General features: G+C 65.3%; 92 protein-coding genes (2 of these 92 running past the window's edge). 32 read left to right on the top strand and 60 right to left on the bottom strand.

Features of this window, described 5'->3' with window-relative positions; translation table 11 throughout:
* On the bottom strand, window positions 1-543 hold the 5' portion of the coding sequence (locus tag ACFC0O_RS22090; protein WP_375960651.1) for a hypothetical protein. 540 nt of this gene lie to the left of the window's left edge; 543 of the gene's 1083 nt are visible here — the first part of the coding sequence; the start codon lies at window positions 541-543; the stop codon falls past the left edge of the window.
* Between the two features lie 346 nt (window positions 544-889).
* Between ACFC0O_RS22090 and ACFC0O_RS22085 the strand changes: the two genes are divergently transcribed.
* From ACFC0O_RS22085 to ACFC0O_RS22065, 5 genes are all read left to right on the top strand, one after another.
* The gene (locus ACFC0O_RS22085) at window positions 890-1360 is read left to right on the top strand and encodes a single-stranded DNA-binding protein (RefSeq protein ID WP_375960649.1); all 471 of its coding nucleotides are present in this window, start codon (window positions 890-892) and stop codon (window positions 1358-1360) included.
* Window positions 1361-1708: 348 nt separating this feature from the next.
* Window positions 1709-3124, top strand: a complete 1416-nt coding sequence (locus tag ACFC0O_RS22080; RefSeq protein WP_375960647.1) for a hypothetical protein — start codon at window positions 1709-1711, stop codon at window positions 3122-3124.
* 83 nt (window positions 3125-3207) lie between these two features.
* The gene (locus tag ACFC0O_RS22075; protein WP_375960645.1) at window positions 3208-3372 is read left to right on the top strand and encodes a hypothetical protein; all 165 of its coding nucleotides are present in this window, start codon (window positions 3208-3210) and stop codon (window positions 3370-3372) included.
* Between the two features lie 291 nt (window positions 3373-3663).
* On the top strand, window positions 3664-9225 hold the full coding sequence (gene mobF / locus ACFC0O_RS22070) for a MobF family relaxase (protein WP_375960643.1): 5562 nt from the start codon (window positions 3664-3666) through the stop codon (window positions 9223-9225).
* 64 nt (window positions 9226-9289) lie between these two features.
* Window positions 9290-9742, top strand: a complete 453-nt coding sequence (locus ACFC0O_RS22065; RefSeq protein WP_375960641.1) for a DUF4279 domain-containing protein — start codon at window positions 9290-9292, stop codon at window positions 9740-9742.
* Window positions 9743-10011: 269 nt separating this feature from the next.
* Here the strand turns inward: ACFC0O_RS22065 and ACFC0O_RS22060 are convergent, their stop codons facing one another.
* Entirely contained in the window at window positions 10012-10287 is a 276-nt protein-coding gene (locus ACFC0O_RS22060) for a DUF6881 domain-containing protein (protein ID WP_375960639.1), read from the bottom strand.
* On the opposite strand from ACFC0O_RS22060, the gene ACFC0O_RS22055 reads away from it, so the two are divergent.
* The 3 genes from ACFC0O_RS22055 (at window position 10264) to ACFC0O_RS22045 (ending at window position 12285) form a co-directional block, all read left to right on the top strand.
* Window positions 10264-10824, top strand: a complete 561-nt coding sequence (locus ACFC0O_RS22055; RefSeq protein WP_375960637.1) for a hypothetical protein — start codon at window positions 10264-10266, stop codon at window positions 10822-10824. The genes ACFC0O_RS22060 and ACFC0O_RS22055 overlap by 24 nt on opposite strands.
* A 132-nt stretch (window positions 10825-10956) precedes the next feature.
* Window positions 10957-11364, top strand: a complete 408-nt coding sequence (locus tag ACFC0O_RS22050) for a hypothetical protein (RefSeq protein WP_375960635.1) — start codon at window positions 10957-10959, stop codon at window positions 11362-11364.
* A gap of 114 nt (window positions 11365-11478) precedes the next feature.
* Window positions 11479-12285, top strand: a complete 807-nt coding sequence (locus ACFC0O_RS22045) for an HAD hydrolase family protein (protein ID WP_375960633.1) — start codon at window positions 11479-11481, stop codon at window positions 12283-12285.
* Between the two features lie 75 nt (window positions 12286-12360).
* On the opposite strand, the gene ACFC0O_RS22040 is transcribed toward ACFC0O_RS22045, so the two are convergent.
* The 17 genes from ACFC0O_RS22040 to ACFC0O_RS21960 form a co-directional block, all read right to left on the bottom strand.
* On the bottom strand, window positions 12361-17199 hold the full coding sequence (locus ACFC0O_RS22040; protein WP_375960631.1) for an NAD-glutamate dehydrogenase: 4839 nt from the start codon (window positions 17197-17199) through the stop codon (window positions 12361-12363).
* Between the two features lie 117 nt (window positions 17200-17316).
* Window positions 17317-18039, bottom strand: a complete 723-nt coding sequence (locus ACFC0O_RS22035; RefSeq protein WP_375960629.1) for a hypothetical protein — start codon at window positions 18037-18039, stop codon at window positions 17317-17319.
* Window positions 18036-19052 (bottom strand): hypothetical protein, encoded by a 1017-nt coding sequence (locus ACFC0O_RS22030; RefSeq protein ID WP_375960627.1) that lies wholly within the window; start codon window positions 19050-19052, stop codon window positions 18036-18038. Before ACFC0O_RS22030 ends, ACFC0O_RS22035 begins: the two co-directional genes overlap by 4 nt.
* Window positions 19053-19127: 75 nt before the next feature.
* Window positions 19128-19481 carry a helix-turn-helix transcriptional regulator gene (locus ACFC0O_RS22025; protein ID WP_364650083.1) on the bottom strand — a complete coding sequence of 118 codons (354 nt, stop codon included), beginning with the start codon at window positions 19479-19481 and terminating at the stop codon, window positions 19128-19130.
* A gap of 51 nt (window positions 19482-19532) precedes the next feature.
* Window positions 19533-21245 carry a type VII secretion protein EccE gene (gene eccE, locus ACFC0O_RS22020; protein ID WP_375960624.1) on the bottom strand — a complete coding sequence of 571 codons (1713 nt, stop codon included), beginning with the start codon at window positions 21243-21245 and terminating at the stop codon, window positions 19533-19535.
* Window positions 21242-22597 (bottom strand): type VII secretion-associated serine protease mycosin, encoded by a 1356-nt coding sequence (gene mycP, locus ACFC0O_RS22015; RefSeq protein WP_375960622.1) that lies wholly within the window; start codon window positions 22595-22597, stop codon window positions 21242-21244. The genes eccE and mycP overlap by 4 nt, the downstream gene beginning before the upstream one ends.
* Window positions 22597-24120 carry a type VII secretion integral membrane protein EccD gene (gene eccD / locus ACFC0O_RS22010; protein WP_375960620.1) on the bottom strand — a complete coding sequence of 508 codons (1524 nt, stop codon included), beginning with the start codon at window positions 24118-24120 and terminating at the stop codon, window positions 22597-22599. The genes mycP and eccD overlap by 1 nt, the downstream gene beginning before the upstream one ends.
* Window positions 24117-25154, bottom strand: coding sequence for a MinD/ParA family protein (locus tag ACFC0O_RS22005; RefSeq protein ID WP_375960618.1), 1038 nt, complete (start codon window positions 25152-25154; stop codon window positions 24117-24119). Before ACFC0O_RS22005 ends, eccD begins: the two co-directional genes overlap by 4 nt.
* Window positions 25155-26092: 938 nt before the next feature.
* A complete protein-coding gene (locus ACFC0O_RS22000; RefSeq protein ID WP_375960616.1) occupies window positions 26093-26920 on the bottom strand; it encodes an ESX secretion-associated protein EspG in 828 nt (275 codons plus the stop codon).
* A 29-nt stretch (window positions 26921-26949) separates the two neighbouring features.
* Window positions 26950-27246 carry a WXG100 family type VII secretion target gene (locus ACFC0O_RS21995; protein ID WP_375960614.1) on the bottom strand — a complete coding sequence of 99 codons (297 nt, stop codon included), beginning with the start codon at window positions 27244-27246 and terminating at the stop codon, window positions 26950-26952.
* Window positions 27247-27296: 50 nt separating this feature from the next.
* Window positions 27297-27623, bottom strand: a complete 327-nt coding sequence (locus ACFC0O_RS21990) for a hypothetical protein (protein ID WP_375960612.1) — start codon at window positions 27621-27623, stop codon at window positions 27297-27299.
* Between the two features lie 45 nt (window positions 27624-27668).
* Window positions 27669-29078 carry a PPE domain-containing protein gene (locus ACFC0O_RS21985; RefSeq protein WP_375960610.1) on the bottom strand — a complete coding sequence of 470 codons (1410 nt, stop codon included), beginning with the start codon at window positions 29076-29078 and terminating at the stop codon, window positions 27669-27671.
* A 28-nt stretch (window positions 29079-29106) separates the two neighbouring features.
* The gene (locus ACFC0O_RS21980; protein ID WP_375960608.1) at window positions 29107-29424 is read right to left on the bottom strand and encodes a PE domain-containing protein; all 318 of its coding nucleotides are present in this window, start codon (window positions 29422-29424) and stop codon (window positions 29107-29109) included.
* A 124-nt stretch (window positions 29425-29548) separates the two neighbouring features.
* Entirely contained in the window at window positions 29549-33553 is a 4005-nt protein-coding gene (gene eccCa, locus ACFC0O_RS21975) for a type VII secretion protein EccCa (RefSeq protein ID WP_375960606.1), read from the bottom strand.
* Entirely contained in the window at window positions 33550-35103 is a 1554-nt protein-coding gene (gene eccB, locus ACFC0O_RS21970; RefSeq protein ID WP_375960604.1) for a type VII secretion protein EccB, read from the bottom strand. Before eccB ends, eccCa begins: the two co-directional genes overlap by 4 nt.
* 29 nt (window positions 35104-35132) lie before the next feature.
* Complete coding sequence (gene eccA, locus ACFC0O_RS21965) at window positions 35133-36893, bottom strand: type VII secretion AAA-ATPase EccA (protein ID WP_375960602.1); 1761 nt, start codon at window positions 36891-36893, stop codon at window positions 35133-35135.
* A 368-nt stretch (window positions 36894-37261) separates the two neighbouring features.
* The gene (locus ACFC0O_RS21960; RefSeq protein WP_375960600.1) at window positions 37262-37810 is read right to left on the bottom strand and encodes a hypothetical protein; all 549 of its coding nucleotides are present in this window, start codon (window positions 37808-37810) and stop codon (window positions 37262-37264) included.
* A 387-nt stretch (window positions 37811-38197) separates the two neighbouring features.
* Between ACFC0O_RS21960 and ACFC0O_RS21955 the strand changes: the two genes are divergently transcribed.
* From ACFC0O_RS21955 to ACFC0O_RS21945, 3 genes are all read left to right on the top strand, one after another.
* Window positions 38198-38557, top strand: coding sequence for a hypothetical protein (locus ACFC0O_RS21955; RefSeq protein WP_375960598.1), 360 nt, complete (start codon window positions 38198-38200; stop codon window positions 38555-38557).
* Window positions 38558-38701: 144 nt separating this feature from the next.
* Window positions 38702-39247 (top strand): hypothetical protein, encoded by a 546-nt coding sequence (locus ACFC0O_RS21950; protein ID WP_375960596.1) that lies wholly within the window; start codon window positions 38702-38704, stop codon window positions 39245-39247.
* A 40-nt stretch (window positions 39248-39287) separates the two neighbouring features.
* Window positions 39288-40616, top strand: coding sequence for an MFS transporter (locus ACFC0O_RS21945; RefSeq protein ID WP_375960594.1), 1329 nt, complete (start codon window positions 39288-39290; stop codon window positions 40614-40616).
* Between the two features lie 4 nt (window positions 40617-40620).
* On the opposite strand, the gene ACFC0O_RS21940 is transcribed toward ACFC0O_RS21945, so the two are convergent.
* A complete protein-coding gene (locus ACFC0O_RS21940) occupies window positions 40621-42378 on the bottom strand; it encodes a hypothetical protein (RefSeq protein ID WP_375960592.1) in 1758 nt (585 codons plus the stop codon).
* 18 nt (window positions 42379-42396) lie between these two features.
* On the bottom strand, window positions 42397-43320 hold the full coding sequence (locus ACFC0O_RS21935; RefSeq protein ID WP_375960590.1) for a C40 family peptidase: 924 nt from the start codon (window positions 43318-43320) through the stop codon (window positions 42397-42399).
* A gap of 201 nt (window positions 43321-43521) precedes the next feature.
* Between ACFC0O_RS21935 and ACFC0O_RS21930 the strand changes: the two genes are divergently transcribed.
* The 5 genes from ACFC0O_RS21930 to ACFC0O_RS21910 all read left to right on the top strand — a co-directional run bounded on the left by ACFC0O_RS21930 (window position 43522) and on the right by ACFC0O_RS21910 (window position 49734).
* Window positions 43522-44826: a hypothetical protein gene (locus tag ACFC0O_RS21930; protein ID WP_375960588.1), complete on the top strand. Its 1305-nt coding sequence runs from the start codon at window positions 43522-43524 to the stop codon at window positions 44824-44826.
* A gap of 169 nt (window positions 44827-44995) precedes the next feature.
* Window positions 44996-45343 (top strand): hypothetical protein, encoded by a 348-nt coding sequence (locus ACFC0O_RS21925; RefSeq protein WP_375960586.1) that lies wholly within the window; start codon window positions 44996-44998, stop codon window positions 45341-45343.
* 34 nt (window positions 45344-45377) lie between these two features.
* Entirely contained in the window at window positions 45378-47084 is a 1707-nt protein-coding gene (locus tag ACFC0O_RS21920) for a type VII secretion target (RefSeq protein ID WP_375960584.1), read from the top strand.
* Window positions 47084-49255, top strand: a complete 2172-nt coding sequence (locus ACFC0O_RS21915; RefSeq protein WP_375960582.1) for a hypothetical protein — start codon at window positions 47084-47086, stop codon at window positions 49253-49255. The genes ACFC0O_RS21920 and ACFC0O_RS21915 overlap by 1 nt, the downstream gene beginning before the upstream one ends.
* Before the next feature lie 41 nt (window positions 49256-49296).
* The gene (locus ACFC0O_RS21910) at window positions 49297-49734 is read left to right on the top strand and encodes a hypothetical protein (protein ID WP_375960580.1); all 438 of its coding nucleotides are present in this window, start codon (window positions 49297-49299) and stop codon (window positions 49732-49734) included.
* 584 nt (window positions 49735-50318) lie between these two features.
* Here ACFC0O_RS21910 and ACFC0O_RS21905 read toward each other — a convergent pair.
* The 21 genes from ACFC0O_RS21905 to ACFC0O_RS21805 form a co-directional block, all read right to left on the bottom strand.
* A complete protein-coding gene (locus tag ACFC0O_RS21905) occupies window positions 50319-52232 on the bottom strand; it encodes a type VII secretion target (RefSeq protein WP_375960578.1) in 1914 nt (637 codons plus the stop codon).
* Between the two features lie 210 nt (window positions 52233-52442).
* The gene (locus ACFC0O_RS21900) at window positions 52443-55043 is read right to left on the bottom strand and encodes a hypothetical protein (protein WP_375960576.1); all 2601 of its coding nucleotides are present in this window, start codon (window positions 55041-55043) and stop codon (window positions 52443-52445) included.
* A gap of 9 nt (window positions 55044-55052) precedes the next feature.
* On the bottom strand, window positions 55053-55373 hold the full coding sequence (locus tag ACFC0O_RS21895) for a hypothetical protein (protein WP_375960574.1): 321 nt from the start codon (window positions 55371-55373) through the stop codon (window positions 55053-55055).
* Between the two features lie 20 nt (window positions 55374-55393).
* Window positions 55394-55744, bottom strand: coding sequence for a hypothetical protein (locus tag ACFC0O_RS21890; protein ID WP_375960572.1), 351 nt, complete (start codon window positions 55742-55744; stop codon window positions 55394-55396).
* Window positions 55745-55785: 41 nt separating this feature from the next.
* Entirely contained in the window at window positions 55786-56472 is a 687-nt protein-coding gene (locus ACFC0O_RS21885; protein ID WP_375960571.1) for a hypothetical protein, read from the bottom strand.
* Window positions 56469-56810, bottom strand: coding sequence for a hypothetical protein (locus ACFC0O_RS21880; RefSeq protein ID WP_375960569.1), 342 nt, complete (start codon window positions 56808-56810; stop codon window positions 56469-56471). Before ACFC0O_RS21880 ends, ACFC0O_RS21885 begins: the two co-directional genes overlap by 4 nt.
* The gene (locus ACFC0O_RS21875) at window positions 56807-58327 is read right to left on the bottom strand and encodes a PPE domain-containing protein (protein WP_375960567.1); all 1521 of its coding nucleotides are present in this window, start codon (window positions 58325-58327) and stop codon (window positions 56807-56809) included. Before ACFC0O_RS21875 ends, ACFC0O_RS21880 begins: the two co-directional genes overlap by 4 nt.
* A gap of 24 nt (window positions 58328-58351) precedes the next feature.
* Entirely contained in the window at window positions 58352-60097 is a 1746-nt protein-coding gene (locus ACFC0O_RS21870) for a hypothetical protein (protein ID WP_375960565.1), read from the bottom strand.
* Window positions 60094-60504 (bottom strand): hypothetical protein, encoded by a 411-nt coding sequence (locus ACFC0O_RS21865; RefSeq protein WP_375960563.1) that lies wholly within the window; start codon window positions 60502-60504, stop codon window positions 60094-60096. Before ACFC0O_RS21865 ends, ACFC0O_RS21870 begins: the two co-directional genes overlap by 4 nt.
* Window positions 60505-60597: 93 nt before the next feature.
* Complete coding sequence (locus ACFC0O_RS21860; protein ID WP_375960561.1) at window positions 60598-62391, bottom strand: HEXXH motif domain-containing protein; 1794 nt, start codon at window positions 62389-62391, stop codon at window positions 60598-60600.
* 2 nt (window positions 62392-62393) lie between these two features.
* On the bottom strand, window positions 62394-63890 hold the full coding sequence (locus ACFC0O_RS21855) for an FxsB family cyclophane-forming radical SAM/SPASM peptide maturase (protein ID WP_375960559.1): 1497 nt from the start codon (window positions 63888-63890) through the stop codon (window positions 62394-62396).
* Entirely contained in the window at window positions 63838-64968 is a 1131-nt protein-coding gene (locus ACFC0O_RS21850; protein ID WP_375960557.1) for an NlpC/P60 family protein, read from the bottom strand. Before ACFC0O_RS21850 ends, ACFC0O_RS21855 begins: the two co-directional genes overlap by 53 nt.
* A 404-nt stretch (window positions 64969-65372) precedes the next feature.
* Window positions 65373-66257 carry a hypothetical protein gene (locus tag ACFC0O_RS21845; protein WP_375960555.1) on the bottom strand — a complete coding sequence of 295 codons (885 nt, stop codon included), beginning with the start codon at window positions 66255-66257 and terminating at the stop codon, window positions 65373-65375.
* A 42-nt stretch (window positions 66258-66299) separates the two neighbouring features.
* Window positions 66300-68621, bottom strand: coding sequence for a hypothetical protein (locus ACFC0O_RS21840; RefSeq protein ID WP_375960553.1), 2322 nt, complete (start codon window positions 68619-68621; stop codon window positions 66300-66302).
* A gap of 5 nt (window positions 68622-68626) precedes the next feature.
* A complete protein-coding gene (locus ACFC0O_RS21835) occupies window positions 68627-71134 on the bottom strand; it encodes an ATP-binding protein (protein WP_375960551.1) in 2508 nt (835 codons plus the stop codon).
* Window positions 71134-71646 carry a hypothetical protein gene (locus tag ACFC0O_RS21830; RefSeq protein WP_375960550.1) on the bottom strand — a complete coding sequence of 171 codons (513 nt, stop codon included), beginning with the start codon at window positions 71644-71646 and terminating at the stop codon, window positions 71134-71136. Before ACFC0O_RS21830 ends, ACFC0O_RS21835 begins: the two co-directional genes overlap by 1 nt.
* The gene (locus tag ACFC0O_RS21825; RefSeq protein ID WP_375960548.1) at window positions 71643-71909 is read right to left on the bottom strand and encodes a hypothetical protein; all 267 of its coding nucleotides are present in this window, start codon (window positions 71907-71909) and stop codon (window positions 71643-71645) included. The genes ACFC0O_RS21830 and ACFC0O_RS21825 overlap by 4 nt, the downstream gene beginning before the upstream one ends.
* 19 nt (window positions 71910-71928) lie before the next feature.
* Complete coding sequence (locus tag ACFC0O_RS21820) at window positions 71929-72942, bottom strand: conjugal transfer protein (protein ID WP_375960546.1); 1014 nt, start codon at window positions 72940-72942, stop codon at window positions 71929-71931.
* 66 nt (window positions 72943-73008) lie between these two features.
* Window positions 73009-74160 carry a GAF domain-containing protein gene (locus ACFC0O_RS21815; RefSeq protein ID WP_375960544.1) on the bottom strand — a complete coding sequence of 384 codons (1152 nt, stop codon included), beginning with the start codon at window positions 74158-74160 and terminating at the stop codon, window positions 73009-73011.
* Between the two features lie 181 nt (window positions 74161-74341).
* On the bottom strand, window positions 74342-75238 hold the full coding sequence (locus ACFC0O_RS21810; protein ID WP_375960542.1) for an ROK family protein: 897 nt from the start codon (window positions 75236-75238) through the stop codon (window positions 74342-74344).
* 47 nt (window positions 75239-75285) lie between these two features.
* Window positions 75286-75747, bottom strand: a complete 462-nt coding sequence (locus ACFC0O_RS21805; protein ID WP_375960540.1) for a hypothetical protein — start codon at window positions 75745-75747, stop codon at window positions 75286-75288.
* A gap of 258 nt (window positions 75748-76005) precedes the next feature.
* On the opposite strand from ACFC0O_RS21805, the gene ACFC0O_RS21800 reads away from it, so the two are divergent.
* Together ACFC0O_RS21800 and ACFC0O_RS21795 are read left to right on the top strand one after the other, a co-directional pair.
* Entirely contained in the window at window positions 76006-76716 is a 711-nt protein-coding gene (locus tag ACFC0O_RS21800) for a MerR family transcriptional regulator (protein ID WP_375960538.1), read from the top strand.
* On the top strand, window positions 76713-77336 hold the full coding sequence (locus ACFC0O_RS21795; protein ID WP_375960536.1) for a GNAT family N-acetyltransferase: 624 nt from the start codon (window positions 76713-76715) through the stop codon (window positions 77334-77336). The genes ACFC0O_RS21800 and ACFC0O_RS21795 overlap by 4 nt, the downstream gene beginning before the upstream one ends.
* A gap of 109 nt (window positions 77337-77445) precedes the next feature.
* On the opposite strand, the gene ACFC0O_RS21790 is transcribed toward ACFC0O_RS21795, so the two are convergent.
* From ACFC0O_RS21790 to ACFC0O_RS21775, 4 genes are all read right to left on the bottom strand, one after another.
* Window positions 77446-77607, bottom strand: coding sequence for a hypothetical protein (locus ACFC0O_RS21790; protein ID WP_375960534.1), 162 nt, complete (start codon window positions 77605-77607; stop codon window positions 77446-77448).
* A 235-nt stretch (window positions 77608-77842) separates the two neighbouring features.
* The gene (locus ACFC0O_RS21785) at window positions 77843-78532 is read right to left on the bottom strand and encodes a hypothetical protein (RefSeq protein ID WP_375960532.1); all 690 of its coding nucleotides are present in this window, start codon (window positions 78530-78532) and stop codon (window positions 77843-77845) included.
* Window positions 78532-79410, bottom strand: coding sequence for a ParA family protein (locus tag ACFC0O_RS21780; RefSeq protein WP_375960530.1), 879 nt, complete (start codon window positions 79408-79410; stop codon window positions 78532-78534). Before ACFC0O_RS21780 ends, ACFC0O_RS21785 begins: the two co-directional genes overlap by 1 nt.
* 141 nt (window positions 79411-79551) lie before the next feature.
* Window positions 79552-80823, bottom strand: a complete 1272-nt coding sequence (locus ACFC0O_RS21775) for a hypothetical protein (RefSeq protein ID WP_375960528.1) — start codon at window positions 80821-80823, stop codon at window positions 79552-79554.
* A gap of 4939 nt (window positions 80824-85762) precedes the next feature.
* On the opposite strand from ACFC0O_RS21775, the gene ACFC0O_RS21770 reads away from it, so the two are divergent.
* Complete coding sequence (locus ACFC0O_RS21770; protein WP_364649929.1) at window positions 85763-86704, top strand: replication protein RepA; 942 nt, start codon at window positions 85763-85765, stop codon at window positions 86702-86704.
* 54 nt (window positions 86705-86758) lie between these two features.
* Here ACFC0O_RS21770 and ACFC0O_RS21765 read toward each other — a convergent pair whose 3' ends face one another.
* The 5 genes from ACFC0O_RS21765 to ACFC0O_RS21745 form a co-directional block, all read right to left on the bottom strand.
* Complete coding sequence (locus ACFC0O_RS21765) at window positions 86759-87739, bottom strand: LGFP repeat-containing protein (RefSeq protein ID WP_375960525.1); 981 nt, start codon at window positions 87737-87739, stop codon at window positions 86759-86761.
* A complete protein-coding gene (locus tag ACFC0O_RS21760; protein WP_364649923.1) occupies window positions 87736-87996 on the bottom strand; it encodes a hypothetical protein in 261 nt (86 codons plus the stop codon). The genes ACFC0O_RS21765 and ACFC0O_RS21760 overlap by 4 nt, the downstream gene beginning before the upstream one ends.
* 38 nt (window positions 87997-88034) lie before the next feature.
* Complete coding sequence (locus tag ACFC0O_RS21755; protein WP_375960523.1) at window positions 88035-88808, bottom strand: PRC and DUF2382 domain-containing protein; 774 nt, start codon at window positions 88806-88808, stop codon at window positions 88035-88037.
* A gap of 192 nt (window positions 88809-89000) precedes the next feature.
* Window positions 89001-89282 (bottom strand): hypothetical protein, encoded by a 282-nt coding sequence (locus ACFC0O_RS21750; protein WP_375960521.1) that lies wholly within the window; start codon window positions 89280-89282, stop codon window positions 89001-89003.
* Window positions 89283-89388: 106 nt separating this feature from the next.
* Window positions 89389-89712 (bottom strand): ArsR/SmtB family transcription factor, encoded by a 324-nt coding sequence (locus ACFC0O_RS21745; RefSeq protein WP_375960519.1) that lies wholly within the window; start codon window positions 89710-89712, stop codon window positions 89389-89391.
* 69 nt (window positions 89713-89781) lie between these two features.
* On the opposite strand from ACFC0O_RS21745, the gene ACFC0O_RS21740 reads away from it, so the two are divergent.
* Window positions 89782-90627, top strand: a complete 846-nt coding sequence (locus ACFC0O_RS21740; protein ID WP_375960517.1) for an NmrA family NAD(P)-binding protein — start codon at window positions 89782-89784, stop codon at window positions 90625-90627.
* 239 nt (window positions 90628-90866) lie between these two features.
* Window positions 90867-92915: a hypothetical protein gene (locus ACFC0O_RS21735; RefSeq protein WP_375960515.1), complete on the top strand. Its 2049-nt coding sequence runs from the start codon at window positions 90867-90869 to the stop codon at window positions 92913-92915.
* Window positions 92916-92940: 25 nt separating this feature from the next.
* Here the strand turns inward: ACFC0O_RS21735 and ACFC0O_RS21730 are convergent, their stop codons facing one another.
* A complete protein-coding gene (locus ACFC0O_RS21730) occupies window positions 92941-93621 on the bottom strand; it encodes a DUF2510 domain-containing protein (RefSeq protein ID WP_375960513.1) in 681 nt (226 codons plus the stop codon).
* Window positions 93622-93719: 98 nt separating this feature from the next.
* On the opposite strand from ACFC0O_RS21730, the gene ACFC0O_RS21725 reads away from it, so the two are divergent.
* The gene (locus ACFC0O_RS21725; RefSeq protein WP_375960511.1) at window positions 93720-94628 is read left to right on the top strand and encodes an aminoglycoside phosphotransferase family protein; all 909 of its coding nucleotides are present in this window, start codon (window positions 93720-93722) and stop codon (window positions 94626-94628) included.
* 44 nt (window positions 94629-94672) lie between these two features.
* On the opposite strand, the gene ACFC0O_RS21720 is transcribed toward ACFC0O_RS21725, so the two are convergent.
* Window positions 94673-95248 carry a TetR/AcrR family transcriptional regulator gene (locus ACFC0O_RS21720; protein WP_375960509.1) on the bottom strand — a complete coding sequence of 192 codons (576 nt, stop codon included), beginning with the start codon at window positions 95246-95248 and terminating at the stop codon, window positions 94673-94675.
* 87 nt (window positions 95249-95335) lie between these two features.
* On the opposite strand from ACFC0O_RS21720, the gene ACFC0O_RS21715 reads away from it, so the two are divergent.
* From ACFC0O_RS21715 to ACFC0O_RS21700, 4 genes are all read left to right on the top strand, one after another.
* Window positions 95336-96229 (top strand): NADP-dependent oxidoreductase, encoded by an 894-nt coding sequence (locus ACFC0O_RS21715; RefSeq protein ID WP_375960507.1) that lies wholly within the window; start codon window positions 95336-95338, stop codon window positions 96227-96229.
* Between the two features lie 66 nt (window positions 96230-96295).
* The gene (locus ACFC0O_RS21710) at window positions 96296-97345 is read left to right on the top strand and encodes a tetratricopeptide repeat protein (RefSeq protein WP_375960505.1); all 1050 of its coding nucleotides are present in this window, start codon (window positions 96296-96298) and stop codon (window positions 97343-97345) included.
* Window positions 97346-97520: 175 nt separating this feature from the next.
* Complete coding sequence (locus ACFC0O_RS21705; RefSeq protein WP_375960503.1) at window positions 97521-101765, top strand: HAMP domain-containing protein; 4245 nt, start codon at window positions 97521-97523, stop codon at window positions 101763-101765.
* Complete coding sequence (locus ACFC0O_RS21700) at window positions 101765-104113, top strand: SpoIIE family protein phosphatase (RefSeq protein ID WP_375960501.1); 2349 nt, start codon at window positions 101765-101767, stop codon at window positions 104111-104113. Before ACFC0O_RS21705 ends, ACFC0O_RS21700 begins: the two co-directional genes overlap by 1 nt.
* Window positions 104114-104129: 16 nt before the next feature.
* Here the strand turns inward: ACFC0O_RS21700 and ACFC0O_RS21695 are convergent, their stop codons facing one another.
* Window positions 104130-104474, bottom strand: coding sequence for an STAS domain-containing protein (locus ACFC0O_RS21695; RefSeq protein WP_375960499.1), 345 nt, complete (start codon window positions 104472-104474; stop codon window positions 104130-104132).
* Between the two features lie 154 nt (window positions 104475-104628).
* Between ACFC0O_RS21695 and ACFC0O_RS21690 the strand changes: the two genes are divergently transcribed.
* The gene (locus ACFC0O_RS21690; protein WP_375960497.1) at window positions 104629-105207 is read left to right on the top strand and encodes a hypothetical protein; all 579 of its coding nucleotides are present in this window, start codon (window positions 104629-104631) and stop codon (window positions 105205-105207) included.
* Window positions 105208-105233: 26 nt separating this feature from the next.
* A complete protein-coding gene (locus ACFC0O_RS21685) occupies window positions 105234-105719 on the top strand; it encodes a DUF6328 family protein (RefSeq protein ID WP_375960495.1) in 486 nt (161 codons plus the stop codon).
* Between the two features lies 1 nt (window position 105720).
* Here the strand turns inward: ACFC0O_RS21685 and ACFC0O_RS21680 are convergent, their stop codons facing one another.
* From ACFC0O_RS21680 to ACFC0O_RS21665, 4 genes are all read right to left on the bottom strand, one after another.
* Window positions 105721-106905, bottom strand: coding sequence for an AI-2E family transporter (locus ACFC0O_RS21680; protein WP_375960493.1), 1185 nt, complete (start codon window positions 106903-106905; stop codon window positions 105721-105723).
* Between the two features lie 34 nt (window positions 106906-106939).
* Entirely contained in the window at window positions 106940-107353 is a 414-nt protein-coding gene (locus tag ACFC0O_RS21675) for a low affinity iron permease family protein (protein WP_375960491.1), read from the bottom strand.
* A gap of 81 nt (window positions 107354-107434) precedes the next feature.
* Window positions 107435-107962, bottom strand: a complete 528-nt coding sequence (locus ACFC0O_RS21670) for an ATP-binding protein (protein ID WP_375960489.1) — start codon at window positions 107960-107962, stop codon at window positions 107435-107437.
* A 230-nt stretch (window positions 107963-108192) separates the two neighbouring features.
* Window positions 108193-109629: a cytosine permease gene (locus ACFC0O_RS21665; RefSeq protein ID WP_375960487.1), complete on the bottom strand. Its 1437-nt coding sequence runs from the start codon at window positions 109627-109629 to the stop codon at window positions 108193-108195.
* 106 nt (window positions 109630-109735) lie between these two features.
* Between ACFC0O_RS21665 and ACFC0O_RS21660 the strand changes: the two genes are divergently transcribed.
* Window positions 109736-111307: a PucR family transcriptional regulator ligand-binding domain-containing protein gene (locus tag ACFC0O_RS21660; RefSeq protein WP_375960485.1), complete on the top strand. Its 1572-nt coding sequence runs from the start codon at window positions 109736-109738 to the stop codon at window positions 111305-111307.
* Window positions 111308-111486: 179 nt separating this feature from the next.
* Here ACFC0O_RS21660 and ACFC0O_RS21655 read toward each other — a convergent pair whose 3' ends face one another.
* Entirely contained in the window at window positions 111487-111843 is a 357-nt protein-coding gene (locus ACFC0O_RS21655) for an ADP-ribosylation/crystallin J1 (RefSeq protein ID WP_375960483.1), read from the bottom strand.
* 148 nt (window positions 111844-111991) lie between these two features.
* Between ACFC0O_RS21655 and ACFC0O_RS21650 the strand changes: the two genes are divergently transcribed.
* Window positions 111992-112618, top strand: coding sequence for a GNAT family N-acetyltransferase (locus tag ACFC0O_RS21650; protein WP_375960481.1), 627 nt, complete (start codon window positions 111992-111994; stop codon window positions 112616-112618).
* Window positions 112619-112635: 17 nt separating this feature from the next.
* Here the strand turns inward: ACFC0O_RS21650 and ACFC0O_RS21645 are convergent, their stop codons facing one another.
* A complete protein-coding gene (locus tag ACFC0O_RS21645) occupies window positions 112636-113187 on the bottom strand; it encodes a CGNR zinc finger domain-containing protein (RefSeq protein ID WP_375960479.1) in 552 nt (183 codons plus the stop codon).
* Between the two features lie 93 nt (window positions 113188-113280).
* Between ACFC0O_RS21645 and ACFC0O_RS21640 the strand changes: the two genes are divergently transcribed.
* Window positions 113281-114366 (top strand): AMP-binding protein, encoded by a 1086-nt coding sequence (locus ACFC0O_RS21640; protein WP_375960477.1) that lies wholly within the window; start codon window positions 113281-113283, stop codon window positions 114364-114366.
* On the top strand, window positions 114366-115343 hold the 5' portion of the coding sequence (locus ACFC0O_RS21635; protein WP_375960475.1) for an aldehyde dehydrogenase family protein. 375 nt of this gene lie beyond the right edge of the window; the window shows 978 of its 1353 coding nt (coding positions 1-978); the start codon lies at window positions 114366-114368; the stop codon falls past the right edge of the window. The genes ACFC0O_RS21640 and ACFC0O_RS21635 overlap by 1 nt, the downstream gene beginning before the upstream one ends.

Here is a 115343-nt window from a genome sequence, read left to right as displayed (position 1 = left end):
GGGAACATACTCCTGCAACTGATGGTCGAAGATGCTGGTCTTACCTGTGTCGAAGAATGACTTGATCTCCCCACTGTCGAGCACCTTTTGCAACGTCGGACCGGACACCCTCGTACAGACATAACTGTCGCGCACAAGTGCGGCCGCATGATCGTCGGCCTGGGCGATGAACTCATCGAGGGTGAGCCCACGATCCTCGGCAAAGCGCGACCAATGCTGTGCCCGGTTCGTTTCATAGTCCGTCCGGCACTCGGAGGACGGCTTGAGATGCGCCAGCGGACGGAGCGGCTCGTCGTTCGGTCCGAATCCGGCAACGCCCGCGCCCGGAGGTTCCATTCCTGCGCCGCCGGATACTCGCTCGACCGCGGAATCCACCGCATGAGCACCATCCCGGTCAGTGCCGCGGTATCGGGGCATACCCGGACGAACAGCATCGGGAAACTTACGAATGTTCCGCTCAGCGGCTTCTGCACCGCGGGCTATCGCCCCGCTCAACTGCTCTGTTGCCTCAACCATCGACTTGGCCACTATCGGATCAATCAAGCCGATAGCATCCCATGCGATCGAGCAGTCAGACCAAATCGCCCCGCTCGCACACCACACCGCGACGGGATATGGCCGAGCCGGTGCCGGACTCGGTTCCAACATCGGCGTACCACGCTCTGATCGTCATCGCATGGCAGCCGCAGCACAGTGGCCGCCATCCTGACCCCATCGCGCGGATGCCCACGCCCGCTGCGCGATTCCGGATCCGATCCGCCACCGAACCGCGCATCGATATCGCCGTCGCAGAACGAGATTCACACATCGAATAGCACCTCCGGAACCGCCATCGGCCGTGCTCGATACGCCAGCGGTTCCAGACCACATCCTCGAGAAGGAGCCCTCCATGACCCAGGGCTACACCGTCATCGGAAATCTCACGGGCGACCCCGAACTCCGGTTCACCCCGGCGGGCGAGGCGGTCGCGAATTTCACCGTCGCCTCCACACCCCGCTACTTCGACCGCGCGACCGGGCAATGGCGCGACGGCGACGCACTGTTCCTGCGCTGCTCGATCTGGCGTCAGGCCGCGGAGAACGTCGCCGAAAGTCTGCGCCGCGGTGCGCGCGTCATCGCCTCGGGCCGACTCAGGCAGCGCACCTACCAGACCCGCGAGGGTGATAAACGCTCGGTCATCGAACTCGACGTCATCGAAGTCGGCCCATCACTGCTCAACGCCACCGCGACAGTGCGACGAAACACCCCCACCCACGGCGGATTCGGTCCGCGGAGCGGCGCGAGCAACGGATCTCGTGGGCACGCCGTGCATGACGACACCGCACCGGCTGCCGCCGATCCGGCCGAACCCACCTTCTGACCTCTCCCCCGACCCTCGCTCGCCGGGTCGGCAGGGAAAGGGTCGCCGTGATGGCTGGTCCGCACGACCAGCCATCGACGAGGGCTACCGGACCGACCGCGCCGCGCCACACAGCCCACGCCCGGCGCAATCGACTATCGGTGCGCGCGAGCGTGTTCGGTGACCCGCCGATCACGGTGCGCGCGCACCGATAGTCGCTCCCGCACGCCCGGCGTGTTCTGCGCCCGCGCCGCGCGCCCGGCCCGGTCGGACGCCCTCGGCTGGTCGCACCGACCAGCCCGCCATCCCGGCTGTCGAGTTGCTCACGCGCCGGATGCGCGCCGATCCATCGCCCAGACAGGACAATCCGTGACCGAACACAGCGCCTTCCTCGACGCCATCGCCACACTCGATCTCACCTTCACCACCGACCGCCGCGCCGCACGCCGCGCATTCCCCGCCGTGCTCGCCCTGGCCACCCCCGACGAGCGCGCCTTCCTCGACCAGCTGGTGCACACCTTCACCCAGTACCCGTTCGCCACAGCACTCAAAAGCCTTGCCTCGCAATATCCGAACCAGCCACAGCACCTGATAGCTCTGATCCCGGACACCGATCCCGGCCTATACCTGCGAGACCGCGCCGACCGACTCGCCGAGATACAGACCCGCAACAACACCAGCCTCGACGACGAATACTCCGCACAGCACGCACAATTGCCCACCGCCGAACTCGCGCGCACCCCGATGCGCCAGTGGCGCAACCCGCCCGCGCGCACCTACCTCGCACCCAGCCGCGCCACCGACGCGTCCCGCCGATCGGCCGAGCAAATCAAATACCGCGCCGCACAACGCGGCAAACGTCGACCCGTCGACACCGAACCCGAGATCCTCACCCAGTACTGCCTGCAGCACCTCTACACCGACACCGTCGACCACGAACTCACCACCGCCCGCACCGCCGAACAGCGCGCCCGCGACCGGGGACTGCTGCGCGCACCCGGAACCGGCACGTGGACACCGCGCTACCCGGGGGACAAACCACCGCTCGACAGCGACCACGCGCGCACCCTCTGGAATCACACCTACGTGCACTACGTCGCCGAGCAATACCAGCACGCCCTGGCCCTCACCGGCACACCAGCCATCAGTGACGACGCGGCCCTCGCGCGCGCGGCCGCCCGCACCACCCTGCGCGACTACACCGACCGGCGCACCGCACTTCCCTTCCAGGGCAACGGCCTGGACTACGACCACCACGCCATGACCCCCGCACGCGGATGGCGGTGCGTGTGCTGCTTCATCGAACGCAGCGATACCGACCAACACCTCATCCACACCCGCGCAGGACAATTCCGCAGCGACGACGGCCTGTGCGATATATGCCGCAGTGACGATCGCCCCGGCCTGCCACCGCTGCCCGCCGGATTCACCGCGCGCGACCTCGCCCGCGCCTACTGCGGATACTTCGCGCACGTCTACCCGCACGCCGCGCGCGGCCTACTCGCCGACGTACGCCGCCGAGCACCACGGTGGCTGATCGCCCTCATCGACGAATTCCTCACCACCGCACACCTTCCCGGCGGCGACGAGCCCGACCCACAACCCCCACTCGCACCGGCACAGCGCCCGCCACGACGACCCGGCCCAGTCCTGGGCGCGGGTCAACGCACCGGCCGCTGCGATGCCTGCACCCGAATCACCGCCGTCAATACCGACAGCCTCTGCACGCAGTGCCTGGTCTGGATCGGCGTGGGCACACCCCGCCCACGCCAGCGCGCCGCCTGACCGTCCACCCCATGTACTCCAGTCCGCCGTGGTGCCACTCCTGCGGCGGACTGGGCACCACCCTTCATCGAAAGGTCACACCCATGCCCACTGCACTCGCGATTCTGCGGTACACCGCGATCTACCTCGGCATTTTCGTCGCGTTCTACCTCGCCGGATACACAATGCTCCATATCCTGCCCGTCGATCTGAATCCGTCGATCCAAATCACCTGCCCCTCCGGCGATCCCGTCCTCCACCAAGCGTGAACGCACCCGCAACGAACTGATGTAGGCAGGTAACCGAACCACCGGCTACCTGCCTACAACCAACATTCACCCCACGGAACCATCCGCACACTCACCACCACCCGCACCCAACTCCATTGATGTACACCCTCCGCCCGTTCCCCTGCTCCCCCTTTTTCCTCATCGCCGCAATCAGACCTCTTGCATATCGGGGCACAGTTCCGTAACGACCAGCACGAACGCCACTATTGGCAATTCCAGTACCAGCTGTGGCCGTAGACGTTCACTGCCGCATAAGGTTTCGATGAATGAGTGACAGCGACACTGCACAAGGTGTTGGCTGGCAACAGTTACCTGTATTACCTACGGCAGGTCGCCGCTGACGATTCCACGGACCGCGGCCCCGGCACACTCACCGACTACTACTCCGCGCAAGGTGAGTCACCTGGCAGATGGCACGGCAGCGGCCTGGCCGCGCTGGATCTCGAGGCCGGGGACCTGGTCACCGAAGCGCAGATGAAGAGACTCTTCGGCGAAGGACGCCACCCCGACGCCGATGCCATCGAGACCGCCGTCATCGACCGCGAGATCGCCGCCGGCGCCAAACCCAAAGACGCGATACGCACGGCGGATCAAGCCACCCGATTAGGCCGTCCCTACCGCGTGTATAAGGGCGGCAATGAATTTCGTGAGCGTTGCGCGGCCGCCTTCGCCCAGCACAACACCGCTCACGGCCGGTCTCGATCAGCAGCCATCGACGACGACCTACGAGCCGGTATCCGCAGCCGCGTCGCCACCGCGATGTTCACCGACATGATCGGCCGTGCGCCCCTGGATGCACGGGAGTTATCGGGATGGGTGGCCCGAAATTCCCGTCCACGCTCCGCCGCGGTCGCCGGATTCGACATCACTTTCAGCCCCGTCAAGAGTGTGTCAGCGCTGTGGGCGATCGCACCGAGTCCGGTGTCCGACACAATCTCCGCCGCACACGACAAAGCCATCGACGACGCCGTGGCCTGGCTGGAGAAGCACGCGATCTTCTCCCGATTGGGAGCCAATGGGGTGCGACAGGTCAACGTCGAGGGGATAGTCGCGGCGCGGTTCCTTCACCGCGAATCACGGTGCGGGGACCCTGATTTGCATACACACGTGGTTATCGCCAACCGCGTGCGCACGCTCGATGGACGCTGGCTCACTCTCGATGCGGCAGTGATCTATCGGTTGATGGTGACGGTCAGTGAGATCTACAACTCCCGATTGGAACACCACCTCGAACACGACCTCACCCTGTCCTTCGACGAACGATCCGGCACCGATCCGTCGAAACGACCGATCCGCGAAATTTCATGCATGCCATTGGGATTGGTCGACCACTGGTCCCGGCGAGATGCCGCGATCACCACACGCCTCGATATGCTCGCGGCCACGTTCGAGCGTGAGGTCGGGCGTGAACCGATGCCGAAGGAAATGTTCGTGCTCGCCGAGCGCGCCACCCTCGACACTCGACCCGCTCGACACCAATCGCGGTCCTTGGCCGAACAGCGTGCGGACTGGAGCAAGCAAGCCGAAACGGTTCTCGGCTCGCCGGAGTTGCTGTCGAAAACGGTGTCGAAGATCCTGTCTCGCAGACGTGCACCGCCCAGCAATCCGACCTCGACAGAGATAGCCGCTATCGGGCGCAGCATTGTGGCGACAGTGTCCGCGGAGCGCTCGAGCTGGCAGTGGCATCACGTTCGCGCCGAAGCCGAACGGCAAACGCGCGGACTGTTGAGCCGAGATCAGTGGGCAACGGCGATTGAAGCCGTTGTGGCCGAAGCACTCTCACCTCTGCATGTGGTGGCGCGAGGCGATCCGGATGTCGCCGCGGAGCCGATTCTCGCCGATGTTCCACCGCTGTATCAGCGCGTCGATCACACCAGCGTGTACTCCGATGTCGGCAGTCAGACCTACACAACGGCACATCGGCTGGGCACCACCGAGCAGCTGATCGAGCTGTCGTTGCGGATCGGCGCGCACACCCTGACAGACGACATCGTCGATTTCGCGGTCCGCGCTTATCATCTCGACCCGGCCAACTCCGGTCGTCGACTCAACTCCGGGCAGATTTCGGTCATCACCGACTTCGCCCGATCGCCGTGGTTCATCACGACTACGAACGCACCCGCCGGTGCCGGTAAGACGACGGCGATGCGTGTGCTGGCTGATGCCTGGCGGGCCGACGGTGGCACCGTCTTGGGTTTGGCCCCCACGGCGGCCGCGGCCGCCGTGCTCGGCGAAGCGATCCACGCCCGCGCCGAAACCGCCGACAAACTCCTCGATGTGCTCCATAGGCACTCACCCGCTGCGATGTACTCGGCCGATCGACCGCTCCCGCCGTCGTTGCCGCAGTGGATGCTCGAGATCGATCGGCACACGCTGGTCATCGTCGATGAACACGTGCGCCTCGGCGATGACAAGCGGCTCGAGCTCTTCGACTTCCTCCTCGCCCGCCAGGCTGCGGTGCGCTGCCTCGGCGATGATCATCAACTACCCGCCATCGAAGCAGGGGGCTCGGCAGCCGACACCGCCGATGCCGCGCGCGCGTCGACCATGACGCAGGTCGTACGCTTCGCTTCCACCACCGAGGCCTCGGCCAGTCTCGCGCTGCGGGAAGGGGATCCGAGTGCTCTCGGGTTCTACCTCGACCACCGGCGAGTGCGATCGGGGTCATCGGGCGCGGTGCGTGAGCATGCCTACGCCGGATGGATTGCCGACCGGCTCGCCAACCGTGACACCGTGATGCTCGCCGCCACCAACAACTTCGTCACCACGCTCAACGACCAGGCCCGCACCGACCGAATCGCCCGCTCCGACACCGAAGTTGGCGTCGAATCCATTCTTGCGGACGGACTGTACGCATCAGTCGGTGACATCGTCAGCACCCGCCGCAACAATCCGAGACTGCGCCTGGGCCAACGAGACTGGGTACGCAACGGCTACCGCTGGACCGTCACAGCTGTCGGACCCGATGGTAACCTCACTGTCACCCACCTGCGTTCCGGCGGCCGCGCGGGCGAAACTACCGTGCTGCCAGCGGAATACGTGCGCGAACATGTCCGACTCGGATATGCGATGACGATCGACTCCGCGCAGGGAATCACCGCCGAGACCTGCCATGTCGTGCTCGCCGGGAGCGAATCTCGCAACCAGCTCTATGTCGCACTCTCCCGTGGCGCGAGCGCCAACTACGCCTACGTCACCACCGCCATCGACGGCAGTGAGGCTTCCTTCTGGACCGAACCCGGGCTGTTCCCCCGTACCGCGGTCGAAGTACTACAGCGAGTGCTCGCTCGTGACACCACCAACGCTTCGGCGTACACCGAACTGCGCGACGCGCTCGATCCGCATCGGCGTCTCGGGTCTGCCATCGATACCTACCACGATGCCATGGCACTCGCCGCCGAGAATGCCTTGGGGACAGCAGGTTTGCTCGCCCTCGACGCTCGCGCCGAGCGGGCGTGGCCAGGACTCACCGACGCTCCCGCCTACCCGGCGCTGCGGGAGGTCTTGTCCTTGATCGCATTGTCGGGAGCCGATCCCGGTGACGCGCTGGCCGATGCGCTCGCCGCACGGGAATTGATCACCGCGACCGACCCCGCCGCGGTGCTGCACTGGCGTCTCGACGCCTTGCACGCCTATCCGCGCGAAACACGACCGCTGCCCTGGCTGCGCGCGCTGCCTCGAGATCTGCCAGAAGGGCTGGTATCCAACCATCTTCGAGCCCGAGCACGCCTGATCACCGGCCTGGCCGAGCAGATCCAGTCCAGCGCCCGAACGTGGACCGCCGCCACCGCGCCGGTCTGGGCGCGCCCGTTGCTCGGCAACGACGCGCTATTGGGCGACCTCGCGGTCTGGCGGGCGGGACGGCACATCGTCGACACCGACCTACGACCCACGGGACCAACAGCTTTCACCATTCGTGAGCAGGACCATCAGCGGCGCTTGGACGCTCGGGTCACCGACATCCTGGGGGACCCGCACAGCGCGATCAACGAGTGGTCCCCGGTGGTCGAACGACTCGACGCACGGATCCTCGATGACCCGTGGTGGCCGCAGCTGGCTGACAAACTCGACGCTGCCGCCCGCGCCGGCCTCGACATCACTGCCTTGCTGACCCACGCCGCAACCGAACGGCCACTGCCCGACGACATGCCTGCCGCGGCCTTGTGGTTCCGGCTCGGCCTCGACCCGTCGGCCCTGCAAGCCACCACCGCTGCCGGGCATTTGCGCCCGGCCTGGACAGCGCACCTGTCCCGACTGCTCGGCGCCGAACTCACTGACACAATCCTCGCCGACCCTGCCTGGCCACGCCTGGTCGCCGCAGTCGATCACGGCGCCGAGGCTGGTTGGCAAGCGCACGAACTACTCACCACCGCTCACGAATTGATCACCGCCTCAGCGCATGACGATCCGGGGCCCCCGCCGAAGCAGTACGCGACCGCTCTCGCATGGCGGATCGAGGCACTCCTACATCCCGTAACACCGTCCCCAGCCGTCGGCGCACCTTTCGAAATCCACAGCACAGCAACAGATTCGGACGACTTCATGACACCTGAGGATCGAACCGACACGTCACCAGCCTCCGATGAACCGAACTCCAGCACATGGCCCGATTCCAGCGACGCGCTCGCTGCCGACCTTCTCGAGGTTGCCGGTCTGGTCCGCACGGGACAGCTCGCACAGGCCAAGGAGGCGCTGGCCCGGGCTTCGCGTTCGGCAACCGAGGAGGAGTTCGATGTTCTCCATCGTGTCGCGACCACGCTCTACCGGTACAGTTTCCCGGTCGCTCAAGCGCGACTGCGGTGGGCAGCCCAGCGGTATCCCCAGTTCCGCGCGCTCATCGAGGCCGCCACGCCCGCGACCGACCCGCACACCTATGGCCCGGATACCGGTATCTACCAACCGAATACCGTCACCGCCAGCCGCTACGCGGCGCGCGACCATGAGCCGAGGTTCGACAACACCGCACCACTCCCCCGCCCCAGCGATGCCGCTATCGCCGCCGCCCAAGCAACAGTGGAATACCTCGGCACACGCGCCGACATCGATGCCGAACCAAACCATCTACCGCTGCCGGAAGGCGCACCTCACCATTACTACAACGCCCACCCGCACGACCCACGTCCGAAACTCCATCCGCTGGACTATGACCTTGCCGCCGTGCCCGACACCCGCGGATTCAGTTGCGTGCATTGCGGTCTCGAACGCGCCGTCGTCGACTCCACCCCGCGCGCCGACCGTCGCTCTGACGATGGATTGTGCGGCGACTGCCGCGACAGGGGTGCCATCGGCATTCCCGATCACGAACCGCACCAGAATATTTCGGCCCGCTGCGCACACATCACCAACACCTACCCCGCACCCGCCGCCTTGACCATGTTGCGCCGCGACTGGCGTGGCGCGCCCAACCTTGACGTCCGCGAACAGATCCACAGCTGGGTTACCCAACACCTGACCGATCCCGATCAACGCCCCGGCCCGAAAACTACTGCGGGACTCGACTCTACAAACCCGCTACGCTCATTAACCGATGGTGAGCTGGATCGCCGCGTCGAGCACATCACCCGCCGCCTCGCACTCGCTGACGACGAAATGCTGCTCTACGGCCCCGCGCAGTCTCAGCCGGATTCGTCCTCGACGCCTGCAACCGACTGGCTCGCAAGCGAGTTGGAGCAACTCGAGGATGAACAGCGGCGACGAGCCCACCTCACAGCGGGGAACACGGACACCGAGGCTCACCCTCCCCGCCTCACCTCGAGCCACGAATCAGACGGTGCGCTCCCTGACGTTGGTCCAACCGTCGTTGCCCCCGATACTCCGGTGGCAGATCTGTGAACGCATGAGGTCGGATCCCCGAAATGGAGTCGCGGTCGCGCGGCTGACCTGCGATGGTGTGGGCGTGTCGGAGGATGTGGAGACGGAATGGCCGGACGACCGGAAATGGTCGGCGGGGTCGATTGTGCTGAAGAGTCGAACGGTAAGCGCGAGCGAGATTTCGGCCCGGCTGGGGATTACCGCGGACAGGCAGTTCGAGCGGGGCACCCTGATGAATCCACGAAATCCGGCGAACAGCAGGCGACGCCAGAACAGTGTGTGGGTGCTGACGAGCGGACTCGCCAACAACAGTGATCTCGCAGATCATGTCCGGGCACTACTCGGCCTTGTTGATGGGTGTCGAGACGAGTTGGCACAGCTAGCCGCCGACTGCGAACTGACGTTGTCGCTGGGCTTCGGCAGTGAGAACGGGCAGGGCGGCTGCCTGCTTCCCGCCGACCTCCTCGCCGATATCGCCGCGCTCAGGCTCGACATCCTGCTCGACCTCTATCCACCCCGGGCGCCGGAGTTCCGGTGAAATCGACTACACGGTCACCTCGCTCGGAGAATGGGCTCATTCTCGATCAGCACGGGCGGGCCGAGCTTCGATGACGCAGCGCTGGAACCACTTTCCAATCAGCCCGAGAACGCACCGGAGGCAGCGACAACAGTCCTGTCCATAGAGGTCGGCCACGACGGGTGCCCCCGAACCTGAGCCGAGGCCACTCTCGCCTTCTCACCTTCAGGCGGACCCGCCATCCGAGCTCGCCCGTCAGGATCACACCGGTCAGCCCTGGCCTACGGCGGCTACCAGCCGCCGACAGTCAACCATTCGATCTGGAACTCGACTGGAGTGATTTCCCTGGCTGAGAGATTCGGCCAGCTGGAGAACTCCGCTATCGACGGCATGGAGCCGCGGGACAGCTTGGTGAACTCCGTGAATCCCGAGGTCGCGGCGAGTCCGCTTTCGCCGTCTCGAAACAATTCGATCCGCCGCCACTCTTCACCGGTTTCCAGAATCTCGCTGAACGACAACGCGATATGGTCGTATTCGGAGTGATGTTCGACCGCGAGGTACCGCATCCCCGCGAACTCGGGGACGAAGTCAGCAGCCAGTACGACTGCCTCGGCTCGATCGATGCCATCGCGCTCCTCATCGCTGTCAGTGCGCTTGCATCCAGCCGTCATGTGATCGAGCCATTCCTCGGGAACGCCCGGTACCCGATGCTCGCGGAGTTCGGCGCGCATCCACTCCGGAGCCGAATCCCTTGGAAACAAGCGCAAGTCGTCGACTACCGACTGGGCGAGCGGGCCGGAGAGGTCGGGCCGATCTCGTCCGAATCGGACGCCGACGTGGCCTTCATCGCTGATCCGCAACCACATCGTGAACCATGTACCGCGACCTGGTCCGTACATGATCTGCCGCAGATCCATGACCTCACGCGGAAATCCAACCACCAGAGCGGATTCCGGTGCTGGATTTACCCGAACGAAAAGGTTCACCGTCCTGCCCACGATATCGATCCGTACTTCGACGATGGCCCAACCGGGCTCGATATCGGCAACGAGCTTCGTCACGACAGCGGCGAGCAGTCGCGCCTCGGCGGCCATCAACCATGACACCTGGCCGCTGAATGTCCATCCGGTCGGTGCCGTCCGGCCACGATTCCGCCTCCCGAACACCAGCCCGACCCCCAACCCGCACAGCATCATTCGAAACCACATCCAGCCGACCACAACAATACTGGCGGGATGACAACCAATTTGCGTGCGTGGACTGGAGAGTTTCATGATGTGTCGTGGGCGGAGGTTGCTGACGTTTATCGAGTGATGTCCGACCGCTACACCGAGTTCCAACATATGACCGACATCGTCGACAGCGTTCTGCGGTCCGGCTGCGACCTGCGATTGGCTGGGCAGACCTCGATGCATGACCTGGTAGTTACGACGCGCCCGATTTCGGAACCGCCTATCGAGGAGGTCGTCGTTCGCGCGCCCGGCTCGCTTGTGTTCGTGGCCGAGGGGACCGTGGTCATCGACTGCCTATCGGACCTGGGCAATGCCAAGCGTGTCACCGCGCCGGTCGATGAAGCGGTCTCGCTGTTCTGGCAGAACATCACCGAATGCTTCGGCCTCGCACCAACATGGCACGCCCGATAGGCCGCGACGGCGAGTAGCCGGAGGCATCGAGTTGCCCACCGCTACAACCGATTCTGGCGGTGACGGTCATGATATTGCGTCGCCTGGGTCGGGGCGGATCTTTAGAGTGGATCGATGACGCAGCCTCGGCTTATCGCTACAGATCTTGATGGCACGCTGTTGCGCGGGGATGGGACTATCTCGCGGCGCACGTTGGATGCGTTGCGGACTGCCGCTGATGCCGGGGTGGAGGTGGTGGTCGTGACCGCTCGCCCGACGCGCTATGTCGATGCGCTCGCCGAGGTGACCGGGTTGAGCGGAACAGCGGTGTGTAGCAACGGGGCGGTGGTGTATGACATCGCCTCTCGCACCGTGGTCGAGTCTCGGGTGCTGTCCGCTGATGCGGCCGAGGCGGTGGCGGGGGCGGTCGCGAGGGTGATCAAAGAGGTCGGATTCGCTGTTGAGACAGGCGGTTCGGTGATTTATGAGCCGCGCTATCGGATGCGGTTCGCGGAGCTTCCCGGGTTCGAGTCGCCGGTGCGGGCGCTGGCCGATCTGTGGACGCTCACCACTCCGATCGTGAAACTCCTTGCGCACTCGGAGCGGTATGACGCGGACTTCCTGCTGGCCGTGGCCGAGGAAGCAGCGCCGGGGCTGGCGCAGTTCACTCACTCCGGCGGGCCGGGGTTGCTGGAAATCAGTGCGCCGGGCGTCACCAAAGCCGGGACGCTCGCCGCATTGTGTGCCGAACGCGGTATCGAAGCCGCCGACGTTCATGCCTTCGGTGATATGCCCAACGATCTTACGATCTTGAATTGGGCCGGGACCGGGTACGCGATGGGTAATGCTCATGCGCGGGTGCTGGCGGCGGTGGCCCGGCATACCGTGTCCAATGACGAGGACGGGGTCGCGGTCGTCATCGAGCGGCTTTTCAGCCGATAACGCCGGTCACCGAAATCATTTCCCCGGCAAGATGATTCACGGTCCGAGCCGGTTTCCCGGCTCGGACCGTGTCACTCACTCCAGGGTGCCGGTGGTGGTGGGCACCGAGTCCGCACCGCCGGACATGCCGCGGACCTGGCGGGCGGCCACCGAGAGGGTGGCCATGTCCAAGGTGCCGGTGGCGAAGATCTCGGCAAGGGCCGCGCGAGCGCGGACCAGGCGGGAGCGGTTGATGGATTCCCAGTAGGAGATCTTGTCTTCGGTGCTGTCTTCCGTTGCGGCGGTGGTGAGTACGTCGAGGGTGAGCGCGCGCAGGGAATCGTAGAGGTCGTCACGGACGGCCAGACGAGCCAGCGTGCGCCAGCGGTCGGTGCGCTCGAGGCTCACCACCGCGTCCAGCAGGCGTTGGATGTCGAAATGCTGGTCGAGGGCGTAGTAGAGCGAAACCACGTCTCGCGCATCACGATCGGCGAGTTCGGCGATATCGATGACATCCAGCAGCGGGTAGCGATGAATCAGCAGATAGACCTGTTCGGCCAGATCCCGGGGAGCGCCACGGGTGATCGCCTCCTGGGACCGGACCTGCAGGGTTTCGGCTATGCGGCCGGGCTGCCAGGTGGGGACCAGCGGGCTCAGGGCTCGCACGCCCAGGCGGTACCGGGCGATATCAGCGCCAATGGCGATGGGTTGCGGACGGTTCGTCAGCAGCCAGCGCGAGGCCCGGTCGAGGGTGCGTTTGGTCTCGAGTTCGAGATCGTCGCGGACTTCGGTGGACATGGGGGTGGTGCGAATGCGGTGCCAGAGTTCGTGCAGGTCGAAGATTTCGGCGACGGCGGTGAAGGCGCGCACGGCGTCCTCGGTGGTGACGCCCATTTCCTCGGCCAGGCGGAACACGTAGGTGATACCGCCGTGGTCGACCACCCGATTGACCACCGTGGTGGCGATGATCTCGCGGCGCAGCGGGTGCCGTTGCAGTGCAGCGCCGAATCGTTCGCGCAGCGGCCCGGGGAAGTAGCCGGGCAAGATGGCGGCGAAGGCCGGATGGTCGGGCAGGCCGCCCGCCAGCAGTTCGCTCTTGAGCGAGAGCTTCACGTGCGCAAGCAGATTCGCCAGTTCGGGCGAGGTCAGCCCGGTGCCCGCGTCGATGCGGCGGCGCATCTCCTTATCGGAAGGCAGCGTTTCCAGGGAGCGGTCCAGCCCACCGGATTCGAGCTTGGTGAGCAGGCGGCGGTGCACCGCGGCCATCTGCGGGGCGTGCGCACGGGAGATGCCGAGCCGGAAGTTCTGCGAGATATTGTCGCGCAGAACGAGTTCGGCGACCTCCTCGGTCATCGAGGCCAGCAGCAGGTTGCGTTCGGTCAGCGACAGCTCGCCGGCGGCGACCACGCTGTCGAGCAGCACCTTGATATTGACCTCGTGGTCCGAGCAGTCCACACCTGCCGAGTTGTCGACCGCGTCGGTATTGCACTTGCCGCCGCCGTCGCTGAATTCGATGCGGCCCAGCGCGGTGATGCCGAGGTTGCCGCCCTCACCGATCACGTTGACGCGCAACTCATTCGCGTTCACTCGGACCGCGTCATTGGACTTGTCGCCGACCTCGGCATTGGTCTCGGCGGCGGACTTGATGTACGTGCCGATACCGCCGTTCCAGAGCAGTTGCACCGGAGCCTTCACAATGGCGCGGATGAGTTCGAGCGGGGAGAGCATGGCGACTCCGGGATCCAGGGCGAGTGCCGTGCGCACGGCGGCGGTGATCGGGATCGCCTTCACGGTGCGATCGAAAACCCCACCGCCCGTGCTGATCAGCGAACGATCGTAATCCGCCCAGGATGAGCGCGGCAGCGCGAACATGCGCTCACGCTCGGCGAACGACGCGGCCGCGTCCGGGTTCGGATCCAGGAAGATGTGCCGATGATCGAAGGCGGCGATCAGGCGGATATGCCGGGACAGCAGCATGCCGTTGCCGAATACGTCACCGCTCATATCGCCGACACCGACGACGGTGAAATCCGTTGTCTGGGTGTCGATATCCATCTCGGCGAAATGCCGCTTCACCGATTCCCACGCACCGCGAGCGGTAATGCCCATCGCCTTGTGGTCATAACCCACCGAACCACCGGAGGCGAACGCGTCACCCAGCCAAAAATCGTATTGCTGGGCAACCTCATTGGCGATATCGGAGAAAGTGGCGGTGCCCTTATCGGCCGCGACCACCAGATAGGTGTCGTCCGCATCGCGGCGCACCACCCGTTGCGGGGTCACGGTTTCCCCCGAGGTGCGGTCGATATTGTCGGTCAGGTCCAGCAGTCCGGAGATGAAGGTGCGGTAGCAGCGAATTCCTTCCTGCTGCAATGCCTGTCGATCGGCGACCGCGTCACCGGTGGCGACGGGCGGGCGCTTCACCACGAATCCGCCCTTGGCTCCGACCGGCACGATGACCGCGTTCTTCACCGCCTGTGTCTTGGCCAGGCCCAGGATCTCGGTGCGGAAATCCCCGAGGCGATCGGACCAGCGCAACCCGCCGCGCGCCACCGCGCCGAAACGCAGGTGCACGCCTTCGACCCGGGGCGAGTAGACGAAGATCTCGAATTGCGGTCGCGGCTCGGGCAATACGGTGATGCGGCGCGGATCGAACTTGAACGACACGTAGTCTCGATCGCCCGCGGTCTTGTCGGTCCGAAAGTAGCTGGTGCGCAAGGTAGCTCGGATGAGGTCGAGCATCGCACGCAGTATCCGGTCGGTGTCCAGGCTGACCACCGCATCGATCTCGGCGCTCAATTCCTCTTCGAGGGCGGACGCTCGGGCGGCGGCGACTTCGCCCGCACCGTCGGGATCGAAACGCACTTCGAACAATTCGCTGAACGAACGCGCGATGAGCGGATGGCTCTGCAGCACCCGGGTGATATTGCCGAAGGAATACGCGAATCCCGCCTGCTGGAGGTAGCGGGCATAGGCGCGCAGGAACGCGATCTGCCGCCAGTCCAGGCCCGCGCGCAGCACCAGTTCATTGAGCCCGTCGACCTCGACCGCACCGAACCACATGGCGGTGACGGCGTCGGCGAAGCGCTCGCGAATGTCATTGCCGGGCAGTGGATCCGGCGCACCGATCGCGACCGGTACGCGCAACCCGAAATCGTAGATCCAGCGACGCGAGCCGTCGGCCAGCTCCAGCGGATACGGGTGCTCGTCCAGGACTTCCACGCCCAGGCTGTGCAGCATCGGCAGCACCCGGCTCAGCGAAACCTCTTCGCCGTGCACGTACAGCGTGAAACGCCACTCCCCCGCCTTCGCGGTGGGCTGCCGGTACAGCTGGGTATCGATCGCCCCCTCGGCGAGCGCACGCAGCCGGCGCAGATCGGTCAGACCGCGCGCGGGCGGGAACTCCTGCCGATAGGTGGCGGGCAGCGCGGACGCATAGTCGGCGGCCACCTCGGGTGGCACCTCCGAACCGCGTGCCGCCTCGGCGACCAGCAGATCAGACCAGGTGCGAGTGGTGGCGAACAGCAGCTCCTGAATCCGGGCGCGGTTCTGTTCGGAGACATCGACCGCGGGAGCTCCGGTGGGCCGGTGCACGGTGAAATACACGACGGCCAACTCGGATTCGGTCGCACGTGCCGAGTAGTCGATCTGTTCAGCGCCGAATTCCAAGCGCAGCACATCGCGCATGCGCAGCCGCACCTCGGTCGAGTAGCGGTCGCGGGGCAGATACACCAGGCAGTACACCGCTTCACCGCGCGGATCGGGCCGCAGGAACAGCCGCACCTGCCGTCGCAGACCCAAATCCATGACGCCGGAGACGGTTTCGAACAGACGACGGGCGTCGGTGGCGAACAGCTCGGCACGCGGGAAGGTCTGCAGCAGTTCGAGCAGTTCCTGGCCGGAGAAGGAATTCAGGCCGAAGCCCGCCCATTCCATCACCTGGCGTACCCGCCGCGAGATCACCGGGATGTCCAGGATGTTCTCGTGTTGTCCTGTGACGGTGAAGGTTCCGATGAAGACGTGGGTGCCGCGCAGCGACTGGTCGGACCCGTCCCCCAGGTCCGCGACACTGATGACGTAACCGTCCGGGGAGCCGGGCAGCACGCGATCGAGGGAGCCGTTGGACAGGCGCAACATCGGCGAACCCGACAGCGCGGCGGGGATGTCCAGGTCCGAGGCGATCCGATCGTGCAGCAGCCCGAGCCCGGCGCGGCGCAGCAGTTCGGGCTGGCCCTCGGAATCGGTTGCGGTGCTGTGATATCCGTAGCCGAGCAGGGTGAACCGACTCTCGTCGAGCCAGCGCAGCAGCCGCGCGTTATCGGTGATCTCGGCGTCGTCGGCGCGGGCCGCGGCGCGTTCGAGATCGGCCGCCACACTCGCGAGCGTGGTGGCCATGGCCGCGGTGTCGCGAGCCACGCCCCGAATCATGGCGAGCAGGCCGGGCAGGGTGCTCTCGATGCGGTCCAGCAGTGCGGCGTCGACCTCGGATCCGAGCTGCACGTGAATCCAGGACTCGGCGATGGTGTGATCGCCGACCTCGTGCTGAGCGCTATTGCCCGGCGCGACGGCGCGCAGGCGACCCCGATTGTCGCGCAGCACATCGAATACCGGATGGATGACCTCACTGACCGTCACGCCCAGACGGCGCAGCATCGACGACACCGAGTCGACCAGCAGCGGCATATCGTCATTGACGATTTGAATGGCGGCGCCGAGTTCGCTCTCGTCACCGGGACGGTAGACGCGGGTGACAGTCGTTCCGGGACGGCGCGTTTCGGCCAGTTCCAGGTGCCGCCGCACGATCTGTCCGGCGCGATCGGTCACCATGGCGATCGTCGCGTCCGGGCGTATCCATCGGAAGTAGACCGCCTCGAGGTCTGCTGGATCTTCGCGGAGCTTCTGCCACGAAAGCATCTGCAGCGTGGTTGCCACCATCGACCGCACCCTTCCCGAGATTCGAGCCGCACCCTACGGTCACAGCACCTGTTCAATGTGCCGTTAAACAACGGCGCATTAACTAATGTAGCCAATATCCAGCAGTGAGAAGACCGGTTAGCCGAGCAGCCCGGACCGCATCAGGAACGCGCGAGCGGCCGCGGCATTGGGTAACGCACCCGTCTCGAGCCGCAGGCCCGACTGGGAATCGGCGTACCAGATATTCCACGTCGGGCTGATGGCGATGAAGGTCGTACCGTCGGCGACCACCGTCGCACCGGCGGATCGCCACCGCAGCACATCATTGGAGAGTTGCTGGGGCGAAACCACGCGCGCGGCATAGGCCAACTCCCGGCCGCCGCCGATCCCGGCCGACAGCAAGGGATTTCCCGCCGCGATCACACACTGCTCATCCTCCCCCGGCCCGGAACAGGTCGAGGCCGAGAGCAAGGTCTGCGGCAGTGTCCGCGTCGGGCTGGTCCATCCCGAGCGCAACTCCGGGCCGCACGAATTCACCAGGAAGAAGACCGCGGCCGCCATTGCGATCACACCCACCAGCGCCGCGATCCATTGCGGCAGACGCATTCCCGCTTCACTGAGCGCCGACTTCGCCGCACCCTTGACCGCACCCTCGATGGACTTGCCCGCCGGGCCGATGAGCTTGTCCGCGCTCGCGACGACCGGGCCGAGCAGCGCCAACGGATCACCGGAGAATCCGGACACCGCGGCCGCAATGGGCGCGGCCGCCTTGGCCAGCGGCGCACCGCAGTTGGAGCAGCCCGTGGTCCCCGCCTGGCTACGGTGGGAGCAATAGTCACAGATCTGATCGAGAACGCTCAATGTCCGGTAACCACTATCGAGGACAGGGCGATCGAATTCACGGTCGGATCGCCTTTGGATTCCAGGACCGTCACCACGATCTTGGTCGCACTGATGACCGGGCTCACCTTGGTGACCACCAGGGCCCGTTGATCCAGGGTCTGCTGGGTGTAGGTGGTGGCATTGGCATCATCGAATTTGTATGAAATCCGGCTCGCCGTACGGTATTTCGCCCATTGGTCGCCGCCATCGGATCCGATGGCGTCCCAGCCGGGGACGATTCCGATGGAATCGACCTGGTAGGAGCGACCCAGATCGATGACCAGGATCTGGCCGTCGACCTTGTAGGCGCGCGGGCAGGACCACGCTTTGCCGGTGCCCGCGAACGCGTCCATCGCGGGGGTGCCGCCCGGCGGGCAATGCGACTGCGCGGATTTGACCTGAATCGGAACCCCGCCCGCAGGGGCAGTCGTGGTGGGCTGGGCCGGAGCCGGAGTCGCCGGTCCGGTGGCGGTGGCCAGCACCGTGCGATTGCTGGTGTTCTCCGGCTCACCGCCGGAGGTCACCAGGGCGAGCACTACGATCAACACCAGCACACCGCCGATTGCCAAGGCCACCTTGGGGTTACGGGCCTTGAGCGCCAGCTCCCGGATGGGATCGGCGAACTTGGCAGCCGATGAGCGCGTCCCGGTGGATGCGGTGAGCTGCTCGGCGGCCTCTTCCGCGGCGGGCATCGCCGGAGGCTTCTCCGCCGGGGGCGAGTAATCGGACCATTCGAATTCGGTGTTGGCGGTCTGCCCGTTCAGCAGCGCGAGGATGCGTTCGCTGGCCTTCGGCCCGCCGCCGGTAGCGGGTGCGGGCGGGGTGTCCGGCACCGCGGGCGCGGGAACGTCGAAGTCGTCATCGAATTCGCCGAGCGGAGGATCCTCCGCGGCGGGTGTGCCGGTCCATCCGAGCGCCGGATCGGACAACAACGCTTCCAGGACCGCTTCCCGGTGCTGGAGAAAAACATCTCCCGGGTCCTTGTCGGGCATGTCTCGGATCGTATCCAGGCCCGGCCCGGATTCGACTTGAGGCTATTCCCGCCAGCGAGAAGATATTTCGCGAGTTCAGCGACTTCTTTCCCCGGTGACGAAATATTCCGGTGGCACATCGAATACCCGGGCCAGCGCGATGATCAGATCGAGCCGGGGAATGGCATCCCCGTGAATGAGCCGGTACAAACCCGATTGGGAGACAGGCACATCCGGATACGCCAGCTCCAGATGCTGTGCGAGCGAATACAGGGTCAGCGATCGAGTCGCGCCGTCCTCGGTCGACACCATCGATTCGGAGATAAGCGCCGACAATCGGCTGGAGAATATCGCCGCCGCGGCCTGCCGTGGACTCTGCTCCTCGTCCTCGCCGAGCGTCCGGCCATCACCTTCGTACGGCTGCGAATCGGTAACCACGCCCAAAGACATTACTGCCCCACCTCATTTCATTTGATGGACCCGGTTTGATTGACCCGGATTTCATGACCCGGGCACCGGGACCGGAGTACCCGCGGGCGTCGGCGCGCCCGCGACTTCAGGCCCCGGGCTCACCGGATTCGGCGGCTGTTCGAAATATCTGGTCTCGCCGCGCGGCTCGATCAGATCCACCCGCACCGTGCGCATCGGGATGCCGACCTCGACGGTTCCGTCGTCGACCTGTTCGATGGCCAGATCCACCGATCGACGCGGGCGGGTGCCCGGATCGCCGATGGTGACCATGGCGTTGGCCGCCGAACCGCGCGGCGACATCTGATCGAACACCTCGAGGGTTACCGGCGGGCTGTTCGGATCCTGTTCGCGCGCACCGGGTTCGGCCGCCAGCCGTAGCGAATTCGGATCGCCGACCGCGTTGACCAGCGGCAGCCAGGCCTGCGGGCGCGAGGAATGCACCTCGACGCTGGCCCCGACCACCATGGCGCGCAAGACGATCTGCTGCGCCACCGGCAGTGCCGCACGGATATCGACGGTGCGCCGGCGCGGGTGATAGCGGGCCGCATCGAACAGCGGCAGTGCGAGCGTGTGCTGCGGCTGACCGCTGATCGCGCCCAGGATCTGACCGTTCGGACCGATCGGCACCACCAGTTCGGCGAGCACCTCCGCCGGGGCGTGGTCGCCGCCGCGATCGGCCAGGGGCAGCTCACGCACCGACCCCTCGCCGGGCAGCGTCGCCAGGAATGCCTCGGATTGGCGACCCGACATGGGCCGCAGATATTCGGGCAGGGTGCCTTCGGGCTCCGGACCGACGAAGCGGACCAGCCCGCGCGGTCCGTCCTCGCCCTTGGAGAGTCCGATCACGACCGTGGTCCACCCGCGATTCCAGCTCCAGCAGTCGTCGAGCACGTCATCGCCCAAGCGCGTCCAGTCGACGATGAAGCTCGCCACCCGGCGACCGGAGGAACCGACACCGAGGTGATCCCATTCCTCACGCAGCTCCGGCAGCCGAACCCCGGTATGCAACAACACGGTTGCCTCACGAACAGCGGCGGCGGGCAGCACCTGGGCGATGATGCCGCGCTCACGCAGGCGCGTGGAGATCCGATGCGTAGCCGCGGCCAAGGCACGCGGACCCGACACCGCGACCGGACCGCGCTGGGTCAGCGTCGCCAGATTGCGATGCTGATCCAGCCGGACCACCAGCCAGGTGAGGCGTTCACCGATCACCGGGTGCGAACCGATCAACTGGTCGTACAGCATGCTGTAGTCACCGGTCGGGCGGGCGCGGCGGCCGGTGGTCACGATATCGATGTCCACGGTGATGCCGTACTGCTCGAGCAGCGGCAGCAGCAGCCCGACCGGGAGCGTGTCCTCGGTGTACACGGTCTGCTCGGTGATGATGGTCGGCAGATCGAGGTTGGGCGCGAGCTGGACCATCGCCACCAGCGTGTTCTCGCCCAGGCGAATTCCACACGGACCGGCGGCGGTGTCGATATCGACCACCTCGGTCTCGGCGGTGCGGCGCTCCGCCCGCCCGGTCCGGCCGAATCGATAATCGGCCCAGATCAGCAGCCAGTCCACGGGGGCACGCGAGCGCACCCGCAGCATGGTCACGGTCAGCGCGACCGAGAGCACGATCGCACCGACCCACCACGGCGTATGCGCCGACAGCGCGGCCAGCGCCGGACCGCCGACGATGACCAGGACCGCCAGCGGCCCCCGGCCGATACCGCCGACCCCGAAACGTGAATCGCTCACCGTTTCCTCCGGAACATGCCGTAGGCCGCGTTCGAGCCGACGCCTAGCAGCACAGCCGCGACTACTACACAGATCGCGATGATGCCGGGACGCTGATCCTTGGCACGTGGCGGAGCCGGAATGTCCAGCACCGCACCGCGATACAGTCCGGCCGGAGCGGTCGGAGCGCTGCGATAGCTCAGCGCCGCCAGTGGATCGATCAGACCCGCGCCGACGATGTTGTCGATGCCTCGGGCCGGTGCGTGCGCGCTGGCTTGCAGGCGCGCGGCGATCTCGGCCGGGGATTCATTGGGGTAGCGCGAACGCAGCAGAGCCGCGACACCGCTGGTATAGGCGGCCGCGAAGGACGCGCCACCGACCGCATTGAGCTTGCCGGGTTCGCCGACCCCGTTGATCAGATCGCCGCCGCCGGGGCCGAGCGATTCGATGCCGGTGCCGGGCGCCGCGACCGATATCCACGGACCGGTCAGCGAACCGCCCATGGTGTCGCCGGTCGCGGTGGTGAAGCCGACGGCCAGCACATCGGTGGAGTACCAGCCGGGGCTGGAGATGGTCTTGACGCCGGTCCAATTGCGCGGATCGGCGGGGCGACCCGGATCGATCTCCGGATTCTGCTCGCAACCACTGCCCGCGTCACCCGCCCCGGCCACGATGAGCGCGCCCTTGATTCGACTCGCGTAGCTGACCGCCGCCGACAGGGTGGACTGATCGACCCCCAATCCGACCGGAATACAGATGGGAAGTCCGACCGTGATCACCTGCGCGCCCAGATTGGCCGCATGCGTGATCGCCCGCGCGAGCGCTCGAGCCTGTAGCGAAAGCTTCTGTGCGGCATCGAGATTGAAATTCCCCTCCTGGGTGAACGCCCCGGAGCGGTAGCGGATGGAAATGATTCGGGCGTCAGGCGCGACACCGGCGAAGCCATCCGCCGGATCGGCTGTGGCGCCGATGATTCCGGCGATCAGCGTGCCATGGGCGTCACAGTCGGTGAGACCGTCGCCGCCCGCTTGGACATAGTCGCCACCGCCAACCAGGTTGGGCAGGCGCGAATTCGGGCCGACACCCGTGTCGATGACCGCCACGGTAACGCCGGAGCCCGTACTCAGCGCGCGGACCCGGCGCAGGTCCAATGCGCGTTCCGGTGGCGGTACCTGGGCGGGATCACTATTGGCGAGCATGCCGACGGCTACGCAGCCTTTGTCCTGTTTGGTGGGGATCTCCGGCCCCGGGGTGTCATCGGCCGGCGGTGGCGCGGTGCTGACCTCCGGCGGTTGGACCGCGAGCGCGGGACCCGCCGCAGGGGTCAGCGCGAGCAGCGCGGCGATCAGCGCGGCCGCGCCGACTACCCTCATCACAACCCCCGCATCGCGGTGTAGATGCCCATGATCCAGCAGGCCAGCACCGGCACGGCGAGGATGAACGCGTATTCGATCAGGTCGATGGTGCGGCGCACCACCGGCGACAGCCGGACACCGGGCAGGCGTGCGCCCGAGACCGCGCCCGCGGCGGCCAAGGCGGCGATCACGAGCACGACCACCGTGCGCGCGGGTGCGGTGGCGTACGCGTCCACCAGCACGAACCCGACCCCCACCACGGTCACAGTGGCGGCGGCTACCAACGCGATGGCCTGGACGCGATCCGGGTACCAACGCGAGCGCATGACCAGTACACCCGAAACGGCTGCGGCCATGATGATTTCGCGAATGCCGCCGGGGCTCAGAGCGGCCGAAAGCACTGCCGCACCGGCCAGCAGGGTCGACGCGGCGACGATCAGGCCGCGTAATCCGTTGATCGCCAGCCGGGCTCGGCTCTCGAGCGACAGGGTGGCCCGATTGCGCTGTGCCGCAGGCTGTTCCTCCTCGCCAGGGCCTGCCGTCTCGGCATCGAAGATATCGGTGAGGGTGCTGTGGTTGACCTCGCGGCCCGGATCGGGCAGGTCCGGTGGACGGATCTGGGCGACCAGAACGGCCAGCCGAGGCGCGGCGGTCAGCAGCAACAGTCCGACCAGCACGGCCGCCCCGGCGAGTTGGCGTGCCGAAAGATCAAGAGCGGTCTCGATACTCGCGAAGATGGTGAGTAGGGCGCCGAGCACGGCGATCGCCAGCAGTGCCGGCAGCCCGAGCCGGGTCGAACGCAACCGGATCACGCTGATGATGGTGGCCACAGCCGCACCCGCGGCCAGATTCGCCGCCTGGAAAGGGCCGTGCTGTTCGTAGGGCAGCGGAACGAGCATGGCCGCGCCGACGGCAAGCAGCGGAATCGCGGACAGCATCGCACCGAGACCGAGCCGGGGCTCGCCATAGCGCCGCTCCAGCGCGGTCGCCGCGAAGACGCACAGGACACCGAGGATCAATGCGGGCACCGCGCACCACACCACCGATCCGGTGCGCGTCCACGACCACGACAGCAGGCCCGTGATCACCAGCGCGCCAACGCCGAACGCCGACATGCCGGTCAATGCCGCCGTACCGGAATCGAATTCGGTGAACTCACGCTCGTTGACGCGAGCCAGGGCGTCGGTGATGTCCTCCACCAGCGGATCGAACGCCTCGCCCGATTCGGTGGTGGTGAGCAATAACAGTGCGCCGTCGGCGATATCGTGTTCGGCCAGCGTGCTCCAGCGCGGCAGCGGTGATTTGCCGGGGCGGGACAGTGTCCAGTGCCCGTTCTCGGCGGTGAAATCCACGGTCGGATCGTCGACGCTGGCCTCCAGCACCGAAATCAGGTCGTCCATGAAGGTTTCGACACTGAACTTGGTCGGCACCACAACATCAACCTGGTAGGAGGCGACCATGATCGCCACCCGGGCACGTGCGACCTCGGCGGGTTGCGAGGCGGCGGCGGGGGGTGCGGCAACGGCCGACGGGGCGCTCACTGGCGTCCTCCTCGCTCGGTACGGCCGTAACCGGCCATCATGTTGTCGGGAAAACCGTCGGCGACGGTGGCGGCGAGCTCCTCGAACGCCAGCGCGGTCTCCTTGTCCAGCAGGCGCAGATCGATCTCGCCGCCCTCGGCCAGATGCGCGTCATAGGGAATGACGAAGGTCGGGCGCTGGGCGGTGGCGAACAACTCCTCGATGCGCGCGACCTCCACCACCGGTTTCGACGGGTGCTGGAGCACGATGGCGATGACCGAATTGGCGGCCAGGCGATACTGCCCGTGCGCGTTCAGCCATTCCAGGGTGGCGACCGCGCCGGTCACCCCGCGCACGGTGGCCGGGGTGACCAGCACGACCGAATCACTCGACTCCAGCACAGCGTTCGCAGCCGTGCCGAGAACGCCAGTGCCACAGTCGACCAGCAACAGGTTGTAATGCTTGCGCAGGGTGTTGGTGGCGGCCAGGTACTCCGAACCGGTGAGTGATTCCATGGCGGCGGGCGACCACGGTGAAGCGACCACGGCCAGGTCCGAATTGGTGATCGAAGCGAATGACTGCACCGCGGAGAAGGCATCGAGATTGCGTTCCTGCGCCAGATCGCGCAGTGTCAGGCCGAACGGGTGGCGGCTGGTTCTCGCGGCTAGATCACCGAAATCGGGGTTGGCGTCAATGGCGCTGACCCGGTCCGGGCGCAATGACGCGAATGTCGCGCCGAGTGCGGCAACGGTTGTGGTGCGTCCGACTCCGCCCTTCACATTCAGCACCGCGACCTGATAGGCGGTGCCAAGTTGACGGCGGATACGCGCGTGCCGGTCCTCGGTGCGCAGTTCGGTCGGCGACAGACCGAGATTGAACCCGACCTTGTTCAGCGCGCCACGCATGCCGGTGGTCGAACGCAGCTGCGCCTGGCGGCTTGCGGCGATATCCGCGAGCAATTCATTCGAAGTCAGCGAGATCGGCAACGCCTGGTAGCCGCCCTGCTGCGTGGTCCGGGTAGCCGGTGCGGCGGCCTGTCGAAGCGAATGTTGCACGGCGGGAACGGAACCGAACTCGGCTTGCCCCGGCGCGGCACTCGGCGCATGGGCCTGCGCCGAGTGCCCGGCCGCGGGGGCGGTGGCCGAGGCCGTCGCAGCGTTCGAGGCGTGAAGAGCTGCCGAAGAGTTACTTGGGGCAGGAGCGGTCGGCGCTGTCGAGAAAGTGACGCCCCCGCCCCCCGCACCCGGCGATGTCGCGAACGCGCCGGTTCCCGAGCCGTCCGGTGGCGCCGGTGAGGTCCCGGATGGCGTTGCGGCGGAGGGCATATCGAATCCCGGTGAGGCGACAGGCGGGATGAAGGCCGAGCTCGCACCGCCACCTTGGCCGGTCGGGCCCGCATAACCCGAGACGGATTCGCCCGCAGAGGCCTGCTGCGGCGCAGTGCCGTAGCCCGACGTGGACTGATTACCCCGGGTACCCTGTGCCGCGCCGGCGTGACCGGAAGCGGACTCACTCTCCGAACCCCGTTGCGGCGCAGCACTGTAACCGGCGGCGGGCGTGTAGCCCGACATCCGCTGCGGTGTGCCGCTATCGGGTGCATTGGGTTCGCCACCGGACGTCCGGTGTGGCGCGCCGCCGTGAGGTTGGGGATCGAATTCGTCGGTGGCGTGCGGAGTCGGATCTCCGGCGGTGCCCGAGGAGTGCCCTACCTGGCCCGGCCCGGCGGCATTCGCCTCGGGCGCGAATCCGGTTGTGGTATGGGGTGATTCGACCGGTTCGGGATCGGGCGGCTGCGCCCGGCCGGGTGGCGGCGGGGCCTGGTGGCTGCGGCCCGCTACGGTGGAGCGCCAGGTGCTGCCGGTATCGGTTTGTTCCTGCGCTCCGAAGTACGCGTCGTAGCCGCCCCGAGCGCGCACGGATCCGGTCGTCTCACCGCTGCTGCTCGGTGCTCTGTTCATTTCCCCTCATCCTCTCGAAAATCCCAGAGGGACAATCACATTCGACTGGTTCGGAACCAACTTCCGCCGGGTAGCAAATCGACCAGCGCCCGGATGCCCGCCCGCAGGCTCGCCTCATCACCGGGCAGATAGGTGATTCGCACCTGCCCGTTCAAATCCCGATTCGGCACCACCGCGATACGGCCGGACCGGGTGTCCAGCACGGTCATACACAGTTCGGGAGTGGCTATGACGCCGTCGTGGTGCTCGATCATCAGCACTTCCGCACCCCGGGTCACCTCGTCGAATGCCCGCGTGAGCACTGCGGCGGTGCGACCTTGGGCACCGAGTTCGCGCAGTGCCATGCGGCGGGACTCCGCATCGGTGGGAACCGCTTCGAACTCCTCCTGGGTCGCGGCCAGCGGTACGAAGTCCAGCGCGGGCGCCGGACCCAGTGCGGCGAGCAGTGCCGCCGCCACCGCATCGGTCCGCTCACCTTCGGTGAAGACCGATTGGATGACCAGGTGGTCGTCATACCGCACGGCGAGCACATGGGTATCGGCGCTGCGCGCCAAGGACATTCGCAATATGCCCGGCTCTTCGCCCGGCGCGACCCGATCGATGATGCGGGCGACCAATTCCACATCCGGTCGCGCCAGACAGCGCAGCCAATGCGCGACCGTCGGATGGACGCCCCCGTCGCCGAGAATGCCCGCCTCGGTGAGTTGGGCGGCGACGAAGGCGTTGACCCGGTCCCGGTCATCGATCAGTTCGATATTCGGCATGATCGCCAGCACCATCGGATAGGCGTCGATGCCGACCATGTCTTTCAGTAGTAGCGCGGCATCGACATTCAGATCGACCGCGACAGGATCATCGTTCAATTCCGCACCCGGTGTGGGTCGCCGAACCATCAACCGATTCCCGCGAAGCCCTTGCCGTTGTTCGTATCGGTGAGGAACATGTCGTTGCTCGCCGTGCCGATAGCGCCCTTGAGGCTGGACAGGCTGTCCTGGTAGGCGAGCAGTTTCGTGGTCAGCTCCTTGGTGACGGTGTCATAGCCGTCCGCGCCCGCACCGAAGAAGCCGCTGTTGAGGAGATCGGTCTGCACGCTCTTGATGTGCTGGGTGTGGGTCTGCAGCTTATCGACGATGCCACCCAGCGTGCTGGTATGGGTATCGATTTCCTCGAAGTTATAGTGCATTGTCATGTGATTTCAATCTTTCCGAAAGGGGATGACTGCTACTGCGACAGGGGATTTCAGAAAGCCGAGATCTTGCTCTCACCGGCGACCGCACGGATCTTGCTCTGGGCCCACTGGTCGGTCTCGTCGACCGAGACACCGGCCTTCTTCATCTGCTCGACGATCTGGATGAGGATCCGGTCCAGCGCCTTCCCCTTCTGAAGTGCGTCGTTCAGCGCCACATTGGCGGCGTCACCGGCACCCTTACTCTTCAGCGACGCGGCCAGTTCGTCCGACACGTTGAAGAGCGCTCCGAGGTCGTTCTCCAGTTCCTCATGCGCCTTGAAGGTATTGTTCGCAGACTCCTGAACTTTTACCGGATCGCCACTATATTTTCCAGCCATTGCATTTTCCTCTCGAATTGGTATTCAATTTTCGACCCCGACAATTCACCGGGGACGTGTTTGGAGGATCGAGTCGAGGACCGGATCCGGGTCGTCGTCCTGAATCGGATCGCCGAGCGCCAGCAGTTGTTCGGAGATCGACTCCTGCTGCCCGTCACCATCCAGGTACTCGATGACGCCGATAGCCGGCGGCTCCTCGAGCACCGGGACATCCTGCGACTCACCGGGCGCGAAAGCCTTTGCGGGTTTGCGCTCGTCCTGTTCGCGACGACGCTGCCGTGCCCGGGGTGCGCTGACGCCGCGAGGGGCGGTGCGCGCCGGAACCGGTTGCGAGGCAGGGGTTCCCGTGCCCATCCCGAACGCCCGGGTGGGCATGGTCGACCAGTTCGTCGGCATTCGGAAGCCGGTCGTGCTGCCCGGCATGGCACCGAATCCGCCCGAGGTCATACCGAGCGCGACCATGCTGCCGAGGCCACCGTTGAGCCCCGCCAGGGTGGTGGATTGTGTTGCGGCTCCCGGTAATCCGGCATTCTGCCCGAGTGACGCGTCACCCCCGCCGTAGCCGTCGGTCGGCATTGTCGGGAGCTGCGAGACCGGTTGTGTTGTTTGCGGAACGGGAGTCTGGCCGGGCTGTCCACCGGTACCCGGGTTGCCCGGATCACCACCGGGTTGACCGGGATTCCCAGGCTGACCGGGGTTGCCGGGCTGGCCCGGATTACCCGGATCGCTGCCAGGCGGATCGCCCGGACCATTGCCGGGCGGGCCCCCTGGATTGTTCGGCGGACCCGATCCGTCACCACCGCCACCGGGTCCGTCGGTGAGGGAATGCCCGCCGCCCGATTTCGGTAGTGGGTCACCGGGATTCATACCCGGCATACCGGTCGGAACCGGGGCGGGGGGTCCGCTCGCAATCGGCGGCGCCTCCAGTGGCGGTGGCAACTGGGCAATCGCGGCCGTGGTCGCCCCGGCATAGACACCCATCGTGATCGAGGCGCGCGCCCATTCGGCCATGTACATGCTCTCGAGCGTCGCCATGGCCGCCAGTCCCACTCCCATAGTGGTGGGGTTGGCGGTGGCGGCGGCGGCGCCCGCCATGGCCGCGTGTATCGCCTCGATTTCCGCGACGGTCGGCATGGATACCAGCGCCTCGGCATTGGCCATGGCGACCGCGTTGGCAATAGCCGAGGTGACCGACGCGACGTCACCCTGAGCCCGTAGCCAACTGGCGTGATTGCGGAATGCCCGCTGGGCGCGCTCGGCCGAGGGGCCCTGCCACACCACCTCCATCTGGCCCATGCTGCCGTCCGAGGCGGAAGCCGCGGTGTGGAGACCGTCCGCGACCGCGGCGTACGCGGCCGCTGTTGCCTCCATCTCGGTCGGCCCGGGACCCGCGGACAGTCGCGCGGAATTCACTTCCGGCGGCAGCGCCCAGAAGTCGAACAGCAAGGGGAACATGGCATCACTCCGGCCCGGGCGTGGTGGACTACGCGGAGAAGCGCGCGCCCGACACGCCGATCTTGGCGCCACCCACCGCGTCGCCGCCGCCATACGCGGCGCTCACCGGGTAGATCATTTCGGCACCACCCGACAGGTGCGCGAGCCCGGGTACGGTGGTCGCGAAGTTCTTCGCGGTCTGGCCGATCAGGCTGATCGCCGCGAACATACTCACCGAGTCGGCTCCCGCCGGGATAGGCACGGCCTGGGCGAGTTCGGTGTGCACAACGGTGGACAGTGCGGCTTGGATGGTGTGCAGCTGCGCGCCGATGCCGGGCAGCGATTCGGGTGAGACATTGAGATACATGGTCGTCTCCTTGCGACTATTCGATTGCTCGAATGGAGCGGTATGTGAGAAACGCTATTGCATTCCCAGGACTGGGAACATGTCGCGAATTCTCCTGTCCGCTCACGGAATCGAGCCGTCCGGCTCACTCCCGACCAGCGGGTATCGCCGCCTGGACGAGGTCGCGGCGGGCATGCAGCGGCTCGACGAAAATGCCGCGACCCACGGGCTGTTTCGTCGGCTTCACATCGCCGATCAACATGCCGTCCAATCGCGATCCGTCCATGATGAGACCGGAAGAATTGAGGTTCTTCATCTGCCCGAGCACGTTGTCGTACATGGCCGAATCCGCCTGGGCGATATTGCGCGCGGCGATCAGGTGCAGGCCGGTGTCACGACCGTCGACGATGAGGTCCTTCAGCGCGTCCAGCGGATTCAGCTGTCCGCGCTGCACGACCATGTGATAGTCGTCGATGACGACGAAGATCTCCGGACCACTCCACCAGGAACGCTCCCTGAGCTGTTGCGAGGTCACACCATCGGGCGCGCGACGCTCACGCATGCGCTCCGCGAAACCGGGCAGTCCGTCGATCAGATCGCGCTCACTGGTGAGATATCCGATCGAATGCGCCTCGGGGACGGCATCCATATGCTGGCGGCGGTAGTCGATCAGCAGAATGCGCGCCTGTTCGGGCGTGAATTGCCGATGAATCGAATCGATCAGCGCGCCAAGGACTGTCGACTTACCGCAGCCCGACGAACCGAGCACCATCATGTGCGTGGAGACGCTGAAGTCGGCGACCGCCGGGGTCAGATCGGATTCGCGCACACCGAACGGCAGTGCCAGTCGCTGTGCCAGGGTGGTCGGAACCGGCATGCCCGCGGCGACCTCGGCGAGGGTGATGCTGGCGGGCAGCAGTTTCACCTCCGGGGCACGGCGACCGGGATACTGGCGGGTGATGGCCTCGGCGGCGGCGACCAGTCCCGCACCCGCGGAGTCGGGCTCGGGATTGCCATCGATACGCGGCAGCGCGGTGAGCATATGCAGGGCATCGGTGGAGATGCAGCGCCCGGGCCGATTGGCGGGTATGGAGGCGACGACCTGCCGTTGCGTGGTGAACACGGTGTCGGTGAGATCGCCGAGCCGCATTTCCAGTCTGGTCTGCAGCATATCCTTGATGGCCGCGCGGATCGCCGCCCAGCGGGAGCTGGTCAGGACCAGGTGGATTCCGTAGTTGAGCCCTTGCAGCGCAAGCGATTCCACCACCGGCAGGTACTCGTCGTAGAACGGTCCATTACTGGAGAAGCCGACATCCCAACCGTCGATGACGAGGAAGACGTCGCCATGCTGATCACCATAGGCGTTGAGCTGAGCGGATTCCTGTGCCGAGGTACGGCGACGGCGGAATTCGCGCATCGAGTCGATGCCGAGCTCGGCGAAGATGTTCTGGCGGTGCGCGAGCAGATTGGTCAGCAACGCGAAGGTGCGCCGGACGCGGTCGACGTCGCGGACCGATGCGATCGATCCGACGTGCGGCAGATTGCGCAATCCGGATAGACCACCGGAGAAGTCGAGGCAGTAGAACTGCAACTGTTCGGGAGTGTGGGTGAGCGCTCCGGACAGCACCAGGGTTTGCACGGCGGTCGATTTTCCGGACTGCGGCCCGCCGACGATCGCCACGTGCCCACCCGCGGCGGACAGATCGACCGTCCACACGTCCTGACGTTGCAGGCGAGGCTGGTCGACGATGGCCCAGGGCAGTTGCAGATTGCCCGGCGTCACGTTCTGGGTGAGCCGATCGAGGGTGGGCGCGGTGTTCAGCGGCGGCAGCCACATTTGATGTGCGGGCCGCCCGTGCCCGGCGAGCTGCTGCAGCACGGTCTCCATCACCGTCACCGGCTCGACATCGATGACCTCGGGTTCGGGCGCGGCAACGGGTTCGATTACGGCGCTTTGGATTTCGGCGATGGCGGCGGCGGTGAATCGTTGCGGCATCCGATAGCCCCCGCTCGCGCGCCGCGCGCGCTGGGTGCCGACGGTGGCGGTCTGCATCGGGGCGGTATAGGGCGAGCCTACGTAGGCGGCTTGGAATCGCTGTAGATCACCCGCGCCGACGCGCAGATATCCCGCGCCGGGCTTCTTGGGCAGATGGTAGGCGTCCGCGGTGCCGATGGCATCGCGCGAGTCACTGGTTTGGTTGGTGCGCAACGCGATTCGATACGACAGATGCGCCTCGAGCTCGCCCATCCGGCTCGAGGGCACCTTCTGCGAGGCCAGGAGCAGGTGAATGCGCAGTGAGCGGCCCAGGCGGCCGATGGCGACGAACAGCTTCGAGAAGGTCGGGTGCTGTTCGAGCAGCTCGGCGAATTCGTCGAGGATGATGAGCAGGGTCGGCATGGGTTCGAGCTGAGCGCCCTGCTCGCGGGCACGCTCGTAATCGGCGACGCTGGCGAAATTGCCCGCGTCGCGCAGAATGCGTTGCCGCCGCGCCATTTCGCCGTTGATCACGTCCTCCATACGGGTGACGAGATCGGCCTCTTCCTCCATATTCGTAACCACGGCGGTCACGTGGGAGAGGCGATCGAACCCGAGAAAGGTCGCACCACCCTTGAAGTCGACCAGCAGTAGATTCAATTGATCCGGGGAGTGCGTGGCTACTGCCGAAAGCACAAGCGTCCGAAGGAATTCCGACTTACCCGAGCCGGTCGCGCCGATGCACATACCGTGCGGGCCCATACCCTCTTCGGCCGATTCCTTGATATCGAGATGAACCAGACTGCCCGCCGGGTCATAACCGAATGGTACGTTCAGCCGCGAACGGTCGATATCACGGATCTGACGCCAGCTGCGGTCGACCTGGATATCACCCGGATCGGTGATCCCGACCATCTCCTCCCAGGTGGTGCCGCCCGCCTGTTCGGCGGCCACGGCCTCGACCACGGTGGAGAGCCGGTAGGGAGCGAGGCTGCGAGCCAAAGCGGTGCAGGCGCTGACGGACATGGAGTCGGCCCGCCCCACCCGACGCTTGCCGCGAGCGGACATCTCGAACAGCGAACGGTCCTCGTCAACGCTGAAGCGCAGCGCGCGCGGCAGCGGTTGCTCGGCCACGCCGAGCCGCAACCAGGTGCAACCGTCGATGCCGGAGATATCGCGTTCGTTGGCCGCGCCACCGACCGCGACGATGAGCACGAAATGCTTACGTTCGAGGGAGGGTTGGCTATTGGCCGAGAACGGCCCCCGATTGAGCCCCGCCAGTACCTTGGCCCGGAGTTCGCCGACCGAGCGGTACACCATCCGGCTCGAGCCGATCGCGTCCTTATCGGTGGGATGCTGGGTGTGCGGCAGCCATTTCAGCCACGCCCACTCCGGTGCGTCCGGGTCGGGCAGCACTGCGGCGACGCCGACCTGGTCCGGGCCGTGCAGCACAACGGTTTCCGCGAGCATGGCGCGCACGAGTCCCGCGACGGCCGCCATATCGCCGTCCAACCCGATCTCGGGTGCGGAGAGCAGATTGATCGCCACCGGCATGCCGCCGACCGTTGAATACGCCTTGGCGAATCGTGTCACCTCGACCACGCCGACCGGATCGAGATCCGCCAGCGGCGCGGCCTCGGGGACGATGACCCGCACCTGATTCGCGATGCGGCCGCGCCCGACCCGGATGCGCAGGAACTGCGGGCTGGCGACCTGCACTTCCCACATGCGCTGACCGCCGATCAGGCGAGCGACGCTGTCCGGACCGGGGTGGGTGTGCGCCAGGTAGGTCTGAAGTTCGGCTTCGGTGGCGCGCACCGACTTCCGGTTCTCGGCGATGCTGCGCAGGTAGTCCTTGCGCTCCTCATTGAGCGAGGCGGCGCCACCGGAACCATTGCCGCCCATGGCGCCGCCCATGGTCCCGAACATGGACACGACCATCATGATCGGGAACATCATCGCCATGGGATTCATGGCCCCGCCGCCGCGGAACATCATGACCATCATTCCGCCCATGCCCGCCAGCATCACGACGGGCATGATCATCCGAAGCCGGGACGGCGGAACGGGTTTGGGCAGTTCGGTAGGCGGTTGCAGGCGCAGTTCGGCCACCGCCGGCGCCTTGGGCCCGCGCACCATGCGGGCGGGTCGGACGAAACGGCGGGTAGTGGTCACGGTTGTCCTCCGGGCAATGGCGCGGCGGCGCGGTCCGCGGCGATGCCGTCGTGCTGGATGCGGGCATCACGTTGGGAAAGCGTCGGGCCGACCGCGAAGAGCGAGATGATGGCCCACGGTGCGGGAATGGGATTGCGCAATGCCAGCGCGGTCAGGGTGGCGTCACTCGTGCTGCCACCGCGCGCGTCGATGCCGTAGCGCACACCGCTGTCCGAGACCCAGAACATCGCCTCACGTAAGGGTGAGGTCGGGTCCATTCCGGTGACGCGCACGAAGCTGCCGGTGTCGCGCGGCAGATAGGCCGCGTCGGCGGTGTTCCCGCGCGAACCGCTGGCGGTGACAAGTGGCACGGTGCGCGCGATTTCCTCTGTCGCGAGCGGCAATTGGCGCCCGACCAGTAGCTCGGTGCTCGCATTGGGGTCGGCGGCCGCGTGCGTCCAGTGGTAGCAGGTGATGCTGTCGCGTTCGGGATCGGCGATGCGTACGGCGGTGGTGGGATAACTCGTGGTGCCGGGCCAGCCACCGGGCCGCAGGTTGGTGGCGATGACATCCGGGCCGACCGCGATGGCCGAGACCGCGCCGTGCGAGTCGGCATTGCGCACCATGGCCGCCAGCACCGAACTGATCTGCACCACACCCGATTGCGAGACCAGGTAGTAGGCCGCGCCGCGGTCGATGGTGGACACCGAGAGCACCGAGCCGACCGCGACCGAGAGCCCCGAGGGCAGGATGATGGCCTGTCCCGCGCCGGGTACCGCGGGCACCCGCAGCGGCGGTGCTTCGGGAATGGCTTCGAGCAGGCCCGCGGACGCCGGGAGCACCGGCGCCGTGGCATCGATACCCAATGCGAGCGTTACCGGCGAGTCCGCGAGATTGATTGCGGCCCTGACAATTCCGCGATCGTGATCGCGATAGACCAGCCAGGTCACGGTGCCCTCTCGCAACAACCGGGCTTGGGTGTCGCCGAGCGGGCGAATGGCATCGCCGTCGATGCTCAGCCGACCGCCGATCGCGATCGTGCGCACGGGAGACCGGCTGGTGGTGGGCAGGCCGGTGGCCGGATCGGTCGGGCCCGCCGAACCCGTTGCGGTGGTATCGCATACCGCCCAGGAGGAGTCGCGATCATTGCTGTCCGAGATCGCGTTCGGCGCACCCGCGATACCGACTATCGGCCCGCGCGGGAGCTTGGCCAACTCCTCCTTGGACACCTGCACCGGATTCTCAGCCGCGCCGATCACCAGCCGCGCCGAGGTGAGGTTCAGCGCCGGATGCAATCGACCACCCACTCGCACATAGAGTGCGCCGGTGCCTTTTTCCGCCACGATGCGCGAATCGCCCAGCGTCTTGGCCGGTTTGAAGAAGGCCAGCACCGCCGACCCGGCGATGACTACACACGCCATGGCGATGCCGATCGACAGCGCGGTGGAGCGACCGCGCTGCGGATCGTCGATCATGGAGGCATCCCGCCGGACCAGCGCGTGTTCGATGCGCCGGAACAGGAAGCGCCAGCCGGAAATCTGGTGTTTGGTCACCACCCGGAAGCGAGCCACCGTCGTGTGTTTCCTTCCCGTCGCGCCGGTCAGTTCGTGGCGGCCGGTGCCAGCCCTTCCAGGGCGGCGGTGATATCCGCTTCGGAGATGGTCATGAGTTCTTCATCGGTCATCGCCGCCACATTGGCCAGCTCGCGAGTGAAGCGGTAATCGCGTTCGGCCTCCGCGGCTTCCACCACATTGCGCACAAAGCGGCCGTTGCCGGCGAGATCGATCAGGCGGCGGCCGTTTCGGGCCTGCCCGGACAGGCGTTCACAACGCTCGTGCAGGGTGTCCTTGGCGTTGTGGGACAGGATCGAATCCTTGTGCTGGGCAATGTGTTCGGCGATTCGCACCAGTTCGTCCGCGTCATAGCTGGCGAAGCGGATGCGCTTGGTGAAGCGTGAGGCCAGACCGTCGTTGGAGGCCAGGAACCGGTCGATCTGGTCTTCGTACCCCGCGATGATCACCACGAGTTTGTCGCGGTCGTTCTCCATCCGAGCCAGCAGTGTGTCGACCGCTTCCTTACCGAACGCGTCACCGCCCGAAAGCCCTTCCTGGATAAGGGTGTACGCCTCGTCGATGAACAGCACACCGCCCAGCGCCGAATCGATCAGCGCGTTGGTCTTGGGCGCGGTATGCCCGAGATGGGTGCCGACCATATCGTTGCGCGACACCTCGACCACATCGGCGTTCTGCACCACACCCAGCCCGGCGAAGATCTTTGCGATGACACGGGCGATGGTGGTCTTACCCGTTCCGGGTGGACCGGAGAAGATCAGGTGGTGAGACCGCGAGTCGACGGCCAGACCGCGTTTGGCACGTACCTGGTCCATCAGCACCCCGGACTTGAGCCGATCCACCTGCTCCTTGACGGAGTCCATGCCGATCTGGGCCTGGAGCAGATCCGAGGCCTCGGTCAGCAGGGATTCGCGCTCGTCGCGCGCGGCGGAAGCCGCGACCTCGGCGGGGTCATCGCCGGTGCGCGCGTCCCATCGATTGGTGCGGGTGGAAATGACTTCCGCGCTGGTGATCTCGAGTCGATAGTTCTTGTCCGCGACCGCGCGTTGCCAGTCCTCGTGCTGTGACCACAGCGCGGAACCCTGAAGCCCCTTCAGAATTCGATCGGCAGCTTCGTGATCACCGTTGTGTCGCAGCACCATTCCCAGCAGGAAATGCGCGTCGGCCCAGATATACGACAGGCTGCCCGAGGAGCTGTCCTCGACGATGCGCTGCGCCCGAGGCAGAGCTTCACCGAAGCGGCCCAGGTGCGCGAGTGCCTGCGCGGCCATCAATTCGGCCGCGATATCGAGCAGATTGTCCTCGAGCACCGGTTTGCTCGCCCGGAATTCGATGACATCGGGCCAGCGACGGGTGCGGAAGTACAGCGAAAGCCGGACGAAGTCGGCGACATCGTCGGCGGGCAGCTGATCGAGAATGGCCTTGGCCTCATCCCATTCACCGCCCTCGGCGTATTTGCACGCCTGCGCGAGCGCGATCTGATCGCGATCGGACATGGCCACGCGCAGCCCGTACATGCCGATTTCGACCTGGCACCACAGTGATCGATCGGGCAGTCCCGCGCGCTGTTGATCCCGGTACAGATTGTGGACGGAGCGATAGGCCCCGTAGATGACTTCCCCAGAGATTTCCCCGGCCATGGCCAGCCCGAGCCAGGCATCGCACATATCCGGATCGAGGTCGGTCGCCGCATGGAATGCCGCCAGCGCGTGCTGGTCGTTGCGCACTCCCCCGGAAACCAATCCGAGACTTTGAATCCCTGTGTAGAACGCGTCCTCGGCCGCTGACAACTCGGACTTCCCTTCCACCGATTTCGTCTGCACGAAGGTTAGAGGCGAAGGCCGCCAGGGCATTTCCCATCATTGGGAATACCCGTCCGGCCGTTTGCCCGCGATCACCTCGCGCTTCCCACGAGGGGGAATCGGTGGTCGCCGAAACCCGTTGAAATATGCCAACATTCGTTGTGCCGTTGATTGACGGCATGATGGATCGATACCACCCTGCCCCTCATCGGGTTGGTATCGAACCAGCGGCTGGAGCCCCCGCGATCCGGGTATGCCAGCCGCCTCGGACATGGTTTGTCGAAATCCCTCCCCACGACAACCTGCTCCACGGACGGCCGGTGGTCTGGGACACCACCGGCCGATCCGGAAATCCCCTACGCGCAGGTCGGACTGAAAGCCGCTGCGCTCATCGGGCGAAAGCGTTGTGCGACAGGAACATCCAGTGCCGCCACCACACCACCGCCGGTATCGGGATCGGCCGCGTTGAGCCGAATGCTGTGCTGTGCGTGCGCACCGCCCGATACCTCGGCCCGCGCTCCGGTGCGCCAGCCGAACGGCACGGTGTGCACCCGCTCCCCGCTGTGCGTCAGCCGTTCGGTGACCTCGGCGAGCAGATCGAGCGAATCCGCCAGATCTGTCAATAACTCGGTCCCCGTCGCCGCGCGTTCATCCCGGCCGGGTGGCCGTAGATAGCCGTCGATTACCACCGATGTCGCCTCGGTGCGCGCAATAAGCTTGCGCACCAACTTGGCCGCGGCCGCACCGAGTAGCAGATCGCCGTGTTCGAGCGCGATCGAGACCACCAGGCACTCGCTGAATTTGTGCGCCTTGCCGACCTCGCCTTCGGCCACCCCGACCGCGCAGGCCGAGGGCGTGGTGACCGCGTATTCGAAGGTGCGACAACGGCTACTCTGAATCAGCATGGCGCCCGCCCTTTCCCGTGGACGTCGAACGACGATGTCGCTCGACCGGCAGCGCAGCCTGCCGTATCCGGGTCGTGCTGATTAGCCTCATCAAATCTCCGAGCCGATTGATTCCGGATCCAACCGCCGTGTGATCCCGGGCTCTTTTCCGGTCCCGTCGGCGAAGTGTGCATCGACTCTACGACCGGAACGACCGGTCTTCAGGTACCAGAAAGCGTCAGCTGCGGGCCAATTCGCGCCATCGCAACCGCATGGCGGTATCTCACCCGCTGTTCGCAGGATGCCCGATGTGGCGCGTTTGGTGACTTCCCACGCCGGGGAGGTGCCCGCGCTGGCCGTGACGACCTATTCGGGGCTCCAATGGCGCGGGGGGAGTGAGGAAATCGAGTGATGATCGCCAGCGGTCCCGTGCAACACGTCCCCACCTTGGTCTCGATCTACGAACTGGGACTGAACGAGTGGTATCGCGTCGCTGAATTCCGGCTCAACGCAAAGGGTTCGGTCGAGCTGCGGTTGTGCAATGGCAGTTCGTGCCCGCTGGCGCTGCACTGGTATCGCGAAGGCATCGAGACACCCGCGACCGTTCCGCTGGTCACCGCCGCGGACGGCCCGGAGTTCATGCGTGCGCTGCTACGTCCGTTCCTGATGAGCTACTGCCGAATTGTGGACGAAAGCCCCAGGCCCGCTGGACAATCGGAGACCGGCTCTCCCCAGCAGTGGCGACATCGCCCCGTCGGCACGGCTTAGGTTGGACCGATGGTGCAATCGACACCGTCGCCGCCGACAGGGGCGCAACACGGGCCCGATCCACAGGGGAGCGCAACCCGGCCCCTGAGTGAAGGGTGGCCGTATATCGCAGTGGCACTGGCGAATTCGGCAGTGTTCTACTTGATGTTCAAGCCGTGGCTGACGGCCACCGGGTGGGACGGCGTGGGTGTCGTCAATGCCTTCGGTCGTCTGCGGCGCACGACAAGACATTTGAACCTTTGGTCGCAGTCTCCACCTCCCGGCCCGGTCATCAGCAATGTGTGGGCGATACTCGCCTCCGCGGCCATCATCGTCACCGTGGTGGCGGCCATCCGGGCCAGTCGGTATCGCAGCGCCGCAGCCGAAACCCTTACCGCCGTAGCAGCATCGGCCGTTGCGATCTTCGTGGCGGCGGACCTGTACCACCTCAATGCCGCCATCCCCAAGGTGCAATTGGCGCTGTCGATGAGTAAGGATCTGAGTGCGCAGATAGGACTGGCGATCGGCGCGCTGCGCGGCAGCACGAACTATCCCTGGCCTGGCAAGGAGTCACAGCTACGAGTGGCCGGGTTGACCTCCACCGCACTGATCTCGCTCGCCATCACCGTCGTATCGGCCGGAATCACCGCCGTACGTGCCCGACGCGGCCTGCAGCGTCTGGTCAAAGCGGTCGCCGCTCGAATCCTCTAGTTGCGTCCGACCAATTCGATTCCCACAGAAGCGATCTCGCATGTCCGGTGCTGTCGTCCTGCGAAACCGGGACTTCCTACTGCTGTGGTCCGGCAACGCCATTTCCCATGTCGGACTCCAGGGCGCGCGCATCGCGTATCCGTTGCTGACGCTGTTGCTCACCGATTCGCCGATCTCGGCGAGTCTGGTGGCCTTCGCCATCGCCGCCCCGGGGCTGGTGTTCGAGATTCCCGCGGGCGTCGCGGCTGATCTGTGGGATCGCCGGCAAACTCTGATCCTGTGCCAGCGCATGGGTTTGGTGGCGACACTGCTGGCCGCGGGCGTGATCTTCGCCCGCCCGCCGGGCCTGGCGTTCTTCCTCGCCATCGCGGCCTTCACCGAGGGCACGGCGTACGTCTTCTTCAATACCGCTGAGCTGGTGCTCATTCGGGACGTCGTCACAGAAGAGGAGCGTCCCGCCGCGTTCGCCTTCCTGGAGGCCGAGCAACCGATAGCCAATATGATGGGGCGCTCACTCGGCGGGGCGTTGCTGGGGATCGCGCGCGGCCTGCCATTTCTCGCCAACGCCGCTTCCTACCTCTATTGTCTGTGGACCCTGTCCAAAATTCACACTCGGGCCCAGGTCATTCCAGCTCCAGCGCCTGTCAAGGCGGTGCGCATCTGGGAGTGGGACCAGGTCCGGATCGGCATGCGGCACCTCGCCTCGGATCGCTTCGCACGCGATTCCATGATCACCCTGGGTGTGTCGAACGGAATCATCCAGGTCCTCATCCTGCTGATCACTCTCTCGGTGAAACACGGCGGCCACGCGACATGGACCGTCGGCGTGGTGCTCGGAGCAACCGGTATCGGCGGTCTGTTGAGCGCGGTGCCCGCCGCTCGCTACGGCAACCAACTCGATCCCCAGCGGGTGCTCACCGCCGCACTGTGGGCATGGACCCTCTTGGCCGTGCCGATCGCGATAACCTCGAATCCGCTGGTTCTCGGTGTTTGCTGGATGGGCGTCGGCTTCGTTGGGACGATGGTCAATGTTCCGCTCACCCTGTATCGGGTACGGGTCTACCCCGAAGAGGTGATCGGCCGAATCTTCGGCGCCAGCAAGCTCATATCGCACGGCGGCACCGCCGCGGGCGCGCTGGCCTCCGGGGTACTGGTTTCGATCTTCGGTACGGGCGCGCTGGGATGGTTGCTCGTGGTGGGTATGGCGGTACTGGCGCGCCGGGCTCGACGGCTGACCCCGCCCAAACCGCCGACGGCCACGCCACCGACGCCCACTCGCACCGCGACCCCACCCGCCGGAACGTGGATCGCGAGGGTGTCGGGTCAAGGAACTGGTGCGGACCGGGACACCGGTCGCGCGCAGGGCTGATCGTTCACCGCCCCTCGCGTCGCTCGGATGCCGAATCCTTCGCCTCGGCCCGGTCGGCCGTGGCGTGTTCGGCGCCGATCGAAGGTTTCGACACCGGAGGCGGCAGCGTGACCCGCGGCGCGCGCGACCCGGTTTCGGGAGCGAACACCTTTGCCGCCGTCTCGGTTTCGCGCTCGGACTTCGTCCACGGTGTGGAGCCGACAGCGCGCCCCCGAGTTTCTGCGGCGATCGGATCGCGTATCTCCGGATCCGGTATCGCGGTCGCCGCTTCCGGGGATTGATCCCGATGCGAACGCCCATCGCGCCGACGGCGCGCGGGTTTCCCGCGCCAGGGACTGGACGTTGGAGGACCACCTTGCGCGCTGCCTATGGCCGCCGGGCCCGTCTCTCGCACAGTCGATTCAAGGTCGTTACCGCTGTTCACCATCGCGGCGGCGGCCGGTAAGGAGTTCACCTCGGGTGTGAGACTGCCCGAGCTTGCCGAGGCGGAGCTCCGCGAGTCGAAAGACTCCGGGACGCTACGCGTCTCAGTCGCAACAGGTGAGCGCGGTGCTGAGGTCATCCGCCCCGCACCTCCGCCCGTAACGTGCGGTGATCGCGCATCCGCCGGTTCCCGTCGAGTTCCGCCGTTATCTCCCCATGGCACCGGGCCCGCTTTGCGAATCTCCGAACCGGATCGCGATGCAGTGACGTCCCCGCGCCCCGACGCCGGGTTGGAGCTAGCGGCCGTCGAGCTCTGGACCGCTCTTGCCGAACCTCCCGAGTTTGTCGGATCTGCGCCGTGCACAGACGAATTCGATCCGGCTCCGGTCGGTTGCGCACCGGCCTGGACGGTCGGCGTCGAGAACTGCTGCACGCTCGTGGCCACATTGGGGAAGGCGATCGGTGGCGACTGCATCGGAGCGGGACCGGCTGAGTGTGAGGCGGCAGGTGAACGCTCGATCGGATCGGATCGCTGGGGCTCCGATACGTTCGTCGACGGCTCGCGCAGCCGATCGTCACGAGACCCGTCCAGGTCTCGACCGCCCGCCGTGGTGAAGTCGAGCGCACCCACCTTGTCGGCGAAATCTTCTGCATGCGAGAGCATTTGGTCCGCGTAGCCGTCCAGCACATTCGCGTAGCGCAGCACCTCATCGGGATCGATCCGCATCGGTAACGCCGATGAACTGGCAGGGGGCGGGGGAAGATCAAGGACGTCAGCGACCAAATTGTGCAGTGTGCCGCCGACCATACGCTCGATGACCTGGCCCAGGGGTTCGATCGCTTTACCGAGCACCTCGGCCAGAATATAGGCGATCAGCACCTGTTCCATCACCGATAGCAGTTTGCGTGCGGCCGCTGGAAGCGCCTGCGCCACAATGGCCGAGAACCCACCGGTGGCGAATGTGCCCGCCAGGGCCGCCAGATATGTCGACGCCATCGCGGCCAGCTCGGTCAGAACAGCGGCCTTGGCCGCGGCAATCACATCGGCGGCGATGTACAGGGCTTTCGATACCACCTTGCAGGCGCGGTCGAGCTCGACCATATGGGTCGCGCTCATCCGCGCCCACACCGAGATCAGCTGTTCGTACGAGTACCCGGACCACACCGTGCCCATATTCTGGACCACACCGGTCGCGCCCTCATGACTCGCACGCACCTTGGCGGCGAAATTGCCTACGTGCACGGCTAATTCGCGGACCTGATCCTCATCGATATCCGGATAGGGCACCCCCGCGAAGTTGAGGAACAACGCTACTTCGTGCGGTATCTCGATGGACATATCCGCGCGCTGCCCGGATCAGAGCACGCGAACCACTATGGCTTGACTGGACATTCGTGACCATTTGACTGTCGATCCCGTGTACGGCGCCTCGATGACCATGCCGTTCCCGGCGGCCAGTTGCACGTGTTCGGGACCACGGGAGCTGAACGAACCCGCGGGAAAGACCAGATCGCCAGGGCGGGCCTCCGACACCGGAACGCGAACGCCGCTGTGGATCTGCTCGTAGGTGGTGCGCGGCAGAATCACATCGCCGTTCGACGCCTGGGCGATCGCATACTGCGTCAGACCCGAGCAATCGAAGCCGCCGCCACTGGGACCTCCGGCTCCCCCACCACCCCAGACATAGCGGGTGCCGAGCCAATTGCTCGCCGCGAGAACGGCATTGCTACCCGCGGTGCCGTTACCGGGAATTCGCGTGCGCCGCCGGGGACGAATGCGTGGCCGCCGCCGTCGCGGGGTGGCGGACCGAGTGGTTATGACCTTGGGTGCGGCCGGCGGCATGATCTGCGCGGCCAGCTTTCGTGCCGCGCTGGTGTCCCGGTCGACCTGCTGTGTCGCGTTGGTGATGGTGGTCTGCACGGCGTCCAGCAGCGCCGGACCGCTGAACCGGGTATCACGAATACCGGCGATCGCCTGAATGCGCGATTGGAGGTCGGAAATCTGATGGGTGAGGTGAATTCGGCCGTCGGAGGTATTGCCACCCGATGCCGCGACCGCCTGCCGCACCACATTGTCCTTGCCTTCGTGCGAGTCCGCGATCGACATATGCATCCCGCGCGCACCGGTGTACGAGGTAGCCGTGATTCCCGCGCCCTCACCTGTATCCCGTTCGAGCACACCCAGTCTCGCCACCTGCACCGGATCGGGCGAACCCGCTCCGTACAGGCCGAGTAATGACTTCAGCACACCGCTCAGGTCATCGGCCAGAACCGTCGCCATTCGCGTCACCCGCCTTCGTGCCTCACCGAGCGTCCGTCGTATTCCCGATTCTCATGCTGCCCAGCTGTTTCCGGGCAGCACGTGTTCTCGGATCGGCCGTGGCCGTCCGTCGACTATGCATGACCGGTCGCCGCACGCCTTCCCACTTCGGGGAACACCGGACAATGAGTCAGATCAACAGGGAGGCGGGTGCCAGCGGCGATGACCACGGATGCGACGGATACGGCGGACACGACCGACGCGGAGACCACGGCGAGCCCGGCGAATATATTCACCATGCCCTCGGGTACCTCGGATATCGGTGTCCTTGACGCCCAGGCAGAGGATGCCGAAGCACTCCCCGCGAGAACCGACGGCGCTCGGACTCTGCCTGCGGGGATCGACGACGCCCGGACCCTGCCGGCAGCGGCGGAGAACAATCGCACGCCACCACCGAAGGGGGATCGGGACCCGCGCCCCTCGGGTATCGGTCACCACTATTGGACGATTCCGCGCCTCCCCGTCCCGTCCGGGGCCTCACCAGCCCTCAAGAGCTTCATCGCGATGGCGGAGGCCGCCCTGCAGACCGCGGTCGACTTGCTCGGGCGCGGAACGACATTCCCACCACCCCGGGTCGATGATCTGCTCACCACCGTCGTGTACAAGAGCCTCGGTGAGGGCAAGGCCAATGAGCAGTACCAGAAGACACTGGCCGCGGTCGATGCTCGCCAGGCGTCCCTGCTGACCATGGATGACAAGGTGCTCGACGTCGCGAACGTGATGTCGGCCGACAAGGACCGCACCCTGACCGCGATCAAACATATGATCGCCGATCTCGTTGCCGCACTGAGCAGGAAGACAGCGGCCAAGCTGCAACCTGCCGACGAAGTCAGCCTCATGGACACGATCGCCAAGACGATCGAGCAGGTGTACGAGCGGGTCACCAAGGTCGCCGAGGACAATCTGCGGATGTCCGGCGGCGGGAATGGCGGGGGCAGTGGCAACGGTGGCGGGGGCGGAAATCCGGGTGGCGGCGGGAACGGCGGTCAGCAACAGGGCGGTCAGCAACAGGGCGGGGGTGGCGGCGGCGACGGCGGTTCGGGACTCATGCAGGCGCTCATGATGATTCCGATGCTGGGTGCCAGTCTGTTGCCCTCGGCGCTGCAAGTGGTCGAGAAGATGAACAACAAGGACGATCGGCACGACGACCGGCGCGACGATCGTCAGGGTGGACCGCCGCCCAATGGCGGACCGCCGGGCGGAGTCCCGGGCGCGCCCCCGGCACCCGGTGCACAGGCACCCAATTCCCCCGGCGTTCCGCCGCCCGGCGTACCCGCCCCCGACGCACCCGGAACCGGTGCTCCGGGCGCACCTGGCGCTCCGCAGCCGGGTCCGGGCGGAAATCCCGCGGCGACAGCACAACCGGCGGGCGCCTCGGTACCGGTCCCCGGTGCGGAACCCCCGCCGGGTGCGCCTCCCGCGCCTCCGCCGCCGCCTCCGCCACGAACGGGCTCCGCTGGAGCATGACGACTGCGGGATAGCCTGCGCGGCAGGCTATCCCGCGCGGTGTCCGGCGAAACCCCTTCCCATCAACGGGAAGCCGCTCCGCACTCGGTGAAGCATGCTGGGGAGCAGGGCCGCCGACGAACGAGGACCGATGAGAGAACTTCACCCGGACGTGCGCGCCGGACTAGCGATGAAGCGGGAACTGCTACATCGCTTCGAGGAACTACAGGAGCGAGCGGACAAAATCGTCGCCCGGCGTCCCTCACCCTCCGGCCTGGTCATCCCCGAAGTCGATATCCATGGCCGCCTCCGAGACCTGTATCTGGCTCCCGGAACCTGCGACAGATTCGGCAGCTACGAACTGGCAGCCGAGATTATGGCCGCTATCACCGATAGCACGGCGGACGCGCAACGCCAGTACCACCTGAACATGAACGACCAGTCCCTACTGCCACGACCGTTCGCCGAGGTTATGCAGGAATGGCGGGCTGGCGGCGCACCCGACTCCGAGCCGAATTTCGGGAAGTCGGAGAAATGATACGAAGCAGTCGGGCGGGAGGAACCAACCGAGCATGGTCAACCATCTTCTCGTCGAGCCGGACGATCTACGCAAATCCGCCGCGCAGCATGACCTGATCGCGAAGGAGCTTCGCGAGAAAGGCGCGATTCCCCAGGCCTGGCTCGACGAGTTCCCGGAAACCCACGGCACAATCGCCGCACCAATGTACAAGGCGCTGGTCGACTTCTACAACGATCGCCACGCGAAAGCCGAACGCCTGGCCCGCAACCATGAACAAACCCGTGATCAACTGCTCAGAGCCGCAGACGATCTCGAGGCCAAGGACGGGCGCGGGCGGCAGCAGATCATTCAGGCGGGCGGTGGATTCGACAACCATCCCGGAGTACTTGGGCCGAATACGCCCAGTATCGGAGCTCTACCACCGATGCCGATCTCGCCGACACCGCACCCGGGCGGAACTCCCCCTCGGGCGTCCGTTCCCCCGCTCCCCGGCGAGCGGACCCCGACCCCGACTCCGAATCCGGCTGCCGCGCCACCGACACAGCACCCTGTCCACCTCGACGATCCAGCGGCAGTCGGCGCTCCGACCAGCACGATCGCGCAGGTAGGTGGCGCCGGGCCGGTCGGATCGTCCACGCCGGTCGGACTTTCCACTCCCGTCGGACCGGTAACCCCCAACGCGCTCACGCCTCGGGCCGATTCGAATGCGCAGATGCGGAGTTTCAGTCGGGGATTCGATATTTCCGCAGACGCCACCACCACGCCACCGCGTATCGCTGCATCAGGCGACGACATGCGGGCGGCCAGCGGCGCAAACACGTCGCCAGTGGCTCCTGAGCGGACGGTAGTCACAAACGGCGCCAGTGCGAGACTGCGCCCGGAATTGGAAGCTGGTCCGTTGTCACCGGGGCCGCTGGCGGCGTCGGCGAGGAATGCCGGATCGGAGCGCTCACGACCGTCGTTGGTCGTCGGCGATACCGTGGTCGACCATCTGACGCTCGCTCGCACGTTGCTCGCGGCAGTCCTTGCTGCCGTTGGGGATTCGACGCCCGGCCTGGAGTGGGCGACCGCTGTCGCCATCACTCCCCGTGGACCGGTACTGCTGCTGACCTCGACCGAGGGGCGGGGCTGGTTGCCGGCCGGACTCTTCCTGCCATCGGAAGTCATCGTGCCGTGGCGCTGGAAATCCCGATTCAGTGACAGTCACCAGCGGGCCGTCGCGAAGTTGGCCGGAATCGACGACCCGGCGCGCATGTTGGCCGAGTTGCTATCGATCGCGACAGCCCGCATTTCGATTCGGCTCAGCGCGCTGGCATCCTCGACGACCATTTCGGATCGGTTGAGAGCTTCCCTTCCAGGCGATGTCGCGGTCACGGATCAGGTGACGGCTGCCCTGGCCGATACCGATTTTTCGAGACCGGGTGCCGGGCTGGTCGATCGACTCGAAATAGCTGGAACCGACAACACCCGACGGTACTCGGAAATGACACCTGACATGGAAATTCAGGAAGTCTGCCGGAAGCTGTTGGTCGACACGCGAATTCAGGTGAGCGCAGGAGGCCGAATGCAGGACGCGTTCGTCCGGCGTCGCACCAATGAACTGCGGCGTTTGTACTCGGATATCGAACCCGATCGTCAGGTGCTACGAGACATGCTCTACACCTACGAGCATATTGTGACACACAGTGTGCCGGAAGGCGCGACCATGCCGCAAATTACGGCCGGCACCGGTGAATTCCGCAGTGAAATGAGCAACTAATGGCAGCAGAAATCGATAAATCCAAAGTCGAGAAGGTTGTCCAAGATACACGGGGAGATTACGAGCAAGGCGGCTGTGAACGTATAGGTTTCAACGATGGCGAGGTAGAGAACTCGTTGAATCGCCTGCTCACATTGAATGCGGAAGAATTCAAAGACGCATGGGGCGGGCTCGACGATCAAGACGAACATCTACCCTCGTTTCTGCCGCTCAAGGCGGAGCTCGCAAAGCGGGCTCATGAGAGACATCTCGACGGCGGAAAATATAAAGAACTCGTCGCATCTCTCGAGACCAACAATGTCGATACCTACTATCAATATAAAGTGGATAAACCCGTTTTCTCCAATGATCCCGCGGAAAAGCTCACCGACCAGGTATCGACACACGCGGCAACGATCCAGTTGATAGCGCCCGATGGTGCCAACGCTGGGTTCAGAGCCTTGATCAGCGACACCGAGTTCGTCATGCAGAAGGATCTCGACTCACTGGGGTTGCATCGCCCGAAAGAGGAACACCCGACGTTCGCCCCAATTCTACTTTCCGACCAGAAATCAACGGTTCTGGATGGATCGTCCGACATCAAAGATGAGCACGGCGCCCTCGCGAATCAATTGAAGGAGAGGGAGAAACAATACAATACTGAGCACCAGATCGCCACGGACGCCACTTTCGATACCACGGTTACGAAGAACGAGCTCTTCCAGAAATTGGTGAAGATGGCGAACGAGGATTTGCAAGAGGTGCTCAAGAACAAGCTGGATGGATGGCGCGTCGATGGCGACAAGCTTACGAAGACAACTTACTATCAGCACGATCATGAGCCTATAGTTGAAACGTATTTCGAAAGATCCGCAAAAGACAACATCTTCTACCTGAACCCCAGCGTGGAACGTCGAATATATATCGACCCGTTCATTGCAAAGGTAAAGGAATGGAGAGATTTGTATGATAAAGCATGCAAAGATATCCTGAAGGACTCGGAGAAAGTCCCGGCGGCACCCGAAAAGCCGAAACCGGCCGCGCCCAAAGCCACACCCGAAACCCCTGCCTCGCCCTCCGGAACTCCGGCACCGCCGCCCTCCGGAACTCCGGCACCGCCCCCATCCGGAACGCCGACACCACCATCCGGACAGAACACCGATTACAGCGCGCTGTTCAAGGATGCGCTCGCCAACAGCCCAGACGGCAAGGCGACCACCACGCCACCGCCGTCCGCCGACGGCTCGACTCCCCCCGGTACGCAGCCCGGCACTACGCCGACAGACAACAACAACCAGCAGGTGCTGGACGAGATCGATGCGGCGGAGAATCGCATCCGGCAGAACGACAGTGTCACACCGGCCGTATACAACCCCGGCACGAACGCGGGTGGGTTCAGCAGTGGCGGTAATGCGGGGGGGAACTCCGGTGGCGGCGGATCGAGTTTCGATCCGAGCCAGCTCATGATGATGTCCGCGCTACAGCAGGCGATGCAGAATAGAGACAACGGCAAGGGTGGGATGCAGGACGACAGGGGCGAACCGCGTCGCCCCCGCGACCCGAATACTGTTACCCCGGCGGCTAATACACCCGGAGCGCCCACGGTTCCGGGAGCACCGGGTGCACCGGGACAGCCTGTGGTGACGGCCGATCAGACGACTCCTCCGCCGACCAACGCCAAGGGCCTGGTGAACGTCACCATTCCGGGCCTGAACGGTACCCAGCAGGTATCGCCCGTCGTACAGGACGCGCTCACGAAGGCGTTCAGCAACCCGTCCGGTTGTGATGCTCGCGCCGCGTACGAGGGCGGGCCGGGGCAATCCACACCGGGGATGCCGTGGAAGCAGATCACCGACGCCGAGCTCCGTACCGGGGATATCGCGCAGTGGGGCAACCGAACCGCCGTCGTGGTGATGACCGACAACGGTCCACAGATCATCATCGACGGCAAACTCGGTCCGATGCAGGACGGCCATCTGGTGCAGTTCAATCCGAACATGCTGCCGGATTCGCTCGGCGGCGAGTTCGGGAAGTTCGAGGGCTTCTTCCATCCCTCCGGTGCTGATCTGAGCACCGACGGGCAGGCTCCGCCGGAAACGAAACCCGCAGATCCGCCCAAGGTCTCGGTGGGCGCGGCGCCCGGTGTGGTGCCCGCGGCAACCCCACGGACGGGCCCGAGCGGCGAGATCTGACGGTGGAATTGGCCAGGGCCGCGGGCGACTTCCTGGTCGCCGTGGCCGACGAGCTGATGCCGGGCACTCAACCGATACCGCTGCGCACCATGCTGAACAGTGCGTGTGGCGGACAGCTGAGCATGGTCCGCGCCGACGGATCGCGTGCCAGCGGCCTCACGGTCACCGGTATTCCGTTTGAAGTCAGCATGGCCGGGGGACGTGGGAAGCTCACGCCCGCGCTCAGATGTGTCGCCGAGACGGGAACGACGCACGCGGACTTCGGATCTCGCCTCGCGGCGCAGCTCGCGGCCATCGACGAGCTTTGCGGCTCGGGACCGAATGAGGATGCCGCAGCGGCGAGTACGCTGCGGTCATTCGTCACGGCGCTGTATCCGAACCCTGCGGCGATTCCCGCGAGCCACCGTTGGGCCACTTGGCTGGGGGTGGTTCATCACGCCGCGGATGCCGGGCCGCGCGGCCGCATTCAAACCCGATGACAGTCTCACAACTGCCCCGAGGCATTCTCCCGGCTGAGCGCGGCCTGCCCGGAATTCGCCAGATCGAAATAGACGCGCACGGTCTACTCGGCCACAAGGTGTAGCTGCGAGCGAAAGACGACATCGCCATACCCATGAAGCTGGTGCAGCGATTCGGCGACCCCACCTAGGTGCTGTCCGAATTGGTGCGATGCGGTGTCGACCCCGCATCGATCCATTGATTTCGGGTATCGGTCTGCTGCGCGAGACTTGGCAGCATCGCATCCTTCGGACTGCATTTGGGGACACTGCACAGCGACGACCCCATCGCATTGATCCGAAAGCTGGTGGATCGCCACCGTGGCACCACGGCAGCTGTCGACGCCCTCGCAGGAGCCGCCGACTCGGTCGGCGCGTCATGCCGCTACTCGGTTGTGGGCCTGGGAACTTCGACCGATAGCGGCATCGACAACCTGAACCTGTACTGCACTCCGGTCTGGGATGGTGCCGTGGGCGCCGTCCTTCGATAGCCGCACGGGGGCAGCCTCCAGCGGGACGCATGGGTGGCCCAGCGGAGCCGGGCACCCATCACGACAGCTCCGGACCTATCCGTTCACTCGATCATCGACCGGCCTCACCGTGACCCCGCTGGGTGGGCCCGCGGTGATGGTCGGCGGCGCTACCCGGGTGGAGATGGTGTCGACGGTGGAGACCTGCTCCGCGGCCGTTGCGGCGGCGACCGGCTGTGCCGCGAACAATGGATGGCCCAGGATCTGTTCGTGGGCGTATACCGCGTCCCGCAGTGCTTGCCGGGTCGGCTGATTCGCGAGAAGAAGCGTCAATTCGGTGCATCGACGCTCGAATACCATGGCGCGCAACGCTTCCGCCTGATCCTCGATACGTAGCTGCCCGAGGCTCACGCGACCCGCGTCGACCCGCCGGGAGAGCATGCTGGCCGCCAACAGATCGTCGGCGTCGCGAAGCTCCTGCCATAGTTGGGCGGGCACCTGCTGTCCGTCGTGCAGTAGCGACAGAATGCGGCCGCGGATGGAACGGGCTCCGGTCGCTTCCGCCGGGGTCGAGGTGGTGCGGCCGACTTCGCCGTGCGCCTGCTCAGCCAGTTCGGTGCGACGGCGGTGGATGGCCGAATCAGGTACCGCGCCAACGCTCTCCAGGGCCGGGATGGATGCGGCCAGGGCGAGCCGGTCGGCGGTACCCGGTCCGGGCGAGCGCAGATCGACGTCATAGGCGGGCGGCACCATGTCCTCGACTGCGGTATCGGGTAGCTGCGCCCGCAGACTCGAATCGATTGAACCGGAAGACACCAGTGCGGTCAGCGCGGATTCGGTGCCGGCGCCCCACGCACGTGCGAACTCCGCGAGTACACGAGCAGGATCGGCCACGCCTTCCCAAGGCCAGGTCTGCTCGGCTCCGATCATCTCGTCCCACACCCACGGGGTCGAGACCTCGCGCGGTAGGTAGAGACCCGCGGGGAGCCAGCCGCGACCCTCGTTACTGGTGATGAACACACCGATTCCGGTCGGTCCGCGCATGACCGAGACCGCCCAGGCCAGGCCGATGATCGGCTCATCGACTGCCGCGAGCACCGCGGCGAGCAGGGTGCGGGCGATCACCAGATCCTCGTTGACGGCCTCGTTCACCACGTTGGCCGGACCGGTCTCGCGATCCTTTGCGGCTGCGACGGCCGCCGCGAACGGGGTCGGCATGATGGTCGGCATGCCGTCGCCGGTTACGCCGGTTCCCGGCGTCGCCGACGCGTTCTGCGTCGAGTCGCCACCGCCCGATCCGGCAAGGATCGGTGCCACGCCCGCTCCGGTCGGTGCGGTCACCGCGCCGGGGCGTGTGGCGTCGGCCGTGGTTCCGGACAAACCGTCGCGCCCCGTGGTGGTGCTCGATACCGAGGGGTCTGTCGCCGACGCGGCGGGGGCGAGAGGCGCTCCGGACTGTCCCGGAGTAACCTGCGCCCCACCGGGCGCTGGGCTGGAGCCGACGGTCGTACCCGGCGCCGCGAGCGGCGAGGTGTCCTGTGCTCCAAACCGATTCGGATCGCCGCCGCCCGAAGCCGGTGGTGTGACACCGGTTTCGCCCGGTCCGCCGGGAATCGGTCCGCCAGGCTGCGTCGGCAATGGGGTGGTAGGAGCGGGCATCGGCGCAGGTGTGTTGATCGGGGTCCCGGTACCGGAGTCGTTCCCACCGGCCCGGTGGATTCGTGCCGCGGCATCGCGATCGGCGCGTTCGTATTCGTCGGCCGAGGAATCCAGTTCGGCGGCGGTTCGATAGTGCTGTGCGGCAAGGGCATTGCCCGCCTGCTGTCTGGCCTTGTAATAGTTCACGAGCGCGTCGAGAACAGGGCTGGCAATGGTTCCGTAGGTGTGCGGAAAGGCCTTGAGCCAATCCTCGGGCGGCTTGGCCCATTCCACGGTGTCGTCACCGACCTTGCGGTGCTGGACCGCGAGTTGGCGGAGTACCGCAGGATCGATGTGCACTTTGCCTGCCACGTTGAATCGAACTCCCTTCCGCCCTCGGCGACTCGCACAATTGTCCAGCCTTCCCACCAGTGGGGAGCCTTTAGTGTTCTGCCCGAGGTCGACGAACCATGTTTCGCCACAGACCATTCGGCTCAGCCGCAGACCATTCGGCGAGTTCGGTGGCAGGCCCCGATGGGCCGGGGCCTGCCACCGGCGTACCCCGCACCACCGTCTCGCAATTCATAAACCGCTGACGCGCGGAGGGGCATGGGGCCCGCCCGCCGCGGCGATGGCCGGATGTTCGATCAGATGGGCGTGCAGGTATACCGCGTCACGCAGACATTGCCGGTCCGGGACCTGCGCCAGCAGCAGCACCAATTCGTCGCAACGGCGCTGCAACTGGATCGCGCGCGCTATCGCGGGCTCGCCATTCTCCTCGAACCGTAACTCCCCCAGTGGGATACGACTGACATCCAGCCGCCTCGACACCATGCCGGCGGCAAGCAGGTCATCGGCGTCGCGCAATTCCTCGAACCAGTCATCCGCCACCGGCGCACGGTTGCGCAGAGCCGTGAGGATGCGCTGTCGCAGTTGAGGAGTTCCCATGACGTGCACAGGATCCGGTATCGCCCGGATGACCCGCGCGTGCGCGTCGCGGGCGAGTTCGGTGCAACGCAATGCGATCGTCGGTTCCTGTACGGACATAACCCGGTCGAGCAGTCGCGGTGAGGCGGTCATCGCCAGCCGGTCACACCGATCCGGTGCCGGCACGCCGAGATTCAACTCCGCTGCCGGGCCGATCTCGCCTTCGAACCGCACCGAGGGCAGCGCCGCGCGAAGTATGGGATCGATCGGCAGCGATGAGGCCACTGCGGAGAGTTCGGCCCCGGATGTCCGTCCCCATGCCCGTCCGAATTCGACCAGCACGCGGGCCGGATCGGCCACACCCTCCCAGGCCGCGTCCCGCGCGGCCTGCCATACCCAGGGCGTCAATACCGTGCGCGGGAGGTACAGGCCGGCGGGCAACCAGCCCCGGCCCTCGTTCGAGGTGACGAAGGCACTGACACCGCTGGCATGGCGGGTCACCACCACCGCCCAAGCGGGCGCGATCGGTGAGCAGTCGACGACCGCGAGGATGCTGCGCAGCAGGGTGCGGGCGAGTGCCGAATCGCCGTCAACCCGGTCACCGAGGACGAAGGCGGGTGCGGCCGCAGCGGCCATCGCAGCGCCGACCGCCTCCTGAAAAGCCGACGAATCATGGTCGGGCGCAGACCGGTCCGCAGATTCACGCTGATCGGTTCGGCCGGTGCGGTTTCGCGATGGATGGTCCCCGGTGGGTGCTGACACCGCGCCACTACCCGCTGCCGAGACAGGCCCTGACGATGCTGTGCTGCCGGGTGCGGCGGCGAGGCCCGGCGCACGCGGCACGCTGTTCGCCGCACCACCGGCCGCAGCCCCCGCACCGGTACCCGGGTTCGCCCCGGTGCCACTCCCCGCCCCCGGTCCCGACTGCGCCGAAATCGGCTGCGCCCCAGCACCTTGTGGCATTGCGGTCGCGCCCGCCGGAGCGGCCGGAGCGAGCGGCAAGAATGGCATCGGGCCGCCCATATCGGTCGGACCAGCAAGGGCGGAGTCATTCTCCCGCACCGCACCCTCGCCGGACAGATCTGGGCCGGGAGCGCTGGAGTTCGTATCGGCTCGCGAATCCGCATCGCTTCCGGGCGATTTCGCGGCGGTATCGGAGTCCGGCACCGAATGCTCGGGGGTATCAACGCTGGAATGAGCAGTGCTGCCGGGAGAATCCGTGACAGCTCTCGACGCAGGAGGGAGGCCACCGGAATCCGCCACCGAATCGTTCGACGAATAGTGCTGTGGTGCGGACACATTCGGCATGCCCCCCGGGAACCCCGGACCCGGACCCACCATGCCCGGTTGCGACGCGGGCAACGGGTGCTGGGATGCGTCGTACCAGTTCGTCCCGCCACCGTGGCCGTCGTCGATCGGAAAGGGCGGCCGCTCATGCCGGTTCGGGTCCGGAACCGCTGTCGTACCCGGCGGCACGGCACCGGAGCGCCCGGCATCCGTGTCCGGGTTCGGGTCCGGTAGGCCAATCGGAGTGATGCCTGGCAGAGACGGGTCACCAACAGGATTTCCGGGCGGCACCCCGGGATGATCCGGATGAGGTTGTGGCGCAGTCGTTCCGGGTCGGCCGTGATCGGGCCGGGACGGATGCTTCGGCCCCGGCCACGATGTTCGACCTGGCCCGCCCGGGGCCCAGGGTGGTTGCCACCCATTTCCGGCCTCTCCCATCCCGGGTATGCCGAGTAGGGCCGCGATAGCCGATAACTCCGGAAATCCCTGCGGCCCAGCCTGGTGGGCAGCGCGCGTCACCACGGCGGCGACTTCGTCGCGGGCATTGCGAATAATGCGATCGATCCGAGCCAGCCGGTCCTTGCGCTCGTCTTCTGTCTCGTCGGCCTGGACCGCCAAGCCGTTGATGCCCGCCACTGCGGAGTCGAGAATGTCGAGGATTCGCGCGCAGGTGCGGCGCACCAGCTGCGCCATCTCCCCGAACAGATCGGCGGCCAGGTTCAGCGCATCGGCCAGCGCCCACAGCCTGCGCTGCTCGACACGCAATGCGTCCTGCACCGGTTGCAGCGCGGCACTGACCCGGATGTGCTCGTCGAACGCGCGACGCGCCTGGTCGAATCCGGTGACATCCATCTCCGAGGCACCGGTACGCGCGGCGGATTCCAGTGTGCGCCACGCTCCGTCGTCGATGCCGGGCCAGTTGTCACCGACAATGGCATCCCAGTAGGGGTTTTCGTACTGCGGTCGCATCGAGGCGGTTCAGGCCTGGTCGCGGACCCGGCGCACGGCGGCACGGCCGTGATCGTCGGCCGTGGTGATGGCGTGGGCCGCCTGCACGATGAAACGCTGGGCGGCGGTCGAATCCCTTGAATCCGAGGTAGCCGCAGCGGTACAGCTCGTTTTGACCCAGTGCAGCACCCCCAGGAGCGCGTTGTCGAGGTCGCAGCGGGCCGTGCCCAGCGGTGTGAGACCGGCGATGGTGCTCGTGGCGCGTCCGGTCACGGCACCGGCCGCGGCGGTGACGCGACCCGCCGCGGAAATGATCTCGTCGGGTTCGTCGATGTCGAGCTTGTGGGTCACGATGCGGTCCTGTCCACGAATCAGCGCCTGGCCGAGCCGAATTCAGCGGCCTCGGCGGCGCGGTAGGAGGCTTCGGTCGGCAGGTCGAACGAGTCGATTGTGTGCGAGAGGGTGCCGTTGTACTCCATTTCGGCGCGCAGGGCCACCCGTGATTTGAGGTGCGCCAGCCGTGCCAGGCGCAGAATCTCGGCGGCCAGCCAGGCGTCCCCGTTATCGCGAGCGTCATCGGTGATGTGCAGGCCGATGATCTCGCCGTCCCGGTTGCAGGCCGCGCCCGCGGTGTGATCGGGATTGAAGACCTCGTGCGTCATGTTCCGCCAGTCCGGAGCCTGCGATTGTGGTGCGTCGTAGGGGTCGAAATCGTCGTCCATGAGTGCTCCTGTCGATAAGGGATCGGTGGCGAATTCCGTTGTCAGTCCGCCGGTTCGAGTTGGGCGGTGAGTGCGGCCCAGGTCAGATCGCCGATGCCGAGCACATGCCGCAGTTGCCAGAAACGGTTGCCCAGGTACAGCTCCGCGGAGCCGTCCTCGGCCACATCGAGCTGCTCGGTCCCCTCTGCGGTCGGACCGAGGGTGACGGTGGTCATCGGCGGTCGCTTATCGTCTGCCATGAGCACGGTCCCGCCACCCGGGATGAAGGTGAACCGGCAGCGGTTTCCGGCCGGCACCGCGAGATCGGCGCTGTTGGTGGTGACGGTGACCTCCGGATCGAGCAGCAACTGCGCGACCCAGGCACGCGCGGTGGTTTCGGGGCGTGCGGCTTGAATACCGAGGGTCGGCAGGGCTGCCAGATCCAATACCAGCACCGATTCGGTCGCCGTAAGTCCCACCACCACAAGTCGTTTCGCCGTTCCGGCCGGGGGCGGCAGATCATCGGCCGGCAGAGTCAGCACATCGGTGCCGGGCCCGGTGACCGCGGCGGGAAAAGCGGTCACTGTGCCGGTGGCGACCTCCACGGTGAATGCCACGATGGGGCTGGGCGCGGTCGTGCCGACCATGGCCAGCCGTGCCAGACCCTCATCGTGCAGCCACTGCACGGTATCGGCGACGGTGACCGCCGGTTCGGTCTCGGTGTTCGGTTCGAGGTCCGCGCCGGTCATGCCGACTTACTCGCCGGTGCGTCCGTGGTCACCGTTTCCGGCCACGGCTCGACATCCATGATGACCTGGTACTGACGTCCGGCATCGGCTGTGCTCTCGCCGATCGCGGCCATGATCTCGGCGACCAGTTCGGCATTGCCGAAGCGTGCCGTGGTGCCGGGCGCGAAGTAGAGATCGGTGAGACGGCCCATGGCGTCGACCTCCGGCACCACCGCTCCGCTAGGTGAGGGTCGGCGCGCGCGGATGCCGTTGATTCGCTCGCGCAGATCGGCGATGCGGTGCCGAAGATCGCGCGCGGCATCCAGGGCGGCCTGTACATCGGGGTGGATATCGGTCATACGGAGCCTCCGGGATTGGTCGGCGCCTGATTGGCATGGGCCGGCGTCGGGGGTGTCACGGTCGGGGCGATGGTGGGCTTCTCACCGATCACCGCATCGGTATGGGGGGTGTCGTCGACGTACATGAGACGGTCCGGATGCCAAGCGACTACACGATTTCGGTCATTTCCGGCACCGGCTCCGCCCGCGCCGCCCATGCCCGCACCCATCGGCATGTAGGGCATCATCGGTGAGGTCCCCGCGCGGGCGGCTGGGTTGCCCGCGGACTGGCTGGGCAGAGCGTCGATGACGGGAGCTCGCGGCAGGCCCGAATTGCCCAGTGACGCAGTAGCACTGACGCCCGGCATCGGCGCGACGTTGTACGTGGTGAGGTCGGGAACGCTCGGTGAACCGGGATCTCCACCGCCCGGGCTGCCACCGCCGCCGGTGAAGTTCGGCAGTTCGGGCAACTGATCCGACGGATAGTCGTCCGGATACTCGAGCCCGGCGTCGGGATCGTCCGTCGAATTGTTCTGCGACAGTGAACTCGCCGAATTGGTAAGGCTGCTGAGCAGGGAGGGCAGCATCGACATCAGGGCGGTGCTGCTCTGATCGCCTTTGCCGCCGGTGCCCTTGTTGTCCCCGGAGCCGCCGTCGGTGCCGCCCGGTGTTCCGGTCCCGGGTTTGCCGGTCCCGTCCGGCGCGGGCAATGTCTTGCTGATCTCCCCGGTGTAGTCGGCGTGCGTCTGCGCCGAAATCCCGTTCTGCTCATTGAATTCCGCGAGCGCCTGCGCCAGCGCGACCTCGTCCTTGGATCGCATGGCGGTGAGCAGGCGTTTGCGGGTGGCCAGGATCTCCTGGGGTGTCGGGTGCCGGTCCTTGGCGGCCTGGAACGCGTTGGCGTAATCGTCGACATTGGCGGCGAGGGTGCCCATATTGCTGCCGATGTCGGTGAGCTGGCGGCCGTAGTTGTTCAGGCGCTCAGCCACTGTCGTGCCCACCGGGGTCCAGTTATTCATGACCGGTATCAGGCTCTCGAACCCGGCGACGGCGTCGCGGTGCGGCCCGTCCAGATACTGCCGAATCGAATTCGCGAACGCTCGCGCCGGACCCGGTCCGGGTCCCGAACGCAGTTGCTGCGCGAAGGTCAGCGGATCAACCGCGGGTGCACCCGCCACCGCGGGAGGCGGCGGCGCCTGGCGCATCCCATAGGGCGGCATCTTGGGGACGGGATTGGTCACGGTGTCCGCACCGCTGCCATTGACCTTTCGGGCACCCGCATCGTCGGCGACGGTGTATTCGACAGCGGAAGCCCCGATTTGGTACGCGTGCGGCCCCGCCCTATTGGCGATGCCGATCAGCGAGTTGAACGCCGACTCCGCGTGCGCGGTGTGAAACGCCGATGCCACCGTCGAGGGCAGATCGGCGCCCGCCGGTGTCACCCACCCGGTGGGCAGCCTGGCATGAGCCTGCTCGACCAGCCGCCACAGCGTGGCGGCGGCCTCGATCAGCTCCCCGGGTTCGACGTTCATTGCCATATCGGAGTTCCTTCCGCCCCGCGCTCAGCTCGCCGGAGCCGCGACCACCGGCATGGGCGCCGCGGGCCCGTTGATTCCCGGCACCGCACCGTCGGAGTGTTTGGCGCTGGTACCTGTGATCTCGATTCCACGCGGATGCGCCCAACCCACGAATTTGCCGAGATCGCCCGTGGTCTCGGAGATCTGGTCCGGATACCGGCGCAGTTCGCCGTTGACAATGAGGTCCAGCGAAGCCTCGCCTTCGGATCCCATCGCGCGCACGATCGCCACCAGATCGGGGCTCTCCCAGACTCCGACATCACCGGTCATCAACTGGCTCGGATCGACCCGATCACCAATCTGCTTGGTATCGGACCACTTTGCCGTGGTGTCGGCGTAAGCGGCCTGCGCATCGGTGCCCTTCTTGTTGCCGAACGCCTTGTCCAGCGCCTTGGCCACGATGACCGACACCCGCTGGGTCTTGCCGTCCGGAAACGGATAGTCCACTGCCCCATCGGCATCCGGAGCTGGCGTGACCGGACCGGCCGGCGCGGCCGAGGCGGGCTTGTCCGTAGGCGCGGGTGGCGCCGTGGTGGTCGCGGGTGGTGTGGTGGTCGGCGTCTGCGGTGTCGCCGCGGGGGGAGTCGCCTGCGGGGGAATCGCGTTCTGCGGGTACCGATCGTAGGGATCGTCGTTGTAGCGGTCGTAGCGTCCCGGATCCGCCTGGAGCCGGTCGTTCATATTGGGCTGCATGGCACTCATCAACGACGGCAGCATCATGCTCATGGGATCCATGCCGGAGCCCATCCCGCCGCCCATCATCGCCGGCGTCGCCATGTTCGGGTTCTGGTTCGGTGTGGAGTTGGGCGGCGTAGTCGATGGTGGCTGCCCGATATTGCCCGGATCCCGGGTTCCATTGTCATTGGAGTTGCCGGGTGGTTTGGTGGGGTCCGGTGTGGGCGGCGTTGTCGGATCCGGTGTGGGAAGAGTTTTGGCGGGAGGCGGATTGACTCCACCGGGGTTCAGTCCAGGGTTCAAAAGCCCGAGGCCACTGTTGTTGTTCGGTGGCGTGTAGATGCTGCCGTTCTGGCCGCCCGGCAGGTACTGGTTGGGATTGACCGCCGGAGGATCAGCCTTAGCGTCCTTACCTTCCAACTTCGCGAGTCGGGCTTCGACATCGGGCGGAATCTTTCCGGTGCTGTCGGCAACACCTTTGCCCAGCAGGTCGTATTGCGATTTCGCCTGTTTGATGGTGACGGTCGCCTGGTCAGCTGCCTCCGCGAGGTATATCTGCGCCCAATTGTCGACCGTGGTGGCGGTGCTCGGAAGAGATTTCGCCTTTTCCTGAATGACATCGATCATGTCGTTCATCGCCTGCTGGGCGGTCCGTGACACCTCGGCGGTCTTCTGCGCCAATGGCGCGATCTCGATGTCGACGGTTTTGAGGTTCTGGAACGCGGCCTGGAGGCGCGACACGGCATCCATGTAGTCGGATGCGCCTTCGCCCTTTTCCTTCCCGACCGCATCCGTCGATCCCAGTCCCAACGCCGCCAATTCAGGCGGATCGTTCTTCAACGGGGGAGGTGTCCCCTTACCGTTGCCGAAGCTGTCGAAAATCGTCTTGTAGGTCACTGGCAATTTCCGGTAAAGCTCGTCTACCGCTTTGGACAGCAGAAACTTTTCCTTCGGGGAGTACTTGTCCGGGTCCAGCTCCATCAGCTTGTTACTGGGAATCCAGATCTGATGCATCTGCGCGGGAGCCGTTCCCGCGGTATCGGCGGGATCGCTCATGCCGGCATTGCGAGGGGTTCCGTCGGAATCGAGATCGGTCCCTTCTTCTCATCACCGGAGGAACCGGATGGAGGAGCAAAGCCAAGACCGACCGAGTGCGCAATGCCTATCGGGATGCCTCGCTTGATGACCGGACCGGTCACCTTTCCGACTTTCCCGACGCCGCGGATCGCCGGGAACTTACCGAGGGCGCCGGCCATGACACCATCCAACGCACCGGTCAGAAACGCATTTCCAAGATTGTGGCCATTGGTCATGTAGGCGGAAACTCCACCGACAACACCGCCGACAAGCCCCATGATCGCGCGCCCCGTCGGGGTGGCAGTAACCAGTTTGGAGGCAACTGCGCCCACAATGCCGACCGCGGCGCTTCCTGCGAGATTCTTGAAGAAGCCGCCCACGTCCATTTGCTCACCTCACCGAATCGGAGTCGGCATCCGAGAGCATCACCCGGCACTCGAGATGATCAGCGGCCGAACATGTCTCGGACTTCATTCGCTCTAGATTCTCCGCGATTCCCAGGGTTGGGAACTCGTGTCGGACGGTCCCGCGAGCCAGGCGAGCAGCGCCATTATCTCCACCTCGGTGCCAACGGCGGCGTAGAGGTGCGCAACCACCTCGGCTCGGCTGTCGAGAATGCGGAAATCTCTGTCGCCGAAGATTTTCGGCGCTGCCAGCCGCAATCCTGCCCACGGCTGCGGCCGCAGTGGGTCGGTGCGCAGTTCTCGGCTGTACAGAGCGACTGCCTCGGTGAGATATCCGGCCCGGTAGGCGCGATCGCCTTGCGGTTGTGCGTTATCCGCCGGCTCGGTTGGTCTGAAGGGTTCCTCCTTCGAGACCAGATACAGCCGACGTGAGCGCGCCGGGATTCGTTGCTGATCGACGAGGATCGAAGGCCGCAGTTCGGCGGTCGGCGGCAGACCCGCGTCCCAGCGCACTACCAAGTCGGCGATGTCGCGCGGATCGGGTACGAGATTGCGCACCTGCCAGAATGTCCGTTGCGCCATAACCGATTCGGTTGCCACCGCCCGGGCTGCCGCAGACACCTGGTTACCCGCCCAGCGATGCGTCTCGGCGGAAAGAGCGCCGACGAAACGGCGTCCCGCGTCGGTGAGCAGACCGGAGTCCTCGACCGTTGCGATCGCCGAAGCGACTTGCAGCCGCCACAATTCGAACTCCGCGTGTGCGTGTACACATCGCACGCAGTCGGATTCCCTGTGTACTCGCCAAAAGTCCCCGACGCCGAAGAAGGCGTAGATACCGTGCAGCAACGCCAGAATCGGTCGTGGTTCATCACGCCAGGGAGCATGGAACCGAGCCGTGGGGTCGGGGCTGAACAGCTCGGTGGCGTCGGTTATCAGCGTGAGCTTGGAGTGCTGGACCTCATGGATCAATGTCACCGCCAATTGGCACCGATCTGCGCGCGCGGTCGTCTGGACGCTGCCGAAACAGTCCTGTGTGGTGTAGTTGGCCGTGCCCGACAACGGGTCGGTGCTCAGTGGAACCAGGCTGGTCAGACACTCGCGCATCGGCACCGCGTACCGGGCGTGATCATCGCGGAGTAGCTGCCAACTGTCGGAGAACATGCGCTGCCAGGTTTGGACCTGGTCCGTGTCCAGGCGGGGTGGCGTGGGGTATTCGGGCTCGAGCGGGCGGAACGGGTCGAGATCATCGAGCCATATCCGCGGTTCGCGCTCAGCCACTCCGATCGACCGCAATGGCAGCCAGCTGGGCGAAGTCTCACTGGTGCGTGAATCCACCTCGAGCGACTTCGAGTCCCAGCTGAAACGCATTGTGCCGTCAGCGGCCCAGTGCAGCTCGCATGGCCCGCAATGACCTGGTTCGGCAAGGCGCGCCAAGCCCAGGGTCGGCAACATCACCGCCCCGTCGCGAATCACCACCTGCGCCGTGCCGTCCGAATGGCAGACGGTGCCTGCGGCGGCGGCCAGCCACCCGAGATAGGCGCAGTCCGCCCATAGTGGCGTGCTGGACTCATCGTCGGGTTCGCGAATTCTTTTGAGCACCAGACTGATCCAGCGTCCGAGGTTCGGATAACTCAGCATCGCGGCGACGACATCGGGATCGGTGGATTGGAGAGCGGCCAGTGCTCGGTATGCCCGGTGCAGCCCGGCCGCCTCTGCTGTGGCGGCGTCGACACCGGTGATCAGCGCTCGCATCAGAATCATGCGCAGGTCGACGAGATCACCCCGCAGCCGGGTGAGATCAGCCGCAGACCCCAAGACCGAGTCCAGATTCTGTGCGCTGTCGTCGATCTGGTACACGGGGGCGGGCATGGTCAAACTCCTGTGGTCGTTCCGGGGTCGGCGGATGCGGGTGCGGGCGTGAGTACCGTGTCGAGATCGGTTCGTATCCGGTTCTCGACGTGGGTGATGAGCTTCTTCAAGTCTGCGCAATACACGGACGGGTTGCGGAACCCTTCGCCCGCCCGATAGCGGTGCACGTAATGTCCTCCACCACAGATGTTTTGGACCGGGCAGTCGCGGCACACGGGACTCAGCGCGGTCGCACCGACCTGGCGCGCCATCACCGACGGATCCCACATCGCCATATCGAGTGGGTTGCCTTCGCCGCTGGTGGGAATCCGGGCCGCGCCCTCGAAAGCGGATTTCAGTTCGTCGACCTGCTCGAGCGAGCCGTCGGTCTCGACCACGGCGAGCCGAATCGGTCCCAGGCCCAACAGTTCCGAGGTGGCCCTGCCGCCGAGCAGCAGGTCGATGATATCGCCGAAGAGCCGGATCCCGGTCTCGCGCTCGGGTGCGTCATACCACCTGTCGAAGACCGCGATCAGCCAGTCGCCGTAGGGGGTGCGAGTCTGATCGGCCACGCGCTCCGGGGGCGGCGTAGTCCAATTACCGTGGGGCAAAAGGAAATCCACGAGCGGGGGTTCGAACAACAGCATCGATTCATAGGTACGGATGGGATCGTTCCGTACGTCGATGGTGCACAGCAGACCGGAGAACAGCTGCCGATGACGGGGGGCGAGCAACTGCTCCAACCCAGCGACCACCCGCGCGTAGCTTCCTCGGCCTGCTCGATCCACTCGGTGACGATCATGTTCGAGCTCGCCGCCGTCCAGGCTGACGCCGATCTTGATATTCCAGCGTTCGCAAATCCGCAGCACATCATCGTCGATGAGCACACCGTTCGTCTGCAATCCCAGCCGCAGCCGAACCACAGGGTCCAGGGTTTCCCGGGCCGTACGTGCGAAGTATTCGAGATCGCTGGTCCCGACCAGCAGCGGTTCGCCGCCGTGCAGTACCAGATTGACCGCGGGTAGCGCATAACCGACCGCGTGATCCTTGATCATCTCGCACGAATCACTGAATACTCTGCGAGACATAGCCTTCGGCTTCGAAAGCCAGCTCTGGTCCGCCATCTCGTAGACATAGCAGTAGTCACAAGCGAGGTTGCAGCGGCCGTGTATCTTGACGATGAACTCATTGAAGGGTTTGGGTCGCCAGCCGCCGCGGCGCAGTTCGGCGAAGTCGAGACCCCAACCGCGCCAAGGTAATTCGCTGATGAACTGCTCCACCGATATCGGTCCTCTCAGGCCGCGCGATAACAATGACGAATGCGCAGAATGGATTGAGTCGTCGTCGGCAGCGCCGAAATCGTAATGGAGGCCGGGCAATTCGACGCAATGCCGGGCGAGAAAACGATAACGTGAACGCCGGGATACACGCGGGACGACAACCTCCCACCGCTGAGAAGCGCCTATCTCAGCTCCATCGGCTGGCCGCATAGCTGGCGGGAAGCGCGGTGATGCGGACACTGGCGCCGGGGCGCGGCGCCTCCACACATTGCCCGTTCCCCAGATACATCATGACGTGAGTCGGGCTGCCGCCGTTGTACTGCCCGCCGGGGAAGATCAGATCGCCCGGCCGGATGTCACCCGGATTCACCTTGGGCAGCTGGCGATATTGGTCCTGCGAGACACGCGGAATATTCACCCCCGCCGAGCGGGCTGCGTACTGCATGAGCCCGGAGCAATCGAACGAATTGGGGCCTTCAGCACCCCAGACATAGGGTTTACCGACCTGGGCGACCGCCATCGCGATCACCTGCTGCACCACCGCCGAGACCCCCGAGGATGCCGACGGCATCGACCCCGGGTAGTTCTGCCCGGCCAGGTTGTAGAGGTACTGTCCGGTCAATCCGTCGATCGCGGCGGCCGTATCGGACGCATTGACCTGGCTCGCGCCGGCAAGCTTGAGTCCTTCACGCAGTGCGATGGTGAGGATGTCGTGCACCCGCTGCGCGCCGGCGGGCGTGTATGCCGCCGTCCCGAGCTTGATCAGGGCCAGGTCGAGCTCCTTGATCAACGAATTCAGCGCGGCCTTGTCGATCCCATGGGCGCCCGCCAGTCCGAAGAGAAATCCGGCGAGTTGATTGTCGAGATTGTTGAAAGCAATCGCGGCGGTGCGCTGATAGAGCTGCACGGCGGATAGTTCCGCGACACCGTCGCCTTCACCGGTACCGCTTCCGGAACCGGATGGGACGCCCGTAGCGGCCGGTTTGGTCCCTGGGCTGGAAGCGTTGCCGGACTTGCTGTATGTGTCTCGCAGCCGCTCGAGGGCCTGCAGTGCGGCTTCGGCCTGCGGGGTCAGTGTGGGGGTCGACCCGTCGGCCGTATTTGCGACGGGCTGCCCCGAATCTGTAGTGCCCGAACCATTTTGCGGTGCGCTTGCGCCAGAGTTCGATCCCGCCCCGGACCCGCCGCCGCCACCGAGCATGGAGGCGAGCATCATGGGCAGCATGGCCAGAGCCGGCGCGGCAGAGGCGAGGCCCGAGAGATCGAGGCCGGAATCGCGATGGTCGTCGTACCCTCGTTCGACCGAATCCGACTGCACCCGAGCCGAATCCGGACGTTGTGCGCTCGCCCCCGCAGGTGCTCCCGCCGCATCCGGTCGCGCATTGACAGCATCCGGCCGACCCCCGGCAGCCGCTGTCGGCACCGGGGCACCACCACCCGGGACAACTCCGCCGGGGGCAGCGGTCGTGGACACCGCGGGTACGGCGCGTGTGGGGTTCCCCGTCGCAAGTGCGTCGACGACGGTCGGCCGGGGTGCACCACCGGAATCGGTGGTCGCACCCGGCGGCTGCGCGCCGCCACTCCTGGGCCCGGCGAGCGTCGCTATCGGTGGCAGTGCCGAACCCGGCGGTATGCGCCGGACCCACGGGGTGGTCGGTCCGGGGGGGACTTCCTGTTCGGCCGCAACGGCTTCGGACTCCGGGGACGCTTCGGGAGCCTCGGTCACGCCACGGCTCCGAGCACCCGTTTCACACGTACGTCCCAGCTATTCGGCATCGCGAGGCGGACCATCGCGCCCGTGGTGGGGTCCCAGCCGAGCACGAGCGCTGTCCCGCCCGCACGCTGTCCGTAATCGACCGTCATACCCACCCGGGTCGGCACGGTGCCACGATAGTCCCAGAACACGAGATCACCGGGTGATTCCGCTCCCGCCTCGACAAGTTGGCCGCAAAGACTTTGCGCCGCAACATTATTCGGAAGTATCAGTGCGGTGCCGGGAATCGTGGCGGGACACCGATCGGTATCTCCACCCGAGCGAGCGGACATGAGCGTAGTAATATCCGCAGCGGTCGGTTGTGGACAGAATCCAGTACTCGCGGCGGCCGACGCCCGGTACAGCACCGCCGCAGTCACTGCGGCGGGATCGACTGTCACGGTGGCGGTATCGGTTGTGGTCCTGCCTTCGGTGCCGCCGAAGGCCGTGCCCACACTTCCCGATCCGCGATTCGCCAGCGCGGCAATCGTTACGCCCGCGCACTCCACCTCCGCCCCGGTGGCAGGTGCACTCAAGGGCGATTCCAGCTGATAGACCGCGGTCTGCATGGCAGTGGAACAGGCGCGCTGCCGATCCGAGATCGACGTGTCGTCGGCCGCGAAAGTCAACTGCGCGTATGGATTCACGGTCGGCGGAGGCGATGGCACCGATATCCGCGTGGTCTGGGTCACGGATACCTTCGCTGTCGAGGATGGATTCGGAATCGCCACCTCACATTGACGGTCGAAGTCCGCGGCGACCGCCGAGTCGGTCCCGCCGAAAACGATCCCGAACAACGTGATCAGGAATGCCAGCGGGACTGCCGAGATCGCCAGGATCAGCAGCGTTCTCATCGAAAGCCTTTCTCCAACAACGTGTGCCGATCGCCCGTTCGGTCACGCAGTCGGACTCAGTTGCGTCCACGGGGTGGCTCTGCTGAACGGTATGTGCTTCGAGGTCGCCTGTGCACCCGCGATGTGGCTGGAAACCGCTCGCATGAGCGCCTGGTTCCGCGGATTCGCTTGAAGAGCTTCGACCGAGGTGAAGACATTCTCCGTATGCGCGCGTCCGATCGCCGACCACATGCGACGCGCATCCTCGGGCCTGACGTTCCACAGTTCCTGAAAGTATTGGTCGTTCGGGGTGAGATCCGCTCCATTGGCCAACTTCGCCAGCGAGGTAAGACGCGATGCCCTGCCGCTGCGCATGTAGTTGTCGACGAATCGCTGTTGATCTCCGCTCAGCACGATTGGCGCCTGCTCCTCTCCGCGGAAAGTCCGGGCCGCAACCCGCAGTGTCGCCATATCGGCGGCCAGTTCCGCTGCGCCCTCCGGCGTATTTCCGTGCAGCGCCACGCGACGGGATGTCGCCTGAACTCGCTGCCACGCATTGACTGTCCGGTTCAGATAGTCGTCGCGATTGATCCCTGAGGCCCCCCACGAGGCGATGGCTCGCTCAGTGAGCGGCACGTCATTGAAGCCAGCTCCGTATAGTGCGCCGCGCAAATCGCCCACGTTCGCGCCAACCGTTACCGCAGCCTGAATTCCGGCCGCTGCGCCGGCGGCGGTATCGATGCCGCCGGCGGCCCGAGCGGCAGCGCGTGCGGCATTGGCGTACAGCGGCCGATTGAGGTTGGACTGGATCCCCCACGCTCTCGATCCACCTCCGGGTACCAGGCCGAGATTCTGCAGCAGACGCACTGCCGCCTGGTCAGGCAGGGAGCCGTCCTGCCTTCGCAGCAGCGCCGCGGTATACGGCGACCCCGCGACCAAGGACATGGCGCCGGCGGCCTTGAGCATGCTGAATCCATTGCGCTGTGCGCCGGCCGTCCCCATCCCCAAAGCTGTTCCGCCGCCACTACCGGATTTCACCGGCGGGCCGTGCAGACTCAACGCGACACGGTTGGCCACCCAGTCGTTGCCGCGGTCCAAACTGGCGTCCAGGCGTTTCAACTGGATGATCGCGACAACCTCGAGAACCGCGCCTATGAGGAAGACCTCCATCACCTGCCCCTGTGCCTGCCGGAAGATATCGCCCAGGAACAACACGTACACGGCGAGGAAGATCACCATGACCGCCATGCGTATCGCACCGAAGAAGGCGTGCACGACACTGCGCACCAGGAATGTTTGCGTCGGCCCGTAGACGAATCCGCCGGCGGCGAACCCGAATATCGCCAGGAAACTGTAATAGACCGAATCCAGTGCGGATCGAATGATTTTCACGGCCAGCACCACGGCGAAGGCCAGCAGCAGTGTGCCCGAGATCAGGATGAGCAGTCCTGCAATGAGCTGTGCGCCCAGGTCATGGGTGCTCGGATCGTGCGCTGCGGCATAGGCCGCGCTGTCGCCACAGTTCCGCATGGCGTTCTTGACCGCGTCACCATTGCCGGTGGACACCGCGCTCGTCCAGCCCGTCTTGCAGGACGGCACATCATCGACCACGTGCCCGAAGCTCCAGACCTGCAAAGGTTTTCGTGCGAAGTTGTCGGCCAGCTGTTCCTGTATCGAGGCCACCATCTTGGTGGGTTGCGGGTTCCGATCACCGTTCAGTCCAGCCGCCACCGTGATGCCGAGATCACGTCCCTGAGTGAGCCAGCCATCGGCTCCCAGCACATCCGCGAGCGGGTCGGCCAGAAATACCGGGCCGATGACCGCCACTCCGAGCATGGTCACCACCTGCACGACCGCTTTCGAATGAAAGCCACGCAAGGAGAACCACGCGACGATGAAACTGCCTCCGGTGGCGAAAACGATAATCACGATGGGCACATTGAGCTGGTCGGTGAGCACCCTGGCCATCGAGCGCAGCGGCGTGGCGAACAGATCCATCCAGCGGAAGCTGAGCACGAATCCGATACCCCAGATGCCGGTGATCACGATGACCATCCAGCCGCCGAAGATCAATTGGAGCACCACGATCAGCCCGTTGTTGATCGGGTGGAAGATGCTCTCCGAACCCGTTACGAGCAGATAGCTGGACAGGTTCAGACCGGATGAGTCACGGACGCCCATCCAGCTGGTCGCGCCGTTGGAGGCCGAAGCCGTCGACGACCCGGTCTGCGCTCCCGCCACCGCGCCCAGACAGGCCGGAAAGACGAAGAGCACCAGGATGATCGCGGTGAACACCACCGTGCGATACCGCCATCGTGACGCCCGAACCCAAGTCTTGACCCGGCGAGCCACGGTGCCGGGGTACCAGAGCCGCAAATCCCACACGAGGTTCACCGCCGTTCGGCGAGCGCGGCGCGGGCCGTGCCCGGCGTGCTGATGATCGCAGCGGCCCTTTCAGGGCGCGCGGGCCCCAGGATCTTGCCCCGCCCGATCCGGTTCAGGGCATCCCTCATGAACATCTCACCGCGGCGCTCAGTCGGCACCTGTCTGCCGGAGCCGACCGGTGGCGAGGTGTCCTCGCGCAGAATCTGCAACAGATAGGGCGCTTCCTCGAGGTCCACGCCCAACCATTCGAGACTGTTGCGGGCCAGCGTTTCATCACGCTGACGGAACACGAACCGGTTCGGAATGAGATTGTGTGCCGCGCCCTGGAAGTCGGTGGCCGGATCGTGCGACGCGAGTCCGATGGCGGCCAAATGCTTTCGGCCGTCCCGACTGAAGTCCGAGGTGACCGCCGCGCCGACCTGGGTTTGGGTGAAGTGGTGCGCCTCGTCACCGATGAGCAGTCCGAAGCGACCGTTATCGCGCAGGAACGCTTCTCGCGCGGCGACTCCCACGAGTTCGTACAGCGCGGTCCCGAGCCTTTTGGTCAGCGGAAGCCGGTTGTACAGATGCGGAGTGGTGAGCTCCTCGGCCGAGGGCAGCGCGACCTGGTGGCTGCGAATCACGGTGGCCGCCGCGTCCAGTCTCAGTGTGGCCAGGTTCGGGTTGAACAGCACCGGGACCCGCTCGGCGACGGTCCCCAGCCGCGAAGCCAGATCCGCGTATTCGTCACCGATTCCCGGAGTGTCACGCAGGCGCAGCACCACTTGGAACAGATCGACCAGCGACCGGATCCGATGCTCGGCGATACCGCGCGGGGTGAGCAGGGAACTAGCCGCAGCACCCGCTCCAGAGGTTGGCGATAGATCGAGCAGCGGCAGGATCGAGTCCAGGGTGCGCTCGCCCGCCACTCGGGGATCGAACAGACGCAAAGGGTCCAGGGAGACAGTGGGATTGGCCAGATCGATCACCACCGCGTCATCGATGGCCGAGGCGAAGTGCTCCCACTCCCCCACCTGACTGCGGTCGATGGCCAGGAACTGCCCACCCATGTCATTGACCAGTGCGGCAATGAGTTTCAGCAGATAGGACTTGCCCGACCCGAGCTCGCCGGTGACCGCGAACGATGCCGACAGATCGTGCAGCGCGGCTTCCATGATGCCGAAGTGGATCGGCTCGAAGTGTCCGGACATGAGATTCACCCCGATCACCGGGCCGCTGTCGTCTCCGATCTGACTGCTGGTGAAGGGGACGAAACCGGCCCACATATCCGACGGCACGATATGGGCGAAATCATCGAACGCACGCCGTGGCGGACTACCGGGCACCAGCATCGACCACAGATCGACCTGTGCGCCCAGTGGTGCGGTCAGCTCGATCTGATATCGCCGATAGCGGCGCTTGAGCAGGTTCACCGCATCCATCGTCGCCTCGCGGCTCGCACTGCCGACCGCGATGACCGTGGTGAACGAAACCTCCGATTCCGCGCCGTTGACCTCGAAGTGGTTGTTGTACTCCCCGAGCATCTGCGCCTTGGACATCAGGGTGTTCTGCGCGAACGACACCTCCTGATCGCGCTGATCCATCTGCTCGCCCAACCGGCGCAGATTGGTCTCATTGTTCTTGAGCACCTGATCCGCGGGCCGGGTCGACACCCGGATTCCCCAGTCGACGGTGACATCGCCGATGCCCTCGATCACGTTGAGGAACTCGCTGCCACCAGGGAAAGCCATGCCCCCGTACGGAAATGAATGCGGGGTGAGCATCGCCTGATAGGACGGCCGGAACTCGAAATCGGGCTGGACGACCTTGATCACCGGAACGAACGAGGGCCGCAGGCGGCGTCCGCTGTCAGCCTGCGCGCCCTCGTCCAGCGCGGCCGAGCGGAACACCGCGGCGGTCGCGTCATCGAGTGCGCCAACTCGTGTGGGCGCCACCGGATCCCCGGCCGCCCCGCGCGAAAGATAGTGTTCCCACAGCCATTGGAACAGCGCCGCCGGTACCGGCACGGGTTCGAAATCGCCACCGATGCGCGACAGGATCTCCGATGCCTTCTCCTCGAACCCCTCGAGCTCGGCGCGGGTGACCCCGGACATATCCGCCGGAGTGCCACCCCGCCACATCCGCGCCAGCGACGACATTCCCGGGTTGGTGGAACCGACTGGCATGGACAGCAGGAAGATTCGCGTCTGCGGCTGAATCGCACGCACCCGCTCATAGGAGGCGACCACCTCGATGGCATAGGCCTCGGCTTCGTCGAGGTCCACACCCTCGACCATCTTGCTGAGCACATCGAGGGTATTGAGACCGGCTTGAATGCCCAGCAGCAGAGACCCGTTCGGCAGGCTGTTGATCAGCGCGTGGTGCGCGGCCTTGACATCGAATTTGTCACTGGCATTGCGCAACCCGTAGCCCAGCGGATTGATGAAGTAGGTCGCGGTGACCAGACCGGTATGCGTGAACTGGAGGTTCCCGCGAATCGCCACGGTCGGCTGAAGATCGCGGTCGAACGCCATCAGCCGCGCCCTCCGGGTAGGAGGGCACGGCCGTTGTCGATCGCGTCGAGCAGACTGCCGCCCGTGCCGAGGCTCAAGTTCAGGGTCGGCACAGGGCGAGGCGGCTCGGCGACTCGAACGTCCGGGAAGATCACGACCACCGACTCCTCGATGAACAGGGTGTTCCGCGCGGACTCGGCATCGATCGGCATTCCCGAGGCGGATACGGGCTTTCGATGGGTGAGCAGCCGGCCGACCCACAGCACCCTGGAGGTCAGCCGAACGCCGGTGTACGGGATCAGGCCGAGCGCGAACACGCTCGCTACGGTCACCACCAAACCGGCGATGAAGGTGGCCGCCGGGTTGATCGGAAAGCTCATCGAGCACACCGAGGTGATCGCCAGCAGCCCGGCCGCCGCCGCGATCTGTGGCAGCGTGTACGGGCCGAACGGCAATTTCTGGCCGTTCTGCGCCTTACCGATCACCGTCGGCACACGCTTGACCGGGGTGAAGACCTTGATCACCGAACTCATCGGCCGTACCGGCCTATCGGAAAGTCCTGCACGACGGTGCCGGAGTCGACACGGGCGTAGTTGATGATGGTCGGCAGGACCCAGAACAGCACTGCCGCAACGATCGCCGACCCGGTGACCGCGAAGACCTTACCCGGTGAGAGTTTGTTCTTGGTGGCCTCGGAGATGAGGATTCCCATGCTGGCGATCGTCAGAATGATCAGGCCGAGCCAGCGGAAGACGAGCAATACGCCGTACAGGATATTGCCGAGCTGAGTGCCCATGCGGGGAGTCCTTTCCCGATCAGTTCTGGGTTGCCTGCGGCACCTGGGCCGCACTCGCCGGCCCCTTGGCCGGGGTGGTCGTGGTCGAGGCGCCGGTCCCACCGCCTGCCGGGTTAGACCCGGCGGTGAGCGGAAGGTGCAGGGCGGGAATCGAATCCACGGACTTGACCTGCCACTGCCCGGCCTCGCGAACCATCGTCAGCGGATACGCCAGCGTCGGTGAACCGGCGCCGTCGATTTTCGGGTTCACCGAAGCCAGCACGCGGGCGGTTGATCCGTTCGCGCCGCAGGAGGAATCGTCGGCGTTGATCACGCTGGTTTCCGCGGAGGTGAACGGGGCCGGACGTAGTGCGGAGATATCTGAGGCCGGGGTGGTGTAGCGGGCGATATCGCCGGAACCGGTCAGGAGTGCCTGTAGGAATCCAGCCGCCACCTGGGCGAGCGGGGTATCCGCGGCACATGTGGCGCCGTAGTTGAGCGCCAGCTCCGGTCCGTGGCGGGGTGGTTCCACCGCGGCGGGCAGAGCTAGCGCCCGCATCCGGCCCTCGACCATCGCCACCGAGACCTGATAGCACTGACGCGAATCATCAACTGCCGCACCGACTCTGCGGCTGAGCCGAACCGAGACTGTCACGCCCCAGACATCCACTCCGCCACTGCTGAGTTCGCGACTGACGTAGACCACACTCGGGTCGCTGACCTGTCGTCCGGTCGTGGGCAAGGTGGCCTGCTGCGCGCTACCGACGAATTCCTGAATTCGATCCTGTTGTCCGGCAGCGGCACTCAGATAGGTAACAACGAAATCGCGCGCGAATGACTCCGCGAGTTGCGATCTGCCGATCAGCGATATCGTTGAATTGTCCGACGGCCCCGGGGGCGGATCGGAGAAGGCATCGATTATCGCGTGCCCGCCGCCGAAAACCGCCAGCACCGCGAGTATTACGACGACCACATTGTCCCGGCGGCGCCGGGCGGCCATCCGGCGGAGCAGCGCTTCACCGGAATCTGCCCGCCTACCACTCGTTACGCTCACCAGGAAAATGGTAGAGTGCCAGTGCCGCAACGTTACTCAGCGGTACTCCCATTTCTGGGAATGAATTCAGACGTGTGCTTTTCCACCCTTTCGCCCGGTCATCCGATAGCGTAATTGTTCGTCATAGCCGATAGGCACCCCTGCCAGCGGTATTCCGTCGCTATCGCACAGCGGTTCGGGCACCGGGGAACACTCTCCGGCACAGACGAATTGCACAATTGCCAGGGGCCTGCTGGAGTATCCGGGGTAGGGGTACAGCAACAACGAACTCGAGGTGTATCCACCGCGATAGTCCAGGGTGCGCACCGTGGCACCGGCGGTGTAGCCCGCCCGTACCCGATTCCCGAGTTCGGTCAGCTGCGCCCGATCCGCGGGATGGAAGACATCGCCGGGACGGAAGAGATAATCCCATCGGATCCAAGGCGCGGGATCGGTCAGCCAGTGCGCGATCCCGGTGTGCTCGAGATGCATTACGGCCAGCGATGTGCCCGCGCGACGGTGCGCCTCGCGCAACCCGATGTTCTCCAGAGTGGCTCGATGGGGCACCGGCTGGTCAGAGGTCACATCCTCGATCAACCACCACGCTCCCCGGACACGCGCATCGTCGCGGCCGCGAATCGTGAAGCGCCACCGTCCTGCTCGGCCCGTCGCGCTGGTGACGGTCGCGTCGAATTGCAGCCGGGTTCCGGCCCTCGCCTCGTACAACAGGTCAAGCACCTCGGTGTGGCGATCGAATCCCGAGACGCGCTGGAACAATTCCGCGATCGACATCCTGGGCACGTACTCCTCGGCCGTGATTCCGATCAGCTCGGTGATGCCGCTGGGCATGGCGATGGTCTGGGATTCGAGATCCCAGACAGCGCCGACCGCCGCGGGCGGCGGCGGTGCGGCCTGTGCGGCGGGGCCCATCCACAACTGGACCCCGTGCACGTCCCCCGCCGGACCGAGTACCGGTCGCGCCCACAGCGCGTGCGGACCGGATCGGCTCGGCACTGTGAGTTTGAAATCGGTGGCCCTCTGCCGTACGGCGTGTACGGCATCGGTAATGCCCGCCGGCGTCAGCCCCTGATACAGCGCGGGCGTTTTGGCCAACTGACGCTGGAGAACTCGCTGCCAGGCAGCGAAGTCGCGAGCGGAACCGCCAACCGAGGCCACGGTGAGCGCCTCGATGCTGAGAGTCTCCGCCGACATCCAGGGAATGGCTGTGCCACTGCGCATTTCGCTCGCCAGCCCCGGCCTCGGCTCTGGATTCGAAGATCCAGGAGAAAATCCCACCCATTGAATGTACCGTTATATAGCGGCACACTCAATGGGAAATTGCCACTTGCCGTCAAGACCGAGCGAGGTTAACCCTTCAGTAGCTTCTCGGCGGGACGCTCCGAGATCTCCCACCCGGTCGTCACGATGACTTGTCGCCCAGCATGGCCAGGACGCCCGCGCCGGCCAGTACGCCCAGGTCACCGAGTGCCGATGGGACCACGCGCAGCCCGGCGAGATAGCCAAGTCTGGCATGCTCCGCGACCGCCTCACCCAGCGGTTTCCACAGCGCCGGACCCGCCGACGCCATACTGCCGCCGATGACCACCAGGTCCAGATCCAGCAGGGCAGCCGTGGACGCGATCGCCCTACCCAAGGCAGTTCCCGCACGTCCGAGGGCGGCGATCGCGACACCGTCGCCTTGCTGGGCGGCGGTCAGCAAGGCGACGAGCGTATCTCCTCCCCAGCCCTGCTCTTGCGCCCACGCGCGAATCGCCGCACCGCTGGCGACCGCCTGGAGGCAACCGTGGCCGCCACATTCGCATGGCACGTCGAAGCCGGGTACCAGGGTGTGCGCGATGCTGCCCGCGTTACCGGTTCGCCCCACCACAGCGAAGCCACCGACGGTCATACCGCCACTCAACTGCTCCGACGCCGAGACAGCGAGGGCGTCCAACACTCCTTGGGCTGCACCGAAACTGCGCTCGGCAAGAGCCAGGCAGACCCCATCGAGCGCCACGCTCACATTCGCTTTGGGAAAGACCTTGCGTGCGGCATCGACGATCGCGAAACCTGTTCGCCACTGCGGTATCTCAGTCGACGCCACCACACCCGCGCCCATATCGACAGGCCCCGAGCAGGCGATGCCCAGCGCGGTGACCTCGGCACCCGCCGCCACCTCCAGCAGCAGCTCGCGGCATTTATCCCAGGGTTTGCCGGACGGCATCGGGATACGCCTGATCTCGTCCTCGCTGACATCTTCGGCCACCCGGGTGACCGCGAATCCTGCGGCGCCCACCTCCAGCGCGAGCACGGTCATGAATTACCAACTAACACAAAGGTTTCCAATCGATCAGTGAGACGGATCTACGCGGTGCCGGTGGGCCGCAGCGGCTGCCCGAGCACCAGGTGCCGACGCGGCGCGGGCAGTGCGGGCTCGGTTCGATTCTGGCCTTGGCCGTTGCGGATGATCCGCATGGGCCGATTCCGATCGACGGGTGCGATGCGGTGCCGGTCGAGATTCTCGACCACTTTGCCGGCGTTGTCGTAGCCGACACCCGCCCAGATCATGGCGCGGGGCGCGTCACCGCGTTCGATGAATGTCTGTGCGAGTGATTCACATTGGGCCAGCAGCGGGCAGGTCTTGCAGATCTCCACCGCCATGCGCCAGGAGTCGGGGGTGCCGACATCGAGATCCCAGGCGTTGGGGATATCCGCACAGGGCGGGCGATTGGAACGGGCCGGGGCCGCGGCAGCCTTGGGGGTCGCGGCCGGCCTCGGGGTAGCGAGGGTAACAGTGCTCAGGGCACGGGTGTGGGTGATGCTCATAGCCGTCTCCGGAAAACATGGGGGCACAACGCGATTCGGTCGCGTCCCACTTATCGGGCGGTCGTCGGGGCTGATCCAGCAGTCCCCGGAAGCGGCTGTAGTAGCCGGTAGAGGCACGTTAACCGACATGTGTCTGCCCCCGCAAGGTTTATGCCGTTATGTAACGGCGCATTGACTTAGGCGCGGTTATGTTGCATCGTTGTGTAGCGGCTCGATACATTCGGTACTGCACGCCAGCCCGGATCTGGATTCATGAGGATGATCGGCACAGTGGAATACACCATCGATGAACTGGCACGGGTGGCCGATACGACCGTGCGCAGCGTCCGTGTGTATCACGAACGCGGCCTCCTACCCTCCCCCGACGTCCGTGGCCGTATCGGCTACTACGACGTCAACCACCTGAGTCGATTGCAAACCATCAGCCGACTGCTGAGCCGGGGCATGAAGCTCAACGGCATTCGCGAACTCCTGGAAGCATGGGACCGCGGTGACGGGTTGGCCGAAATCCTCGGCGTCCCAGACCAACCCGACGATTCGGTGCCCGCACCGGCCACTCCCCCGGCACCATCACCGGAACTGCCCGAGTACATGCACAAAGCACTGGCCACCACCGATCCACTCGAGGCATACCGGCTCGCCAATCCCCGCTGCTGCGATCTGGCGACGCGACTGATCGATGCGGGGCTACCGGCATCGGCTGCGTTCAGCTTGGTGGAACGCTTCCGGATCGATGTCGACCAGGCGGTCGACCGATACGCCAGCGAACTGTTCTTCCATTTGGCGGGCAAGCCCTTCGCGCAGTCCGAACGCACCTCGGGCGACCGCAACGATTTCGAGACCAATGTCGCCATCGCCCGGTTGATGACCAATCGCGCGGCCGCCGAATTGGTCGACCAGGTGCTGTCCCGGTACACGGAACCGCAATCGGATGCCGCTCCGAGCTCCAATCCGCTTTCGTCACAGTGACATTCGGCCCGTCCGGCTCGCACGAGCGCACGGAGTATGTCGATCGATTACCGTTCGACTACCTACAGACCAGCGTCGAAGAGACTGGTCCGACCACCGTCGGCCCGGCGTGTATTACCGACGGTCCGGGGATCGCCCGCGCACATGTGCTGGCTTCGCGGGCCGCCTACCGCGACCTTCCGGGAGCGAAGGCGAACCTCGATGAATTCCTCGTGAGTGACCTGGGACCACGCAAGATCGCGGACTGGTCGGAACTGGCCACATCCGGTGACCCCGGCTTACTGGTGGCCAGCACCGTGGGCGGCATCGTCGCAGGGTTCATCTGGGTATCAATGAGCGACGACGGCTCAGGAGCGATCAATTCCTGGTATGTGCACCCGAATTGGCATGGAGATGGCGTCGGCCGCGACCTGATGCGCGCGGGGCTCGACCAACTCGGAAACGTCGGCGTCTACACCGAAACCATTCACGGCACCGCAGCGGTCGACCGCTACCAACGGTATGGCTTCACGATTCTCGAAGGACTGCGAGATACTCCACGTCCACTGCGGGAGGCGGGGATTTACGCGCCTCTGGTTGCATTGAAACGTCCTGCACTGGAATCTATTTCGAGCATCTGACCTAGTCCGGGACGCTCAGCGATACGGGTGGTCGGGCAGCAGACCAGCACGGTCCGACCACTCGTTCGGAATCATCAGCCAGAGGCTCAGCGCTTCCCGAACATCGCGACTATGCGTCGATGAAGGAGTTGTAACCACCGGTGTAGGTGTTGCCGATTCCCGTCAGATTCTTGCGTACCGCCTTTTGCAGTACCGGCGACGCGCTGGCAAGAAGCTCTTCGAGCTCCATCTCCGAGTACGCCGACAGCGATTGTTGTCTGTCGATGGCCATTTCACACTCCTGATTCGTTCGGCACTGATTCCGGCGCGAGCAGGATCACCGGCGGCGGTCTCGTGCCCTTCAGAGTGTGGCGCATCCCCCGGACTGGGAATTTGTACCGCCGAGTTCGACTGAGGCTCGGTCATTTTCGTCACAGTGACAGGTCGAGGCAAAAGGGTCCGACACTCAAACCGAAGCTGCAGCGACCCGGCGGGTGGCCCCACTGATCGCTGCAATGCTCCGACGACTATCCCTCCGCGCGCTCGTCCTCGAACTCGGATTCCTCGTCGTTCGCGCTGTTGATCCGCTCGATGTCCTCAGCCAGATACAGCTTGAGTGCCTGGTCGACGAGTGCGCTGCGGCTGCCCGTCTGCCAGGTTTCGACGAGGTCGTCGATCGCGGCCATGTCCTCGGCGATGATGCCGCTGAGGGCGATCTTCACCTGGGGTTCGGAGTGGCGGCGGCGGCGCGGGCGGGCGGCGTCGACTCGTTTGAACAGGCGGCCTGCGGGTTTCGCGGAGGCGGCGGTGGTGAAGTGGTTCTGGAGTTCGAACTCGTGGGCTTCGATGGCGTCCAGGACCACCGCGCCGTAGCTGCGGCCCTCGCCGCGCTGCTGCTTCTCCGTGTGGGTCAGCTGACGGAGTACCTCGGCTACGACACCTGCGACGTGAGCCTCGGGGACGGATTGGCCGTTCTTCGCCCGGGTGCGAGGGCGCTTGGTCGGCTCGGCGACTGGGCTGGCAGCCGCCTTGGGGGCGGCCTTCTTTGGTGCCTTGGGGGCTGCCTCTACCGAATCTGCCACCGGGGCAGGAACTTCAGCGACGTCGGGCACCGCGACCAGCGGGGCCGCGTGCGCGACTGGACGCGGCGCCGAGGGCGGCAGCAGGTCGTCGATGTCGTTCAGGTCGTCATCGTTGAATGCGCCTTTGCGTGCCATTACGCGGTCTCCTTCGCTCGCTCACCGGTGGCCAGTCGGACCAGTACTTCTTTGGTCAGCTTCTGATAGTCGGTGGCCAGCGGTTCGGTGTCTCGGGACCACCGCTTGATCACCTCCTCCTCGGAACCCTCGGGGCGCGAGGGGGTGAATCCGACCAGCTCTTCCGCCGTGAGGTGGAAGGCGCGCGCATCGATCGCCGCGGCCTTGTCATGGCGAATGAAGTTGCGGAACGGCTCGATTCCGGTGCCGTCGAGCAATTCCATTATCTTGCCGAGGGTTTCCTCATTGCGGCGCACCGCGCGCGGATTGCAGTCGAACAGGACCATGCCCATCAGCTCGACGAGGGCGCCGTTCTTGCGGGCGTGCAGGTAGCGACGAGCCAGGAGTTCGGCGCCGTCCATGCTGCCGTCGTCTTCCTTGGTGGGTACGACGAGCCAGCTGACGATCTGGAGGAGCAGGTCCAGCACCGCGCGGTCACCCGGGCCGGAATCGATGAGAACGAGGTCGTAACCTTCGGCGTCGACCAGGGTTTCGAGTGCGCCGCGCAGATTCTGCAGCGGGTTGATCCCGGTCTGCTCGGCACTGGAGACGACGGTGCCAGCCATGGCCAGATGCCGACCACCGCAGACGACGTCGAGGCCGTCACGGACCTTGCGGACCGGCTCCAGGGCAGTTCCGTATTGCAGGGTCATCGCCAGCGAGCGGCCCTCATCGGAATCGTTCACCCCGAGATCGCGGATGGTGCAGTTGCCCTGCTGGTCGGCGTCGATCAGCAGTACCCGCTTGCCCCGTCGGGCGACGGCCACCGCGATGGCAGCGGCGATCGACGATTTGCCCACTCCCCCTTTTTGGTTGGCCAGCAGGATCGTTCGTCTCACGGCACGGATATCAGGCAGCAAACGAGAACTCGTCACGATCGTGGACAGTACCCCAGCGCACACCGCCGAACCAACCATCTGGAGGGGGTGTGTCGCGATCTTTTACGTGCCCGCTACTCAGGTGGACGCGTGAGCCAATCCCTATCCCGTGCAGGCGATCTGACTGGGAGTCCAGGAATCTGCCTGTGGCGATGACTGTGCATCGTCCGATGAAACGACGGTCGGAGATGTCTTGACCAGCGCATTGTGAGATGTATTGGGCAGTGCGGAAACTCGTGTCATCTGTTGCGCTTTGGCTTTGCCCGGTCGATGGTCATGGTCTCGTACCGATGTCTTGAGTGTTGCGAAGTCCATGGACTTGCCTGCAATCTTGCCCAGAGCACCGATAGCTTCAACGGCCGTGACAGCTGACTCCTCATCTACCTGGCCACATACCAGTATTGAGGGCGTTGATGAGGTCGCGTTCAGCGACCTTTGAACTGCCGCAACACATACGGTACCGACGTCCATGTGATCTGCCCGGATGAAGCTCTTGATATGCGTCGAATCTGAGGCAGCGTTGAAGGCATCCTGACGTTCCATACGGAAGGCATCGATACCGACCTCGGAGAGTGCGTGCACACAGGCAACCACATCGATCTGTATCGGTGCAGGTAGGTTACTCATAGCCTGTGCATCTGCGTCAGCCATGCTGATTTCCCTTGGATATGCCGTACTGCCTGTCACGACGAAACCCGTTGCAGATGCGGTTGCATTGGACGAAGCAACGTCCGATTTGAAGATACTTCCAGAGGCGGATTCAAGAGCGTTTCTACAGGACGTGTTGTCTACCTTGAACTCTACGACCGAAAAGCCCTTCGCCACGGGCGAGCGCAAGTCCTGATGCATCGCACTCATATCACCCGTAGCCGATACCGATGTGTATGCAGTCGTAGATACCGAAGCAAAGGGGGACGTCCATGCCGATCTCTCGCCATCGTCATGGGTAGTCATAAACGCCGATACATTCACACCTTCGGTGTCCGATGAATGTGTATGAGCGACTGCATGTTCAAGCGCATGCAGTGCTGCAGATCCCAGGGTCATGACCCTAGCCCGATCAAGTGCAGATACATCAGCATTCAGACGTGCCATCAAGTAGGCAGTTCTCGATGTAGATGCCAATCCCATGGAGGCCGCCACCGATTGGAGCTTTACATCTTCCCAATCACCTGTCGCCGCAACAGCAAACCAGCAGTTCAATCCATTGACCGTCGCTAAGGTCGTGTCGACTGTCGTGTCGAATGTCTGATGCAATGTCTTGCAATCTGTCGCGCCAACGGTCTTACATACGACCTTAGGAATGACCTTTGCAGCGGGGATCAGATTGGCAGATGTGAGGGTATGGACATGCATCGGCAGCTCAGACGCCATTTTGAACCCGGCAGAGGCACCCGAGAACCTGGCCAGAGGGGAGGAGTATCGCTCCGATTCGAGAGCCGAGACTCGCGATCCCGCACGACCATTGAGACGCTGAAGGAGCGGCGACTGCGGCTGGATCATGCACAGCATTCGCGTCTCCCTTCCTTCGTCATTCGCGCATCTCGGCGTCGTACTTGAACTCCCTGGAGTCTAGCCACAGTCTGCCCAGTTCGCGGTCTTCCTAGGCGGCCAAGTCGCCAGGCACTGAAGCGATTCGGAGAATCGATACGGCTGCCAAGAAGAGAACCTGGCAACGGTTGGTCAGTACCGAAGACTCCTGAGGCTCTGCCGGATCCCGGCGTCGATGACGATCATCGCGGTCCTTATGGCCATCCCGGGCTTGCTCGCTCATTTCGCGCACGACCGAGACATCCTGGCGGCACAGCCGATTCACGGGCTGAACCGGCCGACGACCGCATCTGCTGTCGAGGTGCCCTTCGAGTCGGATTCGAAAGATCCACGCGCAGGGCCACGATTCGCCGACCTCGTGTGCGAGATAACGACAGCACGGGACGCACGAGGCTTACGACTGATCTACGAAGTATCACCGCGCGATCGGTCGCCACCGCACCTCTGCCCCGCCGAGAACCGATGTGGGGGAGTGGCATCGACCAACATCTCGAGCCCGGCCCATCACGCGGCATGCCTATAGCCTCCGCCACAGGTGGACCTCACTCCGAAGATGCGAACAGCGTCATCCGACCTAGCGACCTACTCGTGCGACGTCTTCACCGGCATCGCTCTTGGCAAGACGCGATCACCTTCAGCGTCCTCAACCTCGCGCACATCCCGAACACGCTTTACGTCGCACATGTCGAACGCCTCGCGAGAATCCCGACGAACATGTCGCATGTCAGATCAGTTCACTACGCGGCGGATGACCACCTTCTGTGCGCGCCTCATGGATAGAGACAGCGAATCAGCAGACGATCGCCGCGGCGGTTTCCTCGCCCGCCATCAGCGATGGATTCGTGCGTCTTTCCCAACTCGGCCAATTCATCTCGCCGGTACACCGACTCCAGGAGGTCTCCGACCTCGGCGTGCGTATCCCGCCGACCAATCGAAACACCTGGGCCAGCGCACAAGTGCGGTGCGGCAGACAACGCATCAACACGGTCCAACCGAAGCGAAGATGCTTCGCACCGACCACGTTGCACCAGGCCGTCGCAGCGCGCGTTCCTGCAACCGCAGGACGCTTTCTGCGCATCCGATAGTCCACGAGACGCGCACCAACCCTCTCTAAAGTGAGATAGCTGCAAGATTGCCAACTTTGCCCAGAAATCAGCCGATTTGACCCGACTTGCAGCCCTTTCGGCACCCCCAAAACCGGAAATGCGCCCTCATTGCCCCGTAAATCGATCAGAACCCCATTGGCATACCGATGTTCGTTTTGACCACAAAGAGGCGTATACGGGCGATCTAGGGCCTAGTGGCGCATGACCTGCGGCTATGTCCGCCAACGAGGCGCCGAGAGCCCGCGACCGGGCAAACGCAGAATGAAGCACTGCCGAACGAGCCGGACAGCTGGCCCAGAGTTCATCACGGCCGAACCGCAACATCGCACAGATCGGCCGCAGAGGGGAGAGGGGAGAGGGGAGAGGGGAGAGGGGAGAGAAGTTTCGGGCGATCTGCCGATACCGCCGCTATGCGGGGACTTCGTGTCGGCCTGACCCAACTCTCGCGCCAAAACCCTTAGGCTTGAAGCAGGGCAAAACCCGCTGAAACCAGATCCCCTGCACAGTCACCTGATAAATATTCGTTCTGACGCGTGATAATCGCTCACCTTGCGCATCAAGGGACTGTATCAGCAGGTCAACACCGATTTTAGTCCCCGACTTCGGTGAACTTCACGCGCCACGCGGGCATCACCAGCTGGTAGATCTGGCAGCCCTGAAGCGCTGAGTCCGACGAATTACGTCAGCTGCGCCCCTGAATGAGGAGTACATGCGCCTCACGGCGCCTTCGTCGATCAGGTGACTGAACCTCGAGGTAGCCATCGAGGGCGGGGGAGGGGAGGGCCGGCGTTCGATGCGCGAGCAGGTCCTCGAGAGTGCCCCATCCGGGTTTCCGCCTGGTTCCAGGATCCTCCCTGCAGAATGCGGGACTGTTTCGCGTCCTCCAGCACCGATCCCCACTCACGGCCGAACTCTCGTGAAGGGGCGCCGACAGCACCGCGCGCAGGGCCTCAGGCTCTGCCGCAGGCACCCCTGGTCCGCGGGAATCATGATGTGAGGCCGCGATGCACACACGATGACGGCTACAACCGTCAAAGTCCCAGGGATGGGACAGGCCGCCGCGAAACCAGCGAGCGGGCAGCCCTCAACCAGCCCGGGTCGGCTTCTTATGCGTGCTCCCGCAGGTATATCTCGGGCTTCTGACCTGCCGCAGTTCGATACTGCCTCGTCGTGCGCATAAGAAGCCGACTGCACCGCAAAGCAGCGACTGCACCGCATAAGAAGCCGACTGTGCCGAACACAGACCGATATCACCAGGTCAGCCCAGGTTCTTCTGCGGAAGGTCGGCTTCTTATGCGTGGTCCGTCGCGGTCCGCAGCGTTCGATGGCGAGCAGACCGTGCGACCGAGTGCGCATAGGAAGCCGACTTGCACTCGATGCATCTTCCCGTCGATCGTGCGCATTTCTTGCCGACCCTAGCTACAAAGATGGCCTTGACCTGTGCATATGCCGCACGAATCAGCTGGGATCCGACGCTGGATATGGACGGTTGCGGAACCAGGCTCAACGGAAGACGCCGAGAGACCACGCATATCTTGCCGACCGCAAACCTCGGCTCGGCACCTGAAATCTCGAGCCAGGCGGGCCCGCGGGGGAGCCGACCGGGGACAACATCGCCGCGATCCAGCGCTGACGAACACCACGGTCGGCTTCTAATGCGTGCCACGATCGGACTGCACCAGGCGATGTATCACGCATAAGAAGCCGACCCGCCCAGGTCAGAGAGCTAATCCGAGTCCAAGGCTGCCGGAGGAGTCCGCGCCCGAGCGGACTGAGGACCATAGAACTCCCAGTTGCTGCGCATATCTTGCCGACCTCGCCACGCATTCATAGCCGACCCGACGACCCGGCCCACGCATTCCCGGCCGACCCCAGCCCGCTCCGCCACGCATTCCCGGCCGACTTCACCCCGCTCTGCCACGCATTTACGGCCGACTTCACCCGCTCAGCTACGCATTGACGGCCGACCCCGCCCCGTCCACGCATTCGTGACCGACCGCCGTCCACCGTCGCCACGCATTAAAGGCCGACCTCGCGGCACTCCTTGCCACGCATTCATCGCCGACCGCGTCCGGGTTGGGTCCACGCATTTTGCGCCGACCCTGCCCCTGACCTGGCGCTTTCCGATCCAGCGGCGGCCCGGACCACCAGAAACGATCGGAACTGCGGCACCTGCCGCGAGGTGCGGTCGGCAAGATATGCGCACTTGAAGTGCGCATAAACGGGCGACCCGGGGCCTCGCGCGCGGTGCGCATAAGAAGCCGACCTCCCTGGTCAAGCCCCGAATTTCATGAGGGGAAGCGACGAAACCGGCAATCGCGGTGCCGGTATGTCCGACTTGGGTCCCGCCCCTCGAGCCCGACGGACCACGCATATCTTGCCGACCTCGACTTCTCATCCCTGGGGAGATGGTCGGCTTCGTATGCGTAGAGCAGGTGTATCGGCAGGTCGGCTTCGTATGCGTGCGTGAGTGCGTACGCATACGAAGCCGACCTCGTGCGATGCCGCTGTCCTGGGACGGATGCACATCGAGGGTGAACAGGCGCTGGTCAGCAGGGTCTGGACGGTCGCATCACCACCACCCGTGCGCATAAATGGCCGACTCGGCCCACCCGAGGGATCACGAGGTCGGCTTCTTATGCGTGCTCGGTGGGCTTCTTCCGCCTCATCGGTCGGCTTGTTATGCGCACTCACAGGCGCACGACAGTGCGCATAGGAAGCCGACCATCCCAGGTCACAGGCAAGATTTCGCCGACCACGCCCCCTGGCGAAAGCCTCGTGGTCACTCCCGGCCGTGCGCATATCTTGCCGACCAAGAGCGGGATCCGCCCCGCACCGAGCTGCGGCCGTGGCCGGAACGCGGTTGTGACTCGACACAGGGTGTTTCGCCCGGCCGGAATCAAAGTGCCTGATCAGCGCTGGAATCGCCGTTGCCCTCGAATACCCGCGACACGCGGAAAAGTGCGCATATCTTGCCGACCTGGACGGCGCGATCTACTCTTTGAGGAGCTTCCACGCATTTCTTGCCGACTCTGTGCATGAATCTGTGGATAACCCTGTGGACGGTGGATTTTGTCCACACATTTGCCGCCGACCGAAAACGTCGTGATTCCGGCTCATCCACACATTAGCTGCCGACCTATTGCGCATTTGTTGCCGACCGAGGCCCTGGATATGCGCAGGTCAAACGGCATAAATTTGCCCCTACAAGTAGTTCTCTTTTCTTGTAGAAAAAGATAACTAGTAGTAGTAGCCGGTCGTTGCCTGTGGACAAGTCCGCGCCGCGCGCCCGCTTCGAGCGCCCCTTCTCCGGGCTGTCCCCACTCGCTCACAGCCATCGCCCGCCCATGCGCCCACGCCCGCATCCTCACCCCGATGGCGCATTTGTGACATCGAGATGGTCAGCTTGAGTCAGCAAGGTCGGCTTCTTATGCGCACGAGTTGGCTATTGTTCCTGGTCGAATTCCCCATGCGCCCCAAGAGCCCGGGTAGTTGCGCATTTCTTGCCGACCGTGGCCATTATGAGAATCTCCCTCGCGCACATATCCTGAAATACGACTTCAGGGGCTATGAAGTCGGCTTCGTATGCGCAACACCACCGACACGCCGATCTCGTCATTGCGAGTTTTGAGGGGGAACGTGGAATGCTAACGCCCATGGCTCGGCCGAAACGAGATGACGCGGAACTCGCAGCAATGGCTGCTGAGCTCCAAGCGCAGCGTGAGCGGGAGCTCCAGGAGGTTGGCTACCTGGGGCGGCTGTTCACCCAGTTCAGCCTGCCCTACAAGGACCCCGGCACCGATCGCACGGCGTGGGGTCGCGAAAGCGGACCGGTTCGAATCACAGTCCAGCCCGGCCTGCGGGTCGAGAATGGCGTGACCCGCTCCTACGGCTTCCCCTTCGGCGGCGTTCCCCGCCTGATCCTGGCCCATATTTCGACCGAAGCGGTACTCACCGGTGAGCCGATGATCGATCTCGGCAGCTCGCAATCTGAGTACATGCGCAAGGTCGGCCTGGGCCGGGCGACCGGGGGCAAGACCGGCACGATCGGCCGCTTCCAGAATCAGACCGAGCGTCTGCTGCGCGCGACCATCACCATCGACTTCAAGGACAGTTACGCCGAACAGCGTTCGCGCGCAATCAAGCTCAGCGTCGCGAGCAACTGGGACCTGTGGTGGACCGGTGAGCGCCGCGAGGGTCAGCAGTACCTGATGCCGAGTTCGATCACGCTGTCCCCGGAGTTCTTCAAAGAGGTCATAGACCATCCGGTTCCGGTGGATATGAACGTGCTCAACCTGCTTCAGGGCGCGCCCATGGCCATGGATATCTACATCTGGCTCACCTACCGGATGTTCAAGCTCGAGGATCCCGTACAGCTGTCCTGGCCGCTGCTGATGCTCCAGTTCGGCTCGAACCTGGCCGATACCAAGCAGGGCCGCTTCCAGTTCCGCAGGGACTTCTCCAAGCATCTCGAGTCCGTGCGTGCGTTCTACCCCGATCTGCGGGTGACGGTCGACGACAAGGCCGGGCTGACGCTCTACCCGAGCCCGACGCACGTGATCAAGAAGGTGTCGCGCCGACTACGCGCGATCGGCTGATACGGCAAAGGTGGAGTGCCCACAATCGCGGACACTCCACCCTCGCACGACAACTCAGGCGCGTTGCCCGCCCGGACCACCGAAGGTGAACGAGCGTGCCCGCTCACTCGCGGTGGCCAAATGCGCTCCGGCACTGCGGGTCATACCACCCGCACCCGCGGCGACACCGGCTCCCGATCGAGGCATCGACGTACCGGCCCCGGGAGTCGAATGCTTGCTACGGCGAGAGCTTTTCGTGACCATCGCGGCGAGACCGCCCGCCAGGGCCGCGATAACGAGTCCCAGTGGTAGCGCCCACCACTTCCAGGCCGAGCTGGAACTGGAGCTGGTGGCTGCTGCGGTTCCAGCGGTTGCGGCCTGTCCGGGAGGAGCACCCGGTACCGAGACATCCAGACCGCTGAGTTGAGTCGCGATCTCAGCCGGGATGGTCGTGAAGCCACCGGCCTGGTTCCAGCTGATCTGCACCGGATCCGCACCCTGCCCGCGGAACGTCTGGCTGTACACCCCATTGGCGACGCTGGTGTCGCTCATCGGCGCACCCAGCACCCCGTCGGTCGCGCGCAGGTGCGACCACGCGGTACGGATGGGCCCCTGAACAAGCCATGCGCCGTTCTGCGGGCTCCATTCGATGGTCGCGCCCTCGGGTGCGGAGAACTCGCTGAATCGCGCGGTACCGGCGACCGGAGCATCCGATTCATCATTGGTCGGATATCCCACGGCGTCAGCACCGCCCAGCGCCAGGTACTTGTCCAGGATCGCCCCGTACATCACCTTGGCTCCGGTGTTGGCGGAGTAGATGATCTTTCCGCCCTGATAGTCCTGCGCGGCACCGTCGGCACCGAATGCGTAGACGCCACCGGTCTTCGCACCGAGCGGGGACGACGCACCACCCTTGTCCTGATAGTGCGAGTCGATCGCCGCCTGAGCATCGGCCGGCTGAGCGCTCGCCATCGGTGCGAGAAACCCGTTGCCACAGGCCATGATCAACGCGAATGCCAGTGTCGCGCCGCGTAGCGGCCTCTTCCAATGCGTCATCGCGCCACTCCCGCCTTGGGTTTGCTCGCGATGCCCAGCACCGCCGAGAACAGCGCGCCTACCGCGCCGCCACCGGCGACCTGAGCGAGGATCTGACCGAAATCCAGTCCGCTACCGGTGGCGGATTCGATGATCGCGCCGGTGATGCCGCCACCGACCGCCCCGGTGACACCGTGCACGACCGGCCCGAATCGGCTTCTCGCACCGCCGATCCCACCGCCGACGACACCTCCGAGCAAACCCAGCAGCCATTCCATGGTTCCTCCTGGTATTGAATCGGATAGGGGACGAAAGGTTATGCGCCGCGATGCTTTCCGCGGTTCTCCGGCTCGAAGCCCTCGGTTTCGATGCGCTCCTTGCGGACCGTGCCCGAGACGGCCTGTTCGCCCTCGACCTCATCGACCGCCAGGCGGACGCGTTCGACCGGAACGGTCTCGGTGTCGATTCGCACGCGATCGGCGTGCAGGGTGACCTCCTGGACCTGCTCACCGATATCGGCATGCTCCGCGGCACGCGGATCGGTGATCGGCTCCCGCACGATTCGCACCTCCTCATGGCTGACCGGCACGTTCATCGTCTGCTCTTCCTCGACGACGTACTTGTGTAGTCGTGCCGTGCCGACCTCTTCACGGTCGGTATTGGCCACGAGGCGCTCTTCCGAGCGCAGGAGCGACTCGGCATCGCCGTAACCGTGGGTCATCGGCTCGTCCATGGCGGGCTGGATTCGCGTGCCCGCGACCGATGCGGCACCGCGTCGCTGTCCGCCCCGGTAATGGGCGAGCAGCTGCTGTTCGGCCTGGGCGTCGATGCGCCCGTCGTGGTCGAGATGCGGTGCGGTGGATACCATTTCGCGGTCAACGCGCAGGCGAACAGAATTATCCTCAGGCCGGTATTCAGCACCGGCGAGCGGGGCCAGACACGCTTGCTGCCCCCCGCCCATAGATACCGCCGCCCAGGTCGGGGTACCGGATTCATCGTCGAGAAAAAAGGATTTGATCCTGCCGATCTCGGCTCCGGCTTCATCGCGCGCCGTGCTGCCGATCAGCGCTTCCAACGTTGTTTTCGCCATGATCTCTCCTCCGCTGGTGGGTGGCCGGTCCGGAGTACCGGCACGGCCACCGCGTGGGAACGATCTGCTGTCAACGTGCTGCGTGTACGCACATACCCGCAACCATCGCTGTCAAACAAGCGACAATTATCCGCCCTGCTCAGCGCGGCATCCGACCGACCACCCCGTTTTCGCGACGCATACCGAGCGCGGTCAGTTGATCTGGCACAGGATGGGGTTGGGCAGCGTGCAGGGCTTCTGCAGGCTGCCGGTCGGGGCTCCCAGCAGGGTCAGCAGGTCCAGTGCGGCGCTACCGGTGGTGGTGGCCCAGATCGATCCGGCCTGGCTCGGCTGGGTCGTGGGGGCCGCGACATCGAGGGGTACGCCGGTCGAATCCGGTGCTGCCGCCGAGCCGAGGGCCGATCCGCCAACCATCGTGGCGGTGACGGCCGCGGCCACCAGACCGGTGCGCAAAGCGGAAACGAGCATGTTCATTTCGTGCATCCTTTGTTCGAGAGATCAACTCCGGCAACGTTTTCAAGTTCGGGTTGGCTCGAACAGACAGGGATTCCGATGCCCCCAGCGTGCGGGGCGGGGCGCGCTACCCCGCCGATCGCAGCTCGGAGTGCACGGAGCGAACGATATTGCTCAGCACGCCCGGAAAGCGTTCTTCGACCTCGTCGAGGCGCAGGGTGTGGCGGCGGCAGCTTCCTTCCTGGATGACGCGCACCAGCCCGGCTTCGCGCAGGACCTTGAGGTGGTGCGACAGGGTCGAGGGGCTCACCGGGACGTCGAAAGCGCCGCATACGGTTCCGCCCGCGTCCGCGAGCTGCCCGACGACCTGCAACCGCACTGGATCCGACAGCGCGTTCAGGACTGTCGCGAGTTCGAGCGAGTCGAGGGTGGGGTGGTGCAGAGACCGCATGGTTTGACAGTACCGAACAATTCGATATTTTGATGATCATCGAAATCTCGAAGAACTGAGGTGCGGGGCATGATTCTGGTGATCGGCGCGACCGGCAAGGTCGGCAGGCATGTCGTGGATCGGCTCACCGACCTTGGCACGCATCCGGTTCGAGCATTGGTGCGATCACGGGAGAGCACCTCGGCGGAGATGCCTATCGGTATCGAAACGGTCGAAGGCAGCCTCACCGATCCCGCCGCACTCGACGCGGCGCTCGCCGACGTCGACACGGTATTGCTGATGTGGCCGTTCCTGACCACCGACGCCGCGCCCGCGGTCCTCGACTCGATCGGTCAGCGGGCGCGCCGGATCGTCTATCTGTCGTCGGTGGGTGTGGGCACCGACGAGGAACGCCACGACCCGATCTTCGCCATGCACGCGGAGATCGAAGCGCGGATCAGCCGAACCGGCCTCATTCCAACGATTCTGCGATCGGACACCATCGCCAGCAACACCCTCGGCTGGGCGGAGCAAATCCGTGCGACCGGTGTGGTCAAAGGACCGATGACCGCCCCCACCGCGGTCGTCGACCCGCGTGATCTCGGGGCCGTCGCCGCATCGGTGCTCACCGACGATACCCATGCCGGCCAGACCTATCTCCTGACGGGACCGCAGGTGATCAGCCGCCCCGAGCAAGTCGACGCGATCGCCTCCGCTCTCGGCCGCCCGTTGCGATTCGAGGAGGTACCCATTGTGGACGCACGCCGCCAAATGCTCGCCGACGGCCGCCCACCCGCATTGGTCGATGCCCTGCTGGCAGCCGCCGAGAAGCGTTCGCGCTCAACCTTGATCACCTCGACCATCGAGACTGTCACTGGCAGACCCGCATCGTCCTTCGATCAGTGGGCGACCGATCACGCGGCCGCCTTCCGGTGAGCCGGGTGTCGGGCGCTTTTGCGAGGATTGCCGACCCTCGCGCCTTCCGGCGGCCGACGCGGCTGGGTCGTTAAGCTTCCTCAGGCATTGACCTTCGGACGCGGGAGCTTGGGTTGCGGGTCGATCGGCAGACCACCACGGAATCGAATACTCGACGCACCTACGGCTCTGCCTGGCGTCGGTTCGAGAGCTGGTGTCTGGCGAACGGGCACAGCGCATTTCCTGCCGACCCGGCGACGGTGGCGAAGTATCTGGGCGAAGCCGCGCGGGAGCGGACCGGGGCCGAATATCGGTATCGGGATTCGACATTCACCGTCTGGCTGGCCGCGATCGGCGAGCGGAATACGAGTGCGGGACACCCGCATCCGGGGAGCGATCCGCTGATTGTCCAGGCAATGCGCAAGATCAGAGGCCGACGGACCGGGGCCACCGACCCTGCGCGCCGCGCTGAACCGCTGGCCCCGGCGGATCTCGAGGCCCTCGTAACCGATATCGAAGCGCGAGCGCGGGGTTGGGCCGCGCAGGTCGCGGCGCGCCGCGATATCGCGGCGCTGACACTCGGATTCAGCGGCGGCTTGCACCGCGATGAGCTCGCGCGGCTGGCCGTTCAGGATGTCGCGCGGGTCGGCGACGGGGTGGGGGAGTGGCTGGCGGTGCGTCTTGGAGATACCGAGGGCGATGCCGCGAATCGCTATCTGCCGAAAGGCGAGTCGGCTCGCCTGTGTCCATGGTGTGCGCACCTGCGATGGCTGGCCGTGATCGCCGACTACGACGCTGGGTATGAGCGGGCATCGCACACAATGCGATCGGATGCGAACAGCGAAACGATCATGGACTCGGAGGCGGTGCGCGAGCGCGCCGCCGACGCTGGTGCGGCGGCCGTGATTCGACTGGTGCACACCGCGAAAGGCAGTCCCGACCGGCACATCTGCGATGGCCCGTGGCCGTGCGCACCGTCTCCGGAAGCACCGCTGTTCCGTGCGCTTCGCAATGGCCTTCCGCAGGAAGACGGCTCCCTCACAGCGGGTTCCATCACCCGCATGGTGCATCAACGGGCCGTCGCGGCAGGTCTGGATCCTGCCGCCATAGATCCGTTCGGAACGCGCAGCCGCCATGCGCAGACCAGCGCGCTCGGACATGCTGTCGAACCGCGGGCACTTAGCCCGATCGGTGGGGCGCTGTCCCCGTGGACAATCCGTCAAAGCCTCGGACAGGACCTCCCACCGGCGGTGTTTCCGGGCGTGCCTCAACCGCAACCCGGGCAGGCAGAAGACCTGGGCACGAATGCTCGCCGACCACCTCTGGGTCTCGCAGCGCGCTACCACCGCCCCTGGGAGTTGTTCGCCCGCTGGTGTGCCGCAACCGATCACCCGTCACTACCCGCCACGCCCCTGACCGTGGCCGCGTACCTCGATGATCACCCCGGCAGCCGCGGCACCCATCGGACCCGCCTGAGCGCGATCAATCAGGCGCATCTTGTCGCGGGCCTGCCCGTACCCGGACGTGCGGCGACCCTGCGGACCGCGCTCAACGAACACCGTTCCGCCCGCGGCGAGCGGATCACGGCGCGCGTGAATTCGATTGTGCGCCAGCTCCCGACCAAGGGCTGGACCCGCGGCTTGTTCGGCCGCCGCAATGCCGCCCTGCTGATGCTGTCCGCCGCCGGGCTCACCTACGCCCAGATCGCGGACCTCGTCCAGGATGATCTGACTCTGCACGACGATCACGCGATCATCGCCAACGGCCTGGCCTCGATTGCCGCGACCGGCGATCCGGACACCTGCCCGGTCGCGATCCTGCGCCGCTGGACCGATGTGGTGCGCCTAGCCCCGCACCCGGCCGGTCGTGGCCTGCTCGAACATCACCTCAGTCGAAACACGTTGCCCGCGGCCGGATTCGACCCCGCACACGCGAAGCTGCCCCTGTTCACCAGTTTCGACGCCCGCGGCTACACCGCCATGCACGACAACCTGGTCACCTGGCTGCGCCCACTGTCCGCCACCTCGATCGCCACAATCGTCGCCGCACACCTGAGCGGCCCGCTCCCGGCCTACCGCACCCGCGCCACCGTCCCGCTTCGCGAGCGCTCGTCCGCTCCACCGGTGCCGGAATCCATCGAACTCGAAGACACCTTCGCCGCCGGCGTCGCCGCCCGCCACCGAGACCACCAGCGCCTCAACGACGTCGGCTCCCTCTGGGACGATTTCGACGACCGGGCCGACGAGGTGACTCGCATGCTCGAACGCGCGCTGGCGATCGCGGACGGCACCCTGCAACCGGATACCTGATCAAGCCCGCGCGCCGTCGACGCGGTCAGCTCAGCATGGAACGCCGTCGAATGTCGCGATAGACGCGTGGGGTCGCCGCGAGCACCAGACCGGCAAGAGGTTGGGTGAGTGGCTGATCCAGGTGTACCCACATCTCGTACCGGTCGATCACGTGACGGTTCAGCGGTACTACTTCGTAGTCGATCCTGCCGATCTGTCGATCCTCGGGATCGCGGATCAGGAATCGCTTCGACCACTTCTCGGCGCATTCGATCGTCCCGAGAATTCGGTCGTCCTCCGTGCTGAGGGTGAATTTGGTTCTGGCCGACCAGCCCAGGGTGATTCTGCCCAGCCCGGCGATACGGGTGACGGTCTTGAACCGCACGACATCCTCGGTGAGGGTATGTATGAGCGCGTCCTGTTCATCACGAAGTTCGACCGTGCCTCCGGCCAGCCGTTCGAGCGCCCTGGCGCCGATTGGCACCAGCGCTCCGAGTGGCACGCCCTGCCTATCGGTAATGGTCCACTCGTGGTGGTCGACGAGCTCGGCCTTGTGTCGAAAGACCACGCTCCGCTCGTCGAGCAGGCGCGGATCAGGCGAAACCCGCTGTGTCGCTGTAGTTCTCACCGGAAGCGGCTGAGTGTGCTCTGTCCACCGAAACCCGTCCCACCAGCGCAGCACGGTGCCGTTCGGATACCAGCCTGCGGCCGGGGGCGGCTGTGTCATCACCTCAGGGTAGGAATCGGCGCTGCCGCTTCCCACCCACCACAGGTGTGGGATTTTCGCACCTTCGCCCGTTGCGAACCTGACTACCGTTGGTGCGCATGACGCACACCGATATCGAGGTCACCGCGGAATTGGTGCGGGAGCTGTTGCGCGACCAGCACCCGGATCTGGCTGATCGTCCGATTCAGCTCGGTGCGCGCGGCTGGGACAACCAGATCTGGCGGCTCGGTGCGGATCTCGCCGTCCGATTGCCCTGGGCGACCGATTCGGCCGCTGAGCTATTGGTCAAAGAGCACACCTGGGTACCGGTTCTCGCGCCGAATCTTCCACTGCCGGTTCCTATTCCGCAGCGGCTCGGCGCACCGTCCGAGCGCTTCCCGCACCCGTGGATTGTCACGACCTGGGTGCCGGGTGAGCCCGCCGACCGTGCACCGATCACCGACGGCGTGGAGTCGGTCACCGCTTTGGCGTCGTTTCTCACCGCTTTGCATCACCCCGCCCCCGAACACGCACCTGTCGGCCGAGGGCGTGGCGGGCCGCTTGCTGCCGGATCGCAATGGTTCGACCGACAACTCACCGAAGCCACCGATCGGGGTTCGATCTCCGATCCCGACTCGGTGCGCGCCATATGGGAGGACGCGCTCGCCGCACCCGAGTGGGATGGGCCGCCGATGTGGCTGCACGGCGATCTGCACCCGGCGAACGTGCTGACCGAGAACGGCGCGATCTGCGGTGTGATCGACTTCGGCGATCTGTGCGCTGGCGACCCCGCCTACGATCTCGCGTCCGCGTGGATTCTATTGCCCGACAACACAGTCGAACAATTCTTCGACAGTTACGCTCCGAGCCCGGACCCCGCGACCCGGCGTCGTGCTCGCGGTTGCGCGGTGCTGCGCGCACTCGCCGGAATCCAGATCGGCGACGCCGGTGTCCGCGGTCTGCCGGGCGGCAAACCTACCTGGGGACCACCCGCGCAGGCCGCGCTGCGCCGCCTGATCGCGAGTTAGTCGCCCACCGGCGATCTGACCGCACGCCCCGGATCGCCTATAGCTCAACCGATTCCGGCCGCCCAGGCGGCTTCGATCATTCGGAATACCTCGTTCACCGTGGCTTCGGGGTGCGCCGAATCACGGCCGAGGGAGTAGGCGTCGATGACGAATCGGGCGATTGCCCGGCAGGCTATGCTGTCGGCGGGCCGGCCGAGGTCGGCGGCGAGGGCGGTCGCGAGCGACTCCGCGTGCCGCAGCCGCATCGATTCCTCGTACTGCCGCAGCGTGGGGGACTGGTCGATCATGCGAAAGATCGGTGCGGCTCCCTCGGCGGTGCAGTGCTGAACCATGGCCTGAATCTCATTGCGCAGCAATGGAATAAGCGGCTCATTCGGCGACCGATCGGTGACCGCGCGGGTGAGGCGATGTTCGAAGTCGGTGTCCTGGGCGAAAACCAGCGCCTCTTTCGAGGCGAAATGCGCGAAGAGGGTGGTCACAGCCACATCGGCTTCGGTGGCCACATCGCGGATCCCGACCGCGTCATACCCGCGTTCCAGGAACAGCCGCAGCGCGGTGTCAGCGATGTTCTGGCGGGTCGCGGCCTTCTTGCGCTCCCTGCGGCCGGTGGGCGCGGTCATAACCGAGATGCTATCAGATATCAACATGTAACTGGAACTTAGAACTACCCGTTGCAAAACACTAACGGTTAGCGTTATTTTCAATCCATGAGAGCAGTGCGCTTCGCCGAGTTCGGCGGCCCCGAAGTCCTCCAACTGACAGAGACCACCGAGCCGCATCCCGGCCCCGGTCAAATACGCATCGCGGTCCGAGCGGCCGGGGTGAACCCCCACGATTGGCGAGTCCGCGAGGGCCAGTTCGAGCGCATCCGCCCGCTGCCCCTACCCGCCGGTGTGGGCCAGGACGCCGCCGGTGTCGTCGACGAAATAGGCCCCGGCACAACAGGTGTCGAGATCGGCGACCATGTCTTCGGACGCGGTTCGAACACCTACGCCGAACTCGCGGTACTCAATTCCTGGGCACACCTGCCCGAAGAGCTGACCTTCGCCGAAGCGGCCGGGTACCCCTCGGTCGTGGAGACCGCACTGCGAATCATCGGTCTCGTCGGTATCCAACCCGGCCAAACACTGCTGGTCAGCGGCGCGGCAGGCGGAGTCGGCTCGGCCGTACTCCAGATCGCCCGCGACCGCGGAATCACGGTGATCGGCACGGCCGGCCCCGCGAACCAGGACTACCTGCGCACCCTCGGCGCGATCCCCACCACCTACGGCCCGGGCTGGGTCGACCGCGTCCGCGCCCTCGGCCGCATCGATGCCGCCCTCGACCTGAGTGGCGCGGGCGTCCTCCCCGGACTCCTGGAACTGACCGGAGATCCTGACAAGATCATCACAATCGCCGACCTCGAGGCATCAATGCTCGGCATCCGCTTCGCCGGAGTCGGCGGCAGCATGCCCGCCGCCCTCGCCGAGGCAGTCGACCTCATCACCCGAGGCCGCCTCCGCATCCCCGTCGACCGCTCCTACCCTCTCGCCGAAGCCGCTGCGGCACATGCGGATAGCCAATCCGGGCACACCCGCGGCCGCCGCGTCCTGCTGGTCTGAGCATCGCTTCTCACCCCGGAGAACACTGCGATGCCGGGGCCGGTTCAGAGCTTGCACCCTTGCACGATGGATATCCTCAACGGCTCCGGGCGCTCGGGGCTCGCCGCCTACTGTGATCTGCGCAGCGATGCCGGTCCGATCCATGCGCGGGTTGCGGCCGATCTGGGCGCGAAATTGCTTGCCGGTGAATCGTTCCCGTTCTATCAGACCGCCACACCCGCGCTGCTGCGGGTGTGGATCTCACTGGAGTCTCCCGATATCCCGGTGTTGAACGACCCTCGCGAGCTGTCGAGGGAGCACCGGTCGCCGGAATGGGAGTTCCTGTGCGGGCAGGTGGATGCTTGGCCGGACCTGCCGCCTGCTCAGCAACTGCGAGTGGTGAAAGTTCTTGCCAAGCTGGCATTTTGGGAGGTGATCGTCGACCTCATCGCTCCCGGCGACGATGCCGATGCCGAGTTCGAGGTCCAGCGACTGCGATCTCAACGTGATACGGCGCTGCTGCATCTCGATGCGGATGATCACCGGGCCCGCGCGGGTATCGAGGCTTTCGGTGTTCGTACCGCGACCGATGCCACCCTGCCCGCGTCGGTCCGGCTGAGCGCCGCATTGAATCTGGTTGTTTCCAAAGCCCGCTCGAGCGGGGGAGCGGATGCCGCCGAACCCTGGGCGACGCTGGCGGAGTCGCTGCTGCCGCAGGTGCCGGACGAGGGTGAGGGACTGCTGCTTCGAAGCGTCTGCTGGCGCGGGATCAGCTACGTCCCGCACCTGCGAGGCGATCGCGAGACCACTCGGCGCAGGCTCGATAACGCCGAAGACTTCGCCGTTCGAGCGCTGGCGCAGGCGTCGCTCTCCGCGCAGGAAAACATGATCCCGATCCTGCAGACACGTGCTCGTGCCGCGTGGGACTGCGGTGATCTGGACGCCGCGCATAACTACTACCGCCGCTTGGCCGATCATGACCCTCTGGATCCGAGTGGTTGTCTGCGGCTGGCGGAGTTCCTATTCCGTACCGATCGCGCGGCCGATGCGCGAACGGTGTACCTGCGCGCGGCCGCCCTCGGGACACCGGATCGATCCTATGCGCTGGCCCAGGCCGCACGATGCGCCGTGCTCTGACTCACCCCGTCCTCGACTGGCACGGATTGCCTGTGCGCCAATGGATTCACAACTGAAGTGCAGGACCCGTAGAGTCAGCCGCTGGTGGTTGTCCTTATCCTGCAACTCATCGCCCGTCACCGCTCTAGCCCAAGGGTGTTGCGACGCGGTTCGGCCGAGCGGAACGAGGATGGAAATGACGGATACCCCAAAGGGGTCGGCTAAACAGGCCGCCTCGAGTCCGGATCAGGTCGAATTGCGCAGATTGCTGGCCGGTTTGACCGCCGTGCGCGATGGTGATTTCGGGACACGGTTGCCGACGGACGCCGATGGACTGCTCGGGGAGATTGCCAACGTCTTCAACGGGATGGTGGATCAGCTGTCGCTGTTCACTTCCGAGGTCACACGCGTCGCGCGCGAGGTGGGTACCGACGGGCGTCTGGGTGGGCAGGCCGAGGTGCCGGGCGTCTCGGGCACCTGGAAGGACCTCACCGATTCGGTGAACGCGATGGCCGGCAACCTGACCAGTCAGGTCCGCGATATCGCGCAGGTCGCGACCGCGGTGGCGCAGGGCGATCTGTCGCAGAAGATCGATGTCGATGCGCGCGGTGAGATCCTCGAGCTCAAGAACACCGTCAATACGATGGTCGATCAGCTGTCGTCATTCGCGGACGAGGTCACCCGCGTCGCCCGCGAAGTGGGTTCGGAAGGTCAGCTCGGCGGTCAGGCCGAGGTGCCCGGTGTCGGCGGCGTATGGCGTGATCTCACCGATTCGGTGAACTTCATGGCCGGCAACCTGACCGCCCAGGTCCGCAATATCGCCCAGGTGACCACCGCGGTCGCGGGCGGTGACCTGAGTCAGAAGATCACGGTCAGCGCGCGGGGCGAGATTCTCGAGCTCAAGAACACCATCAATACGATGGTCGATCAGCTGTCCTCGTTCGCCGATGAGGTCACGCGCGTCTCGCGCGAGGTCGGCACCGAGGGCATCCTGGGTGGTCAGGCCGATGTGAAGGGTGTCTCGGGCACCTGGCGCGACCTCACCGACTCGGTGAACTTCATGGCGGGCAACCTGACCGCGCAGGTGCGCTCGATCGCGCAGATCTCCACCGCCGTCGCCGGGGGCGACCTGACCCAGAAAATTCGGGTCGATGCGCGCGGTGAGATTCTCGAGCTCAAGAACACCATCAATACGATGGTCGATCAGCTGTCCGCCTTCGCCGACGAGGTCACCCGCGTGGCCCGTGAGGTCGGCACCGAAGGAAATCTCGGTGGTCAGGCGACCGTGCGCGGAGCCTCGGGCACGTGGAAGGACCTGACCGACAACGTCAATGTCATGGCCTCGAACCTGACCAGTCAGGTGCGCTCGATCGCGCAGGTCGCCACGGCGGTCGCGCGCGGTGATCTGAGCCAGAAGATCACCGTCGAAGCCAAGGGCGAGGTCGCCGCGCTCGCGGGCGTGATCAATACGATGGTCGACACCCTGTCCGCGTTCGCCGATGAGGTCACCCGCGTGGCCCGAGAGGTCGGCACCGAGGGCATGCTCGGTGGCCAGGCGCGCGTGTCGAACGTGGCGGGCACGTGGAAGGACTTGACCGACAACGTCAATTCCATGGCCAACAACCTGACCAACCAGGTCCGCAATATCGCGCAGGTGACCACCGCGGTCGCGCAGGGCGATCTCACCCGCAAGATCGACGTCGACGCGCGCGGTGAGATTCTCGAGCTCAAGACCACCATCAATACGATGGTCGATCAGCTTTCCGCGTTCGCCGCCGAAGTCACCCGTGTCGCCCGCGAGGTCGGCTCGCAAGGCCGCCTGGGTGGCCAAGCCGAGGTCGAGGGCGTCTCGGGCACGTGGAAACGCTTGACCGAGAACGTGAATGAGCTCGCGGGCAACCTGACCCGTCAGGTCCGCGCCATCGCCGAAGTCACCAGCGCCGTCGCCGAGGGCGACCTGACCCGCTCGATCACGGTCGAAGCCTCGGGCGAGGTCGCCGAGCTCAAGGACAACATCAACTCGATGGTGGAGTCCCTGCGCGAGACCACCAAGGCCAATCAGGATCAGGACTGGCTCAAGACCAATCTGGCCCGCATCTCCGGTCTCATGCAGGGCCAGCGCGATCTGAACGTGGTGGCTGAGCTCATCATGGATGAGCTGGCCCCGCTGGTCTCGGCGCAATTCGGCGCGTTCTATCTCGCCGATGACACCCCGGAGAAGTCCGAGCTGGAATTGATCAGCTCCTACGGCAGCCCCGAAGAGCCCGGTGCCGCAACACGTTTCGCGTTCGGTCAATCGCTGGTCGGTCAGGCCGCGCGCAGTCGCCGCACCATCGCGGTGGACGATGTCCCCGGCGACTACGTCACCATCTCCTCCGGCTTGGGCCAGACCGCGCCGGTGAACCTGCTGGTGCTGCCGATCGGCGTCGAGGATCAGGTCCTCGGCGTGATCGAACTGGCGTCCCTGCACCATTTCACTCGCACCCATCGCGATTTCCTGGATCAGTTGATGGAAACCGTTGGCGTGAACGTCAATACGATTATCGCCAATGCCCGCACCGACGATCTGCTGGCCGAATCGCAGCGCCTGACCATCGAATTGCAGGCTCGCTCACAGGAATTGCAGGTCCGGCAGGAGGAGTTGCAGAGCTCCAATGCCGAAATGGAGGACAAGGCCGCACTGCTGGCGATGCAGAATCGCGATATCGAGGCCAAGAACCTCGAAATCGAGCAGGCCCGGCAGGAGCTCGAGACGCGCGCCCAGCAGCTGGCGCTGGCGTCGAAGTACAAGTCGGAGTTCCTGGCGAATATGAGCCATGAGCTGCGCACACCGCTGAACAGCCTGCTGATCCTGGCCCAGCTGCTGGCCCAGAACCCGACCCGCAACCTCACGCCGAAGCAGGTCGAATACGCGGGGATCATCCATTCCGCGGGTTCGGATCTGCTGCAGCTGATCAATGACATCCTCGACCTGTCCAAGGTCGAGGCGGGCAAGATGGACATCACGCCCGAACAGGTGCCGCTGCGCAAACTGCTGGACTATGTCGAGGCCACCTTCCGGCCGATGACGACGCAGAAGAATCTGGGCTTCCAGATCACCAGCGCCCCGAATCTGCCGCTGGAATTGCTCACCGATGATTCCCGGCTGCGTCAGGTACTCGGCAATCTGCTGTCCAATGCGGTGAAATTCACCGAGACCGGATCGGTCGAATTGCGCCTGGAGCCGCCGGATCCGCGCGAGCTGCCCGCCGCGGTGCGCAGACACGGCACCGCCATCGCCTTCCGGGTGATCGACACCGGTATCGGTATCGCCGCGCATCAGCTGGAGTCGATCTTCGGTGCGTTCCAGCAGGCGGACGGCACCACCAGCCGCAAGTACGGCGGCACCGGTCTGGGCCTGTCGATCAGTCGCGAGATCGCCTATCTGCTCGGTGGTGTCATCACCGCGGAAAGTGCACTGGGACAGGGCAGTACGTTCACCCTCTACCTGCCGGTGGCCCGTCCGGATTTCCTGGAGTTGCCGTTCCCCGAGCGGGAGGACACCCAGCGCGCCGATAACCGCCCTCCCACACCGAGCTCGGCAACCGGGCAATTGCGTCGACTGCTGGTCGTGGAGGAACGCCCGCAGGGTCTGCTGTCGCTGGTCGCGCAGAGCGCGGTGGCGGATCTGGCCGACAGCAATGATCCGCGCGGCCCGGTGCAGGTCGTGAGCGCGATCGGGGTGGAGGAGACCGCGGCCGCGCTGGCCTCGCAATCCTTCCACTGTGTGGTGCTCGAACTCGATATGCCCGATAACGTGGCTCTGCAGTTCCTCGAGCGCATGGATGGCGATTCGGCGCTGCGCAGCATTCCGGTGCTGGCGCACAACCGCAGACTCGATGCCGATCAGGAGCGTCGCCTACAGGATCACATCACGCGCCGTCCGTTGGAATTGCTGACCAGCCTGGACGAACTGCGCGAACGGATCGCGTTGCACATCACCGCGGAAGCCCCGGGTGATGTGCTGCCGCTGGTGCGGCGCGGGGGAGTGACGACCGCCAGCGCGCTGCCGCAACCGGCCGGTGAGCTCGCCGGCCGTACGGTGCTGATCGTCGACGATGATGCTCGAAACCTGTTCGCGCTCAGCAGCATTCTGGAACTGCACGGCATGAGCATCCTGCACGCGGAGAACGGTCGCGAGGGCATCGACAAACTACTCGCCCATCCGGAAACCGATCTGGTCCTGATGGATGTGATGATGCCCGAGATGGACGGCTACACCGCGACCGCGACCATCCGCGAGATGCCGCAGTACGCGTCCTTGCCGATCATCGCGGTCACGGCCAAGGCCATGCTCGGCGACCGCGATAAGAGCCTGGCCTCGGGCGCGAATGACTATGTCACCAAACCGGTCGACGCGGAAGCGCTGCTCGGTTGCATTCGGCACTGGCTCGGCGCCTGATGTCCGAGGCTCATGACCCCGGAGAGGAACCGATCGCTCCGGACGATCAGGCGCGGCCCATGTTCACCCGCCTCGCGGCGACCGTGGAACGGCTGCGCAATGAGGTCCGCGAGGCACAGGCCACGGCGGACGGCCGGGCGCTGATCGAGATGGCCAAGGGCGTGCTCATCGAGCGATTGCACTGCGGCCCGACCCAGGCGGCGTTGCAGTTGCAGATCCTGTCCGAGCAGGCGGGCATCAGCGAGCTGGAATTGGCCGCCGATCTGGTCAATCAGGCTGCGCGCGACCGGATCAGCGCGGCGGTGGGCCAGTTCCTGCGGCGCACGGCAGCCCCGGAGGAGGCCGCGGCCGCGGTGCGATTGCGTACCGCCGAAAGCGGATTGCTCGCGGCGACCGACACCCAGCGCGTGGCCGAATCGGTGCTCGAGCACGCGGTAGCGCCCTTGGGTGGTACCGCCGTGGCGATCTGGTCCGCGGGCACCGATGCGTCGCTGTCACTGGTGGGATTTGCGGGCATCGCCCCGTATGAGGCCGAGCGGTGGCGCTATGTCCCGCCCGGTGTGGCGACGCTGGCGCGGCAAGCGCTGGTGGACCGTACCGCGCTGTGGAACGAGAGCCTGGAGCCCGACGGTCTGCCCTCGATCGGTGATCGCACCGGTGCGCGCGCGGCCATTCCGGTCGGCGCGGGTGGCAAGCTGCTCGGCGTCCTCGAGGTGTGCTGGCCGCATCCGATCGAGCAGCAGCCCTCTCGCGTGCGACGCCAGTTCGAAGCGCTTGCGGAGCTGGTCGCACACACCCTCGAATCGGATCTGGTGGTGACACCGACGTCGTACCGTCCCGATATCGCCGATCTGGTGCGATTGGCCGACGGACTGTTCGATCCGGCGCTGGTATTGCTGCCGCATCTGGTCGACGGCGCGCTCACCGATTTCCGTATCCACCATGTCAATTCGTGCTTCCTGGATCCGGCCGGGCGTCCGCGCGGGCTGATCAGCGGTGCGCTGCTGCTCGAGGCATATCCGATGGCCGCCTCCGAGGGCAGGTTGTTCGAGCGCATCGAGCACGTCTACGCCACCGGTGAGAGCTACCGCGCGGAACGAATGATGCTGACCGAATTGGTCGATCAGATTCCGCTGACGCTCTCGGCCGCGCTGAGCATGGCCCGGCACGGCGATGCGGTGCTCATGGTGTGGCGGGTCGAGGATGAGGCGGCGCGGCTGGCGGCCCTGCTCCAGCACGCCCAGCGCCTGGGCCGGGTCGGCGGCTTCGAGGAGAGTATCGCCAACGGCGAGATCACCTGGAGCGCACAGCTTTTCGCACTGTACGGGTTGGCGCCGAGCGCGGATCCGATCCCGCTCGCGCAGCTGCCGAGTCATGTTCAGGACACCGATTCCGATGCCGTGCGCCAGTTCCTGCGCACGCTGCTGCGTTATCGCCGCCCGGCGTCGACGGCGTTTCGGCTGGTGCGCTCGGACGGGGTCACCCGCCATATCCGCATCATCGCCGAACCGGTCCTGGACACCGCCGGGCATCTACTGCTCATTCGCGGTGTCTACCAAGATGTTTCGGCGCAGCACTGGACCGAGATCGCACTGTCGGCCACCAGGGACCGGCTCACCCACACCGAGGAGCAGGCCGCCGCGCAGAGCCGGTTGGCCCGCCAGCTCCAGCAGGCGATCATGCCCGATGAGCAGCCCTCGACCGAGGCATCCGGGCTGCAGATCGCGGTTCGGTACCGCCCGACCGAGCAGGATCACCTGGTCGGCGGCGATTGGTACGACGCGATTGTGCTGCCGTCCAAGGAGATTCTGCTCTCGGTCGGCGATATCGCCGGGCACGGTATTACCGCGGCGACGGGAATGGTGGTGCTGCGCAACGCTTTACGCGGCTTGGCTGCCACCGGCGCGGGTCCCGGTCAAATGCTGACCTGGCTGAATCTGGTGGCGCATCACCTTACCGATCGAATCTTCGCCACCACGCTGTGCGGTCTCTACGATCCGAGTACCCGGGTATTGCGCTGGGCGCGGGCCGGGCATCTGCCGCCGGTCCTGATCCGCGGCGGTGTCGCCTCGAGTCTGCCGCCGCTCAAAGGCATGATTCTCGGAGCCGCGACCGATGCCAGCTACGAGGAGGGCGAACTCCAGCTCGAATCCGATGACACGCTGCTGCTCTACACCGACGGTCTGATCGAACGCCGGGACCGTCGCCTGGACGAGTGTGTGGCCCAATTGCTCATCACCTCGGCCGAATTCACCGGCAGTCTGGACGAACGCCTGGACTATCTGCTCGATGCCAGTGACGCCGATACCGATGACGACACCTGCGTCGTGGGCATCCACGTCGGCTGATCCGCTATGAGCCGCGTCAGGCGCCGCCCAGCGCCTGCGCGGTGGTGCTGTACAGGTCGAGCAGTTCGTTGATGCCGGTCAGCTCGATGGGCCGCCGGGCCGCCTCGGACACCACGATCCGCAGTTCCCTGCCGACGGCGGCCTCGGCGACCCGCACGAGCACGCTCAGCCCGGCCGAGCCGAAGAATCCCACCTCGGACAGATCCACCACGATCCTGGAATGGTCGGTTGCCAGCGCATCGCTGATAGCCGTCAAAAGTATTGGCGCCGACACCATATCGACTTCGCCCGCCACGGCCACGACGATCGCCGCCGCCTCGATGCGCGTGTGGACTGTCAGCTCTGGCGCTTGGCTGCTCAACTGATTGCCCCTGGTTCCGAAATCGCCGCGACCTCACCGCGCGGACCGTGAATCCCACTGGCAGGTCACCCTATCGCCAATCCGGAAGTTGGCAAAGAACGCCTCTGAAATGGCCCACACGTTTGAATCCGCCCAAATCGGGAACGTACGCGCTGTGCCCAGTAACAACGTCATTGATGCGCCCGCCCCGTGCGTCCAGGTCGGGGATGTTTACCAATCGCCCCGTTCCAGCTGGACCGAGTCCGCGCAGTTGCGGCTGGCACCCGACGGTCTCAGTGGCGAATTGCTGGTAGCGCTGGCCGCACCCGAGCAGTCCGAGATCACCGCGATCGAGTCCGGCCGGGCGGACTTCGCCTGGGTGAACAGCGCACACCTCGCCCTGGTGGCCTTCCGTTTCGACCAGGGCATCGACTGGTCCGACTTCCCGTACACCCCCCACCGCGCCGAACATCCGAGCGGTATCGCGATCGACGACGAGCCCACCGAGCTGCTGCTGCGCGTGGTCCTGGTCGACGCGAATACCGGTCTCGTGCGCGCGGTCCGCGAACTCTGCTGGCCCGCGCAATTCGCACAGGTGGCCCGCACCTCCGCCGCCCGGCTGTGGGAGTCACCCTTCAGCGAGCGCGCCGCCGATCAAGAGCAGGACCGCCTCTACACCCGCTACCGCACCACCGCCGACCTCGTCCGCCGCCGCGCCGACGCCACCTGCGTGGGGATGCACACGCGATTCTGAGCGGTATCGGGGTGGGAGGTTTCGTGATGTCCGATGTCCCGCCGGCCGGGGATGGTCGCAATGAGACCGAGGCCGAACGGCTGGACCGGAACTGGAACAGTTTGATGCAGGAACTGCGGGTCGTGCAGACCGGGGTGCAGCTGCTGACCGGGTTATTGCTGACCTTGCCATTCCAGGCTCGCTTCACCGAGTTATCGCATGCCATGCGTTTGCTGTACCTGTTGATCGCGACGACATCGATTGCCGCGACCGTATGTCTGATCGCGCCGGTGGCCGCGCATCGAGTGCTGTTCCGACGGCATCGAATCGGCAGCGTGGTGGTGACGGCGCACCGTTATGCCCTGGCCGGACTCGGCTTTCTTGGCATCGCGCTGACGGGAGTGGCCGTCTTGATCTTCGATACCGTGGCCGGTCCGATCTGGGCGAGTGTGGCGGGCGTGTGCTTCGGGCTGTTGTTCACCCTCGCGTGGGTCGTGCACCCGTGGTGGCAGCGGGGCGGAAATCGATTGTGACTCAGGCCGATTGCTTGGTGAGCTCGACCTTGGGTTTATCGAGTCGGGGGATGAGCAGTTCCTCGACCAGCAGCAGTACGCTCGCGGCGATCGGGATAGCCAGCAGTGCGCCGAGTACTCCCAGCACGGAGCCGCCGATCAATACCGCCACGACGGTGACGACTGCGGGCACCTGTACGGTTCGCCCCATGATCCGGGGCACCAGCAGATAGTCCTCGACCGCGCGCAGCACCAGGAAGTACGCCACCGTCGCTATGCACACGGGGAGCGAAACCGTCAGCGCGACAAGGGCTATCGCGATTCCGGCAAGTGTCGAACCGATCAGCGGAATCAGATCCAGGACCGCGACCAGCACCGCGAGAACCAAGGGGAACGGCACCTCGAACGCCGAGAGCCAGATGAAGGTCAGCACCCCGGTGATCAAGGAGATCAATAGGTTTCCCAGCACATAGCCGCCGACCTTGGCGAAGATCGCGTCCCCGATCAGGATCGCGCGGGGGCGTCGCTCATGGGGGAACAGGCGGTAGATGTAGGCGCGCAAGGTGGGAAAGTTCGCCGAGAAGTACGCGGTGAGCACCGCGGCGATGACGGTGCTGGTCACCGCGCCGAAGACCACTTTGCCCGCGCCGAGTAGGCCCTGTGAGAGTCGTTCCAGATCGCTGCCGGTGCCCTGTTGCAGTTTCTGGTCGAGGTGGAATCGATCGGAGACATTGTGGATCACCGGATACCGATCCTCGAGGTGCCGCAGCGTATCGGGTGCGTTGTGGATCAGCGCCTGGCCCTGATCGATCAACGGAGTGATCGCCGCCCACAGGAACGCCGCCAGTCCGGCGAGCACCAGCACGAAGATCAAGGTCACCCCGAATCCGCGCCGCACGCCGTGCCGCACCAGCCATGACACGGCCGGTTCCATGCCGATGGCCAGGAACAATGCGGCCACCACCAGCAGTAGTGCCTGGTGCGCTGCGAGTACGACCTGCACCGCGCCCACGGTGACCAGCACGCCGGCCGCCGCGTGCAGTCCGGTCATGAATGGTGATCGCCGATCGAACCGCCGGCCGGGCGTGCCCAGCGGATGCTGGTCGCTGGACAGCGCGGCGGCGTCCTTTTCAGCGGACGAGATGGGTGCGGGTTCGTCCGAGCGCGGCTGGCCGACCCACTCGGTGCTTTGTCCTTCGTCGTTCATGGTCGGGCCGGTATACGGGAGAGCTGAGCAATCATCACTTGTCCTGGTGTCGCGAGCCCTCGCGGCGCTCGAGGCCGACGGCGTCGGCGAGTTCGGCGCGGTGCCGCTGGAGTTCGGGGTATTCGGTGCTGAGCTCACCCATGAAGTCCGCGAGCGCGTCGGCGACGGCATTGAGCTTCTGCTGCAACGCGGCATCGCTGCGACTCTGGGTGTTCTGCAATAGCGCCACCAGCAGGAACGTGATGATCGTGGTCGCGGTGTTGATCACCAGTTGCCAGGTGTCCACGCTCGGCATCACCGCGATGGAAGGCACCCAGACCACGACCAGGATTACGCAGAATACGAAAAACCCTGCCCGAGAAGCGAATTCGCTGGCCTTGGTGGCGAATCTATCGAAAATCGACAGTTGCTCCCCGTGTTCTGCCGCCGTGCCGGGCGAGTGGTCCACGTGTGCTCCTTCGAATTCGATACAGCCGATCGCTCAGGCCATACCACCGTGGACGCCGCGATAAACGCGCCGTCGACGGCGTCAATCGAGGGGCAGCCAGTCCCGGTTGCGGGTGAATCGCACCTGCGTCGGGTAGCCGGAGGCGTGATGGTCGAAGGGGCCGACTTCGGTCTGCAAGTCGTCGGTGATGGCCTGGAGCAAATGCCAGCCCATACTCGCGACCCGGAACGCGGCATCGGTTTGCGATACCGAATTGATCCGCACCTCGATCGATTGTTCGTCGTAGGTGAAGTCGCAGCTGATTTCGGTGCCCGGCGTGCGATGCGACACCAGTGCGGTCGCCACCTCATCGAGGGCGACGCGGATATCGGTGACCATGCTGACATCGAAATCCGCGGTCAGGCATACGGTTTCGGCGAGGGCGCGCAGCATGATGAGCTGCGAGGCTTCGGCCGGAACTCGAACCCCGATGGTGTGGCCGTGCGCGTCATCCATCGGATGGCGCGTGGTCCCGGCCTCGTCCGGGGAAACCAGCCGCAGATGCGAGCCGCCGGTGCGGTGGGGTTTCCCGTTGGTGCTGCCGTGGTGGGTTCTCGGTAACCCGGTCATCATTTTTGCCCCCGGAATCTGGTCGACGGTGATCTCTATCCGATCTTCAATTGGCTCTGAATTGGATCTACCCGGCAATTCACAGTGGAAACGTAAGTGTTGCGAACCACTCTCCGGGGGCGGGAGAGGTGTCACGTGATGTTTCGAAGGTGGTGGCAGGGGTTCATCGGCTATGGGGCGGAGGCGTGATGGCCTCCGCCCCGGAATTCAGTGCTAATGGTGAGCGGCGCTCACGCCTGCACGGCCTGTCCGGTCCGGGCTGATCTCGCCTTCATGAGCAGGACGTACAGTCCACCGGCGACGAAACTGCCTGAGAGCCAAGAGAAGTCGGTATTTCCGAGCGCTCGCGCGACCGGGCCCTGCATCGCGGGCACCAGTCCGTACTGCCAACTCCACCCGGCGAGCAGACCGGCTGCCAGACTCACCAGGCCGGGGATATTGATCCCGCCGAACGCCGAGGAAGCAGGCTCGCGATACAGGTCCGGGATCGACAGCGCCCGGCGATGGATCAGGAAATAGTCCACCAGCAGGATCGACATCCACGGACTGATCCACATCAGGATCGAGACCATCCAATTGTCGAACGCGTGCGCGAAACTGGTGGCATTGATGAATACCGCGAGCACCAGCGAAGCGATCACACCCGCGAACAGCGTCACTTTCCAGCGGGCGATGCGAATGCCGATGGTCAATGCCGCGAGCGAGCACGAGTACAGGTTGAGGATATTCGTCGCGATCGGCCCGTGCATGATCAGCAGCAGTACCGGGATAGCCAATACGCCGAAGGTGCCGACGACCACCGTCGAGGGATCGGCGCTGCCACCCGCGCTCGCCAGGCAGGCCCCGAGCGCGGCCAGCCACACCGTCGGAATGTACATACCGGTGGCCGAGGCCCAGAAGACTTTGCGCGCGGACAGATTCGGGCGCACGAAACGGCTGTAGTCGGCGGCGTAGGGAATCCAGGTCAGACCCCACCCGATCCCGATCGCGGTGATGAGTTGTGTGATGGCGGTGAGCTTTTCGCCGGGGGTGTCGGTGACGGCGGTGGACCAGTTCAGATGAGTGCGGCCCAGCGCGAGCACCGTCATCACCACCATGACGGCGATGGTGAGCGGCACGGTGTATTTCTCGAACGTGCGAATGGCATAGAACCCGTACAGCGCCAAACCCAGCTGCACCGCCATAATGACCGCCGCCACAACGATTCTGAGCCCGAGCCCGCCGCTGATGCCGAGCTGATCCAGTACAGCCAGCACCAGATCCAGTACCACCCAGGTATTCACCCCGACCCATGCCATGGTGAGCAGACCCTGCACGAGTGCGGGCAATGCCGCGCCCTTGATGCCGAACGCCGAGCGCCCCAACACCATCTGATTGACCGCGGTGCGATGGCCGATCACATTGAACAGCCCGAATATGGCGCAGCCGAACAGGTTTCCGATCACGACCACGATCAGGGTTTCGAGCAGGCTCAGTCCCAGGGTGATCCCGAGCGCACCGAGCACCCAGTTGATCGGGGCGATATTCGCCCCGCACCAGATCCAGAACAGCTCCCACGGCGAGCAGTCCCGTTCCTGATCGGGGATGGGCAGGACGCCGTGTTCGTCGAAGCGCACGCCGGTCTCGGCGGGAGCGGTGCGTTCGGTGGTGTCGGGAGGTTGGGACATAGCCGCATTCCTTTGTTGTGAGGTACCTCATAACAGCAGTGCGGAAGCCGTCGAAGGGATGGATGTTCATCCACCAATGCCGGATCGGTTCTGTACATTCGACTAGATGTTGACCATCAGCCGACTCGTCGCCGATCCCGCCCTGGGACTGCGTGTGGTGACTCCGGAACTCACGGACGCGCTGAACGCGGAGATCCACTGGCTGCACACCACCGAGCTCGCCGATCCCTCGCCGTATGTGCGCTCGGGTGAACTGGTGCTGACCAACGGCCTGTGGCAATCGCAGGTGCCGCTCGATCGCTTCGTGGCGGCGGTCGCGCGCGCGGGTGCGGCCGGGCTGGTCTTCGGTCTCACCGCGCAAACCCCCGAGCTTCCCGAAGACCTTGTCGCCCTGTGTCTTTCCCACGGTCTGCCGCTGGTGGAACTCTGCATCGGTGTGCCGTTCGCCGCGCTGACCCGCGCGGCCGCCGCGATCCAGAACGAGGTGTTGCAGGCCGAACTGACCGCGACGGTCCATCGCGGCGACGCCTTGGCAACCGCGCTCTCCCGTGGCAGCGGCGCGGCGGGCGTGCTCGAAATCCTGCGCGGTGAAACGGAACTGCCGCTACTGGTGGTGGACCGCAAGGGCCGTCGCCTGGCCTCGATCGGCTGTGAGCCGACCGACGAACAGGTCCGCCTGGCCGCCGCCGCCCTCAACCGCACCCCGCCGCCGCTCGAAGTCGATCTGCTCGGCACCGGCCCCGCCGCGCTGTATCTGATCGAGGGCGCGATGGGTGAGATCGACGCGGGCCTGTACTGCCTCGAACCCTCGGCAACCCTCTCGGCCGCCGATCAAGAAGCCCTCGCCCAAGCCGCCCGTTTCCTGAGCCTGGAAGTCACCAAGCAGCAAGCGGTCCACGCCATCGAAGCCCGTTTCGCCGCAGAGCTTTTGGAGATGATCCTGTCCGGCCCCCGCAGCAGTGCCGAGGTCATCCGCCGCCTCCGCGCCTACGGTGTCCCCCCGGATCGCCCCCTGGCGGTACTGGTTTCAGCCCCCGTCTCCACCCCCGGCGCAACCGCCCAACCCGACGACATAGCCCACGCGGTAGGCGCATTCTTCGCCGCCCACGGAATCCCCGCCTTCACCGCCGCGGGCAGCCGCGACGTCGTCTCCATCTGCCTCTGGGAACGTTCCCCCGAAGACCTCACCCGCTTCGCCCGCGACCTGTCCACCGAAACCACCAGACGTTCCCCCGTCCCCCGCACGGTGATCGGCATCGGCGACATCACCCCCGCCCCCGGCCTCCGCGACGCCCTCGTCCGCGCCCGCGAAGTCTGCCAGGTCCTGCGCGCCCAACCTTCCCCCGACATAGCAACCTTCGCCGACATAGCCACCTTCCGAATGCTCCTGGGCCTCCTGGACACCCAAGTCCGCCAACGCTTCTCAGACCAAATCCTCACCCCCATCCGCGACCACGACACCCGCTCCCACACCGACCTCGAACACACCCTCCGCACCTTCCTGGCCCACGACGGCCAATGGGCAGTAACCGCCACCGCCCTCCACGTCCACGTAAACACCCTCCGCAACCGCATAACCCGCATAACCGACCTAACCGGCCGCAACGTAAACCGCCTCGAAGACACCATCGACCTCTATTTGGCCCTGACGGCCGAATCCCTCGACACCCCCAAATAAGGCTCGAGGGAGCCCGCACCTCAGTGCGGACTCCCTCTGGACTCGGCCCGGCTCGAACGGGCGGCTACCCTCTCCATCACTGCGGGCGCGGTCAACCAGAGCCAGCGCGCCTTAGGCGAGACATCGCAGACAGTAGTTGTCGAATCGGTTGGCGGGCAACGGATTATTCGGGCCGTTGGTTATCGGAATTCGTGGACGACTTCGATGGGGCCGACCAGGTGGGCGTTGAAATCGGCGAGCTCTTCGGCGGGGACCCAGAGTTCGAGGATGGTTTGGCCGCCGGCTTGCTGGACGGGGTAGCGCTCGAGGAAGGCTGATTGGACTCGGAAGCGGGTTACGTAGCCGACGCCGTGGTGGGGGACGTTCCAGTCGCGGGCGATTCGGATCGCGTAGTCCTCGTTGAGTACTGGGTAGAAGATCGGTTGTTCGGGGAGTCTGGGTGGCCAAGCGCGCCAGTCTGATTCGCGAACCAGGTCCAGTTCTTCCGGGCCGGTCGGACGCCACAGCACGGTGGTCGGAATCTCTTGATCCGCCATCACTATCCCCCTTCGTGCTGCTCACTCGAGCAACTGCCGACGGGTATCGTCGGAGCCCGACTGGAAATTGTGCCTGATTGCGGTTGTGTGTCAACGCAATTGAGCGCGGGGGTGGTCGGCGGGGGATGGCTCTGTTGAGGATGTGGATATGAGCGTGCACATTCGAGCCTGCGGCATCGGCGATATCGATGCTGCGGCAAGCGTTCTCGCGTCGGCGTTCGAGGACGATCCCTACGTCGGGTGGTTGCTTCCGGACTCGTGGTCGCGAGTGGCGCGGGCGAGGTGGATGTTCAGCGCGGTGACGCGGCACCATCTGCTGCACGGGCATGTCGATATCGCCGTTGATGCCGACGGTGCGGTGCGTGGTGCGGCGCTGTGGACCCCTCCCGGATGTTGGCGGCACACCGTTCGATCTCAGGTGCGCATGCTGTCGGATCTGTTGAAGGCGTTCGGTCCGCGTATCCCGTTGCTGGGATTGGCTGATCGCCAGAAGCAGCGCATGCATCCGAGTGAGCCGCACTGGTATCTCCAGGCGATCGGGACCTCACCGGCCGCGCGCGGGCTCGGCTACGGTCGCTCGCTACTGGAATCGAAGCTCGCCCTGTGTGATCGAGAAGGTGTCTCCGCGTTCCTGGAGACCAGCAACAAGTCGAATCTCGCCTACTACGAACGCTTCGGATTCACAGTGTTCGACGAGATCACAATGCATTTCGGCGGCCCACGGGCGTGGCTGATGTGGCGTCCTCCGCAGCCCGGTGGGCGATCGGTGATCTAGGTCTCGGCCCGGGAGGGTTACCCGTTACGTCGGCGGTGGCGGCGGACTCGTTCGCGGTTGGCGCAGCCGCGGTCCGGGCAGTAGCGCATGGAATTGTTCTTGGTGGTGTCGGCGTAGTAGCGATGGCAGTCGTGGGCGGCGCAGAGCCGGATGCGGTCGGGGCCGCGGGCGATCAGGAATCCCATGAGGGCCGCGGCGGCTTCGGCGGCGATGTGGCGCCAGGCGGTGCTGGCGGGGGTGTGGAAGTCGATGTGCCAGGGGAGTCCGTCGTGGTTGGTGAGCCGAGGGGTGGCGCCCGCTTCGGCGGCGACGTGGTTGAGCAGTGGTGCGGCGTGGTCGGGGGAGGGGTCGCGGACGGCGCGCAGTAGGTAGGGGCGGATGCGGCGTAGGTGGGGGAGGTCCTCGTCGGAGACCTGTATGTCGGTCGCGCCGTGGGTGCGTAGCAGTCGATCGACCGCGGCGGCAGAATCGAGGGTTTCCACTCCGGCTACGTCGGGGTCACTGTTCGCCAGGGCAAGTGCGAGTCCGATTCCCCACCACTTGTAATGCTCTATCTGCACTATGTCCATGTCGACAAGGGTAGCGGCTTGCTCGTAGCGTCCTCGGACATGGAGCCGCTCGGCTCCGGATCCGATTGTGAGGGAAGGACTTTCATGGACACCATGACGAACGCACGCAGCCGCTACCTCGACGAGGTGAACTGGCCGGAGCGGGTTCCCTATACCGAGCACATTCAGCGCGCGATCGACTTCCATTTCTCGTCCGAGACGGGTTCGGACTTCTGGATCGAGAAGTCGAAGTCATTCGACTTCCGCCTGAGCGATATCCGGACGCGGGCGGATCTGCTGCGATTCCCGGATGTGAGCACCGAATGGCGAACGGTCCCGGTCACCGCTCTCGTACCACGAGCCATGCGCCGCAACGGGATTCAGCCGTCGATCTTCGAGAGCGGCGGCACCACGGGCGCTCCGAAACGCATCATCGACGCCGCCCAGTGGGAGAAGACCTCGGTGTGGACCGCGGACAGACTGCGCGCACTCGGCGCTCCGGTCGACGAGGGCGGCATGATGTTCCTCGGCCCCACCGGCCCGCACGTGGTCGGCTACAGCAATAGCGTCATGGCCAGACGCCTCGGCCTCGAGCTGTTCTGCATCGACCTCGATCCCAGATTCGTGCGCCTGGCGTTGCAGCGCGGCCATGATCAGGTCGCCGAGCTGTACGTCGAACACGTTGTCCAGCAGGCACAGTGGATTCTCGAATCACAGGATGTGCGGATCGTCTACCTGACCCCGCCGATTTTCGCCGCGATCGCGACGCGGCCGCAGGTCGCCGAATTGTTCAGGAAGAAAGTGCGTTTCGCGGTCTGGGGCAGCACATCGATGAACCCAGACACCCTGGCCCTGCTGCGCGAGGTGTTCCCCGACACCCAGATCATCGGCGGATACGGCAACACCATGATGGGATCCGCGCTCGAGGTCCCCGGCCTCGAGTACGAATTGCCAACGTTCCAAGCGTATTTCCCGTACACGGCATGGTCGGTGCTCGACGAACACCGTGCACAGGTCGCGTACGGCGAACGCGGTCTCATCGCAATCCATGTGCTGACCCCCGAGGTATTCCTGCCGGTCAGCTACGAACGCGATGAGGCGACCCGCATCCGCTTCACCGGCGAAGAGGGCACCGACCTGGTGCAGAACGTGCAACCGCTGCCCGTCGCAGGCGAAGCCGTCATCGAAGGGGTCTACTGATGGACGGCTACCGCATCTCCCCGCTGATCGACGGAACCTACCGCCCCGCCCGCACCGGCGAACCGATCCAGACCGTGCGCGGCGAGAGCACCGGCCGACTCGATTTCGCCTCTGATCTGCTGACCGGCCTGACCATCAATCGACTGCGTGCCGCGCGCCCACAACCCTTGGCGACGCGCCTTCGCATCATCACCGACGCGGCCCGCCGGATCGCCGAGGAAACGGTCGACGGCCTCACCCCCATCGCGTACGCGCGAGCACAGTCCGCGACCTCGGGCACCCCGCTCTCGGTGGTCACCCGATTCCTGGGTCAGGTCCGACCCGCCGCCCAGCAGGTGGCCGAGATCGTTGCCGCCGAACTGGCCCCGCAGCACTATGGCCCCGATCGTCGCGTCACCGTCAGCGTGCACCGCCGCGGCGAACTGGTTTGCGTGCTCTCACCCGCGAATCATCCTGGCGTGCATGTGGTTCTGTTCGAACTGGTAGCCCTCGGCTACAAGATCATCGTCCGCCCGTCCCGCCGTGACCCGTTCACTCCGGCGCGAATCGTGCGCGCCCTGATCGATGCCGGTCTCTCCGAAGACACCATCGCACTGCTGCCGACCACGCAGGAGGACGCCCACCGACTGGTACAGGGTTCCGACAGATCAGTGGTCTACGGCGGCTCCGATATCGCCCGCCGCTACGAGAACCGCCCGGAGGTGCTCGTCCAAGGCCCGGGCAACTCGAAAGTCCTCGAATTGCCCGGCGCTGACCAGGATCGTCTCTCCGAACTACTGATCACCTCCACCGCCGACGGTGGCGGCGGCCAATGCCTCAACGCCAGCGCCGCTCTCGTCGAGGACCCCGCCGCCCTGAGCCCAACCATCGCAACAGCTTTGGCGCGTCTGACGATCGGCCGCCCCGACGACGAATCCACTCGGGTCCCGGTATTCCCCCTCGCCCAAGCCCACCGCCTCGCCGAACTGACGGCCACC

The sequence above is a fragment of the Nocardia sp. NPDC056100 genome (assembly GCF_042266325.1).
GTDB lineage: Bacteria > Actinomycetota > Actinomycetes > Mycobacteriales > Mycobacteriaceae > Nocardia.
This window is presented reverse-complemented; position numbering and strand designations above follow the sequence as displayed.

Bases quoted from the DNA above. Each gene is read 5' to 3' on its own strand.
- ACFC0O_RS21950 (WP_375960596.1), top strand. From the start codon at position 38,702: ATGTTCAAGCCGTGGCTGACGGCCACCGGGTGGGACGGCGTGGGTGTC.
- ACFC0O_RS21760 (WP_364649923.1), bottom strand. From the start codon at position 87,996: ATGGAATGGCTGCTGGGTTTGCTCGGAGGTGTCGTCGGCGGTGGGATC.
- ACFC0O_RS21870 (WP_375960565.1), bottom strand. From the start codon at position 60,097: ATGAGCGATCCCGCCGATACCGCGGGAACGGCTCCCGCGCAGATGCAT.
- ACFC0O_RS21940 (WP_375960592.1), bottom strand. From the start codon at position 42,378: ATGTCCATCGAGATACCGCACGAAGTAGCGTTGTTCCTCAACTTCGCG.
- ACFC0O_RS22075 (WP_375960645.1), top strand. From the start codon at position 3,208: ATGCCCACTGCACTCGCGATTCTGCGGTACACCGCGATCTACCTCGGC.
- ACFC0O_RS21835 (WP_375960551.1), bottom strand. From the start codon at position 71,134: ATGGCGTTCGACCGCGATCTTCAGCCGACCGTGGCGATTCGCGGGAAC.
- ACFC0O_RS21890 (WP_375960572.1), bottom strand. From the start codon at position 55,744: ATGGACGACGATTTCGACCCCTACGACGCACCACAATCGCAGGCTCCG.
- ACFC0O_RS21660 (WP_375960485.1), top strand. From the start codon at position 109,736: ATGTTGACCATCAGCCGACTCGTCGCCGATCCCGCCCTGGGACTGCGT.
- ACFC0O_RS21810 (WP_375960542.1), bottom strand. From the start codon at position 75,238: ATGACCGTGCTCGCGCTGGAGGTGGGCGCCGCAGGATTCGCGGTCACC.
- ACFC0O_RS22045 (WP_375960633.1), top strand. From the start codon at position 11,479: ATGACGCAGCCTCGGCTTATCGCTACAGATCTTGATGGCACGCTGTTG.
- ACFC0O_RS21670 (WP_375960489.1), bottom strand. From the start codon at position 107,962: ATGACCGGGTTACCGAGAACCCACCACGGCAGCACCAACGGGAAACCC.
- ACFC0O_RS21825 (WP_375960548.1), bottom strand. From the start codon at position 71,909: ATGGGCACTCAGCTCGGCAATATCCTGTACGGCGTATTGCTCGTCTTC.
- ACFC0O_RS21755 (WP_375960523.1), bottom strand. From the start codon at position 88,808: ATGGCGAAAACAACGTTGGAAGCGCTGATCGGCAGCACGGCGCGCGAT.
- ACFC0O_RS21980 (WP_375960608.1), bottom strand. From the start codon at position 29,424: ATGTATCTCAATGTCTCACCCGAATCGCTGCCCGGCATCGGCGCGCAG.
- ACFC0O_RS21710 (WP_375960505.1), top strand. From the start codon at position 96,296: ATGGATATCCTCAACGGCTCCGGGCGCTCGGGGCTCGCCGCCTACTGT.
- ACFC0O_RS21705 (WP_375960503.1), top strand. From the start codon at position 97,521: ATGACGGATACCCCAAAGGGGTCGGCTAAACAGGCCGCCTCGAGTCCG.
- ACFC0O_RS21865 (WP_375960563.1), bottom strand. From the start codon at position 60,504: ATGGACGTGGGCGGCTTCTTCAAGAATCTCGCAGGAAGCGCCGCGGTC.
- ACFC0O_RS22055 (WP_375960637.1), top strand. From the start codon at position 10,264: ATGTTCGACCGCGAGGTACCGCATCCCCGCGAACTCGGGGACGAAGTC.
- ACFC0O_RS21745 (WP_375960519.1), bottom strand. From the start codon at position 89,712: ATGCGGTCTCTGCACCACCCCACCCTCGACTCGCTCGAACTCGCGACA.
- ACFC0O_RS21815 (WP_375960544.1), bottom strand. From the start codon at position 74,160: ATGCGCAGTGGCACAGCCATTCCCTGGATGTCGGCGGAGACTCTCAGC.
- ACFC0O_RS21860 (WP_375960561.1), bottom strand. From the start codon at position 62,391: ATGCCCGCCCCCGTGTACCAGATCGACGACAGCGCACAGAATCTGGAC.
- ACFC0O_RS21915 (WP_375960582.1), top strand. From the start codon at position 47,084: ATGGCAGCAGAAATCGATAAATCCAAAGTCGAGAAGGTTGTCCAAGAT.
- ACFC0O_RS21700 (WP_375960501.1), top strand. From the start codon at position 101,765: ATGTCCGAGGCTCATGACCCCGGAGAGGAACCGATCGCTCCGGACGAT.
- ACFC0O_RS21720 (WP_375960509.1), bottom strand. From the start codon at position 95,248: ATGACCGCGCCCACCGGCCGCAGGGAGCGCAAGAAGGCCGCGACCCGC.
- ACFC0O_RS21640 (WP_375960477.1), top strand. From the start codon at position 113,281: ATGACGAACGCACGCAGCCGCTACCTCGACGAGGTGAACTGGCCGGAG.
- ACFC0O_RS22040 (WP_375960631.1), bottom strand. From the start codon at position 17,199: ATGGTGGCAACCACGCTGCAGATGCTTTCGTGGCAGAAGCTCCGCGAA.
- ACFC0O_RS21680 (WP_375960493.1), bottom strand. From the start codon at position 106,905: ATGAACGACGAAGGACAAAGCACCGAGTGGGTCGGCCAGCCGCGCTCG.
- ACFC0O_RS21805 (WP_375960540.1), bottom strand. From the start codon at position 75,747: ATGAGCATCACCCACACCCGTGCCCTGAGCACTGTTACCCTCGCTACC.
- ACFC0O_RS21665 (WP_375960487.1), bottom strand. From the start codon at position 109,629: ATGTCCCAACCTCCCGACACCACCGAACGCACCGCTCCCGCCGAGACC.
- ACFC0O_RS21785 (WP_375960532.1), bottom strand. From the start codon at position 78,532: ATGGCACGCAAAGGCGCATTCAACGATGACGACCTGAACGACATCGAC.
- ACFC0O_RS21725 (WP_375960511.1), top strand. From the start codon at position 93,720: ATGACGCACACCGATATCGAGGTCACCGCGGAATTGGTGCGGGAGCTG.
- ACFC0O_RS22060 (WP_375960639.1), bottom strand. From the start codon at position 10,287: ATGCGGTACCTCGCGGTCGAACATCACTCCGAATACGACCATATCGCG.
- ACFC0O_RS21925 (WP_375960586.1), top strand. From the start codon at position 44,996: ATGAAGCGGGAACTGCTACATCGCTTCGAGGAACTACAGGAGCGAGCG.
- ACFC0O_RS21885 (WP_375960571.1), bottom strand. From the start codon at position 56,472: ATGACCGGCGCGGACCTCGAACCGAACACCGAGACCGAACCGGCGGTC.
- ACFC0O_RS21655 (WP_375960483.1), bottom strand. From the start codon at position 111,843: ATGGCGGATCAAGAGATTCCGACCACCGTGCTGTGGCGTCCGACCGGC.
- ACFC0O_RS21880 (WP_375960569.1), bottom strand. From the start codon at position 56,810: ATGACCGATATCCACCCCGATGTACAGGCCGCCCTGGATGCCGCGCGC.
- ACFC0O_RS21790 (WP_375960534.1), bottom strand. From the start codon at position 77,607: ATGGCCATCGACAGACAACAATCGCTGTCGGCGTACTCGGAGATGGAG.
- mycP (WP_375960622.1), bottom strand. From the start codon at position 22,597: ATGAGGGTAGTCGGCGCGGCCGCGCTGATCGCCGCGCTGCTCGCGCTG.
- ACFC0O_RS21995 (WP_375960614.1), bottom strand. From the start codon at position 27,246: ATGACAATGCACTATAACTTCGAGGAAATCGATACCCATACCAGCACG.
- ACFC0O_RS21985 (WP_375960610.1), bottom strand. From the start codon at position 29,078: ATGTTCCCCTTGCTGTTCGACTTCTGGGCGCTGCCGCCGGAAGTGAAT.
- ACFC0O_RS21650 (WP_375960481.1), top strand. From the start codon at position 111,992: ATGAGCGTGCACATTCGAGCCTGCGGCATCGGCGATATCGATGCTGCG.
- ACFC0O_RS22030 (WP_375960627.1), bottom strand. From the start codon at position 19,052: ATGCCCGACAAGGACCCGGGAGATGTTTTTCTCCAGCACCGGGAAGCG.
- ACFC0O_RS21775 (WP_375960528.1), bottom strand. From the start codon at position 80,823: ATGGCGTCTGAGCTGCCGATGCATGTCCATACCCTCACATCTGCCAAT.
- ACFC0O_RS21830 (WP_375960550.1), bottom strand. From the start codon at position 71,646: ATGAGTTCGGTGATCAAGGTCTTCACCCCGGTCAAGCGTGTGCCGACG.
- ACFC0O_RS22050 (WP_375960635.1), top strand. From the start codon at position 10,957: ATGACAACCAATTTGCGTGCGTGGACTGGAGAGTTTCATGATGTGTCG.
- ACFC0O_RS21845 (WP_375960555.1), bottom strand. From the start codon at position 66,257: ATGAGAACGCTGCTGATCCTGGCGATCTCGGCAGTCCCGCTGGCATTC.
- ACFC0O_RS21900 (WP_375960576.1), bottom strand. From the start codon at position 55,043: ATGCGACCGCAGTACGAAAACCCCTACTGGGATGCCATTGTCGGTGAC.
- ACFC0O_RS21990 (WP_375960612.1), bottom strand. From the start codon at position 27,623: ATGGCTGGAAAATATAGTGGCGATCCGGTAAAAGTTCAGGAGTCTGCG.
- ACFC0O_RS21750 (WP_375960521.1), bottom strand. From the start codon at position 89,282: ATGAACATGCTCGTTTCCGCTTTGCGCACCGGTCTGGTGGCCGCGGCC.
- ACFC0O_RS21800 (WP_375960538.1), top strand. From the start codon at position 76,006: ATGATCGGCACAGTGGAATACACCATCGATGAACTGGCACGGGTGGCC.
- ACFC0O_RS21685 (WP_375960495.1), top strand. From the start codon at position 105,234: ATGTCCGATGTCCCGCCGGCCGGGGATGGTCGCAATGAGACCGAGGCC.
- ACFC0O_RS22085 (WP_375960649.1), top strand. From the start codon at position 890: ATGACCCAGGGCTACACCGTCATCGGAAATCTCACGGGCGACCCCGAA.
- ACFC0O_RS21765 (WP_375960525.1), bottom strand. From the start codon at position 87,739: ATGACGCATTGGAAGAGGCCGCTACGCGGCGCGACACTGGCATTCGCG.
- ACFC0O_RS21740 (WP_375960517.1), top strand. From the start codon at position 89,782: ATGATTCTGGTGATCGGCGCGACCGGCAAGGTCGGCAGGCATGTCGTG.
- ACFC0O_RS21960 (WP_375960600.1), bottom strand. From the start codon at position 37,810: ATGCTGATTCAGAGTAGCCGTTGTCGCACCTTCGAATACGCGGTCACC.
- ACFC0O_RS21875 (WP_375960567.1), bottom strand. From the start codon at position 58,327: ATGGCAATGAACGTCGAACCCGGGGAGCTGATCGAGGCCGCCGCCACG.
- ACFC0O_RS21715 (WP_375960507.1), top strand. From the start codon at position 95,336: ATGAGAGCAGTGCGCTTCGCCGAGTTCGGCGGCCCCGAAGTCCTCCAA.
- ACFC0O_RS21945 (WP_375960594.1), top strand. From the start codon at position 39,288: ATGTCCGGTGCTGTCGTCCTGCGAAACCGGGACTTCCTACTGCTGTGG.
- ACFC0O_RS21920 (WP_375960584.1), top strand. From the start codon at position 45,378: ATGGTCAACCATCTTCTCGTCGAGCCGGACGATCTACGCAAATCCGCC.
- ACFC0O_RS21730 (WP_375960513.1), bottom strand. From the start codon at position 93,621: ATGACACAGCCGCCCCCGGCCGCAGGCTGGTATCCGAACGGCACCGTG.
- ACFC0O_RS22025 (WP_364650083.1), bottom strand. From the start codon at position 19,481: ATGTCTTTGGGCGTGGTTACCGATTCGCAGCCGTACGAAGGTGATGGC.
- ACFC0O_RS21935 (WP_375960590.1), bottom strand. From the start codon at position 43,320: ATGGCGACGGTTCTGGCCGATGACCTGAGCGGTGTGCTGAAGTCATTA.
- ACFC0O_RS21770 (WP_364649929.1), top strand. From the start codon at position 85,763: ATGGCTCGGCCGAAACGAGATGACGCGGAACTCGCAGCAATGGCTGCT.
- ACFC0O_RS21645 (WP_375960479.1), bottom strand. From the start codon at position 113,187: ATGGACATAGTGCAGATAGAGCATTACAAGTGGTGGGGAATCGGACTC.
- ACFC0O_RS21930 (WP_375960588.1), top strand. From the start codon at position 43,522: ATGACCACGGATGCGACGGATACGGCGGACACGACCGACGCGGAGACC.